The 111,678-nt window shown below is 61.2% G+C and carries 112 protein-coding genes and 12 pseudogenes (1 of these 124 only partly in view); 69 read left to right on the top strand and 55 right to left on the bottom strand.

From position 1 onward, the window contains the following. On the top strand, positions 1-10 hold the final stretch of the coding sequence (locus HV744_RS21680) for an enoyl-CoA hydratase (protein ID WP_175151449.1). 752 nt of this gene lie to the left of the window's left edge; the window shows 10 of its 762 coding nt (coding positions 753-762); its start codon lies beyond the left edge, outside the window; its stop codon occupies positions 8-10. A gap of 77 nt (positions 11-87) precedes the next feature. On the opposite strand, the gene HV744_RS21675 is transcribed toward HV744_RS21680, so the two are convergent. The 5 genes from HV744_RS21675 to HV744_RS21655 all read right to left on the bottom strand — a co-directional run bounded on the left by HV744_RS21675 (position 88) and on the right by HV744_RS21655 (position 5,679). After that, positions 88-528 (bottom strand): hypothetical protein, encoded by a 441-nt coding sequence (locus HV744_RS21675; protein WP_175151448.1) that lies wholly within the window; start codon positions 526-528, stop codon positions 88-90. A 335-nt stretch (positions 529-863) separates the two neighbouring features. Next, the gene (locus HV744_RS21670) at positions 864-2,561 is read right to left on the bottom strand and encodes a purple acid phosphatase family protein (protein ID WP_175151447.1); all 1,698 of its coding nucleotides are present in this window, start codon (positions 2,559-2,561) and stop codon (positions 864-866) included. Positions 2,562-2,928: 367 nt separating this feature from the next. Further along, on the bottom strand, positions 2,929-3,153 hold the full coding sequence (locus HV744_RS21665; protein ID WP_175151446.1) for a hypothetical protein: 225 nt from the start codon (positions 3,151-3,153) through the stop codon (positions 2,929-2,931). A gap of 157 nt (positions 3,154-3,310) precedes the next feature. Further along, on the bottom strand, positions 3,311-3,730 hold the full coding sequence (locus HV744_RS21660) for a hypothetical protein (protein WP_175151445.1): 420 nt from the start codon (positions 3,728-3,730) through the stop codon (positions 3,311-3,313). A 20-nt stretch (positions 3,731-3,750) separates the two neighbouring features. Beyond that, entirely contained in the window at positions 3,751-5,679 is a 1,929-nt protein-coding gene (locus HV744_RS21655) for a putative bifunctional diguanylate cyclase/phosphodiesterase (protein ID WP_175151444.1), read from the bottom strand. A 258-nt stretch (positions 5,680-5,937) separates the two neighbouring features. Between HV744_RS21655 and HV744_RS21650 the strand changes: the two are divergent. Continuing rightward, a pseudogene (locus HV744_RS21650) lies at positions 5,938-6,113 on the top strand (ester cyclase); the annotation flags it as partial. A gap of 140 nt (positions 6,114-6,253) precedes the next feature. On the opposite strand, the gene HV744_RS21645 reads toward HV744_RS21650, so the two are convergent. The 3 genes from HV744_RS21645 to HV744_RS21635 all read right to left on the bottom strand — a co-directional run bounded on the left by HV744_RS21645 (position 6,254) and on the right by HV744_RS21635 (position 8,419). Continuing rightward, positions 6,254-6,565 carry a hypothetical protein gene (locus HV744_RS21645; protein ID WP_175151443.1) on the bottom strand — a complete coding sequence of 104 codons (312 nt, stop codon included), beginning with the start codon at positions 6,563-6,565 and terminating at the stop codon, positions 6,254-6,256. 772 nt (positions 6,566-7,337) lie between these two features. After that, positions 7,338-7,760, bottom strand: coding sequence for an ACT domain-containing protein (locus HV744_RS21640; RefSeq protein WP_175151442.1), 423 nt, complete (start codon positions 7,758-7,760; stop codon positions 7,338-7,340). A 329-nt stretch (positions 7,761-8,089) separates the two neighbouring features. After that, a complete protein-coding gene (locus HV744_RS21635) occupies positions 8,090-8,419 on the bottom strand; it encodes a hypothetical protein (protein ID WP_175151441.1) in 330 nt (109 codons plus the stop codon). A gap of 211 nt (positions 8,420-8,630) precedes the next feature. On the opposite strand from HV744_RS21635, the gene HV744_RS21630 reads away from it, so the two are divergent. Next, positions 8,631-8,849, top strand: coding sequence for a hypothetical protein (locus tag HV744_RS21630; RefSeq protein WP_175151440.1), 219 nt, complete (start codon positions 8,631-8,633; stop codon positions 8,847-8,849). A 464-nt stretch (positions 8,850-9,313) separates the two neighbouring features. On the opposite strand, the gene HV744_RS21625 is transcribed toward HV744_RS21630, so the two are convergent. Together HV744_RS21625 and HV744_RS21620 are read right to left on the bottom strand one after the other, a co-directional pair. Beyond that, a complete protein-coding gene (locus HV744_RS21625; protein ID WP_175151439.1) occupies positions 9,314-9,751 on the bottom strand; it encodes a hypothetical protein in 438 nt (145 codons plus the stop codon). 45 nt (positions 9,752-9,796) lie between these two features. Next, positions 9,797-10,030, bottom strand: a complete 234-nt coding sequence (locus tag HV744_RS21620; protein ID WP_175151438.1) for a PH domain-containing protein — start codon at positions 10,028-10,030, stop codon at positions 9,797-9,799. Between the two features lie 157 nt (positions 10,031-10,187). On the opposite strand from HV744_RS21620, the gene HV744_RS21615 reads away from it, so the two are divergent. After that, entirely contained in the window at positions 10,188-10,997 is an 810-nt protein-coding gene (locus HV744_RS21615) for a class I SAM-dependent methyltransferase (protein WP_175151437.1), read from the top strand. Between the two features lie 74 nt (positions 10,998-11,071). On the opposite strand, the gene HV744_RS21610 is transcribed toward HV744_RS21615, so the two are convergent. Continuing rightward, entirely contained in the window at positions 11,072-11,743 is a 672-nt protein-coding gene (locus HV744_RS21610) for a LysR substrate-binding domain-containing protein (protein WP_246279140.1), read from the bottom strand. 486 nt (positions 11,744-12,229) lie between these two features. On the opposite strand from HV744_RS21610, the gene kdpF reads away from it, so the two are divergent. From kdpF to HV744_RS21560, 10 genes are all read left to right on the top strand, one after another. After that, on the top strand, positions 12,230-12,325 hold the full coding sequence (kdpF, locus tag HV744_RS21605; protein WP_028193906.1) for a K(+)-transporting ATPase subunit F: 96 nt from the start codon (positions 12,230-12,232) through the stop codon (positions 12,323-12,325). Next, on the top strand, positions 12,322-14,130 hold the full coding sequence (gene kdpA, locus HV744_RS21600; RefSeq protein ID WP_175151436.1) for a potassium-transporting ATPase subunit KdpA: 1,809 nt from the start codon (positions 12,322-12,324) through the stop codon (positions 14,128-14,130). The genes kdpF and kdpA overlap by 4 nt, the downstream gene beginning before the upstream one ends. An 85-nt stretch (positions 14,131-14,215) precedes the next feature. After that, complete coding sequence (gene kdpB / locus HV744_RS21595; protein ID WP_175151484.1) at positions 14,216-16,279, top strand: potassium-transporting ATPase subunit KdpB; 2,064 nt, start codon at positions 14,216-14,218, stop codon at positions 16,277-16,279. Positions 16,280-16,298: 19 nt separating this feature from the next. Continuing rightward, positions 16,299-16,880: a potassium-transporting ATPase subunit KdpC gene (gene kdpC, locus HV744_RS21590; RefSeq protein WP_175151435.1), complete on the top strand. Its 582-nt coding sequence runs from the start codon at positions 16,299-16,301 to the stop codon at positions 16,878-16,880. A 124-nt stretch (positions 16,881-17,004) separates the two neighbouring features. Then, complete coding sequence (locus HV744_RS21585; RefSeq protein ID WP_175151434.1) at positions 17,005-17,703, top strand: response regulator; 699 nt, start codon at positions 17,005-17,007, stop codon at positions 17,701-17,703. A gap of 341 nt (positions 17,704-18,044) precedes the next feature. Continuing rightward, the gene (locus HV744_RS21580) at positions 18,045-18,461 is read left to right on the top strand and encodes a universal stress protein (RefSeq protein ID WP_175151433.1); all 417 of its coding nucleotides are present in this window, start codon (positions 18,045-18,047) and stop codon (positions 18,459-18,461) included. A 519-nt stretch (positions 18,462-18,980) separates the two neighbouring features. Beyond that, complete coding sequence (locus tag HV744_RS21575; RefSeq protein WP_175151432.1) at positions 18,981-19,178, top strand: hypothetical protein; 198 nt, start codon at positions 18,981-18,983, stop codon at positions 19,176-19,178. A gap of 251 nt (positions 19,179-19,429) precedes the next feature. After that, the gene (gene phaP / locus HV744_RS21570) at positions 19,430-19,996 is read left to right on the top strand and encodes a TIGR01841 family phasin (RefSeq protein ID WP_175151431.1); all 567 of its coding nucleotides are present in this window, start codon (positions 19,430-19,432) and stop codon (positions 19,994-19,996) included. 148 nt (positions 19,997-20,144) lie between these two features. Further along, the gene (phbB, locus tag HV744_RS21565) at positions 20,145-20,888 is read left to right on the top strand and encodes an acetoacetyl-CoA reductase (protein WP_175151430.1); all 744 of its coding nucleotides are present in this window, start codon (positions 20,145-20,147) and stop codon (positions 20,886-20,888) included. A gap of 150 nt (positions 20,889-21,038) precedes the next feature. Beyond that, positions 21,039-21,191 carry a hypothetical protein gene (locus tag HV744_RS21560; RefSeq protein ID WP_175151429.1) on the top strand — a complete coding sequence of 51 codons (153 nt, stop codon included), beginning with the start codon at positions 21,039-21,041 and terminating at the stop codon, positions 21,189-21,191. An 89-nt stretch (positions 21,192-21,280) separates the two neighbouring features. On the opposite strand, the gene HV744_RS21555 is transcribed toward HV744_RS21560, so the two are convergent. The 4 genes from HV744_RS21555 to pdhA are packed head-to-tail and all read right to left on the bottom strand — an operon-like array spanning position 21,281 to position 24,972. Continuing rightward, the gene (locus tag HV744_RS21555; protein ID WP_175151428.1) at positions 21,281-21,742 is read right to left on the bottom strand and encodes a GNAT family N-acetyltransferase; all 462 of its coding nucleotides are present in this window, start codon (positions 21,740-21,742) and stop codon (positions 21,281-21,283) included. Positions 21,743-21,796: 54 nt separating this feature from the next. Further along, a complete protein-coding gene (locus HV744_RS21550) occupies positions 21,797-22,906 on the bottom strand; it encodes a dihydrolipoamide acetyltransferase family protein (protein ID WP_175151427.1) in 1,110 nt (369 codons plus the stop codon). Positions 22,907-22,913: 7 nt separating this feature from the next. Beyond that, the gene (locus HV744_RS21545) at positions 22,914-23,891 is read right to left on the bottom strand and encodes an alpha-ketoacid dehydrogenase subunit beta (protein ID WP_175151426.1); all 978 of its coding nucleotides are present in this window, start codon (positions 23,889-23,891) and stop codon (positions 22,914-22,916) included. After that, entirely contained in the window at positions 23,884-24,972 is a 1,089-nt protein-coding gene (gene pdhA / locus HV744_RS21540; RefSeq protein ID WP_175151425.1) for a pyruvate dehydrogenase (acetyl-transferring) E1 component subunit alpha, read from the bottom strand. Before pdhA ends, HV744_RS21545 begins: the two co-directional genes overlap by 8 nt. A gap of 501 nt (positions 24,973-25,473) precedes the next feature. Here pdhA and HV744_RS21535 point away from each other — a divergent pair. Then, positions 25,474-27,000: a trypsin-like peptidase domain-containing protein gene (locus tag HV744_RS21535; protein ID WP_175151424.1), complete on the top strand. Its 1,527-nt coding sequence runs from the start codon at positions 25,474-25,476 to the stop codon at positions 26,998-27,000. A gap of 428 nt (positions 27,001-27,428) precedes the next feature. Here HV744_RS21535 and HV744_RS21530 read toward each other — a convergent pair whose 3' ends face one another. Both HV744_RS21530 and HV744_RS21525 read right to left on the bottom strand, forming a co-directional pair. Then, on the bottom strand, positions 27,429-28,769 hold the full coding sequence (locus HV744_RS21530; RefSeq protein WP_175151423.1) for an ArsB/NhaD family transporter: 1,341 nt from the start codon (positions 28,767-28,769) through the stop codon (positions 27,429-27,431). Positions 28,770-28,794: 25 nt separating this feature from the next. Then, positions 28,795-29,832: an amino acid ABC transporter substrate-binding protein gene (locus tag HV744_RS21525; protein WP_175151422.1), complete on the bottom strand. Its 1,038-nt coding sequence runs from the start codon at positions 29,830-29,832 to the stop codon at positions 28,795-28,797. Positions 29,833-30,190: 358 nt separating this feature from the next. Between HV744_RS21525 and HV744_RS21520 the strand changes: the two genes are divergently transcribed. After that, positions 30,191-31,213 carry a ferritin-like domain-containing protein gene (locus HV744_RS21520; protein ID WP_175151421.1) on the top strand — a complete coding sequence of 341 codons (1,023 nt, stop codon included), beginning with the start codon at positions 30,191-30,193 and terminating at the stop codon, positions 31,211-31,213. A 74-nt stretch (positions 31,214-31,287) separates the two neighbouring features. Here HV744_RS21520 and HV744_RS21515 read toward each other — a convergent pair whose 3' ends face one another. Further along, positions 31,288-32,328: an SGNH/GDSL hydrolase family protein gene (locus tag HV744_RS21515; protein WP_175151420.1), complete on the bottom strand. Its 1,041-nt coding sequence runs from the start codon at positions 32,326-32,328 to the stop codon at positions 31,288-31,290. Positions 32,329-32,680: 352 nt separating this feature from the next. Here HV744_RS21515 and HV744_RS21510 point away from each other — a divergent pair, with 352 nt between their 5' ends. From HV744_RS21510 to HV744_RS21495, 4 genes are read left to right on the top strand one after another with little or no spacing between them, the layout of a single operon-like run. Next, positions 32,681-33,829, top strand: a complete 1,149-nt coding sequence (locus HV744_RS21510) for a porin (protein WP_175151419.1) — start codon at positions 32,681-32,683, stop codon at positions 33,827-33,829. Between the two features lie 2 nt (positions 33,830-33,831). After that, the gene (locus HV744_RS21505) at positions 33,832-34,518 is read left to right on the top strand and encodes an ABC transporter ATP-binding protein (protein ID WP_175151418.1); all 687 of its coding nucleotides are present in this window, start codon (positions 33,832-33,834) and stop codon (positions 34,516-34,518) included. 13 nt (positions 34,519-34,531) lie between these two features. Further along, positions 34,532-35,497 carry an ABC transporter substrate-binding protein gene (locus HV744_RS21500; RefSeq protein WP_175151417.1) on the top strand — a complete coding sequence of 322 codons (966 nt, stop codon included), beginning with the start codon at positions 34,532-34,534 and terminating at the stop codon, positions 35,495-35,497. Continuing rightward, complete coding sequence (locus HV744_RS21495; protein WP_175151416.1) at positions 35,497-37,209, top strand: ABC transporter permease; 1,713 nt, start codon at positions 35,497-35,499, stop codon at positions 37,207-37,209. Before HV744_RS21500 ends, HV744_RS21495 begins: the two co-directional genes overlap by 1 nt. A 190-nt stretch (positions 37,210-37,399) precedes the next feature. Here the strand turns inward: HV744_RS21495 and HV744_RS21490 are convergent. Together HV744_RS21490 and HV744_RS38040 are read right to left on the bottom strand one after the other, a co-directional pair. After that, positions 37,400-37,791, bottom strand: a pseudogene (locus HV744_RS21490) (helix-turn-helix domain-containing protein); the annotation flags it as partial. Positions 37,792-37,889: 98 nt separating this feature from the next. Further along, the gene (locus HV744_RS38040; RefSeq protein ID WP_281363662.1) at positions 37,890-38,012 is read right to left on the bottom strand and encodes a hypothetical protein; all 123 of its coding nucleotides are present in this window, start codon (positions 38,010-38,012) and stop codon (positions 37,890-37,892) included. 48 nt (positions 38,013-38,060) lie between these two features. Between HV744_RS38040 and HV744_RS21485 the strand changes: the two genes are divergently transcribed. Next, positions 38,061-39,224 (top strand): patatin-like phospholipase family protein, encoded by a 1,164-nt coding sequence (locus HV744_RS21485; protein ID WP_175151415.1) that lies wholly within the window; start codon positions 38,061-38,063, stop codon positions 39,222-39,224. 165 nt (positions 39,225-39,389) lie between these two features. Beyond that, a complete protein-coding gene (locus HV744_RS21480; RefSeq protein WP_175151414.1) occupies positions 39,390-40,202 on the top strand; it encodes a GNAT family N-acetyltransferase in 813 nt (270 codons plus the stop codon). A gap of 123 nt (positions 40,203-40,325) precedes the next feature. Here HV744_RS21480 and HV744_RS21475 read toward each other — a convergent pair whose 3' ends face one another. Next, positions 40,326-40,718, bottom strand: a complete 393-nt coding sequence (locus HV744_RS21475) for a hypothetical protein (RefSeq protein WP_246279139.1) — start codon at positions 40,716-40,718, stop codon at positions 40,326-40,328. Positions 40,719-41,330: 612 nt separating this feature from the next. On the opposite strand from HV744_RS21475, the gene HV744_RS21470 reads away from it, so the two are divergent. The 14 genes and pseudogenes from HV744_RS21470 (at position 41,331) to HV744_RS21405 (ending at position 54,069) form a co-directional block, all read left to right on the top strand. Then, on the top strand, positions 41,331-41,759 hold the full coding sequence (locus tag HV744_RS21470; RefSeq protein WP_175151412.1) for a YciI family protein: 429 nt from the start codon (positions 41,331-41,333) through the stop codon (positions 41,757-41,759). A 71-nt stretch (positions 41,760-41,830) separates the two neighbouring features. Further along, positions 41,831-42,421, top strand: a pseudogene (locus HV744_RS21465) (epoxide hydrolase); the annotation flags it as partial. Between the two features lie 84 nt (positions 42,422-42,505). Next, positions 42,506-42,898, top strand: a complete 393-nt coding sequence (locus HV744_RS21460; RefSeq protein WP_175151411.1) for an MAPEG family protein — start codon at positions 42,506-42,508, stop codon at positions 42,896-42,898. A 156-nt stretch (positions 42,899-43,054) separates the two neighbouring features. Then, a complete protein-coding gene (locus HV744_RS21455; protein ID WP_175151410.1) occupies positions 43,055-45,427 on the top strand; it encodes a bifunctional salicylyl-CoA 5-hydroxylase/oxidoreductase in 2,373 nt (790 codons plus the stop codon). Then, positions 45,424-46,197 (top strand): SDR family NAD(P)-dependent oxidoreductase, encoded by a 774-nt coding sequence (locus tag HV744_RS21450; RefSeq protein WP_175151409.1) that lies wholly within the window; start codon positions 45,424-45,426, stop codon positions 46,195-46,197. Before HV744_RS21455 ends, HV744_RS21450 begins: the two co-directional genes overlap by 4 nt. Continuing rightward, positions 46,194-46,754, top strand: a complete 561-nt coding sequence (locus HV744_RS21445; protein ID WP_175151408.1) for a MarR family winged helix-turn-helix transcriptional regulator — start codon at positions 46,194-46,196, stop codon at positions 46,752-46,754. The genes HV744_RS21450 and HV744_RS21445 overlap by 4 nt, the downstream gene beginning before the upstream one ends. A 26-nt stretch (positions 46,755-46,780) precedes the next feature. Continuing rightward, positions 46,781-47,632, top strand: coding sequence for an enoyl-CoA hydratase family protein (locus tag HV744_RS21440; RefSeq protein ID WP_175151407.1), 852 nt, complete (start codon positions 46,781-46,783; stop codon positions 47,630-47,632). A 19-nt stretch (positions 47,633-47,651) separates the two neighbouring features. Beyond that, complete coding sequence (locus HV744_RS21435; protein ID WP_425497800.1) at positions 47,652-48,833, top strand: acyl-CoA dehydrogenase family protein; 1,182 nt, start codon at positions 47,652-47,654, stop codon at positions 48,831-48,833. Then, positions 48,833-49,276 carry an acyl-CoA thioesterase gene (locus tag HV744_RS21430; RefSeq protein ID WP_175151405.1) on the top strand — a complete coding sequence of 148 codons (444 nt, stop codon included), beginning with the start codon at positions 48,833-48,835 and terminating at the stop codon, positions 49,274-49,276. The genes HV744_RS21435 and HV744_RS21430 overlap by 1 nt, the downstream gene beginning before the upstream one ends. Then, on the top strand, positions 49,273-49,668 hold the full coding sequence (locus HV744_RS21425) for a RidA family protein (RefSeq protein ID WP_175151404.1): 396 nt from the start codon (positions 49,273-49,275) through the stop codon (positions 49,666-49,668). Before HV744_RS21430 ends, HV744_RS21425 begins: the two co-directional genes overlap by 4 nt. A gap of 79 nt (positions 49,669-49,747) precedes the next feature. Further along, positions 49,748-51,388: an AMP-binding protein gene (locus HV744_RS21420; RefSeq protein WP_175151403.1), complete on the top strand. Its 1,641-nt coding sequence runs from the start codon at positions 49,748-49,750 to the stop codon at positions 51,386-51,388. A gap of 41 nt (positions 51,389-51,429) precedes the next feature. Next, on the top strand, positions 51,430-52,653 hold the full coding sequence (locus HV744_RS21415) for a dienelactone hydrolase family protein (protein WP_175151402.1): 1,224 nt from the start codon (positions 51,430-51,432) through the stop codon (positions 52,651-52,653). A gap of 67 nt (positions 52,654-52,720) precedes the next feature. Then, positions 52,721-52,870, top strand: a complete 150-nt coding sequence (locus tag HV744_RS21410; protein WP_175151401.1) for a hypothetical protein — start codon at positions 52,721-52,723, stop codon at positions 52,868-52,870. 365 nt (positions 52,871-53,235) lie between these two features. Continuing rightward, on the top strand, positions 53,236-54,069 hold the full coding sequence (locus tag HV744_RS21405) for an AraC family transcriptional regulator (RefSeq protein WP_175151400.1): 834 nt from the start codon (positions 53,236-53,238) through the stop codon (positions 54,067-54,069). A gap of 343 nt (positions 54,070-54,412) precedes the next feature. Here HV744_RS21405 and HV744_RS21400 read toward each other — a convergent pair whose 3' ends face one another. From HV744_RS21400 to HV744_RS21380, 5 genes are all read right to left on the bottom strand, one after another. Continuing rightward, the gene (locus HV744_RS21400; RefSeq protein ID WP_425497799.1) at positions 54,413-54,892 is read right to left on the bottom strand and encodes a recombinase family protein; all 480 of its coding nucleotides are present in this window, start codon (positions 54,890-54,892) and stop codon (positions 54,413-54,415) included. 212 nt (positions 54,893-55,104) lie between these two features. Then, the gene (locus tag HV744_RS21395; protein WP_175151399.1) at positions 55,105-57,123 is read right to left on the bottom strand and encodes a heavy metal translocating P-type ATPase; all 2,019 of its coding nucleotides are present in this window, start codon (positions 57,121-57,123) and stop codon (positions 55,105-55,107) included. Between the two features lie 159 nt (positions 57,124-57,282). Next, on the bottom strand, positions 57,283-57,474 hold the full coding sequence (locus tag HV744_RS21390; protein ID WP_175151398.1) for a DUF1289 domain-containing protein: 192 nt from the start codon (positions 57,472-57,474) through the stop codon (positions 57,283-57,285). 3 nt (positions 57,475-57,477) lie between these two features. After that, positions 57,478-58,758, bottom strand: a complete 1,281-nt coding sequence (dmeF, locus tag HV744_RS21385; protein ID WP_175151397.1) for a CDF family Co(II)/Ni(II) efflux transporter DmeF — start codon at positions 58,756-58,758, stop codon at positions 57,478-57,480. Positions 58,759-58,766: 8 nt separating this feature from the next. Continuing rightward, entirely contained in the window at positions 58,767-59,045 is a 279-nt protein-coding gene (locus HV744_RS21380; protein ID WP_175151396.1) for a metal/formaldehyde-sensitive transcriptional repressor, read from the bottom strand. Between the two features lie 563 nt (positions 59,046-59,608). Here HV744_RS21380 and HV744_RS21375 point away from each other — a divergent pair. Then, a complete protein-coding gene (locus tag HV744_RS21375) occupies positions 59,609-59,749 on the top strand; it encodes a hypothetical protein (protein WP_175151395.1) in 141 nt (46 codons plus the stop codon). Positions 59,750-59,881: 132 nt separating this feature from the next. After that, positions 59,882-61,540 (top strand): NRAMP family divalent metal transporter, encoded by a 1,659-nt coding sequence (locus HV744_RS21370; protein WP_175151482.1) that lies wholly within the window; start codon positions 59,882-59,884, stop codon positions 61,538-61,540. Between the two features lie 161 nt (positions 61,541-61,701). Here HV744_RS21370 and HV744_RS21365 read toward each other — a convergent pair whose 3' ends face one another. The 5 genes from HV744_RS21365 to HV744_RS21345 form a co-directional block, all read right to left on the bottom strand. Continuing rightward, complete coding sequence (locus HV744_RS21365) at positions 61,702-61,872, bottom strand: hypothetical protein (protein WP_175151394.1); 171 nt, start codon at positions 61,870-61,872, stop codon at positions 61,702-61,704. A gap of 70 nt (positions 61,873-61,942) precedes the next feature. Further along, positions 61,943-62,359 carry a type II toxin-antitoxin system VapC family toxin gene (locus tag HV744_RS21360; protein ID WP_175151393.1) on the bottom strand — a complete coding sequence of 139 codons (417 nt, stop codon included), beginning with the start codon at positions 62,357-62,359 and terminating at the stop codon, positions 61,943-61,945. Next, positions 62,346-62,582 carry a FitA-like ribbon-helix-helix domain-containing protein gene (locus HV744_RS21355; RefSeq protein ID WP_175151392.1) on the bottom strand — a complete coding sequence of 79 codons (237 nt, stop codon included), beginning with the start codon at positions 62,580-62,582 and terminating at the stop codon, positions 62,346-62,348. Before HV744_RS21355 ends, HV744_RS21360 begins: the two co-directional genes overlap by 14 nt. 99 nt (positions 62,583-62,681) lie before the next feature. Then, entirely contained in the window at positions 62,682-62,876 is a 195-nt protein-coding gene (locus tag HV744_RS38035) for a tyrosine-type recombinase/integrase (protein ID WP_281363661.1), read from the bottom strand. Positions 62,877-63,052: 176 nt separating this feature from the next. Beyond that, complete coding sequence (locus HV744_RS21345; protein ID WP_175151391.1) at positions 63,053-63,565, bottom strand: hypothetical protein; 513 nt, start codon at positions 63,563-63,565, stop codon at positions 63,053-63,055. A gap of 626 nt (positions 63,566-64,191) precedes the next feature. Between HV744_RS21345 and HV744_RS21340 the strand changes: the two genes are divergently transcribed. The 3 genes from HV744_RS21340 to HV744_RS21330 are packed head-to-tail and all read left to right on the top strand — an operon-like array spanning position 64,192 to position 67,175. Next, a complete protein-coding gene (locus HV744_RS21340) occupies positions 64,192-66,111 on the top strand; it encodes a PAS domain-containing sensor histidine kinase (protein WP_175151390.1) in 1,920 nt (639 codons plus the stop codon). Next, positions 66,111-66,482, top strand: coding sequence for a response regulator (locus HV744_RS21335; protein ID WP_175151389.1), 372 nt, complete (start codon positions 66,111-66,113; stop codon positions 66,480-66,482). The genes HV744_RS21340 and HV744_RS21335 overlap by 1 nt, the downstream gene beginning before the upstream one ends. Positions 66,483-66,506: 24 nt before the next feature. Next, complete coding sequence (locus HV744_RS21330; RefSeq protein ID WP_175151388.1) at positions 66,507-67,175, top strand: response regulator transcription factor; 669 nt, start codon at positions 66,507-66,509, stop codon at positions 67,173-67,175. 224 nt (positions 67,176-67,399) lie between these two features. Here HV744_RS21330 and HV744_RS21325 read toward each other — a convergent pair whose 3' ends face one another. Beyond that, positions 67,400-67,660 carry a hypothetical protein gene (locus HV744_RS21325; protein ID WP_175151387.1) on the bottom strand — a complete coding sequence of 87 codons (261 nt, stop codon included), beginning with the start codon at positions 67,658-67,660 and terminating at the stop codon, positions 67,400-67,402. Between the two features lie 603 nt (positions 67,661-68,263). Between HV744_RS21325 and HV744_RS21320 the strand changes: the two are divergent. After that, positions 68,264-69,703, top strand: a pseudogene (locus HV744_RS21320) (cytochrome ubiquinol oxidase subunit I). On the opposite strand, the pseudogene HV744_RS21315 reads toward HV744_RS21320, so the two are convergent. From HV744_RS21315 to HV744_RS21295, 5 genes and pseudogenes are all read right to left on the bottom strand, one after another. Continuing rightward, a pseudogene (locus HV744_RS21315) lies at positions 69,703-70,062 on the bottom strand (IS6 family transposase); the annotation flags it as partial. The pseudogenes HV744_RS21320 and HV744_RS21315 sit on opposite strands and share 1 nt — an antisense overlap. Before the next feature lie 43 nt (positions 70,063-70,105). Next, positions 70,106-70,348: pseudogene (locus HV744_RS21310) on the bottom strand (flavodoxin domain-containing protein); the annotation flags it as partial. Positions 70,349-70,425: 77 nt separating this feature from the next. After that, the gene (locus tag HV744_RS21305; RefSeq protein ID WP_175151386.1) at positions 70,426-70,791 is read right to left on the bottom strand and encodes a nuclear transport factor 2 family protein; all 366 of its coding nucleotides are present in this window, start codon (positions 70,789-70,791) and stop codon (positions 70,426-70,428) included. Between the two features lie 84 nt (positions 70,792-70,875). Beyond that, on the bottom strand, positions 70,876-71,511 hold the full coding sequence (locus tag HV744_RS21300; RefSeq protein WP_246279138.1) for a glutathione S-transferase family protein: 636 nt from the start codon (positions 71,509-71,511) through the stop codon (positions 70,876-70,878). A gap of 99 nt (positions 71,512-71,610) precedes the next feature. Then, positions 71,611-72,366 carry an SDR family oxidoreductase gene (locus HV744_RS21295; protein WP_175151385.1) on the bottom strand — a complete coding sequence of 252 codons (756 nt, stop codon included), beginning with the start codon at positions 72,364-72,366 and terminating at the stop codon, positions 71,611-71,613. 89 nt (positions 72,367-72,455) lie between these two features. On the opposite strand from HV744_RS21295, the gene HV744_RS21290 reads away from it, so the two are divergent. Together HV744_RS21290 and HV744_RS21285 are read left to right on the top strand one after the other, a co-directional pair. After that, positions 72,456-73,409, top strand: a complete 954-nt coding sequence (locus tag HV744_RS21290; protein WP_175151384.1) for a LysR family transcriptional regulator — start codon at positions 72,456-72,458, stop codon at positions 73,407-73,409. Between the two features lie 342 nt (positions 73,410-73,751). Next, on the top strand, positions 73,752-74,069 hold the full coding sequence (locus tag HV744_RS21285) for a DUF4148 domain-containing protein (RefSeq protein ID WP_175151383.1): 318 nt from the start codon (positions 73,752-73,754) through the stop codon (positions 74,067-74,069). 524 nt (positions 74,070-74,593) lie between these two features. Here the strand turns inward: HV744_RS21285 and HV744_RS21280 are convergent. The 4 genes and pseudogenes from HV744_RS21280 to HV744_RS21265 form a co-directional block, all read right to left on the bottom strand. Further along, positions 74,594-76,057 carry an alginate export family protein gene (locus HV744_RS21280; protein ID WP_175151382.1) on the bottom strand — a complete coding sequence of 488 codons (1,464 nt, stop codon included), beginning with the start codon at positions 76,055-76,057 and terminating at the stop codon, positions 74,594-74,596. 136 nt (positions 76,058-76,193) lie between these two features. Next, positions 76,194-76,907: a YoaK family protein gene (locus HV744_RS21275; RefSeq protein ID WP_246279137.1), complete on the bottom strand. Its 714-nt coding sequence runs from the start codon at positions 76,905-76,907 to the stop codon at positions 76,194-76,196. A 76-nt stretch (positions 76,908-76,983) separates the two neighbouring features. Next, the gene (locus tag HV744_RS21270) at positions 76,984-77,901 is read right to left on the bottom strand and encodes a glyoxalase (RefSeq protein ID WP_175151381.1); all 918 of its coding nucleotides are present in this window, start codon (positions 77,899-77,901) and stop codon (positions 76,984-76,986) included. 23 nt (positions 77,902-77,924) lie between these two features. After that, a pseudogene (locus HV744_RS21265) lies at positions 77,925-78,215 on the bottom strand (DoxX family protein); the annotation flags it as partial. Positions 78,216-78,717: 502 nt separating this feature from the next. Between HV744_RS21265 and HV744_RS38530 the strand changes: the two are divergent. Continuing rightward, positions 78,718-78,825 (top strand): annotated as a pseudogene (locus HV744_RS38530) (hypothetical protein); the annotation flags it as partial. Positions 78,826-78,863: 38 nt separating this feature from the next. On the opposite strand, the pseudogene HV744_RS21255 reads toward HV744_RS38530, so the two are convergent. Beyond that, positions 78,864-79,070 (bottom strand): annotated as a pseudogene (locus HV744_RS21255) (cytochrome ubiquinol oxidase subunit I); the annotation flags it as partial. Positions 79,071-79,345: 275 nt separating this feature from the next. Between HV744_RS21255 and HV744_RS21250 the strand changes: the two are divergent. The 3 genes from HV744_RS21250 to HV744_RS21240 all read left to right on the top strand — a co-directional run bounded on the left by HV744_RS21250 (position 79,346) and on the right by HV744_RS21240 (position 82,505). Next, positions 79,346-79,801 (top strand): FKBP-type peptidyl-prolyl cis-trans isomerase, encoded by a 456-nt coding sequence (locus HV744_RS21250; protein WP_175151380.1) that lies wholly within the window; start codon positions 79,346-79,348, stop codon positions 79,799-79,801. Between the two features lie 108 nt (positions 79,802-79,909). Then, entirely contained in the window at positions 79,910-81,220 is a 1,311-nt protein-coding gene (gene folC / locus HV744_RS21245) for a bifunctional tetrahydrofolate synthase/dihydrofolate synthase (RefSeq protein ID WP_175151379.1), read from the top strand. A 73-nt stretch (positions 81,221-81,293) separates the two neighbouring features. Then, entirely contained in the window at positions 81,294-82,505 is a 1,212-nt protein-coding gene (locus tag HV744_RS21240) for an SAM-dependent methyltransferase (RefSeq protein WP_175151479.1), read from the top strand. Between the two features lie 291 nt (positions 82,506-82,796). Here the strand turns inward: HV744_RS21240 and HV744_RS21235 are convergent, their stop codons facing one another. The 11 genes from HV744_RS21235 to HV744_RS36825 form a co-directional block, all read right to left on the bottom strand. Further along, positions 82,797-83,048 carry a DUF3331 domain-containing protein gene (locus tag HV744_RS21235; RefSeq protein WP_175151378.1) on the bottom strand — a complete coding sequence of 84 codons (252 nt, stop codon included), beginning with the start codon at positions 83,046-83,048 and terminating at the stop codon, positions 82,797-82,799. 180 nt (positions 83,049-83,228) lie between these two features. After that, the gene (locus HV744_RS21230; RefSeq protein ID WP_175151377.1) at positions 83,229-84,227 is read right to left on the bottom strand and encodes an FUSC family protein; all 999 of its coding nucleotides are present in this window, start codon (positions 84,225-84,227) and stop codon (positions 83,229-83,231) included. 56 nt (positions 84,228-84,283) lie between these two features. Further along, positions 84,284-85,642 carry an NAD(P)/FAD-dependent oxidoreductase gene (locus tag HV744_RS21225; protein WP_175151376.1) on the bottom strand — a complete coding sequence of 453 codons (1,359 nt, stop codon included), beginning with the start codon at positions 85,640-85,642 and terminating at the stop codon, positions 84,284-84,286. A gap of 77 nt (positions 85,643-85,719) precedes the next feature. Beyond that, positions 85,720-87,126, bottom strand: a complete 1,407-nt coding sequence (fumC, locus tag HV744_RS21220) for a class II fumarate hydratase (protein WP_175151375.1) — start codon at positions 87,124-87,126, stop codon at positions 85,720-85,722. A 32-nt stretch (positions 87,127-87,158) separates the two neighbouring features. Next, positions 87,159-87,431, bottom strand: a complete 273-nt coding sequence (locus HV744_RS21215; protein WP_175151374.1) for an FAD assembly factor SdhE — start codon at positions 87,429-87,431, stop codon at positions 87,159-87,161. 1 nt (position 87,432) lies between these two features. Then, positions 87,433-88,137, bottom strand: a complete 705-nt coding sequence (locus tag HV744_RS21210; RefSeq protein ID WP_175151373.1) for a succinate dehydrogenase iron-sulfur subunit — start codon at positions 88,135-88,137, stop codon at positions 87,433-87,435. A 23-nt stretch (positions 88,138-88,160) separates the two neighbouring features. Next, positions 88,161-89,936 (bottom strand): succinate dehydrogenase flavoprotein subunit, encoded by a 1,776-nt coding sequence (gene sdhA, locus HV744_RS21205; RefSeq protein WP_175151372.1) that lies wholly within the window; start codon positions 89,934-89,936, stop codon positions 88,161-88,163. After that, positions 89,936-90,304 (bottom strand): succinate dehydrogenase, hydrophobic membrane anchor protein, encoded by a 369-nt coding sequence (gene sdhD, locus HV744_RS21200; RefSeq protein WP_175151371.1) that lies wholly within the window; start codon positions 90,302-90,304, stop codon positions 89,936-89,938. Before sdhD ends, sdhA begins: the two co-directional genes overlap by 1 nt. A 2-nt stretch (positions 90,305-90,306) precedes the next feature. Continuing rightward, a complete protein-coding gene (gene sdhC, locus HV744_RS21195; RefSeq protein ID WP_175151370.1) occupies positions 90,307-90,720 on the bottom strand; it encodes a succinate dehydrogenase, cytochrome b556 subunit in 414 nt (137 codons plus the stop codon). A 65-nt stretch (positions 90,721-90,785) separates the two neighbouring features. Next, on the bottom strand, positions 90,786-92,459 hold the full coding sequence (locus tag HV744_RS21190; RefSeq protein WP_175151369.1) for an NAD-dependent malic enzyme: 1,674 nt from the start codon (positions 92,457-92,459) through the stop codon (positions 90,786-90,788). A gap of 397 nt (positions 92,460-92,856) precedes the next feature. Beyond that, positions 92,857-93,057 carry a type 2 periplasmic-binding domain-containing protein gene (locus HV744_RS36825; protein ID WP_217469149.1) on the bottom strand — a complete coding sequence of 67 codons (201 nt, stop codon included), beginning with the start codon at positions 93,055-93,057 and terminating at the stop codon, positions 92,857-92,859. Positions 93,058-93,093: 36 nt separating this feature from the next. Here HV744_RS36825 and HV744_RS36820 point away from each other — a divergent pair, with 36 nt between their 5' ends. The 12 genes and pseudogenes from HV744_RS36820 to HV744_RS38525 all read left to right on the top strand — a co-directional run bounded on the left by HV744_RS36820 (position 93,094) and on the right by HV744_RS38525 (position 103,194). Next, the gene (locus HV744_RS36820; RefSeq protein ID WP_246279136.1) at positions 93,094-93,264 is read left to right on the top strand and encodes an acetolactate decarboxylase; all 171 of its coding nucleotides are present in this window, start codon (positions 93,094-93,096) and stop codon (positions 93,262-93,264) included. A 10-nt stretch (positions 93,265-93,274) separates the two neighbouring features. Then, a complete protein-coding gene (locus HV744_RS36815; protein ID WP_246279135.1) occupies positions 93,275-93,715 on the top strand; it encodes an acetolactate decarboxylase in 441 nt (146 codons plus the stop codon). Between the two features lie 101 nt (positions 93,716-93,816). Continuing rightward, a complete protein-coding gene (locus HV744_RS21180) occupies positions 93,817-94,728 on the top strand; it encodes a LysR family transcriptional regulator (protein WP_175151368.1) in 912 nt (303 codons plus the stop codon). Between the two features lie 224 nt (positions 94,729-94,952). Then, positions 94,953-95,366, top strand: a pseudogene (locus HV744_RS21175) (transposase); the annotation flags it as partial. A gap of 708 nt (positions 95,367-96,074) precedes the next feature. After that, positions 96,075-96,761 carry a hydrolase gene (locus HV744_RS21170; protein ID WP_175151367.1) on the top strand — a complete coding sequence of 229 codons (687 nt, stop codon included), beginning with the start codon at positions 96,075-96,077 and terminating at the stop codon, positions 96,759-96,761. Between the two features lie 134 nt (positions 96,762-96,895). Beyond that, positions 96,896-97,186 carry a DUF1427 family protein gene (locus tag HV744_RS21165; protein WP_175151366.1) on the top strand — a complete coding sequence of 97 codons (291 nt, stop codon included), beginning with the start codon at positions 96,896-96,898 and terminating at the stop codon, positions 97,184-97,186. Next, positions 97,183-99,075: an amidohydrolase gene (locus HV744_RS21160; protein ID WP_175151365.1), complete on the top strand. Its 1,893-nt coding sequence runs from the start codon at positions 97,183-97,185 to the stop codon at positions 99,073-99,075. The genes HV744_RS21165 and HV744_RS21160 overlap by 4 nt, the downstream gene beginning before the upstream one ends. Before the next feature lie 95 nt (positions 99,076-99,170). Continuing rightward, entirely contained in the window at positions 99,171-99,770 is a 600-nt protein-coding gene (locus tag HV744_RS21155; RefSeq protein ID WP_246279134.1) for a YoaK family protein, read from the top strand. Positions 99,771-99,834: 64 nt separating this feature from the next. Beyond that, positions 99,835-100,260 (top strand): PRC-barrel domain-containing protein, encoded by a 426-nt coding sequence (locus HV744_RS21150; RefSeq protein WP_175151364.1) that lies wholly within the window; start codon positions 99,835-99,837, stop codon positions 100,258-100,260. A gap of 223 nt (positions 100,261-100,483) precedes the next feature. Next, positions 100,484-100,921 (top strand): hypothetical protein, encoded by a 438-nt coding sequence (locus tag HV744_RS21145; RefSeq protein ID WP_246279133.1) that lies wholly within the window; start codon positions 100,484-100,486, stop codon positions 100,919-100,921. Between the two features lie 207 nt (positions 100,922-101,128). Beyond that, entirely contained in the window at positions 101,129-102,826 is a 1,698-nt protein-coding gene (locus HV744_RS21140) for an NAD-dependent malic enzyme (protein ID WP_175151363.1), read from the top strand. 149 nt (positions 102,827-102,975) lie between these two features. Continuing rightward, entirely contained in the window at positions 102,976-103,194 is a 219-nt protein-coding gene (locus HV744_RS38525) for a hypothetical protein (protein WP_175151355.1), read from the top strand. Here HV744_RS38525 and poxB read toward each other — a convergent pair. Further along, on the bottom strand, positions 103,191-104,927 hold the full coding sequence (gene poxB / locus HV744_RS21130) for a ubiquinone-dependent pyruvate dehydrogenase (protein WP_175151362.1): 1,737 nt from the start codon (positions 104,925-104,927) through the stop codon (positions 103,191-103,193). The two genes, HV744_RS38525 and poxB, sit on opposite strands and share 4 nt — an antisense overlap. A gap of 303 nt (positions 104,928-105,230) precedes the next feature. Between poxB and HV744_RS21125 the strand changes: the two are divergent. Continuing rightward, positions 105,231-105,485: pseudogene (locus tag HV744_RS21125) on the top strand (hypothetical protein); the annotation flags it as partial. Positions 105,486-105,703: 218 nt separating this feature from the next. On the opposite strand, the gene HV744_RS37470 reads toward HV744_RS21125, so the two are convergent. Beyond that, positions 105,704-105,796 carry a hypothetical protein gene (locus HV744_RS37470; RefSeq protein WP_246279132.1) on the bottom strand — a complete coding sequence of 31 codons (93 nt, stop codon included), beginning with the start codon at positions 105,794-105,796 and terminating at the stop codon, positions 105,704-105,706. Between the two features lie 92 nt (positions 105,797-105,888). Here HV744_RS37470 and HV744_RS21115 point away from each other — a divergent pair, with 92 nt between their 5' ends. The 8 genes and pseudogenes from HV744_RS21115 to HV744_RS21085 all read left to right on the top strand — a co-directional run bounded on the left by HV744_RS21115 (position 105,889) and on the right by HV744_RS21085 (position 111,634). Further along, positions 105,889-106,470, top strand: a complete 582-nt coding sequence (locus HV744_RS21115) for a sigma 54-interacting transcriptional regulator (protein WP_484555896.1) — start codon at positions 105,889-105,891, stop codon at positions 106,468-106,470. Between the two features lie 447 nt (positions 106,471-106,917). Further along, positions 106,918-107,175, top strand: a complete 258-nt coding sequence (locus HV744_RS21110; RefSeq protein WP_246279131.1) for a hypothetical protein — start codon at positions 106,918-106,920, stop codon at positions 107,173-107,175. A 2-nt stretch (positions 107,176-107,177) separates the two neighbouring features. Then, positions 107,178-107,590 (top strand): annotated as a pseudogene (locus tag HV744_RS21105) (DoxX family protein). A gap of 86 nt (positions 107,591-107,676) precedes the next feature. Next, a complete protein-coding gene (locus HV744_RS38025) occupies positions 107,677-107,811 on the top strand; it encodes a hypothetical protein (RefSeq protein ID WP_281363660.1) in 135 nt (44 codons plus the stop codon). Between the two features lie 92 nt (positions 107,812-107,903). Next, positions 107,904-108,908, top strand: a complete 1,005-nt coding sequence (locus tag HV744_RS21100; RefSeq protein ID WP_175151359.1) for a LysR family transcriptional regulator — start codon at positions 107,904-107,906, stop codon at positions 108,906-108,908. A 160-nt stretch (positions 108,909-109,068) separates the two neighbouring features. After that, the gene (locus HV744_RS21095; RefSeq protein WP_175151358.1) at positions 109,069-109,395 is read left to right on the top strand and encodes a YtcA family lipoprotein; all 327 of its coding nucleotides are present in this window, start codon (positions 109,069-109,071) and stop codon (positions 109,393-109,395) included. 15 nt (positions 109,396-109,410) lie between these two features. Further along, complete coding sequence (gene mdtN, locus HV744_RS21090; RefSeq protein WP_175151357.1) at positions 109,411-110,451, top strand: multidrug transporter subunit MdtN; 1,041 nt, start codon at positions 109,411-109,413, stop codon at positions 110,449-110,451. 7 nt (positions 110,452-110,458) lie between these two features. Continuing rightward, positions 110,459-111,634: an FUSC family protein gene (locus tag HV744_RS21085; RefSeq protein ID WP_175151356.1), complete on the top strand. Its 1,176-nt coding sequence runs from the start codon at positions 110,459-110,461 to the stop codon at positions 111,632-111,634. Positions 111,635-111,678 lie beyond the last annotated feature (44 nt).

The raw sequence follows: 111,678 nt of genomic DNA, 5'->3' as shown, positions 1-111,678 counted from the left end.
GTCGAAATAACAATAAATAAACGACGTGCCGCACGAAACGCCGGCAATACTCACGCCTGATTGCCATCAAGCGCGAGCATCGTCCATTCAGTCGTAGTGCCGATGCTTGTGATGGCGCTTGCCCGAATGGTAGCCGCGCGAGTAGTCGTCCGCGTACGAGTTGGAGCGCGAGATGTTGCCGCCGAGCGCCGAACCCGCACCGCCGCCGACTGCCGCGCCGACGAGGCCGCCGGCTCGGCCGCCCATCGCATTGCCGGCCGCCGTGCCCGCACCGCCGCCGAGCGCGCCGCCGATGATCGCGCCCGTGCGCTCCCGGCGATTCGACGTCACCGCGCCACCGGCGCCACCGCCGACCGCGCCACCAATCACGGCGCCCGTGCTGCCGCCCACCGCGCCACCGAGCGCCGCGCCGGCCACACCGCCGACCGCGCCGCCAAGCATGTTATTCATATCGCCGGCCACTGCCGACAACGACGCCGCAGCAGTCAACGCAGCAACGGCAACTATCCGGATGATTTTCTTCGACATAAAAGGTGTTTAGTTTTCTTGAGACGGTGCCGAGTATAACCGGCCTTTCGAAAGGCCTTTGTAACTGGCTCAGTCCACCTCGGTAAGACGTGTAACAAATTGATCGAACTGTTTTGGGGGGATGCGGCCAGCCCGAAGCTGGGGCCGATGTCGGCGGCCCTGCTTGCCTGGAAATGCCCGACTGCATGTGAGGCGCTCAAGAACAACGGGAAGTAGATGCGAAGACCGACACATTCACGTTGTTTGGATTACTGAACAATTGACTTTCAGGACTGGCGACCGGCTGACGAACCACCGCATCGCGATGCCCCGCCAACCAGCCGCTCATTCAACGCTCATCCGCGCCGCTTCTTCTTCAACTCGATAGTCTCGAACAGCTCGTAGTTCTGCGTCGGCGCTTGATCGGCGCCGGGGGCGTGATAATAGTTCATCGTGATCGTCGTCTCGCCGCCCCGATGTCCCGGGTCGTGGTCGAACACCGCAATGCCGTAGCCCGTGCCGGTGTCGCGCTGCGCCGACCAGATCGCGTCCTCGACGGCATCGGCGCTGGCTCGCGTGAAAGTCCCGGCGGTGGCGGCCAGCACCGGACGGTTGGGCCGCGTGAAAATACGCGCCTGCGGCAGCCCGGTGCCGATATCCACGCCATACACATCGAGCGGCGCGCTCGTGCCGCCACCGCCGAGTATCAGGTGTATCGTGCCGTGGCTCGTATCGAACGTCGACGCACCCGACGATACCGCCGACATCACCGGCTTCGGCTGCAACGTATCGACCGGCCGGCCCGTCGTAATGTCGGTGCCCTTGTCGTGATTGCAGCCGCGCACGGGATAGCTGCGCTCGTAGTCGTGATCGTGGCCGCACAGCACCAGGTCGACACCGTAGCGGTCGAACAGCGGCAGCCAGGCTTCGCGGATGCCCTTATCCGAACCATTGCCGGTCTTCGACGAACTCAGCGCGTCCTGGTGCATCTGGACGATGATCCAGTCCACGTCGTCATCCTGCGCCGCGTGGTGCAAGACTTTCTCGAGCCAGCGCGTCTGCTCGCCATTGCTATAGCCGCGCACATATAGCGAAGTGCCCGGTTGGATCGGCGCATTGCCGGTGCTGGCCACCGGTACCAGCGGAGCCGGCCCGGCAACGAATGCGGCCGCGTCCTGATAGACGACATCGTCCGCATCGAGCGAGATGAATAGCACGGAGCTCACGCGGAAGCTGTACCAGCGGCCCTGGAAGCGCGAGTGATTGTCGGGCAGCGTGTAGCGCGAGAGATACGACGCGAGGCCCTGCTCGCCGTTGTTGAATTCGAGTTCGTGGTTGCCGGGACACGGCATCCACGGCCGGTTCGATGCTGACGTCTGGGCGTTGTTGCCGAAGTCGCGCCACACCGCCGGCTGTTGCGTCGGGTTCAGATTGGCGTAGCAAAGGTCGCCGTTGAGCAGGTGGAACAGCGGCTGGAAACGCTCGACCGCTTGCACCGCGAAACGGCTTTGCGGCGACGACAGGATCCAGCCGGTATTCGGCGTTGCGAGATCGCCATAGCTCGTCCAGCGAAACGGCGCGCGCCCACGCGGTGCCGTACGGAAACTTGCGGTGAAGGGCTGAGCCGCGTTGCTGTCGTTCTCGGCCGTCACCTCGTACTGATAGTTCGTGTCGGCCTTCAGGTCACGCAGACGCGCGTGATAAGTGAACACGATCTCACCGTTGATGCCGTCGGTGTACGTGCTTTGCACCGCGTGCACCGTATGCTTCTTCGAGTCCGCGCCGCTGACGCGCACCTGCGGATTGGCCGCCGGCGCGAGCGACGCCCACGACACCGTGACCTCGCTCGTCGGATCGTTGCCCCAGGTCAGGTGGATCTGCTCGGGCGTGCCATCCGGCGCACCGCCGTTGGCGGCCCGCGCCGCCGATGCCAGCGTGCCCGCGGCCGTTGCGAGGCTCGATGCGCCGGCAAACTTCAGGAACCCACGACGCGAGACGATGGAAGCGCCCTGATCATCGGGCGGCGCAGCCTTGACGATTTTTCTGTTCGACATGTCCGGTGTTTTTGTTTGGGGGATGGAAGAACGCCAGCGCTCAGGCCGGGCACACCGGCCTACCTGCGCTGCAGTGTGCGCTGCTGACGGAGTGCGTGATGGATGCGAGCAGTGATGCTAGCCGCGAAGCTGTGACAACCGGATGAAAGGATCGGATGAGCGCGACGGCTGTCGGCGGGGGTCGGGGAGAAGATAGCGCGGAGAAGTCGAGTGGCGACAGGCCGATCGCCCGTAACGAAAAGGGACTTGCGATGCGCTCGTAGGCGTTCAGAAATAATTGCAATAGTAAAGCGACCAGGCTGGGCCGAATTGCCGGCGCATTGCAGTTCCAACATCCACTGCATGCGGCCGGCAATCGTGCGTTCGCTCAGGTTTGAGGACTCGTATCGTCGCTGGCTTGGGCGTTGTCGGCGTCGTCCTGCTTGTCGTCGTCTTTCTTTTCGATCATCGATTCCAGCTTGCCGGCGCCTTCAAAACCGGCGATCGCCGCGATGCCTTTCGTCAGCAGACCGGCTTGCGGGTCCACTTTCTCTGCCGCTTCAACCGCGGCGATCGCCCCCGCAACCTTCCCTACTTCGTCCAAGAGTCCCATATCGCGCTCCGCGAAAAAAGTGAAACTGCATCGTCTCACGAACTCGAAGCGATGTCGCCAAATGTCAAACGGTCATAACGATTTACTGTCACCGCGAATGAAATTGAAAGGCTGCGGTATTTCGTGTGTTCGCCCGCGGCGTCGGTGAGCGCGACCATTAGCGCGCGGGCGGCTGCGGATTATTCGCCGGATTGGTATCGAACCTGAAGACGCGGGTAATTCCATTGGCGTCGACCAGTTTCAATAGTTCGTTCTCCATGACATCCGTGACATCCTTGCCGTAGACCACATCGCCGTTCACATAGATCGTGAATGACTGCAGATACTTCGCCTTCTTCTCCGGGTTCTCGATCGTATCGCGGGTCCATTGATAAAGCGGATAGTTTTCCGTTCCCAGTCTTTCGGCCTCGGCGACGTAATCGGCGAACGCATCGAACTGACACTTCAACGTCGCGTCGTGCCTGCGCAGAACGTCACGCAGCGCGGCGTGCGCCGCATAAGACGAGTCCGTGCGCAAATCATCCGCCAGTTCAGGCGAAACGGTGATCCTGAGCTGAAATTGCAATGTAGGGTCCATGTCCACCTCGATGCCAGACTTCAGGAGCGCGCATTCGCGGTCAGCTTCCCGTCGATCTGCTCAATCTCACTGCTGCGCAGCGGCTTGCCCAACAGAAAACCCTGAGCGTGCGTGCATCCGCACACGCGCACGAAATCCAGTTGCTCCTGCGTTTCGATACCTTCCGCCGTGGTCGGCATGCCGATTTCGCGAGCCAGCGCCACGATCCCGCGCACCACCGCTGCGGATTCGCGCCCGTGCACGGATTCCTTCACGAACGAACTGTCGATCTTCAGCTTGTCGAATGAGAAGCGCACGAGGGTCGACATCGTCGAAAAGCCGGTGCCGAAATCGTCGAGTGCCAGCCCGATGCCCAACGCGCGCAGCCTCGCGACGTTGCGCTGGGTGACGGCATCGTCGTTCAATAGCACGGTTTCCGTGACCTCGATATTCAGACGCGCCGGCGGAAGCCTCGTTTTCCGCAGAATCGCCGCGACCGTCGACGCAAACGATTCTTCCCGCAATTGCACCGGCGATACGTTGACGGCGACGGCAACCTTGTCTCGCCACGTCGCCGCTTCCATGCACGACTGCAGCAGCGCCCATTCGCCCAATGCCAGGATGAGGCCGGTGCGTTCGGCGGTCGGGATGAACGCGGATGGAGAGAGTTCGCCGCGCGTCGGATGAGTCCAGCGAATCAGCGCCTCGCGGCCGGAAACGGTGCCGTCGCTGAGATCGACAATCGGCTGATACTCCATGCGCAAACCGTTGAACGATTTCAGCGCCCCTTCCAGGTCGCTGCGCAGCAGGCTCAGGCTTTCGTCGGAAACGTGCCTCTCGGTATCGAAGATGGCGAACGCGCTTTTTCCGCTGCGTTTGACCGCATACAACGCGCGGTCGGCGCAAATCAGCAATTGCGGTCCGGTCTTCGCATGCTCGGGATAGAGCGAAACACCGACACTCGCGCCGATATGCACCAGCGCCTCGCTGAGTACGAACGGACGCGCGAGCGTCTTGACGATGCGGTCGGCCAGCACGCGAACGTCGCGTAGCTGCCCCGTACCGTCGGAAATGGCGACGAACTCGTCGCCCGCGAGGCGTCCGACCAGATCGCCGCTCGGCAGAATTTCACGCAACCGGAGCGCCGCTTCCTGAAGAATCTGATCGCCCGCGGCATGGCCGAGGCTGTCGTTGATCGCCTTGAAGCCGTCCAGATCGATCAGCAGAACAGCGAACAATTGATCCTGACGCAACGCGCCTATCTTGGTACGCTCCAGCAGCAATTCGCTGATACGCGCGCGATTGGGCAAGCCGGTGAGGCTGTCCTGATGAGCCAGGCGGTGACTGTTTTCACGCGCCAGCAACAACGCGACGGTATCGCGATTGCTGCGCAGTGCCACGGTGAAGAAACCGGCGGCGCAAAACGGCGCTTGAAACAGCAGCACGAGCTTGCCATTGCCGGGCGACATCGCCGCGCCGAGACCCAAGAGTCCGAGAATGAAGGAAATCTGTAGCAGCGCGAGCCGGGGTGTGCCGGCATTGCGCCCGGCCAATCCACCGATCACGCCCACCGCGCAAACGTTGCCGAGCAGGAAAAGCGTCGGATTTCCGCTGATATTGCACAGTAAAGTGCCGAACCCGAATAGCACGCTCCAGAGCAGACTCGCCAGCAGAAATGCGGAGGTAGGCGTCGGCCGATCCTGCGCGCTACGTCTGCGGCACAGCCAGATCAACGTAAGACGCGCTATCAGCAGAGCGACGACGGCGATACCCCAGGCCGCATACAGGGGAATCGGATAGAGATAAAAGGCGGTTGCGCAGACGCTGATTTCGCAAATCGACGCGAATATGATCGATGACGTTCGCGTGAACAGATTGGCGAGCAGGATCTGCCGATTGTCCGGGCTCAGGTTCTGAGCGGAAGACACGACCCACTTGAAAAATGGAGACCTTGGTTCGCTGAAAGCCATGACCTGCATATTTGACGGTTAGTGGAATTCAAACAGGACGTGCGCAGCAATTATTACGTAAACTTAAAGTATCAGGTTAATTCACTGAACGGAATATGAGTGGCATAGTCAGCGAGAAGAAAACGGCAAAATGGGGAAGATCGGGCGCTGGTGGAATCACGCTCAGCACAGAGAGAGCGAGTTCAGTCAGGTCGGTTACTTCGGGAAGGTGGGCGCCGACGTGGTTGTGACTACATAACTGAAGTGTCGCTTCGGCGTCCTTATATCGCTAGCCGCCTCAACTTCGCGTGTACGCCGAAGGGAACATTTCCTGGCCTCGATGTGAACGACAGAAAAGTCTCCTTTACAGAAAACGTGTTTTATCAATTCCAGAGTGGAAAGATTGAGCAGGTATGGTCAGTGATAGATAAAGTGGGATCGAAGCGCAGCTTTAGCTGCAATGAATTGTCGGCACGTCGTCTCCAATGCGCGAATATCTTCACGCGTCGTGAACCGTAAACAGCCGTTCACGGTCGCGAGCATCGTCACACTTACCGACGCCACAAGCTGCTCCGTCGCCAAAGCCCCGCGTAAGCTACGAATTGCCTTTGAGCGTAAACGGTGCCAACAGCGCTTGCACATCGACCTGCCGCCCCTGGAGCAGTAGCAACCTCGCGTGCAGCACCGTGTTTTCGAGGACGAGCTTGGCGGTGCTCAGCAGATACAACGCATGAATGTCGGACACCGACATGTTGCCGGCTTCGACCTGGTGGTGACGCTCAACGAGTGAAGTCATCACGAGCCGCCGGAGTTCCTGCTCTCCGAATGGAAGGTCCGCATAGTCAATGGGATCGTCGGCTTCGACTTCCCGCAGCATGTCCACAAGCGTTTCGGTGCTCACCTGCATGTGTCGGCTCCACGTCGTCGTCAAGGACCAGCATCGCCAAACTTTGTCACCCAGCGCTCCCAGCCTACCGTGTCAATTCAATGGAGTCCAGCTTGAATGGATGGAAACCGGGCATGGGTGGTCCAAAAGATACGCACCTGACGAGCCGCGGAACAGAGTCCGTCAACGTAGCGCAAGCAGCCCCGAGTGAAACCTCAAAGCCTTTCAAAAATATAGCGCTCGGCGATCCGCCAAACACCCAACCAGAATCGTGTCCAAGCTCGCGCCGATCTCGAGAACCTACTAATCTTGTTGGGGCAGGGCAGATCCGCCCAACGAGGTTCTGCGTCTCCAACATCCGTCCCGCTGTCGCCGGGATCCGACGCGGAGGATTTTCAGGGTGGCTCCGAGCTCGATGCGTTGATGAACCGCAGCTTATCGCTGGATTCGACGACTGCCCGAGTCAAGAACGCGGCTGTTACGTTCGATGGTTGATGGTACGAGTCAATCAAGGATATGCCCATCGGCAACGGAATCGCTGCGGTACTTTTATCACCGAAGTAGCTCGCGAAATCAGCATATCGCAGACTGTCGCCAATCTATGGTCGTTGGTCGAACGACCGATCATGGGCCGGACTGAGACTCAGCCGCTTCGCGCTCGCGTGTGCGCATGGCCGCTCAGTCTGTCGAGTCGAGGTCGCAATGGACGCTCTACGGCAGCCGCGTCAGAGAGGGCGGCCAGTTGCCTCGCCAGGAAGGAAACCAGGCGGGCTCGCAGTCCGGCACGGGCGCTTCAGGCCCTCTGTAGAATGTCGATCGCTTTTTCCGCATCGTCCAGCGAGTCGACCGCGAGATAGGCAATGAACTGCGTGCCAAGTACGGCGGCCGAAACGCCGCGGAGGTTGATCCCCCCGTCTGCCAGCATCTGGGTCAATTGCGCGATGATCCCCAGTTGGTCCAGACCCATTACACGGACGGAGTGAAGGCTCGGGGTGACGCTGAACCCCACTTGTGTAGCAGCACGGATCTCCGTTTCCCCTTGCAGCGGCGCGACAAAGACGATTCCCTTGCCCGATGCTTCCGGCGTGCGACGTGCGACGACGAACTGCAAGTCTGCCCCAGCATCCCGCAAGGCGCTTAACACTTTCGCAAGGCCGCCCGGTTTGTCCTCGATGGTCGCCGCCCAAACATCGACACGTTCAACGCTCAGTTCCATGGCAATGCCCTCCCACCTGACACACCTCAATACAAAAAATCTACTTCACCAACGGCACGCGAGCAAGGCCGGCACCGCTGAATTTAATGTTATGCAATGTCGGCAATATGCGCCGGCGATACCACCCGTTTCGGTTTGTCGTCATGCGACGCTTCTTCCGGCAAGCTGCCGATATCGCCGACACGCGCGCCGTCCCACGCCATTCATTTATCGACACCCTCAGCAGTCCTTCAGCGTGCTCTGTCGAGCGACCGTAATCAGGCCGTCACCGGCCTTCGCAGCAGCCGCATTTAAACGGGTGATCTGCCACACGCTCATTCACACTGTGCTTACATCGCACTGCGTGCGCCTGCATGCCGCTCCCACCCACCTTGAGCTTGACTGGATGTGGATGAGATGAAATCGGATGCCTGAAGCGCAACCGTGTCTGGACTGGAAATCGAACGCTTCGTGCTGGCTTTAGCCAGGATGTGTTTCAGGCACGAATAGAACAGTTCAAGTTGTCGCGCGTCCGAAGCCTTTCGCTCCAGATCGAACACATCTTCGAGAACGCGACGCGACAGATGGAACCGTTGAAGTCCGCGGGCAATACGAACCTGGAAGACAACGCCGTCACTGTTGTGCGGCACCGCTGCCCAAATGAGCGAATGGCTACTCATGAAGCCCCCATGAATCTAGTTCTTTAGATCAAAGCAGGACAATTCATGATCGCATGGCGCAACAAGGGGCGAATACTTTTCAAAATTGTGATGTTCAACAGATTCGACATTTTTACAACAGTCGAATATTGCAGCGCAGCAATTTCGTCTTAAACTTGGAACGAGCGTTTTGATCGTGCGCTCATGAACCGGACATGAAGGGAGACGGGCGATGACGGCTTCTCAAGCTTCGCCGAGTCGAATCGGCCCGGAACTGCACGTTTTCGAGCAGGCTGGAGGCTGGCACTGGGGCATCACCGTCCACCGTGCGGCCGGTTCTGGATTCAAACTGATCGCGTTCAGTGACCGGCCCTTCCCCAGCGAGGACGCCGCCCGGACCGATGGGAGCCAGGCGCTAGCCAGCCTTGCAGACAGCGGCGCACGCAACTGACTAGAGGCCTCTTCCACGCGGTATCATGAGGCTTCAGCAGGGTTGTACTTCGCGGTGTTTCAGTCACGTGCTTCACCCGCCAGCGATGCGCAAAGACATTTCAGTTCCGCGCAGAGAATGCACACGCAGGCAATACGCATTGCATCGCATGCGTCTCGCGACCAACCGTCTCATGCTCGCCGATGCAGACGCTGAAAAGCTTCGCGCTATCCGCTGGGTCAATGCGTGGGCGAGCGCGATTGGTGAGCTTCGCTTTTCTGCATTCGTCCAGGAGCGCCACAGACACAAGTCTACGCGGTAATCGCTCGAACAAGGTTCGCCTGCGGCGCTCGATGGCGTGAAGCGAAAACTGGTTGCGCAAATCCAAGACCGCGTGACCATCCTCTGCGCTGGAGCGTCACTCCTGCGCGCCCCATGCATGGGATGACTCCCGCGAGCGCGGGGCGCTCTTCCAGTCAACGGGCTCAGGATTTTGCGGGCCGCCCCGTCTTGACTTGCTCCACTGCCGACACCGCAGCCAGCAGGCGCTTCGGTGCTGCTGATTCGAGCATCGACAAGCCCGCGCGCAAGAGTTCACTCTTCTTGACCGAGACACCTGCCGCCAGACATTTCTGTTTCAGCGCTGCGATTTTCTCGTAGTCAGATTTGGGCATCGTGAAGCTGTCACGTACGACCTTGTCCTTCTTCGCGCGCTTTGCTTTCGCGCGTCCCGCCGCTTTAACCGGCGCTGACTCAACCGCGGCCGTGGGCTTCGATGTCTTTCGGGCCGTTGCCTTCTTTTTGGGAGCATCCACGGCTGGTGCTACAGCCTCCGCCTGGACTTCTTCGCTGGGCGCGCCCTCGGCTGCTTTGGGGAAATGGAACTTCTTCTTTGTCGCTTTTTTGATGGTCGGTTCACTCATGACTGGTCTCATGTCAATATACGGTATAAACAGTATATACAGTTTTTACGCCGCGTCGAAGACAACGTGCAGTTTGCGCTCGTCGGCCGCGGGCACTGTCCGACCCGCCACAGCGGCTCGCCAACGAAAAATGGCGGTCTGGAATTCGTCTGCAAGCATTTGCTCACGTCTCTGCGAGGCTAACCCACTGGGCAAGCGCGCGCGCAAGCGATCGTCCATAGCGCCGTTGCCCTCAGACACCCGCACCGCTGAAGCTTCCACATTGGAAACGCCATTCATCTGTCCACCTTCGACAAATTGTCGATCGCTCTCACGTGGTCGGCTATCATTGGTCGGTCGCTTTCATGGCGTCACCCTGCATCTTTAATACCGGCCGATGCATATACTGCGATTACGGAGTGCCCGCGCTGCATCGACCTTATAAGGGGAAGGTGAAATGGTCTCTGTAACTGGCGCAGTCACCGCGCGAATCTCCCAGTTTCAAGCTGCTGTGCAGCGCATGTCCCTTTCGCGATATTGCGAACCATTCGCAAAAGACTTGAGCTTCACCGAGGCGGTCAGTCAGTATCCTGACCGAAATGAGCTGTATGCCTACATGCATCACTATCGGTGGCATCTGGCGCCTGCGGAGATTCGCGAGCACCGAACCTATTTCAGCACCGGACGGCGCGGGTTCGGAGAGGATGCATTCCATGCAATGTGGTGGCTCCTTCTGCGCGAATATCGGCCTCGTCATGCGCTGGAGATTGGCGTATATCGCGGACAGGTCACCTCTCTCATGGGGCTGATTGCGAAGTTGTGCGGATTCCAGTGCGAGGTCCACGGCATCTCACCGTTTTCTCCTGCCGCCGATGCGGTGAGTAAGTACATCAAGAACGTTGATTACCTCGAGGATACGCTCGCGTCCAATCGGCGTTTCGGGCTGCCCGCTCCACACTTTCTCAAGGCATTGTCGACGGATCCGATTGCCGTTGAACACATTCGCTCGATAGCCTGGAACGTGATCTATATCGATGGCAATCACGATTATGAAGTCGCATTGGCCGACTACAAGGTCTGCCGGGACTCGCTCGCTCAGGGCGGTCTATTGGTGATGGACGACTCAAGCCTGTACACCGACTACAACCCCGCGAAGTTCTCATTTGCTGGCCATCCAGGGCCGTCTCGGGTCGTCAAGGAATTAGCCCTTTCCGAACTGCGCTTTCTGGGAGGAGTCGGCCATAACAACGTTTTCACCAATGCTTGATGGCAGATAGGGTGAACGCGAGGGTGAACCGGGTGGGCCACCGGCCATCCGGCGACGAAGCTGCCGACACCAAATCAGCTTTGCTCGGCCATCTGAGTCGAATACAAATCGACTAACCAGTCGATAAAAATGTCGACCCGTCTTGGCCTGGTTCGATTGGGCATAAACACGACGGACACCGGCCGGGGATTCGACGGATAGTCTCGCAGAACCTTATTCAACCGGCCGGATCGCACATGGGCATCGAGTGTGAAGGTGCCGCCCTGTATCAGTCCGAGGTCCGCAAGCCCGCATGCCACGTAGGTATCCGCGTCGTTCACCAGGATCGCGCTCTTCAGTGGAACAGTGCGGATCTCGTTTCCGTCGAGAAACTCCCAACCTCTGATACGGCCTGACTTCATCGCGTAACTCACGCCGATGTGATCGCTGAGGTCAGCCAGGGTGAAGGGCTCGCCATGGGCCCGGATATAGTCGGGCGACGCGTAAGTCAGTGTCTTGTAAGTACCTACTGTCTTGGCGACGAGTCCGAGTTCGCTCACCGGTCCCACGCGCACGGCACAATCGAGCCCCTCTTCGATCAGATCGGGGTGTTGATCAGCAATGCTGAGGTCCAGTTGAATGTCAGGATTGTTGGCGAAGAAATTCGGCAGTTCCGGGATCACCATCGACTTCGCGACTAGCGAGGGCATGCTCACGCGGACTCTGCCACGATTGCTTCCTTTGGAAGCCTGAGCGTCGGCATCCATTTCCTCTACATCGCGCAGAAGCGCAACGCAGCGTTAGTAGTAGCGAATGGCCATCATTTCCGCCAGCGAGCTGCCAGCGGGAGCATGAATGACATTCGACGGCAACTTGAGCTGCGTGACATGATCGGCGGTTCCACACCGAGACGAGCTAGCGCCCTGCATAGCGAGCGTTTCAACAGCTCTCCTTGCCAGAGCTGATGCTGGGATTTGATGTGTTCCCGAATCGTGCGTGCCTGGAGGTTGACACCAGGCTCCTATGTTTGCCAGGCATGGCACGCAAGAGCAAGTCCCTCGTTTTTACGAAAAGCCACGTTGTCTTAACACTGCGTTTACGCGGATTTTCCTAAATTTCATGGTGCGGAAGTCCGTCGCGGGAGACCAGACCATGGATCTGCTTTACCTCATCGCAATCGTTGCATTCAGCGGCCTTGTCGGGGCCTTCGTGGTTGGCTGCGACAAGCTTCGCCGCGCACCTGGAGGCCGTCCATGACCACCTGGATGACCTGGCTCGCGGCGGCCTCGACGCTGATTCTGTTCGCCTACCTCGTGTATGCGTTACTGCGCGCGGAGGCCCTCGAATGAACTTCAATAACCTGTTTCAACCCGGCCTGTATATCGTCGCGTTGATCGCGCTCGCCATTCCGCTCAGCCGCTATATGACGGCGGTGCTCGACGGTTCGTCGGTGGTCGTTCGCCGCATTGGACGGCCGGTGGAAGGCTTGCTATACAAAGTTGCCGGCGTGGACCCCGGCGCCGAAATGTCGTGGAAGCACTATGCGCTAGCCGTGCTGGTATTCAACACCATCGGCGTTCTCGCGGTGTACGGATTTTTACGCCTCCAGCAATGGCTGCCTGCGAATCCGCAGGGCTTTGGCCCGATGACGCCCGACGCCGCCTTCAACACGGCGATCAGCTTCGCGACCAACACGAACTGGCAAGACTACACGCCGGAATCGACCGTCAGCTACCTGACGCAAATGGCCGCACTGACGGTGCAGAACTTCATGTCCGCCGCTACCGGTATTGCCGTGGTGGTCGCGTTGATTCGCGGCTTCGCACGCCATACGACCGCGACTATCGGCAATTTCTGGGTCGATCTCACGCGCATCACGCTGTATATCCTGATGCCGATCGCGACAGTGGTCGCGCTCGTGTTCGTGAGCCAGGGCGTGATCCAGAACTTCAAGTCGTACGTCGACGTGCCGACACTTCAGACGACGACATATCAAACACCGAAGACCGATGCTCAGGGCAACCCCGTCAAGGATGCAAAGGGTAATCCGGTGATGGTCGACAACAAGGCCGACAAGCAGACCATCGCAATGGGGCCGGTCGCGTCGCAGGAAGCGATCAAGATGCTCGGCACCAATGGCGGCGGTTTTTTCAACGCCAACTCGGCGCACCCGTACGAAAACCCGACGCCGTTCGCCAACTTCGTTCAGATGATCGCCATGCTGGTCATTCCGGCGGCATTGTGCCTGGTGTTCGGGCGAATGGTGGGCGATCGGCGGCAGGGCTATGCGGTGCTCGCCGCGATGACGATCGCTTTCGCGCTCGCCTGCTGGGCTGAGATCTCATCCGAGCAGAACGGCAATCCACTGTTTGCTTCGCTGCATGTCGATCAGACGGCGTCGGCCTTGCAAACGGGCGGCAACATGGAAGGCAAGGAAACCCGCTTCGGGATCGCGCAATCCGGCATCTTCACGGTAGCGACCACGGCCGCGTCATGCGGCGCGGTTCTTAACACGCACGATTCGCTCACACCGATGGGTGGCTTCGTGCCGCTGCTTCTGATCGAACTCGGTGAAGTGATCTTCGGCGGCGTCGGCTCGGGTCTGTACGGCATGCTCGTGTTCGCGTTGCTCGCGGTGTTCGTGGCCGGACTGATGATCGGGCGAACGCCGGAGTACATCGGCAAGAAGATCGAGTCGTACGAGATGAAGATGGTGTCGATTGCCGTGCTGCTGACGCCGCTACTCGTGCTGGTCGGTGCGTCGATCGGCGTGCTGACGGCCGCCGGCGTCGCGGGCATCGCCAATCCCGGCCCGCACGGCTTCTCCGAGATTCTCTACGCGTACAGTTCTGCCGCCAACAACAACGGCAGCGCGTTCGCCGGCCTGTCGGTCAACACACCGTTCTATAACAGCACGCTCGCCGTGGCGATGTGGTTCGGCCGCTTCGGTTCGATCGTGCCGGTGCTGGCGATCGCCGGATCGCTTGCCGCCAAGAAGCGCATCTCCGCCACCGCGGGAACATTGCCGACGCACGGTCCCCTGTTCGTCGTGCTGCTGCTCGGCACGGTGGTGCTGGTCGGCGCACTGACTTACGTGCCGGCGCTCGCGCTCGGCCCGGTCGTCGAACATCTGATCATGGTCGCGGGACATTGACTGCGAGGACAGTATGACCAACGGTATTCAACCGCCACTTCATCAGCCTGGCAACATCGGTCAGGCACGCACCGCCGCGCGCTCGATGTTTGATCCGGCCATTGCCCGGCCGGCCCTCGTCGATTCGTTCAGGAAGCTGGCGCCGCGCCATCAGTTGCGCAACCCGGTGATGTTCTGCGTGTACGTCGGCAGCATACTGACGACCATTCTGTGGATCGCCGCGCTCGGCGGCCAGGCGGAAGCGCCCGCGGGTTTCATCCTCGCGATCGCGCTATGGCTCTGGTTCACGGTCCTGTTCGCCAACTTTGCGGAGGCGCTCGCCGAGGGCCGCTCGAAAGCCCAGGCCGCGTCACTGCGCAGCGCCAAGCGCGACGTGATGGCCAAGAAGCTGCAGGAGGCGCACCCCAAGGCGCCGATCCGAATCATGACCGCGACCGATCTGCGCCGCGGCGACATCGTGCTGGTGGAAACCGGCGATGTGATCCCGGCGGACGGCGAAGTGATCGAGGGCGTCGCGTCGGTCGACGAATCGGCAATCACGGGCGAATCCGCGCCGGTGATCCGCGAGTCGGGCGGCGACTTTTCGTCGGTGACGGGCGGCACGCGTGTGCTGTCCGACTGGATCGTCGTGCGTGTCAGCGTGAATCCGGGCGAGGCCTTCCTCGACAGGATGATCGCCATGGTGGAAGGCGCGAAGCGTCAGAAGACACCCAATGAGATCGCCCTGACGATCCTGCTGGTCGCGCTCACGCTCGTGCTGCTGTTCGCGACCGCGACGCTGCTGCCGTTCTCGATGTTTTCGGTCGAAGCCGCGAAGGCTGGCCACGTGGTGACGATTACCGCACTGGTCGCCTTGCTGGTGTGCCTGATTCCGACCACCATCGGCGGGTTGCTGTCGGCGATCGGCGTGGCGGGCATGAGCCGGATGATGCAGGCGAACGTGATCGCCACTTCAGGACGCGCGGTGGAAGCCGCCGGCGACGTCGACGTGCTGCTGCTCGACAAGACCGGCACGATCACGCTTGGCAACCGGCAGGCGTCGGCTTTCACGCCGGCGCCGGGCGTTACCGAGGAAATGCTCGCCGACGCGGCGCAGCTCTCGTCGCTTGCGGATGAAACACCGGAAGGCCGCAGCATCGTCGTGTTGGCCAAGCAGCGCTTCAATATCCGCGAACGCGACATGCATTCGCTGCGGGCCATTTTCCTTGCGTTCAGCGCGCAGTCGCGCATGAGTGGCGTCGATCTGCCCGATCGCCAGATCCGTAAGGGTGCGGCCGATGCGATCAAGCATTTCGTCGAAGCCCACGGCGGTCGTTTTCCGGCGGAACTGACGGCTGCGGTCACAGATATCGCGCGGCGCGGCAGCACGCCGCTGGTCGTTGCGCAACAAGGCCCAGGTGAAGGCGGCGCACGCTGCCTGGGCGTGATCGAGTTGAAAGACATCGTGAAGGGCGGCATCAAGGAGCGCTTCGCCGAACTGCGCAAGATGGGCATCAGAACCATCATGGTGACGGGCGACAACCGGCTGACGGCGGCTGCGATCGCCGCCGAGGCGGGCGTGGACGATTTTCTCGCCGAGGTGACGCCGGAGGCCAAGCTGACGACGATTCGCGCGCACCAGGCCGAAGGCCGTCTGGTGGCGATGACGGGCGACGGCACCAACGACGCCCCCGCGCTAGCGCAGGCCGACGTCGCGGTGGCGATGAATACTGGCACGCAGGCGGCGAAAGAAGCCGGCAACATGGTCGACCTCGATTCGAACCCGACCAAGTTGATCGAGATCGTCGAGATCGGCAAGCAGATGCTGATGACACGCGGCTCGCTGACGACGTTCTCGATCGCCAACGATGTGGCGAAGTACTTTGCCATCATCCCGGCCGCATTCGCGACGACCTATCCGCAGCTCCGTGTACTCGATGTGATGCATCTGAGTTCGCCGTCGTCGGCCATTCTGTCGGCGGTGATTTTCAACGCGTTGATCATCGTGGCGCTGATTCCGCTCGCGCTCAAAGGCGTGAAGTACCGGCCGCTCGGTGCCGCGTCGCTGTTGCGCCGCAATCTGCTGATCTACGGGCTGGGCGGAATTCTGCTGCCATTCCCGTTCATCAAGCTGATCGACATGGTCTTGCGCGCGTTCGGCTGGGTTTGACCACAACAGAGTGGACATCATGAAAACGTTGCTTCGCCCCGTACTCGTCCTCTTTATCCTGATGACCGTGATCACCGGGGTGATCTATCCGGTGGTCGTGACGGCCATCAGTCACGCGGCCTTCGCGAGGCAGGCGAACGGCAGCCTGATCGAAAAGAATGGCAAGGCGGCAGGTTCCGCGCTGATCGGCCAGCAGTTCGACGCGCCTTACTATTTCTGGGGGCGGCTGTCGGCCACCACGCCCATGCCGTACAACGCGCAGAGCTCGGGTGGCTCAAACCTCGGCCCCACCAACCCCGCGCTCGCCGACGAAATCAAAGGCCGGATCGACGCATTGAAGGCCGCGGGTAACGACATGTCCGAGCCGGTGCCGGTGGATCTGGTGACGTCCTCAGGCAGCGGGCTGGACCCCGAGATCAGCCGGGCGGCGGCGGCCTACCAGACGGCGCGCGTGGCGAAAGCGCGCGGACTGACGGCCGCTCAGGTGGCCGACCTGGTCGCTCAAAATACGTCAGGTCGACAGTTCGGCGTTCTCGGCGAGGCGCGAGTCAACGTGCTCAAGCTCAACCTGGCATTGGACGATCTCAAGCCGATGCATTGACCGAGGATGCTTCGACGCGAACCTCGCAGGCGCGTGCAGGGAGCATGCGTAGATACGATTGATCGATGAAAGCGCGGCTGCCGAAGGCGGCCATAGAGCTCGGGGCCGTCAACGTGGCGAATTCATGAGCGAGCCTACCGTTACAGTGGTGGTGATCGACGATGACAAGTCCATCCGCCGCTTTGTTCGCATGCGCCTCGAGGCGGATGGCATGACGGTATTCGATTCATCGGCAGGGGCGCAGGGCCTCGCCCAGGCGGCGACGCGACTGGCGGATATCGTCATTGTCGACCTCAGCTTGCCGGACATGGACGGTATCGATGTGATCCGTGAGTTGCGCAGCTGGTCCACCATGCCGGTGATCGTTCTTTCGGCACGAAGCAGCGAGGAAGACAAGGTCGCCGCGCTCGATGCAGGCGCCGACGATTATCTGACCAAGCCATTTGGCCTGCCAGAGTTGACTGCGCGCATCCGGGCGCACCTGCGCCGGCAAGCCTGCGGCGGCCGCGCCGGCGAGCCTCAGGTTCGGTTCGGCGCCGTCACCGTCGACCTTGGCGACCGGAAAGTCATGCGCGACAGCCGGATCGTTCATCTGAGCCCGACGGAATATCGACTGTTATCGACCCTGGTGCGCCATGCCGGACGGGTTTTGACCCATCGTCAGCTACTGAGCGAGGTGTGGGGCCCCGCGCAAATGGACAACCACCACTACTTGCGGATCTACATGGGGCATCTGCGCCACAAGCTCGAACGCGATCCGGCGCGGCCTGAACACATCATCACCGAGTCTGGTGTGGGTTATAGGCTCATGGGTGTGCACTGAAAGACAAAAGCAGCCCAACCGTTGAATCGACGCGGCGCTCAGCAAGTCAAAGCCGGATCGGCCATGCCGGCCGCGATGCGCGTCGAGACGGCTGCTGACTCGCCGCCAGCCTGACAGGATTTTTATACCTTGCGCCGGCGGCCCTTGCCGACATGCCGCCGGCACTAACCGCAACTTTTTACGCGAAGTTAACGCCCCTTTAGCTAAGCTCACGATACGCAAGGGACAATGAAACGCGACGTCCCACGAGCAGACATCAGGCAGTCGCGGCCGCGCTGGTTCATCCGGAGAGTGGAAATGAAAGCATCGTATTCGTTTGGCTTGGCGCAACGGAGTTCTCAATGATACGAATGCTGATCCCTGTCCTCGATCGCAGAGGCGCAGCCGAGGCCGCGCGCTTTGCGGCGTTCATGTTTCTTGAGCGCTGCGTAACCGAAGTGGAACTGCTGGAAGTGCTCGAACCCATCGATCAAGGCCGAGCCGCCGCTTTTCATACCAGGAGCTCGCTGGTGCGGCTGGAAAAGCAGGCCATGCTAGACGCGTTGATCGACGCCCGCGCGATTCTCGAAGAAGCCGGCGTCCCTTATAAATGGAAACGGGTCTTCGGTTCGCGCATCAAGGCGATTGCCGCCTACGCCGCAACGACCCAGCCGGACGTCATGGTCATCGACGCCAGCCATATGGGATTCTTCCGCAGACTGTTGACGCTGGCCGGTTTATCAACGCGCACAGTCACGCCGGTGACGATGGTCCACTAGCCAGCGTGAACCTGCGCCGTCATCCGATATTCATCGGGAGTAAGACCATCTGCCGGCCCTGCAGATGCAGGCGAGTCTGGATCTCGACCGGCGTGTGATACGCCATCGCCGGTAGTGTTGCGCTTCACGTTTGAAACCGCCCGGAACAGACGTTGCACTTTTTGAAGCACCTACTATTATCAGACAAACTGAGCTGTCGTTTACCCTCCCGAACGATCGTGCGACAAGTTGGCGAACCATACGTCTGAACATTTTCAAACGCCTTTACCGACGGGGAACACGCCCACATGCCTGCAACCCGCGGCCCGCTATTCGAATGCAATTGTCAGGAAAAAGATGGATCCAGCATATTGATTATGTGGATGGGGAAACATTAAGATGACTTCCCCGGACGCGAAGTCGGCATCCGGTGAGAATGAATCATGCGCAATAGCCACATTTCGCGAGGCGGGATCACAACTGTCACGCGAGAATGGTTGAGCTTTCCAGCAAATTGACACCTATCAACAGGAGACAAAGATGCTGAGTCCTCATGAGTTCGCAACCTTAATGCTGGTCAAGAACGCGCCCGATCAACTCGGGCTGGATCGTGCGGAACTGGATATTTTGCTCGAACACCAACTCGTCGCGCTGGAAACACTACCATCGGGCCAACAGCGCCCCCAGATAACCAGCGATGGCGTTTCCGTACTCAAAGCTGTCACGCGGTTCGGCTAACGACTTTCGTTAGCGGATCGTGGTCCGCTTCATAAATTTCGGCGCTCACCTCCTCCGGCAAGCAATACAGTTTCTTGTCATCGGGATAAGTGATTCAATAGCCAAATTAGTACTACTATTAACATGCTGGCGCGTGCAATATGCGGTCCGCATTGCACTCGTGCTTTTCGCCAGTCCGTCCACATGACCGCGGCGCGCCCATTGCTATCCGATTGATCGGAAAGGTGCAGGGTCGCCTCAGGAGTTTCGCGATGAATCTATCAACCCCGGAGCAGATTGCAGCATCCCATAAGGCCAACCTTGACGCCGCGTACAGGCTGGCCACCAAGGTAGTCGAGGGGGTGGAGAAGCTGGCTGAACTGAATCTGAAAACGATCCAGTCGACGCTGGCGGAAACTCAGCAGAACGCACTGAAAGCATTCTCCGTCAAGGATCCGCAAGAGTGGCTCACGCTGCAAGCCGGTCTCGTCGCGCCGACGGCAGAAAAAGTGCAGTCGTACAGCCGTCAGCTGTTCGAGATCGTGTCAGCCACCCAGGGCGAATTCGCGCAGCTCGCGCAGACGCAATACGATGCGTATAACCACCGGGTGCAAACGCTCGTCGAAAATGTTGCCAGAAGCGCACCGGCGGGTTCCGAAGCCGCCATCGCTGGATGGAAGTCGGCGATTAGCGCCACTCATGCGCTGGTCGAAAGCCTGCAGAAAACCAGCCAGCAGGCGGCGCGGCTCGCCGAAAGCAGCTTGGACGCCGTTGCGACCACTGCATCGAAGACTGCGCAGCGCACTGCCGAGCAAGTGTCGGCGGGCGCCAAACGATAGTCGCCCAGGCGGGCCTGGCGCCCGAGCCAGTCAACTGCGTCATACGAAGGAATCCTGTTGATGCTGGCGCGCATCTGCGCCGGCCATTGGGCGAAAATCGCCGTTCCGTATGAGCGAGGATCGCCTCCCTTTACCGGAGACAAGTGAGATGACGAAACAGGTTGCCCTGGTCACAGGCGGGATGGGTGGACTCGGTGAAGCGATCAGCATCAAACTACATGACGCTGGCTATGCCGTGGTGGTCACCTGCTCGCCGCAGAATACCCGCGCGGACCAGTGGCTGGCCCGCATGGAGGCCGACGGGCGGGAATTCCGCGCCTATGCCGTCGATGTCGCCGACTACGACTCGTGCCAGCTATGCGCGCAGCGGATCAAGGCGGAAGTCGGCCCGGTCGACATCCTGATCAATAACGCCGGCATCACACGGGACGCGGGCTTCAAGAAACTCGACAAGGTCAATTGGGATGCGGTGATCCGCACCAATCTCGACTCGGTGTTCAACATGACGAAGCCGTGGTGCGACAGCATGGTTGAACGAGGCTGGGGCCGCATCATCAACGTGTCGTCGATCATTGGCTCCAAGGGCGGTTTCGGTCAGACGAACTATGCGGCCGCCAAAGCCGGCATGCACGGCTTTACGAAGTCGCTGGCGCTCGAAGTGGCGAAGAAAGGCGTCACCGTCAACACGATCTCGCCCGGCTTTATCGCCACAAAGATGGTCACGGCGGTGCCTCAGGACATTCTTGACAGCAAGATCATTCCGCAGATTCCGGTCGGCCGCCTCGGGCAGCCGGACGAAGTGGCCGCGCTGGTTCTGTACCTGTGCTCGCGTGAAGCGGCTTTCGTGACCGGAGCCAACATCGCGATCAATGGTGGCCAGCACCTGCAGTGAAACACTCCGGCCTGCAACTGGGCGACGGAGGTGAGCCGGCCTGCGGCCGGTTCACTGCACAACAGGGATGGCGATGGCAACCGCGTTCCCGGATCGACGGGCACCCGGTTGATCGCCTGAGTCGGCAACGTAACCGTGCAGGAGAATGCAATGAGCGATTCGTGGGTAGGTATTGTGATGGGCTCGTTTGTGCTGGTGATCGCGTCAACGTTCGTGGCCGGCCACTATCGGCGTGAGCACCGCCGGCGCCAACTCCTTCGCAACCTTGACCACTACGACTGGTGGGACCGGACCCGCCACTGACAACGGACGGTCGCAGATCGTGTTTGGACGGATCATGTGACCGAGCGTGGCCGTTCGCGCTGGACATGGTACCTGGAAGGTTGCACACGTCACTCCATTTGGGCCGGTAGCAACCAGGGAGCAAGCGTCAATGTAGAGACCTTGCCATCGTTGTCGATTTCGACAAAACCGAGTCGCCGGTACCACTCATAGGCCACCCGGTTGCATACGAAAACATTCAAGTACAGCGGTTTTCGTAAGGAACTGGACAACGACATGAGCCTGGCAAGCGCTTCACTGCCGATCGACTTGTGCTGCATGGACGGCACGATACAAAGCATCCTCAGCCAGACCAGATCTGGTTCGACCTCCCAGTGCACAAACCCGCATCGGTTGCCTTCGCACGTCACTACCTGACAAGAACCCTGGCGAAGGCTTTTTGCAAACCCCGCTTGCTGCAAGTCCTCATCCCAGCCACACGCTGAGGTAACGAAACCCCTCATGGTCCGCTGGTACGTGTCAAATAGCCATTCCGAGTCTCCGGATACAGCCTGCCGAAAATCCAGATTCATCACAGCGGCCAATCGGTTTTTGACTGCGGTCCAGATACCCGCGCTCGAACACGGTTACTGCGCCATCTGCAGATCCGCAATCGCCGCGGCGAGAAAACGTGCCGCTTCACCGCCCGTGACCACCCGATGGTCGAACGTCAGACTAAGCGGCAAGATCCGATGCACAGCCGGAACCCCGCTTGCCGCTACGACCTGCTCGTGAATGCGCCCCGCTCCGAGAATCGCGACAGTGGGCGGCACGACAACCGCAGCCGCGTATTTGCCGGCGATCATGCCGAAGTTCGACAGTGTGATCGTATTGCCGCGCAGTTCTTCCGGTGGAATCTTGCGTGCCCGGATGTCGGCACGCATCCGGTCGAGCCCCCCGCGCAGATCCGCTGCGTTGCGGTGCGCGACGTTGCGTAATACCGGCACGAAGAGGCCATCCGGCAGATCGACGGCGATGCCGAGATCGACCTTCTCCAGCACGTGGCGCCGTCCCGCATGTCCGTCGAACCATGCGTTGAGCGCCGGTTCGGCGCGGCATCCGGCCACCAGTGCACGGACCAGGCGGATCGTCACATCGGTATGCGGCGGCCAGACATGAATGTCGGCGTCGTCGATGACGGTCGCCGCCGCCACCTCGCTCTGCGCGCGCGCCATGTTCTGCGCCATCGCGCGCCGCACGCCGCGCAGCACCTCGGGCGGACCGAGATCGGCGAGTATCTTCGCGACGCGCTGCACGTCCGCCGCCGTGATGAGACCGTCCGGCCCCGACGGCGTCACCATCGCCAGATCGACATCCAGCTTGCGCGCGAGCGCCCGCACCGCCGGGATCGCCTTGGTCGCGCCGACGCCCGCGCCGCCGCCAAGTGCCGCCGGCGCTTCCTGCAAAACATGCTGGCCGACCTCCATATGGCCGACCACGGTACCGGAATCGGCTTCGTCGGCTGCCCCTTCGAAGGCGACGAGCGGCGCCCCCAGATGGACGATGTCGCCCACCTGGCCGAACAGCTTCACGACGCGCCCGGATTGAGGTGACGGAATATCGACGATGGCCTTCGCCGTTTCGACCGACAGCAGCGGTTGATCGGCACGAATGTCGTCGCCGCTCTTGACGTGCCACTCGACGATCTCCGCTTCCTGCAAGCCTTCACCGAGATCGGGCAGTTTGAAGATTTTCATGGCTTCTCTATGCCTCCAGCGCCTGCCTGACCGCGGCGACGATGCGCGCGGTGCCCGGCATGTATTGATTTTCGAGTCTGAACAGCGGCACCACCACGTCGTATCCGCAGACGCGCTGCACCGGCGCGAGCAGCGAGTACAGTCCGCGCTCGGCAATGTTGGCGGCAATCTCCGCGCCGACCCCGCCGGTGCGCGAGCCCTCGTGCACGATCAAGCAGCGCCCGGTTTTCGCCACCGACGCGAGAATGGTGTTCATGTCGAGCGGCTTCAGTGTCGCCACGTCGATCACCTCGACCGCCACGCCTTCCTGCGCGAGCAGATCGGCCGCGGCCTGCACGTCCTGCAACGCCCCGCCCCAACTCACCAGCGTGATGTCTGTCCCTTCGCGCAACGTAAAGCAACTGTCGAGCGGCAGCGCTTCGCCATCGTCCTCCACGGGCTGCCTGAAGAGCCGGTACAGACGCGTCGGCTCGAAGAAGATCACCGGGTCCGGATCCCGGATCGCCGCCAGCAGCAAGCCGTACGCGCGTGCCGGCGAGGACGGCGACACGACCCGCAGCCCGGGTATGTGGGTGAAGAGCGCTTCAGGGCTTTCGGAATGATGCTCCGGTGCGTGAATGCCTGCGCCGCACGGCGCACGGATCACGAGCGGGCAGGTCAGCCGTCCGCGCGTTCGATGCCGCAACCGCGACGCATGATTCAGAATGTGGTCGATGGCCGGATAGATGAACCCGGCGAACTGGATCTCCACAACGGGCTTCAGGCCCATCGCCGCCATGCCGATCGCGGCGCCGGCAATGGCGGTTTCGGCCAGCGGGGTGTCGATCACCCGCTGAGCGCCGAAGCGTGTCTGCAGCCCGGCGGTCGTGCGAAACACGCCGCCGTTCACGCCGATGTCCTCGCCGAGCAGCACGACGGCCGGGTCGTGCGCCAGTTCGTATGCGAGCGCCTGATTGAGCGCGTCGACCATGTTGAGGTCAGCCATTGCCGTTCCCCGTGGCCGGCGCGAAACGCTGTGCGATCGCCAGTTGCTCGCGCAGCGCCGGCGGCAACGCCTCGTACAGGTGATCGAACATTGCGGACGGCTCCGGCGGCGGTATCGCCAGATACGCGTCGACGGCCTGCTCGATCTGCGCATGACACGCCTTGCCGAGTTGCTCGTCCTGCGCCTTGTCCCAAACTTTCATGCGCATCAGGTAAGTGCGCAAACGAAGCAGCGGTTCGTCTTCCCACTGCTTGCTGATGACTTCGGAGTCGCGATAGCGCGTCGCGTCATCGGCTGTCGTGTGATCGCCAAGACGATAGCTGAGTGCTTCGATCAGCGTCGGGCCATCGCCTCGGCGAGCCTTGGCGAGCGCCGCATGGACAACCTGATGCACGGCGATCACGTCGTTGCCGTCGACCTGCAGTCCATCGATGCCTGCCGCGATCGCTTTTTGCGCGAGCGTTTGCGCAGCGCTCTGGTGGCTGCGCGGCACCGAAATCGCCCACTGGTTGTTATTGACCACGAGGACCAGCGGCGCCTGCCAGACGCCGCCCATGTTCATCGCCTCATAGAAGTCTCCCTTGGACGTGGCGCCGTCGCCGAAGATCGCCACCGCGACGCGCGGCTCGTGACGCAGCATGAACGCGTAGGCCGCGCCGGCGGCATGGCACACCTGGGTTCCAATCGGCACACAGTTCGGGAAATCGTTGCGGGGCACGGCGAAATCGCTGCCGCGCTCGTCGCCGCCCCAATACAGCAGGCTTTCCGTCATCGTGACGCCGCGCAGCAATTGCGCGGCGTGATCGCGATACGAAGGGAACAGCACGTCGTCGGGCTGCATCGCGCTGGCGACGCCGACACCGATCGCCTCCTGGCCGACCGACGACGCGAAGGTGCCGAGCTTGCCGGTCCGCTGCAGCGCGACCGCCTTCGTGTCGAACGCCCGTGTCAGCACCATCGCGCGATAAAGCGAAATCAGCGCCGCCGGGTCCCGCGCAAAGGCAGGCAACGGCTGAACAGGCTCGCCATCGGAGCCAAGGTATTGCGTATAGCCGATGTGAAAACTGGCAGCCGTGGTCATGTCCGCCCCCATATTCTTTCAGATATCGAAGACGTGCCGGAGTTCACGCGAGCGACACGGCCCAGGCACGGCAGCGCCTGGGCACTCAGCGCAGTGCGTACAAACTTGAGTTTAGGCAATGGCAGCGCGCGCAGGGACTCATTCCCCGCCGCGTCGATCGCACCCAGCAAGGCAGCCATGAAGACGAACGCTCGATTGTCGCGATGCAGCACTGGAGCCGATGCGCGGACAACAGCGTGCAGCACGCACGTGGTGGTGGTGCGAGTACACAGCGGTGCCTGCCCGGCCGAATCACGCTGGCTGCAAATGTTCATTGCAGCCTTTTTTCCGCGTCAGTCGCCAACCTATACCAGGAATAGCACTGCTGTAATTCCGCTGGCCGCTCCTCTATAAATCATATGGGAGAACCATGCTTTTTCGCATCGCCACATTCGATGCATTCTGGTATCGATTGGGCCACTGATTTCGCCGTGACGCGGAGAGCAGGTCAAGGTGAGCAAGATGAGACCATCAGACACTTCACGCGCCAAGTACCTGTTCAAAGCCCACCATCGAGGCGCACCGGGTTTTGTCAGGTTCTTTCGCACCTCGCTTGGCACTGCCCTGATTGCGGTATTTCTCGTCGGCTATCCGTGCCTGCAGCCGACGGCGAACGCCACCGGCGCGCCTTCGCAGCCTGCGAAAGACAAGCGGGTTTTGCCAGCCAACGCCTCCGCGCCGGTCGACTTCCCCACCATCGTGGAGCGATACGGGGCCGCCGTCGTGAATATCAGCGTGACTGCCTCGGAGCAGCGATCGTCGATAGCCGCCCCTGCGCCAATCGATGCTGACGATCCCCTTATTGCATTCGTCAAGAGTGTGGTGCCACACTCGCCGGCGTCTCAAGGCAGTTCGCCGCGCGCCATCTCGGGGATAGGCTCCGGCTTCATCGTGAGCCCCGACGGCCTCATTCTGACCACCGCTCATGTGGTAGACCAAGCCGACGAAGTGACAGTCAGACTGACCGATCGACGCGAGTTCAAGGCAAAGGTCCTGGCGGTAGACACCCAGAGCGACGTCGCGGTCATTCAGATCGATGCCACGAAGCTTCCGACCGTCAAACTTGGCGACTCGTCGCGGGTGCGCGTCGGCGAGCCGGTCCTGACAATCGGGTCACCCGACAGCTTCGAGAATACCGTGACTGCCGGCATTGTCAGCGCCACGTCTCGCACGCTCCCCGACGGGAGCAGTTTTCCTTTTTTCCAAACTGATGTAGCGACCAATCCGGACAATTCGGGTGGCCCACTGTTCAATCGTGCCGGCGAGGTGGTCGGCATCGATGTGCAGATTTACGCTGGCTCGGACAGATCCCCCAGCCTGACCTTTGCTATCCCGATCAACATGGCGGTCAAGGTGCGATCGCAGGTGCTGGCCCTGCACGCGACATCGCCGGGCGGCCTTGGCGTGGAGGTACAGGACATCGACCCTGGATTGGCTGTGGCCTTCGGGTTGCCGCGACCGGCAGGTGCGCTAGTGAATTCCGTTGGGCCAGGCACACCCGCCGCGGCGAGCGGCCTCAAGCCGGGCGATGTGATCATTCAGATCGGCGACAAGACGATTGACCGCTCGGCCGAACTCGGCGAGGTTGCTGCTGCTCTGCTGCCTGGGACGAAAACCACACTTAGACTGATCCGCAGTCGAAGACCGATGACGACGACAGTCATAGTCGGCGCGTCCGCGGAAATCCCCAAAGCTGGACAGAACGAAAGTGGCGCAGCAGATCGCCTTGGCTTGACCATGCATCCGCTGAGTGACGAGGAGCGGCGTGCGACGGGGCTCGCCGTCGGTCTGATGGTGGACGCGGTTGATGGGCCGGCCGCGAGCGCCGGCATTCAGGCTGGCGATGTGGTCCTTTCGCTCAATGACACGCTAGTCGAAACGGCGGAGGACGTCGCTGCGCTGGAAGCAAAGGCAGGCAAACAGGTAGCCGTGCTGATACAGCGCAAAAACGCGCGCAGTTTTGTTTCGATTGAGACCAGGAAGCGTTAACCCAATGAAGGTCGAAGTTGCCGCCCGCAGATGATGCAGCAGGCGATCTTCATGAACGCTTCATGGATGAAGGCGAGGCGTTCGAACAGAGATGGCGCTCAATATCGCCACGTCGATCATCGTGACATCGCGAACGGCGAGATGCAGGGAGTTTGTCGGCCTGGAGACGCCGCCGTCGGCACCGTATTTGCGCTGGCAGCTGCCTGTATCCCTATCGTCTCGGTCGACGCTACCGGGAAGCACTCGGACAAGGGTCGAACGAGGCCGGCAAGGCGCTTCTGCGTCAACTGGTTGCTCAAGGTTTGCGCGGGCAGTTGCGCGTGGGGAGCGTCCTGACCGGCCAGCGCTACGTTGGTCCGCGCGTACATCAAAGCGCCCGGTACGGCACGCATGCCGATGCGATCTCTCTGTTTTGACACGCGGGGACCTCAGCGCAGCAGCCGAGTCAGAACGAGCAGATACACAGCCGATGCTGCAAGCTGTACCACCGTGATGGGCAGTCCGTATCGAAGGAACTTGCCGAATGTGATAGGTGTGCCCTGGCGCGCGCAAATGCCAGACGCAACGATATTGGCGGCCGCTCCCACGAGCGTCGCATTGCCCCCAAGGGTCGCGCCGAACATCATGCCGACAAATACCGGAATCGAAGCGGCAGGCCACTGCGTGAACCCAGCCGAAAGCGCCGTTTCCGGCACCACCTCCGCCATCACGAGATAACCTTTAACCATCACAATCGACGCCGCCGCAACCGGAATGTTGGCAAACAGGCTCGACAGCAACCCGATGCCGGCAAGCAGCACTAGCGCAACGACCGTCAACTCCCTGCCAAATACCTGATACAGCGTCAGTGCCAGGATCTGAAGCAGCCTTGTCTTGGCCATCGCCTGCACGAGACAGAAGATGCTGGCAAGAAAAAGGAGTGTCTTCCAGTCGACGTCCCGCAGCACGTTCTCAGTCGGTTCGACTCTGGCGGCGAATCCCACCAGCAGCGCCAATGCGCTTGCGATCAGCGCGACTGCGGGCGGCACGATCCGCGACGGCAGATCTTCGCCAACCACGAACAGCGCCACCATCAGCACCAGCACGGCCCCCGCGAGCGCCGCGTAGACCGGCCGTTCGAGCCGTTTTGCGGGCACACGTGGCGGCAAGGTGCGCCGCAGCTTCCACAGGTCCCGCATCAGGATTGGCAACAGCGGCACGATCACCAGGACCGCAATCAAACCGCCAAGCGACACGCGCCGCAGGTATTCGCCGAACGTCATGCCGATCGCGCTGCCGACCAGAAATGTCGCCGGGTCGCCTACGAGTGTCAGCAAACCGGCCGAGTTGCTGATGATCGCCATGAGCAGCATCGGTCTGACGTAGTCGGCTTCCAGTGCGGTGCACACTCGAATGATGATAGGAGCAAGCAGAATGACCGTAGTCGCGTTGGGCAAGACCGCGCAAATTGGCGCGACTAGCGCGATCAGCATGAGCAGAAAACGCGTTCCGCTGCCACCCGTCACGCGCAGACAGGCGTCGCCGATGAGATCGAACACGCCGGTGGTCGCGAGAATGCGCGCCACCACCATGCCGCCGAACAGCAGGCCGAGCGGCCCGGCGGCCGCGCGGCTCGCGCCGAGCAGATCGTTCTCATCCAGAATGCCGAGCGCGATCAGGATACAGGTACCTGTCAATGCCGCGACGGCCATGTCGATCACGTCGAACGCGATCAGCAGAATGACCGCCGCGAACACGGCTACCGTGATATAGATCTGCAATTGGCTCATGGGGCCGCCCTGTTTTTCCAGTCTTCTAGCGCAGAGGCGGCGCGTACATCAGGCCGCCTTGCGTCCACAGCCGGTTCAGGCCGCGCTCCAGTTGCAGCGGCGTACGAGGTCCAAGGTTCCGGTCGAACATTTCCCCGTAATTGCCGACGCTTTGCACCACGCGCACCATCCATCCGCGTTCGACTCCCAAGCCGCGATTGATCGCATCGTCATCGGCAAACGTCCGCTTCACGGCGGGATCGCCCAGCCGGGCTTGCAGGTTGTCGCGGGTCACGCCCAGTTCCTCCGCAGCCACGAGCGTGAAGAGAACCCAGCGCACGAGCGTCAGCCAGCTCGGATCGTCGCCACGCACGACCGGACTGAGCGGCTCCTTGGCAATGCGCTCCGGCAGGATATCGGCGCTCTGCGGGCCGCCCGGCGCTTCGACGCGCACGGCGGCAAGATGCGATAAATCCGCCGCATAGGCGCTGCAACGTCCGGCGTAGAAGGCCTGACGCGCTTCGCCGGCGGAGTCGATCACCAGTGGTTTGAGGTCCAACTGGTGGTCGGCTGAGTACTCGCGCAGGTGCACGTCGGTGGATGTGCCTTTTTCCACGCACACCGCTGCGCCTTTGAGGCCGGTCGTTGTCTGCACCCCACCCGGTCTTCGCACGAGAAACGCCTGGGTATCGTAGAAGAGAACGCCCGCAAACTGCACCTTCAGCGCGCTTTCCCGAAGCAGCGTCCACGTCGTATTTCGTGCGAGAAGATCAACGATGCCTTCAGCCAGCGCAGGAAATCGCGCGGACGCCTTGAGCGGCACGTACGCCACTTTGGCAGGATCGCCGAGAGCGGCGGCAGCCACCGCGCGGCAGAAGTCCGCATCGATGCCGGACCAGCGCCCGGAACCGTCCTTGACCGAGAACCCCTGGATGCCTTCGCTGACCCCGCACCGGATCACGCCGCGCGCCCGTATCTGGGCAAGCGTGTCGCCGTCCGCTGCGCAAGCGTCGGTCGTCAAAGCCCCCGGAAGGGCCACGCAGATTGCGAGCACCGCTGCGCCGCACTTTACGAGGCGTGCCATGGTCGACTCCCGGGTTATCGTTCACTACGGGGACGGCTGCTACGCGGAGCTCCACCGCCGGCGGTCCTCGTTTTGACAGGCACACCGCTTGAGATGCGTTATGTAAAGAGTAGGCTAGCAGTCGACATTAGTCAGCATCACAACGAGAGTAATATTGCATGCCATCGTCGCCAACGGGCAATGCCTCTTCAACACGATCGCGGTATGAAGCACCGCTGTCTGAGCGGAGCGCCCGCTTGAATGACCGTGCAACGGCGATGGCGGCCGATTGACTCAGCTGTCCAAGTGCCGCCTCGACGCAAACCGGCTCGAGTAAAGTCAGAATTCGTGGTGCTGCATTCACCTGGGAGTTTCCAGAATGAGTGACTCAATCACTGACACATTCGCTGTCGAACGGCTGATTCAAGGCTTTACCGCGCCAGTGCTGCCGCAGCGCAGACCTGACCGGGCCGCCGTCGAAGCGGCAGACCATAACGCCCGGCAGTGGACGAGCAGCGTCGCTGGCCCGCTGAAGCCGGGCTCCGACGTGCATCGCCGCGAGATGTGCCGAATGTTTCGCGAGACCTTCAACCCATACCGTCCATCGGTGCTCGAATGGCCCAAGCTCGAGCCCGAAGCGCTCGAACGGATCGTTTCCCTGCCGATCTGGGACATCGCGGTACAGACGGAAGGCCGGGCGCGGCTGCGCATGGCAGCGTATGCCGCGACCGTCGACGAGCCTGACGTACGCGAGTCGCTTGCGCTGAACGCATGGGAAGAAAGCCGCCATAAGGAGGTGCTCACGCGCATGGTGACCACCTACGGCATTTCACTTGCGAGCGAAGCGCCCTATGTCTATCCCAGGGACACCGAGTGGGCCTACCTCGTGACAGGTTACAGCGAGTGCATCGACAGTTTCTTCGCCTTCGGCCTCTTCGAGGTCGCCCAACGCTCGGGACTGTTTCCGCCTGAGCTGATCGACACCTTCGAACCGGTCATGCAGGAAGAATGCCGCCATATCCTGCTGTTCGCAAACTGGGTGGCATGGCATCGCGCACAGCTATCCTGGTGGCAGCGCGTCCGCTTCGAACTGAAAGTGGCCGCCGTGTGGGCGTTTCTCGGCTGGGAGCGGATGACCCTTGCGCGCACGCTCGATGCCGACGGCAACGAGCACAAGCACGATAACAACTTCACGGTGAACGGCGCGCAAGCCGTGTCCTCAGTCGAGATCAGCGTGCGCGAACTGATGACGCTGTGCCTCACGGAGAGCGAGCGACGCTTCGCCGGCTACGACCATCGTCTGCTGCGCCCCGGGACGATGCCGAAGCTCGTGCGATTTGCGCTGCGTTTCATGCGCGACTCGACGTGCTCGATGCGCAGAAGGAGATCGCGCTTGCGGTGATGGAAGGCGCATGGAACCGGAGCGGCCAGCGCGGCATCGGCCTCTCCCGATCGATACGCATTCGCCCGCTGCGATCACTTGAATGGCCGACCCGTGCCGGCAATCTGACGCTCCACGAACTGCGCGAACAGCGTATGCAGATGCGTCGTCGGATGAAGATCATCGGCGAACATGTACGTTTGATCTGCGTTTGCGGAGACATAGGTTGCCGGCGAGCAGAGCAACGACGACTGGTCAGGCGTCTTCCTGGGGGCACACGCGACGCTGGTATTCGACACCGCAAAGCCGTTGGCCTGGAAATTCGCGATGATCTGATTCAGCCACGTATAAGCGTCAATCTGGATCACCTTGGCTTGCAAGCCATCGGTCTGCAACGCGGCGTTCAGGTCACTGTTGAATAGTTGCGAAAGCTGCGTCAGATTTGCGCCGCCATCGGACGATGCGATGCCCTTCGGCGATAACCCGATGTTCGGAAGATTGATCACCACGACGTGCATGGCGCCGTTCTGCACGATCTGCGCAACCAGTTGCGAGAGCGTGTTGGCGGCCGTGGCCACCGTCTGCGCGGCGGCCGGCAGTTGTCCGGCGCGCAGAACATCGTTCGCGCCGGCCCACACGAGCACCAACTGGTTGGCGTTAAAGCGTCCGTGAGCGCTGAGATAGCTGGAAACCTGCTGGCTGACGGGCATTTCGATGTCGCCGATCAGGTCGGTCAGAAACTCATTCTGGTCCGCCGGCGTCGCCACCGTCGCGCCGCCTTCTGCATAGCCGAGGCCGTTCTGTGCGCTGAGTTTATGCGTGGCGTCGATGGTGTACGCGGCGCTGAGCGTGTCGCCGTAGTATTGCGCGACATCCTGACTCCACACCTGCCCGGGATTCGTCGTGAAACGCCCGCCGCCCACCGCGCTTGCAATCGGCGCGTAGGTTCCGACGTCCGACAGACTGTCGCCGAACGAGACGATCTGCAGATTGACGCCGCCCGCGGGCGTTGCCGGGGTGGCGGGCGTGGTGGCGCTGCCCGGACCGGGGCTGCTTCCGTTCCCGCCGCATGCCGCCAGCAGAGAGATCGTCATGGCAAGAACTACAATGCGGGCCTCGTCAATTATTCCTCGCATATTCCCTCCTACCTGAGCGGTCGGGCGTTTCAACCACGTGACGCCGGAGATTGCGCTCGCCATTCGCGACGGGCATCCCCGATGATGCAAAAAACGTGCGCTGTCTGGGGCGGGTTTCTCTCGATGAACCTGCGAACGGTGACGGTGACGGTCACGACCCGTCGCATTCTCAGCATTCCTGCCGAATCAATCAACGTGGTGAAGCTGTTGCAAAAAGTCGAGAAAAAGGCTGAGCGCCCGCGGTCCTGGACTAGACGCACGGAGTCTTCCCCAACTGTTCCACTGTCACGGGGATGACTTACAAGCCACTTACATTCGTGGCTCAAATTCAATCCCAAAGAGGACACAATCTGTGAACCACTCCTACCGCATGACGGCGGTGGGTTGCTGTCTGGCCGTCTGTGCCAGCCTGTCTGCCTACGCACGCGCCGATGAAGCACCCGCCACCTCCGGCTCCTCTGTCACGCTCTACGGTATCGTCGATACCGGGCTCGAAAACCTCACCAATGCATCGTCGTCCAACGGACAAACGCATGGCGTCACGCGCCTGACGTCCGGCAACATGTCCGGCTCCCGTTGGGGCGTCACCGGCAGCGAGAACCTTGGCGGCGGCACGCGCACGTTCTTCCGGCTCGAAAGCGGCATGAACGTCAATACCGGTGCGTCGCTGCAAGGTGGCCGTCTGTTCGGCCGGCTCGCCTATGTCGGCCTCGGCAACGACAGCTGGGGCGCCCTGTCGATCGGTCGCCAAGGCGGCCTGTTCCTCGATTGGGTCAGCGAATACAACCCGCTGAAGAACGCGGTGTATGCGGTCAAGATGCAAGACCCGGCATTCTCCGACCGGCTCGATAACACCGCACGCTACGAGAAGCACTTCGGCGCCCTGACGGCGATCGTGCAATACAGCTTTGGCTATGACTCGGTGACGTACGGCGCACAACCCGCCGGCGACACCCGGTTTGCGCGTGTGATCGAAGGCGGTTTGCGCTACAAGAGCGGTCCGTTCAGCGCGACACTCGTCTATGACCAGAAGAACGGCGGCAGCACCAATCCGAAGGCCGCGCATACCCCGAAGGCCGGCGGTTACGAGGGCGATATCGACCGCCGCATGGCTCTTGCCGCGAGCTACAAGATTTCGACGGTGACGACTTATGCCGGTTATCGCTACCTCAATTCGAAGGCAGTGCATCTGACCACGCTGACGACGTCGCCGGTCGAAGCAACCAGCCTTTACTGGCTCGGCGCGACCTGGCTTGCACGGCCCGACCTCGCGTTTTCCGGCACGGCGATGTACCAGGACTTCTACGGCACATCGCGCGACCCGTGGTCGTTCCAGGTCGATGCGGACTACTTTCTGTCCAAGCGTACCGACCTGTATCTGAACCTCGCATATGCGCTGAACCGCAACGGCTCGAACCTGGGCCTGAACGGCTTCGGTACGGACGTGGTAGCCGGCAAGAACCAGTTCGGCCTGATGGCCGGCATCCGCCACAAGTTCTGACCATGCCGATCAACAGCCCGAGCGTAGCGATCCATCTGCGCGGACTCCGTCAGCGGTTCGGTGAGCAAACCGTGCTCGACGACATTGATCTCGACGTGCCGGCCGGTACGACGCTCGCGCTGCTCGGCCCGTCAGGTTGTGGCAAAAGCACGCTGCTTAAGCTGCTCGCCGGGTTGCTGCAACCCGACGGGGGCCGCGTGATGTTCGGCGATCAGACCGTCGCCGATCCCACGCGCTGCGTGCCACCGGAAGCGCGCGATCTCGGCATGGTGTTCCAGGACTACGCGTTATGGCCGCACATGACCGTCGCGGGCAACGTGTCGTTTCCACTGGAAATGCGTGGCGTGCCGCGCGCGGCGCGTGTCGCGGCAGTCGCGCAGGCGCTGTCGCGCGTCGGTCTCGAACATCTGGCGGCGCGTCGACCGTCCGCGCTCTCCGGGGGCCAGCAGCAGCGCGTCGCGCTGGCGCGCGCGATCGTCGCGCGTCCTCGCGTGCTGCTCTTCGACGAACCGCTCTCGAATCTCGACGCGCAACTACGCGCGACCCTTTGCGATGACGTTCGCACCCTGCTCGCGCAACTCGGCACCACCGCCGTGTACGTCACGCACGACCGCAACGAAGCCGATGCACTGGCGCACACGATCGTCACGCTCGCGCATGGGCGCGTGGTAGAGACTGTCAATAGATAAAGGAATCGCTACAATGTACAAGCCACTGATTTCCATCGTTTGTTCCCTTTTCCTCGCCTTCGGGCTCACTACTTCCGTGCACGCGCTTACTGTCTACACTGCTGGCCCCGGCAATCTCAGCAAAAAACTCGCGCAAGGTTTCGAGCGCAAAACCGGCGTCAAGGTCGACCTTTTTCAGGCCACCACCGGCAAGGTGATGGCGCGCGTCGAAGCGGAATCGAGCAATCCGCACGCAGACGTACTGATTTCCGCGTCGTGGGACACAGCCCAGGATCTCGATCAGCGCGGCTGGCTTGCCCCTTACACGAGCCCCAATGCGGCGCACGTGCCCCCCATGTTCAAGTCGCCCACGTATGTCGCCCAAGGCGTCTCGGCGCTCGGCATTGTCTGGAATACACGTTCCGGCAAACCTGAGCCGAACGACTGGCGCGATCTCGCCGCGCCCGCGTATCGCGATCAGGTAACCACGCCGAATCCCGCTCTTTCAGGCGCATCGCTCGATCTGTTATTGGGCCTGCAAGCCCGGCTCGGCGAATCCGCGTGGACGCTGTTTGACGACATGCACAAGAATGGCATGGTCATGCTCGGACCGAATGCACAGGCGATCAACCCGGTATTGCAAGGTGCGAAATCGGCCGTGTTCGGCGCGGTCGACTACGTCGCGTACGGCGCGGCGGCCAGCGGTGAATCGGTCAAGGTGATCTTCCCGAGCAGCGGCACGGTGATCGCGCCGCGTCCGATGATGATCCTCAAGTCATCGCACGCTCAGGCTGACGCTCGCGCATTTATCGACTATGTGCTCTCGGAAGAAGGCCAGCAACTCGTCGCGGCTGCTTATCTGATGCCCGCGCGCGACGACATCGACACGCCGCGTCCGCGTCTGAAAGACCTGAAGCTGTTGCCGCAAAACGACGGCGGCAATACGAAATCGCGAGCCGAGGTGCTCTCACGCTTTAACGCGCTGTTCGGCGAACACTGATGGCCAGCGTGATCGCGCAGCATCCGTCCGCGCGTCGTGCGTGGGCTCTGACGCGCATCGTGCGCACCGCCGCGCTCGGTGCGCTGTTCGTCGCGCTGGGGTTGCTGGTCGCACTGCCCACCGCATTCGTCGGATTACAGGCGATTTTTCCGGCACTCAACCACGGCTCGCTGGCCCACCCGTTCGCGGCGCTGCGCACGACGCTCGCGCAAACGGATACGTGGCCCATGCTCGGCAACACATTGCGCTTCGGCGTCACGGTTGCGCTTGCGAGCATTGCCCTTGGCGTGCCGCTCGGCGCACTGCGCGGTTTGACGCGATTGCCGGCCGCGCGGTTATGGGATCTGCTGTTCCTCGCACCGTTTCTGATTCCACCGTACCTCGCGGCGCTTGGCTGGATGCTGCTGTTGCAGCCGCATGGCTACTTGCAGCAACTGGTCGGGTTCGATCTCGGCGACTATCTGTTTTCATTTGCAGGTATCGCGCTCACGATGACACTGACTGTATTTCCGGTCGTGTACTTCGCCGTCTCACGCGCGTTGATGTCGACCGGGGGAAGGCTGGCGCAAGTCGCGCGCGTGTGCGGCGCAACGCCATGGCGCGCTTTTGCGCGCATCACACTGCCTCTTGCGATGCCGGCGATCGCCGCGAGCGCATTGCTTGCCTTCACGATGGCAATCGAGGAATTCGGCATTCCGTCGGCACTCGGGGCGCGCGCAGGCGTGAACCTGCTGGTGATGTCGATCGAAGCGCGTTTCTCCGACTGGCCGATTGATCTCTCCGGCGCTTCGGTGCTCTCGACGTTGCTGGCGCTCACCGCGCTCGTGGCATTCGTTGCACAGCGACGTCTGCTCGCGGGCCGCGACTTCGATACGCAGACCGGCAAGCCGGTCACCAGCGTTCCACTCGAACTCGGTCACTGGCGTGTGCCTGTGCTGCTGCTATTCGGTGCGGTGGCATTCTGCACGACGCTCGCGCCGATCGGTACGATCGTGGCGACGTCGTTCGTGCGCACGCTGTCGGGTGGCTTGAGCGCGGACAACCTGACACTCGCGCATTTCGCGGCAGTGACGTCGGCGGGCGAAGGCGCCGCCGCTCTCCTCACGAGTCTCGGTCTGGCAGCCGCGACGGCGGTACTCACCGGCGCATTTGGTTTCTTCTCCGCGTGGATCATTATCAAAACCCGCACGCCGGGACGTGCAACGCTCGACGGCCTCACGTTGCTACCGCATGCGATGCCCGGGATCGTGATCGGCGTCGGTTTGATCCTCGCGTGGAATCTGCCGCTGTGGCCCGTCACGCCGTACAACACGTGGATCATTCTGCTGTTATCGTACAGTTGCCTGCTGCTACCCTATCCCGTGCGCTATGCAAGCGCGGCGCTCCGGCAGATTGGCGGCAGCCTTGAAGCCGCGGCGCGCGTCCATGGCGCGAGCGGCGCGCGCGCGCTGCGCCGTATTGTGTTGCCGTTGGTCGCGCCGCCGCTCGCGGCGTCGATGATGATCGTGTTCGCAGTGGCATCGCGTGAACTGGTGACTTCATTGCTGCTTTCGCCAAGCGGCGTGCAAACGGCCTCGGTGTTCATCTGGCAGCAGTTCGAACAAGGCTCGATTGGCGATGGCATGGCGTTGGGCACACTGATGCTGGTGATCAGCGGCATTGTGTTGACGCTGGCGTCGCTCTGGACGCGCCGCCTCGACAGGCTTTATTGAATCGCGAAGACCCAGTCTGTGGTTGTCGAAGTCGGCGATTGCACGCAATTCGTGATGTCCTCCGCGGGCAATCGCCGGATCAATCTCCCTGTTAGTCAAGCCGAATCCGGCCATGCGAGCGCGATGGTCCGCCGATCCGAGGTATAAGCGAAGCTGCTTGCTGACCTCGCGAATCAGCGTTCCGTTGCTCCTTTGTCACGGCAGTCTGCGACAGCCCCATCTCGCGGGCCATTGTGCGCGTGCTCCAGTGAGTCGCTCCCGTGGGCACGGACTCAAGCGTGCGTGCAATGAGCGCGTCTACCTGGGAGTCGTCGATCGTCCTCGGTGCTCCCGGGCGCGATGTGCATCGAGCAACCCGTCCACGCGGTGATTGATGAATCGCGAACGCCACTTCGAAACCGTAGGCGAGGTGACACGCTGTCTTGTCGCGACCGTCTGGTTGTCGATGCCCTCGGCGCACGCCAGAACAATGCGTGCGCGCAACGCCAGCGCCTGCGCGGTCTTGCGCCGCATTGTCAGCGCAATGAGCTGTTCGCGTTGCGATTCACTCAAGACCAGTGGCGCCTTCGGTCTTCCTCTCATCGTCGCCTCGCGTATTTGCGTACCCTGCAACCCAGGTTAGTACTCAACGCAAATAAGGCAATGAATTCTTAACTCGGAACACTAGCGGTGCGTGACGCTCAAGAGAGCACGATCACGACCTCCTTGCGCTCGACAAGTATCGAGCCGTTCTCCGCCAGACGAACCCTGCACGCATGGCCGCGTCTCTGGCCATGAACCGGCTTTTCCGTCATGTCGATCATGCCGTGGCAGAATCATCACAACCGCAGCATTAGTCTGGGAGGCCGACCATGGGCGACAAGACGCACGGAAAGCGCAACACGAATCGAGCCGACCGGTCGGACGGCGCGCCGGACATTCCCGGCCAGATCGTCCTGGTCTTTCAGGGAGGCGGTGCGCTCGGCGCATACCAGGCGGGTGTGTACCAGGCGCTCCATGACGGCAAGGTCGAACCTCACTGGGTGATCGGCACGTCGATCGGCGCGGTCAATGGCGCGATCATCGCAGGCAATCTGCCCGAGAACCGAATCGCGCGATTGACCCAGTTCTGGGACGGTGTGGCACGTCATGGCGTCGAGGCGGCAAGCTGGCTGCCGATACTCGGGAACTGGCTGCGCGACCTCGCCACGGTCACTCAGGGCGTGCCGTCGTTCTTCACCCCACAATTGGGATCCTGGGCCGGCATTCAGGCGCACGTTCGTCCCGACCGGGCAGCGTTCTATTCGACGGGACCACTGCGTGCAACCTTGTCGTCGCTCGTCGATTTCGACTACCTGAATCAGAAAGCGATGCGACTGACCGTCGGTACAGTCAATGTCCAAAGCGGACGCATGCGGTATTTCACCAATCGCGACGCGCCGATGGACGTCGAGCACGTAATGGCATCAGCCGCTTTTCCGCCCGGCTTTCCTTCCGTGCAACTGGAAGGCGAATCGTACTGGGACGGCGGCATCTATTCGAATACACCACTCGAAGCCGTGCTCGACGACCGGCCGCGGCGCGACTCGGTGATTTTCTCGGTGCAGTTGTGGCCGTCAAACGGTCCGCAACCCGAATCAATCTTGCAGGTGATGAGCCGGCAACGCGACATTCAGTATTCGAGTCGTAACGAAAGCCATCTTGCTCGACAGAAGCAGATTCATTGCCTTCGTCATGTGATTCGCGAACTCGGCAAGTACGTCCCTGAAGAGAAACGCGATGCTCCTGAGGTCCAGGAGCTGCTCGCCTGGGGTTGTGGCACGACGATGCAGGTGTTGGAACTCGACGCGCCGGCATTCGATAACGACGATTTGAACAGGGATATCGATTTTTCGTCGAGTGGCATCGAGCGCCGCTGGCTCGCAGGCTATGAAGACACGGCCCGCTTGTTGAAGCTGGCACCCTGGCGCGATAGACTGGATCCGATGGAAGGCATCTCGGTGTTTCGAATGGCCTCCGTGGAAGGCCGAAGATAACCGTTGTTATCATCGCCACCTCTGCCTGTAACCCGCAAGGCCATACGCGGGTTTCTGGCTGGCCGTGGAACCGAAATCGGCACGGACCTGACGCGCCGCACAAGCCGTCTTGGAGGCGTCGTGAGCAGAATCACAGAGGGGGAACGGGACTGCGTCGTTCGTCCGATGAAGGCCGAAGAAGTCGCGCTGGCGATCGAGTGGGCGGCGCTGGAAGGCTGGAATCCCGGTTGCCACGATGCGTTCTGCTTTCAGGCCGCCGACCCGGGCGGATTTTTGGTTGGCGAGTTGCACGGTGAGCCTGTCGGCTCGATCTCCGCTGTCGCCTATGACGAGGATTTCGGCTTCATCGGCCTGTACATCGTCAAACCGGACTTTCGCGGCAGAGGACTGGGGCTTCGGATCTGGCGACACGCAATGGCCTACCTTGGCGAGCGCAACATCGGCCTTGACGGAGTCGTCGCACAGCAGGCGAATTATAGAAAGTCCGGGTTTCAGCTTGCACATCGGAATATCCGCTTTCAAGGCATCGCACGCGGTGCACAGAGCGCGGCCATATCCGATCTCTCTGCCGTGCCATTCGATCAACTGGCCGCGTACGACCGGCAGTGGTTCCCCGCACCCCGATCGAGCTTCCTGAGTACATGGATTGCCCAGCCCGATGTTGTCGCGCTGACCGCGATACGCGAAGACCGCATTCGTGGCTATGGTGTGCTGCGCAACTGCCGCCACGGCCGCAAGATCGGCCCGCTCTTTGCCGACGACGAGCGGACTGCCGAAGGACTGTTCAGCGCGCTGCTTTCCAGGTGTCCGGGTGAGATGGTCTCGATCGATGTGCCGGAGAGCAACGCTGCGGCCATCGCCATGGCTGAACGATACGGTATGGCCAGCACCTTCGAAACTGCAAGGATGTACACGAAAGCGCCGCCGGCGATTCCGATGGCGCGCGTGTTCGGGATCACCTCATTCGAACTCGGATGAGCTGATCTTTGTTGCCGCCCGGGCGACGATCAGGCATCGTGCAATCGAGCCGCATCGCTTCGCATTCTTCGAAGCATCGAATGGCGGCCTTCCAGAACAGCTAGTTAACCCGCATACCTCGGATCAAAAGCCGTGCCGCACAGTAACCGTCGCGCCCGTACCGTGTGAATGGAGAATCGCGAGACGCGCTGTGGCAGTAAAGACCCAGTCGTCGACGGTCAACGACAGCCTGCGCTGCGGTTGTGAACCGAGCGTCAAGGTCGCGTTGGGCAACTGGATGATCGAGATCTGCGGCGCAGTCGACGGCCCCATACGGAGATAGCTCGCTGCCAGAGGTGGGGCTTCCGCGGGCGCCAGGCTGGCTTTCCCGTCGCCGAATCGGGCGTCATGCGCCACCTGCACGCTATAGAAGTTCTCGATTTGCGAGTAAAACGGGCCGCCCTGATCCGACTGATATTCCATTTCATAACGCTGCAAATAGCGTTGCGGTTCCGGAATCGGCGGAACCGTCTTCATGGGCATAGGCGCAATGTTTGCAACCGTCATCGCCGCGGGCGAATCGATGACAAGGTCAGCCGCGAACGCATACCCGCTCAGCATAAAAAACATTGCGCCGGCAATCCTTTCGTTCAGGCACGTCATGAGCATGCCTCCAATGAAGGAATTGAAACGTCACACTAACGACCGTTATGTCCAGACCGACCGTGTCTGAACAGACCGCCTTTGCAGCTTCGCTTGTATCCACACATTGTAGTCAGTCATTCGCGTCTCGCTACCCGAATGTTTGGAGCGTCCGCCAGCTTCCGGCGATCCACGTGGTACACGCTCCCGCGTGGCCCGCAAGCTGAAAGGATGACGAAAAGTATCGCAAGCGACGCGGTGGTCGCGAGGCCGTACGAGGCCGTACGATGCCGCTCTTGATGTAGCGCTTCACGCACAGCGCCGGAGCGAGCCAGGCATGTCGTGGCGCACCGCCGGATCGCCGCGGAAATGTGCGATCAGATAGAGACGGCACAGCGTGATACCTTGCGCCTGTCGATTTTCCGCACAATCATTCGTCGTAGTGCTGGAGGCTGCGATCGCCTCTCAATCCAATCTGAAATTCATCGTTTTCTCAGGAGAAACTCAATGCGAGTGATGGTCATCATCAAGGCAACGCCCGAATCCGAGGCCGGGCAAATGCCGAGCACGGAACTCATCGCGGCAATGGGCAAATATAACGAAGAGTTGGTCAAGGCCGGCATCATGCAGGGCGGCGACGGACTGAAACCGAGCTCGAAGGGCGTGCGCGTAAAGTTTTCCGGCAAGGACCGAACCGTCGTTGACGGCCCGTTTGCCGAAACCAAGGAACTGATCGCCGGGTACTGGATCTGGCAAGTCCAATCGATGGACGAAGCGATCGAATGGGTACGCCGCTGCCCGAATCCGATGACAAGCGACTCGGAGATCGAAATTCGGCCCTTTTTTGAACCTGCCGACTTCGGTGAAGCTTTTACGCCGGAGCTTCAGGAGGAGGAGAAGCGTCTGCGGCAGCAAATCGACGCGCAGTCCCGCTGATACTGTTGCGCGACGCAGCGCTGTCTGCGTCGTAAGGCTTTCACCTGTGCTCGCAGCTCGGCAATGCTCCACTCGGCATTCACACCAACATGCCGGCTACCATACCGGACAACGTTGCAGAGGCACTCAAGGTGGGCGCGCCGGCGCCGGCAGGGCTCTCCGCCGACGAGAAGCACGCGTTCGATCAGCTCGACTATTTCTACAAGCACGGCTTGGGCTACGCGCTGGAGATGGCGAACCGGCCGCAGACGCTGTACGGAATCGAAGATTCGCCGATCGGCCTCGCCGCCTGGATGCTCGACCACGACGCCAGCAGTCAGGCGCTCATCGCGCGCGTCTTTGACGGGCAGTCAGAAGGTCTTTCACGAGACGACATTCTTGACAACGTCACGCTCTATTGGCTCACGAACACGGCAATCTCTTCGGCCCGGCTATATTGGGAAAACAAGCTCAACTTCTTTGCGCCGAAGCATGTCGCCATCGCGGCGGCCGTCAGCGTCTTTCCGGATGAGATCTATGCCGCCCCGCAGAGCTGGACAGAGAAGGCCTATCCGAAACTGATTCACTATAACCGCCTCCCCAAAGGCGGACACTTTGCTGCCTGGGAGCAGCCACAAGCTTTCTCGGACGAGGTTCGCACGAGCTTCCGGTCACTGCGCTGAGCTCAAAGGTGCGCACGACGCGGTGCCGCCGCCCGCAAGGCGTCGCCGAATCGCTGATTTCCACTTTCAGACAAGGAGTATGGAATGAACAGCATTGCACTGGCCTGCACCGGCGTCCTCGGTCTGCTCCTGTTCGGACTTGGACTCACCATCTCGGTCGTGCGATTTCGCGCCGGCCTGCTGAGCGGCTACGCGCCTGAGCCTGACCGGCTGCTAACCAAACTGGTTCGTGCCCACGGTAATACCGCCGAGTACGCTCCGTTCTTCGCGGTGCTTTTTCTGTACCTCGGCTCTCAGAACCCGCCTCACTGGCAGCTCTGGTGCATGGCAGGTGCAACTGCCTGCCGGCTGCTCCTGGTGGTTTCGCTGCTTGCCTGGCCCACCATGTCGAAGCCCAATCCGGCCCGTGCTATCGGAGCGTTGGGAACCTACGCGTTCGGGGTGGCCCTCTGTGTCGCATTGCTCATCGGCCGTTAGCCCGCCGGCCGCGCAAGCCGCTGCCGGCGGACATTGACTGACATCTTTCACCTGCTCCGAAACTACGCATCCATCTTCCCTCCGAATTTACTTGACACCTAAACTATCAAGGTCTAAATTAACTTCAACAGCAAAGTCCACATTGGGGGAACAAGCATGCGCATTGTCTGTATCGGCGGCGGCCCGGCCGGGTTGTATTTCGGTCTGTTGATGAAATCCCGCAACCCCGAAAACGAAGTCACGGTCGTCGAACGCAACCGTCCCTATGACACTTTCGGCTGGGGCGTCGTGTTCTCCGACCAGACGCTCGGCAATCTGCGCGCCGCCGACGCCCCCAGCGCGGACGCGATCCTCGACGCGTTCAACCACTGGGACGACATCGAGATCAACTTCCGTGGCCAGCAAATCCGCTCGTCGGGACACGGCTTCTGCGGCATCGGTCGTAAGCGGCTGCTGAATATCCTGCAGGCACGCTGCGAAGAACTCGGCGTCAAGCTGGTCTTCGAAACCCAGGTAACCGACGACAGCGTCTACGAAGCCGACCTGATCATTGCCTGCGACGGCTTGAACAGCGCGATCCGGCAAAAGTACACGGACACCTATCACCCGGACATCGACACGCGCGACTGCCGCTTCGTCTGGCTCGGCACCAAAAAGCTTTTCGACGCGTTCACCTTCGCGTTCGAAGAAACCGAATTCGGCTGGTTCCAGGCGCATGCCTACCGTTTCGACGATCAGACGTCCACGTTCATCGTCGAGACACCCGAGCGCGTATGGCGCGCCGCCGGTCTCGACGAGATGAGCAAGGAAGACAGCATCGCCTTCTGCGAAAAGCTGTTTGCGAAGTATCTGGACAGCAATGCGTTGCTGTCGAACGCCGCGCACTTGCGCGGCTCGTCGCAGTGGATTCGTTTCCCGCGCGTCGTCAATGGTGAATGGGTGCATTGGCGCCGCAACGCCAACGGCTCGCAAACGCCAGTCGTGCTGATGGGCGACGCCGCGCATACCGCCCACTTCTCGATCGGCTCGGGCACCAAGCTCGCGCTCGAAGACGCGATCGAACTCGCCAACAGCATCGGCGCCCATCCCGGCGATTTGCCCGCCGCGCTGAAGCACTACACCGAGGTGCGCAGCATCGACGTCTTGCGCATCCAGAACGCCGCGCGCAATTCAACGGAGTGGTTCGAAAACGTCGACCGCTATACGTCGTTCGAGCCGCAACAGTTCGCGTATTCGCTGCTCACGCGCTCGCAGCGCATCTCGCACGAAAATCTGCGCGAGCGCGACGCGCGCTATCTGTCGGGCTTCGAAGACTGGCTGGCCCGGCGCTCGGGCGTCGAGCGCGCGCCGGACAAGCACTCCGTCCCGCCGATGTTCACGCCGTTCACGTTACGCGGCGTCACGCTGAAGAACCGCGTGGTGGTCTCGCCGATGGCGCAATACTCGGCTGTCGATGGCATCGCCGGCGACTATCATCTGATGCATCTCGGCGCCCGCGCAATGGGCGGCGCCGCGCTGGTCATGACGGAAATGACCTGCGTGTCGCCCGAAGCGCGCATCACGCCCGCATGTCCCGGCATGTATGCACCCGAACATCTCCGCGCGTGGAAGCGGATCGTCGATCTCGTGCATCGCCAGTCGGATGCGAAGATCGGCATTCAGCTCGGCCATTCCGGCGCCAAGGGTTCGACACGCGTCTCATGGGAAGGCATCGATCAACCGCTCGCCGAAGGCAACTGGCCGCTCGTCTCGGCATCGCCGCAACAGTATCTGCGCGGCGTCAGCCAGCATTCACGCGAAGCCACTCATGAAGAGCTGCGCGAAATCGAAGCGCAATTCGTCAACGCCACACGGATGTCGATCGAAGCCGGTTTCGACTGGCTCGAACTGCACTGCGCACACGGCTATTTCCTGTCGAGCTTCCTGTCACCGCTGACCAACCATCGCACCGACGAATACGGCGGTTCGCTGGAAAACCGGTTGCGCTATCCGTTGCAGGTCTTCAACGCGATCCGCGCAGTCTGGCCGCAAGACAAGCCGATTTCCGTACGTATCTCGGCGAACGACTGGGTCGAAGGCGGCACGACGCCGGATGACGCCGTGAAGATCGCCCGCGCCTTCAAGGCAGCCGGCGCCGACATGATCGACGTGTCGTCGGGACAGGTCAGCAAGGACGAAAAGCCGGTGTACGGCCGCATGTTCCAGACGCCGTTTGCCGATCGCGTGCGCAACGAAGCCGGCATCGCGACGATCGCGGTCGGCGCGATTTCGGAAGCGGATCACGTGAACAGCATCATCGCCGCGGGCCGCGCCGATCTGTGCGCGATTGCACGTCCGCATCTGGCTAATCCGTCGTGGACCTTGAACGAAGCGGCGAAGATCGGCTACTTCGATGTCGCGTGGCCGAAGCCCTATATCGCCGCGAAGTCGCAGCTCGAACGCAACCTGGAACGCGAGCGCGCGCAGGCGGCCGCGAATGCCGGTCTGTCGGCGCAAGAACGCGCACAACGCGCGGAAGGAACCACGTGAATACGCCTGACTCCCCGCTCGCGGGACAGCACGCCGTCGTCACCGGCGGTGGCAGCGGCATCGGCGCGGCGGTCGCGGAAGCGCTGCTGCGTGCCGGCGCACGCGTCACCTTGATGGGCCGCAACGTGCAGCGGCTCGACATGCAGGCGGAAAAATGCCGAACGCTGGGCGACGTTGCGTGCATCGGCATGGACGTGACGCAGGAAGAGTCGGTTGCGAATGCGTTCAGTCAGGCCGGCGCCGTGGATATCCTCGTCAACAACGCGGGCCAGGCGCAAGCCGCACCGTTCACGCACACCGACCTCGCGCTATGGCAGCGCATGCTGGACGTGAACCTCACCGGCGTGTTTCTCGGCACGCGCGCGGCGTTGCCCGGCATGCTCGACCGCGGTCGCGGCCGCATCGTCAATGTTGCCAGCACGGCGGGGCAAATCGGCTACGCGTACGTCGCCGCCTACTGCGCCGCGAAGCACGGCGTGATCGGTCTCACGCGCTCGCTCGCACTCGAAGTCGCGACGAAAGGCATCACGGTCAACGCCGTCTGCCCAGGCTACACGGAAACCGAACTGCTGCACGCATCGCTCGAACAGATCACCAGCAAGACCTCGCGCACCGAACAGCAGGCGCGCGAAACCTTGCTGCGCTCCAATCCTCAACATCGCTTCGTGAGTCCCGAGCAGGTCGCAAACAGCGTGCTGTGGCTGTGCCAACCCGGCTCGGATGCCATCACGGGGCAATCCGTTTCCATCTCTGGTGGAGAAGTGATGTGACCAAGTCATCCAACATCAAGAAGCCCGCCGCGGCAGGTGAAACGAAACCGCAGCGCAAAGGCGTCGCCAAACCCGCGGAGAACGTCGTGGACCTCGAAATGAGCACGGGCGTGGACAGCCACATGGGTCTGCGTCTGTGGCTGCGCATGCTGACCACCACCAACCTCGTGCAGGCCGAGCTACGCAAGCGTCTGCGCAACGAATTCGACACGACGCTGCCGCGTTTCGATCTGATGGCGCAGCTCGAGCGCCACCCGGAAGGCCTGAAGATGACCGAGCTGTCACGCCGTCTGATGGTGACCGGCGGCAACATCACCGGCATTACGGATCAGCTCGAAAAAGAAGGACTGGTCTCGCGCGACACCGATCCGAACGACCGCCGTTCGATCAGCGTGTGCCTGACTCCCGCTGGCCGCCAGGCGTTCGACAAGATGGCGGTCGCGCACGAGCAATGGGTCGTCGAACTGTTCGGCGGCTTGAACCTCGATGAAAAGTCGCGCACGCACCAACGCCTCGGCAAACTCAAGCAACATCTGCTCGACAGTCTGAAAGACTGAAGCGCATCGAACCGCAGGAGACACCCATGACACGATCCAACGCCGACGCGCTGCTGGCCGGCAACCGCCTCACGCTCGCCGGATATGAAGCGCGGCACTTCGGGTGGTCGGTGACCAAGAAGGTCGCGACGATCACGCTGAACCGCCCGGAGCGCAAGAACCCGCTGACCTTCGAATCGTATGCGGAACTGCGTGATCTGTTCCGGCAACTGGCCTATGCGACCGACGTCAAGGCGGTCGTGATCCACGGCGCGGGCGAGAACTTCTGTTCCGGCGGCGACGTGCACGACATCATCGCGCCGCTGATCGATCTGCCGATGCCGGAGCTGCTGCTCTTCACGCGCATGACCGGCGATCTCGTCAAAGCGATGCGCGATTGCCCGCAACCGGTGATCGCGGCAGTCGACGGCGTCTGCGCCGGCGCGGGCGCGATTCTCGCGATGGCCTCCGACATGCGCCTCGGCACCACGCGCAGCAAGCTCGCCTTCCTGTTCTCGCGGGTCGGTCTCGCGGGCTGCGACATGGGCGCTTGCGCAATCCTGCCGCGCATCATCGGCCAGGGACGCGCCGCCGAATTGCTCTACACCGGCCGCTCGGCGAGCGGCGACGAGGGCCACGCGTGGGGGTTCTATAACCGGCTGTGCGATCCGGCCGCGCTCGTCGATGAAGCGCAGAAGCTCGCCGCCGATCTCGTCGCCGGTCCGACTTTCGCGCACGGCATCACGAAGAAGATGCTGCACCAGGAATGGAGCATGAGCATCGACGAAGCGATCGAATCGGAAGCGCAGGCTCAGGCGATCTGCATGAGCACACGCGATTTCGAGCGCGCGTACAGCGCGTTCGCCGCGAAGTCGCGTCCGGTGTTCGAGGGAGACTAAGTTGAGCGCTGACAATCAAATGGATTTGCACAGCGCGCTGGCGTGGCCGTTCTTCGAGCCGCGTCATCGCGAACTGGCCGCCGGTATCGAAGCATGGTGCCGCGCGAATCTCTCGCATGCAGCACACACGGACGTCGACGCAACCTGCCGCCAACTGGTGCGCGAACTCGGTACGGCGGGCTGGCTGAAATACGGCGTCGGCGGCGTCGCGTACGGCGGTCACGGCGACACGATCGACACGCGCGCCGTGTGTCTACTGCGAGAAACGCTCGCCAGGCATTCGGGCCTCGCGGATTTCGCGCTGGCCATGCAGGGCCTCGGCTCAGGCGCGATCTCGCTCGGTGGCACGCATGAGCAAAAGACGCGTTATTTGCCGCGCGTCGCCAACGGCACGGCGCTCGCCGCGTTCGCGCTGTCGGAACCGGAAGCGGGCTCGGACGTCGCCGCGATGGCGCTGTCGGCCCGCGCAGACGGCGACGCGTACGTGCTCGACGGCGACAAGACGTGGATCTCCAACGGCGGCATCGCCGATTTCTACGTGGTGTTCGCGAGAACCGGCGAAGCGCCGGGCGCACGCGGCATCAGTGCATTCATTGTCGATGCCGATACGTCGGGGCTCGAGATCGCCGAACGCATCGACGTGATCGCGCCGCATCCGCTCGCCCGTCTGCATTTTTCCGGCGCACGCGTGCCGCGCAGCCAGATGCTCGGCGCGCCCGGCGAAGGCTTCAAGCTCGCAATGCGCACGCTGGATATTTTCCGCACGTCGGTGGCGGCTGCATCGCTCGGGTTCGCGCGTCATGCAATGGCCGAGGGTATCGCACGGGCAGCGTCGCGCAAGATGTTCGGGCAGACGCTCGGCGATTTCCAACTCACGCAGGCGAAGCTCGCGCAGATGGCGTTGACCATCGACAGCAGCGCGTTGCTGGTCTATCGCGCCGCGTGGCTGCGCGATCAAGGCGAAAGCGTCACGCGCGAAGCGGCAATGGCGAAGTGGCACGCGAGCGAAGGCGCGCAACAGGTGATCGACGCCGCCGTGCAGCTCTTTGGCGGCATGGGTGTGCAAAGCGGCACCGCCGTCGAGATGCTGTACCGCGAGATTCGTGCGCTGCGCATTTACGAAGGCGCGACCGAAGTGCAGCAGTTGATCATCGGCCGCGATCTGTTGAAAGCGCATGCTGCTGCCGGAGAGCATCACTAATGAACACGGTCTTCGAACGCCCCGTGCGCATCCGCTTCTCGCACTGCGATCCGGCGGGCATTGTGTTCTTTCCGCAATATCTGGTGATGACCAACGCGCTGGTCGAAGACTGGTTCAACGAAGGTTTGCACGTCGACTATGCGCAGATGATCGCGCAACGCCGGTGCGGCTTGCCGATCGTCAAACTCGACTGCGAGTTTGCGCGGCCGAGCCAGATGGGCGAAACGATCATGCTGACGCTCCATGTGAACGCGATCGGCCGGCGCTCGATCAGCCTCGAGATCGTCGGCCATTGCGGCGGCGAAACCCGCTTTCGCGCAAAGCAGGTGCTCGTGACCACGTCGTTCGAAAGCGGCAAATCCATCGACATTCCCGCCGACATCGCGAGCGCGCTCGCGACGTTTGCCCCCCAACCTGAATCCATCGAGGCGCATCGCTCATGAAAACAGCTCTCCTTCCCGCCGGCTGGATCAAACCGCGCGGCTACGCGAACGGCGTCGCGGCCAGCGGCACGCAGGTGTTCATCGCCGGCCAGATCGGCTGGGACGAACAGGCGCAGTTCCAGACCACCGACTTCGCCGCGCAAGCCATCCAGGCGCTCAAGAACGTGGTGGCCGTGCTGCACGAAGCGGGCGGCAAGCCCGAGCATCTGGTGCGGATGACGTGGTACGTCACCGACAAACGCGAATACATCGCGTCGCTGAAGGATATCGGCCGCGCGTTTCGCGAGTTGATCGGCAACTACGACATCGCGATGAGCGCGGTGCAGGTCGTCGCACTCATGGAAGACGAAGCGAAGGTCGAAATCGAGGCGACCGCCGTGATTCCGCAGTAAGCATCGAACGAAACCAGCACACGTAATCTACAACGCCAACCGAAGCGCATTCAGCCGGCTCAAGGCCCGGGAGACACAGATGGAACCGTCAGCACACGTCGATACTTTCGCGCGCGACAATCTTCCGCCGCAAGATCAATGGCCCGTCTTACTGCTTGACAACCCGGACGTGGCCTACCCGGCGCGCCTGAACTGCGCGACGGAGTTGCTCGACCGGACTATCGAAGCAGGCCATCGCGACCGTCCGGCGATCTGGTCCGAGGTGGACGGCGCGCCGCGCGCCACCACCTACGGCGAGCTGCTCGCGCTGGTCAATCGCAGCGCTCATGTGCTGGTCGACGAAATGGGTTTGCAGCCCGGCAACCGCGTGCTGCTGCGCGGGCCGAACACGTTGCAGATGGCCTTCACCGCGCTCGCGGCACTGAAGGCCGGTCTGGTCGTGGTGCCGACCATGCCTTTGCTGCGCGCGAAGGAACTGAAGCAGATCATCGACAAGGCGCAGGTCAGCGCGGCGCTGTGCGACGCGCGCCTGACCGACGAACTGGCGCGCTGCACCGATCCGCGGGACGATTTCTACTGCGCGAGCCTGAAGCAAACGCGCCTGTTTCACGACGCCTCCGCCGATTCGCTCGACACTCTCGCGATCAGCAAGCCCGAGCACTTCACCGCGTGCGACACCGCCGCCGAAGACGTCTGCCTGATCGCCTTCACCAGCGGCACGACCGGCGCGCCGAAAGGCTGCATGCAGTTTCATCGCGACGTGCTGGCGATGTGCGATCTGTTCCCGCGTCATGTGCTCAAGCCGTCGTCGAGCGATGTGTTTTGCGGCACGCCGCCGCTCGCGTTCACCTTCGGCCTCGGCGGCCTGTTGTGCTTTCCGCTGCGGGTGGGGGCGTCCACGGTGCTGATCGAGAAACTCACGCCCGAGAGCCTGCTGCAGATCGTCGAACGTTTTCACGCGACCATCATGTTCACCGCGCCGACCTTCTACCGGCAAATGGCGCCGCTCGTCGCGCGCCACGACGTGTCGAGCTTGAAGAAAACCGTGTCGGCCGGCGAAGCGTTGCCGGATTCCACGCGGCGCCTGTGGCACGACGCGACCGGCATCGAGATGATCGACGGGATCGGCGGCACTGAGCTGATCCACATTTTCATTTCGGCGCAGGGCGACGAGATTCGTCCGCATGCGATTGGCCGCGCGGTGCCGGGCTACGTCGTGCGAGCCGTCGACGACGCGATGCAGCCGGTGCCGCCCGGCACGATCGGCAAACTCGCGGTGCGTGGCCCGACCGGCTGCCGTTATCTCGCCGACGACCGGCAATTGAATTTCGTGTGCGACGGCTGGAATCTGCCGGGCGATTCGGTCTATCTCGACGAAGACGGCTACGTGTTCTACCAGGCGCGCGCCGACGACATGATCGTCTCGGCCGGCTACAACATCTCCGGTCCCGAGGTGGAAAGCGTGCTGCTGCAACACGACGCGGTGGCCGAATGCGGAGTCATCGGCGTGCCGGACGGCACCCGCGGACAGATCGTCAAGGCGTTCGTCGTGCTCAATCCAGGTTATGCGCCGGATGACAAACTGGTCGCGCAACTGCAAGATTTCGTGAAAAATAGCGTGGCGCCGTATAAATACCCGCGCGTCATCACGTTCGTCGATGCGTTGCCGCGCACCGAAACCGGCAAGCTCAAACGCTTCGAGTTGCGCGCGATGGCGTAACCTACTTTCCGCAGCAACTATGCTGGATGGAGACACACCGCATGGCCGCCTCTTTCATCGAAGTCGTCGCCCACGATGGCGGCCGTTTCAACGCTTACGTCGCGCGTCCGGCGCAAGGCTCGGGCCCAGGGCTCGTCCTGTTGCAAGAGATTTTCGGTGTCAACGACTCGATGAAGGCAACCGCCGACCGCTACGCCGAGGAAGGCTATGTGGTGCTGGTGCCGGATCTGTTCTGGCGGATCAAGCCGGGCATCGAGCTCGGTTATGGCGCGGCCGATATGCAGCAGGCCCTCGGCTATCTCGGCCAGTTCAACGTCGACCTCGCCATCGACGATATCGCGGCGACCATCGCCGCGTTGCGCGCGATGCCCGAGCAGACCGGCAAGGTCGGCACGGTGGGCTATTGCCTCGGCGGCAAGCTCGCGTTCCTGAGCGCGGCGCGCACCGACGTCGACTGCGCGGTCAGCTACTACGGTGTGGGCCTCGAAGCGCATCTGGACGAAGTGCCGGCCGTGCGCTGCCCGATGGTGTTCCACTTCCCCGAAAACGACGCGCACTGTCCGCCGCCAACGCGCGAGCAGATCAGCGCCGCGTTGCGCACGCGTGCGCAAATCGAGCAATACGTGTACCCCGGTTGCGATCACGCGTTCGCTGCGCCGGCGCGTGCGCAATACGACAAACCCGCCGCGATGATGGCATATTCGCGCACGCTCGCGTTGCTGCGCAAAGTGCTGGGTCCGGTCTACGATCTGAACGCGTTGTGGGAAGCGCACTGCTACCACGAGTTCGCCACGCGCGACGTGGACGCGGTCATGCCGACCATGGTCGCGCAGCCGTACGTCAATCACGTGCCGACGATGACCGGCGGGGTCGGCCATGACAAGCTCAAGCGCTTCTACACGCATCACTTCGTCAACTCGAATCCGCCCGATACGAAGCTGATTCCGATTTCACGCACGATCGGCGCGGACCGTATCGTCGACGAATTCATTTTCAGCTGCACGCATAGCTGCGAAATCGACTGGCTGCTGCCCGGCGTCGCGCCGACCGGCAAGTATTTCGAAGTGCCGATGCTGGCGGTGGTGTGCTTTCGCGGCGACAAGCTCTATAACGAGCACATCTATTGGGATCAGGCTTCGGTGCTGGTGCAAGTGGGCTTGCTGAATCCCGAGGGATTACCGGTGGCCGGGATCGAAAGCGCGCGCAAGCTGCTCGACGAAACCTTGCCGTCGAATGAGCTGATGGGCAGCAAGGCGCGCGTTTGAGGAGAATGCGGACATCCCCCGATCGCACGAACCAATCAGCGGGCCGGGGACAGCACAAAACGTCTGGTTGACCCGCCAGAAAGGACGGGCAACGCCAAACGTGTGCCTGGTCAGCGTCATCGATCGTCGCACCCGCAATCGGCATGCCTTCGATGTCGATGATCTCGGCGCATACGACAAGCGGCTCGCCTTTGCTATCGAGATCCCCGCCGGATGAACCGGCGTGACTCAAGCAGCAACCGGTGCCATCAGCACGGAGCGCTCAGGCACATTCGTCGCCCAGTCATTCGGCAGCGGCGCGATAAACACGTTCTCGGTCCGGTAGCGACATTTTCCACACACCGTCTACACAGCGGAACGCGTTGTTGAGCCGGCTGGAGCGCAGCACTGAAGAACCGTCGTCGAAGATCCATGGCTGGAAACCCCCGGCGTCATTCTCGCGCGGCCGGTAACGAGGCGGCGACAGAAAATTACTGAGCCCCTGCGCGCGGCCAGGCGGGACTCGCTGCAAAACCGCAAGCGCGATCAAACGCAGCGGTTCGCCGCTAGCTATGCTGGCTTCATGCTGACATGAGAGCCGATATGAACCCGGTTGGAAAAGCGCTCTGGTTTATCGAAAGCCACTTTGCAGGCGAGTTGACGCTCGACGACATCGCCAACTGTGGATGCGTGTCGCGCTTTCACATGGCGCGGGCTTTCGAAGCGGCCACCGGAGTCTCGGTGATGCGCTACGTTCGCGCGCGCCGTCTGAGCGAAGCCGCACGACGCCTCGCCGACGGCGCGCCCGATATCCTGGCGGTTGCCATCGACGCCGGTTACGGTTCTCACGAGGCATTCACGCGCGCGTTTCGCGAGCAGTTCGGACTCACGCCCGAAGCGTTGCGTGCGGGTGGTCATCTCGACAGTATCGCCATAGTGGAGCCGATCAAAATGGACCAAACCCTTCTTACTGATCTGGAGCCGCCGCGTTTTGAAGACGGCAAGCCGTTCCTCGTTGCGGGTCTGAGCGAGCGTTATACGTGCGATACCAGCACGGCGATTCCATCGCAATGGCAGCGCTTCGGCCCGTACTTCGGCAAGGTACCGGGGCAAGTGGGCGGCGTGGCTTACGGCGTGTGCTACAACGCCGACGATGCGGGCAATTTCGATTATCTGTGCGGCGTCGAAGTTAGTGATTTTTCGGCGGTACCGGCGGAGTTGAGTCGCATGCGGATCGCTGCGCAAAGGTATGCGGTGTTTAGTCATCGCGAGCATATTTCGACGGTTCGCAGGACATTGAATACGATCTGGAATCAATGGCTGCCGGCGTCGGGACATGTGCCTGCGGACGCGCCGAATTTCGAGCGGTATGACGAGAAGTTCGATCCGGTCAGCGGGATGGGGGGGTTGGAGATCTGGTTGCCGTTGAAGGGTTGATAGTTGATTCGAGGGATGACCGGGTTGCCCGGCCATTGGTTTGATCGTCGGCGCGGAAGTCGCCGAGATTTTTGCGCTGTCGTGCTGCCCTGCTGTTCGCGGGCCTTGCTTGCCCGTCTAGTGTGGCGCGGCAACCGGGTGCCGCGCAGCGTCCGCTGTGAACGCTGCGGCACTTTTCGCTGACGGGCTTTTGCGGTGCGAAGCGTTTGCGCAGGCGACGGGTGCTTTCGCTCTCTGCGATGCCTCGGCCAGCAGGTTCGCCGCAAGGCGTGCCGTGATGCGGCTTTGCGGTACGCCCTTCGCATCGAGGGCAATCACCTGGAACGGCCCATCGAATGACCGCTTATGAAAAATGCGGAGGGCTGAAGTCGACCCTCATGGGACACTCGCGTCGCTCTAAAGCTGCCATTTGCTGCTGCGAGCGCGCTCGCTGCCTGGCACACCTATACGTCATTGCGAAAGCTGGCTTACGACCGCGATAGGCGCCGCGTTGCTGCGCCAGGACGATGCTCTCACGCTGGCGTTCGCGAATCAGCGCGCGCTCGAATTCCGCAAAGGCCCCCATTACGGACAACATCAGATTCGCCATCGGCGAGTCCTCGCCCGTGAACGTCAAACATTCCTTGGCGAACTCGATGCGCACACTGCGTTGGGCCAGCGCCTGCACGATGTGGCGCAGGTCGTCCAGATTCCGCGCGAGCCGGTCCATGCTATGCACGACTACTGTGTCGCCGCTGCGCACGAACGCCATCATCGCGTCGAGCTGCGGCCGCTTTGTGTCTTTCCCCGACGCCTTGTCGGTAAAGGTGCGATCAAGCTCAATTCCGTCGAGCTGGCGCTCGGCGTGTTGCTCGAACGCGCTGACTCGGACGTATCCGACACGCTGACCGTTGATGGCGATTTTCCGACGAAAGTGTCAGCCTGAAATCTATGACTTCGGCAACTCCGCGTCAAACAGTTGCCACAACGGCCCTATCTTGACGAATCTGCCACGCCCGCCTGACGTCGGCATAGGCTATGGTCTGTCTGGACGCTCTACAGCGTCGTGCTGGCGACGGCTGCGGCCGATGCAGGCTGCAACGGTGTGTCCTGCTCGCGTGAGCGAGTGGGAAGTAATCGCGCCGAGTTAAGAATGAACGTCAACTCCGAAGCGACGTGAATGAACGCGGCGACCAGAGGGTTAAGAAGGCCGACCGCTGCCAGCCCGATGCCCAACGCATCCACGGCGATGGTGCCGACGAAATTCGCCCAGATGATGCGGCGGGTACGGCGTGCGATCGTCAGCGTTTTGGCGAATTTTTCCAGATCATTCCCGAGCAGCACCACGTCTGCACTCTCTCGTGCCACGTCTGTGCCGGAACCCATCGCGACACCAACGTGCGCTTCAATGAGCGCCGGTGCATCGTTGACCCCGTCACCGACCATGGCGACAGTGCGCCCCTCGGCGACCAGGCGCTTGATTCGCTGACGCTTGTCATCGGGTAGCAGATCGGCTGCAACTTCGGTGATGCCCAACTGCCCGGCAACCACATCTGCCGCAGCTTTCGCATCGCCGGTCAGCAATACGGTCCTGATCCCCAGTGCCCGAATCGCGTCGATAGCTCGCCGCGCCTCGGGCCGTACGGTGTCGGCAACGACAATCGCTCCGAGCAAGGTTCCGGCCCGTGCCGCATATACCTCGGACGCGTCCGGATGGTCCGCCAGCAGATCGGCCGGTACAGCGATACTGTGGTCAAGCATGAAAGCCCGATTGCCAACCAGAACCAGATCGCCATCCACTGTCGCATCGATGCCGCGACCCGGCGTGTACCCGAAGCGCGCGGGTTCTTTCGGCGAGCAGTCGAGCGCCTGGGCGTACGCGACGATAGTCTTGCCCAGTGGATGTTCCGAGCGTAGTTCAGCCGAGGCAGCCGCATCAAGCAACGCAGTGAGGTCGACGCCGGCAGCGGGAATCAGTGCGCGCACTTCCGGCTGTCCGTAGGTGAGCGTTCCGGTCTTGTCTAACACGACAGTGTTCACTTGCCCGAGTTGCTCGAGGAACAATCCTCCCTTGACGATTGCGCCGGCTCGGGCCGCGCGACCGATTGCACCGAGGATCGCCAGTGGCGTACCTGCAGCAATTCCGCATGCGCCAGCCACGATGACCACCGAGATCGTCGCGCGGATGTCACGCGTGAGCAGATATGTGAGGGCCGCCGCGCCCAGCGCGAAGTAGACAAGGTAACCCGCCAGCCGGTCAGCCAGGCGCTGTACCGGAGCCCGGGAGCGCTCCGCCTGTTCCACCACTTCGATGATCTTGCCGTAACTGGTATCGCGACCGATGCGTTCTGCCCGAATTTCAAGCGCGCCAGACTGGTTGATCGATCCGGCGAACACCGACGCGCCGACCGTCTTCTCCAGAGGCAGTGATTCGCCGGTGATGCGCGCCTGGTCGACGAACGAGTGACCAGCAATCACGGTACCGTCCACTGGAATGCGTCCGCCGGGATTCACCAGCACCGCATCTCCCACAGCCAGCGAGTCGGCATCCACCTCGGCGACGCTGCCGGCGCGGCGCACCGAGACCGCGCGCGGGAGGAAATCGAGCAGATCTTTGATCGCGCGGCGCCCCCTTGAGACGGTCATGCCTTCCAGCACTTCGGCAATGAGCACGAATAACGTGATGATCAGTGCGGTGAAGAACTCCGAAATTGCCGCCGCGGCGATGATGGCGATGGACATCGACAGTTCCATCGTCATGCGTCTGGCGATCAGGTTTTCGAGGGCTTCCTTGAAAATTGGCCAGCCGCCGATCAGCAGGCCCGCTACCCCAATAACGCTGACCGCAGTCAGTGGCTCCCATAGCCGGAACCACACGGCCGCCGCAGCCAGCGCAACGAGTACGATGCGAACCGCTTCTGGCCACTCAAAGGCATGCTCGTGGTCGTGCTGGTAGTCGTCATCATGATCGTGCCCGTGGTCATGTGCGTGTCCGTGGGCCGCGGCAGTGACGGTGCGTGTCGCGACTTCATCTGCCAGATCCGGCTGGCCAGAATGTGTGTGTTGCGTGCTCATAGGAAATTCCTTCTGTTACTTCAGGTAAGCGCGAATGACGTCGATCAGCTCGAAGGCACCCTCGCTGCGTTCGCGTCGCTTGTAATAGCCGGACTGGCAATGTGCGTTCGTACGTGCTCCTCGATAACCTCCGCCATGAGGCCGTTTCGGGATTCGCGTTCAGTCGACAGTCCCGACTTCACGCTTCAGCCTTGCTGCCCGCCGCGACCTGTCATTGATGACCTGATGACGCCGGTGGTCGGTCATCTTCTTCCAGCCTCGAATCTCATCGAGCGTCCGTAGGCAGCCGATACACAAGCCGGTCTTGCCATCGAAGCTGCACACGTCGATGCACGGTGATTTGACTGCCATCTGTCAGACCGCCGCGCGGGTAGGGTTCACCTCAACCGTCACGTGCGACAGTCCCTTGAAGCGCTTGAGCGCCGCGTGGTAGAAGCCCGGGGTACGTTGCGATTCGCTGGTCGCAACCGATACCACAGCACTCATGTGACCCGGACCGAGTCGCCACACGTGGAGGTCGAGCACCTTGTCACCGTTGTTTTCGATGGCATGGCGGACATTGTCCGCCATGCGGCGGTCGGGGTTCATGTCGAGCAGAATCCCGCCAGTGTCGCGCATCAGCCCGTAGGACCAGTTGGCAATCACCAGCGCACCGATGACACCTGCAAGCGGGTCCATCCAGATCCAGCCGAACCAGCGCGCCAGAACCAGACCAATGATCGCCAGCACCGAGACCGCCGCGTCCGCGATCACGTGGACGTACGCGGACCGGATGTTGTGGTCGCGGGTAGCGGCTTCGTCGACGTCGCCATGGCCGTGCTCGTGTTCTTCGAATTCGACTTCATGCTCACCGTCCTCAAGCCGGACGATGGCCTTGAATGCGTGTGGCTCCGGAATTTCTTCCCGTGACTCGAAGTAGCCTCCCCGGTCGACCAGCGCGAACGATTGCCGCGCGCCATCGGGCCGCACGGTCGTGACAGAAACAATGGATGAATGCAGTTTCGAGTTCTCCGTCTCAGGCGTGATGCGGAAAACCGGAGGCACGCCATCCTCGAAGATGGACACGGCAAACACGCCGGAGGGCGCAAATACGCGCTGCACCTCGTCCTCATGAGCATGTTCGTCGTGGCCGTGCCCGTGCCCGTGACCATGGCCGTGGCTATGGCTATGATGGCCACCGCTCAGCAACCAGACGCTGGCGATGTTGACCAGCAGGCCCACCACCGCAATGGGAATCGCCTGGCCGAAGTGGATCTGCACGGGCGACAGGAACCGCGAGACGGCCTCGTAGCCAATCAGCAGGGCGATCATCGCCAGCACGATGGCGCTGGTGAAGCCTGCCAGGTCGCCGAGCTTGCCGGTGCCGAAGACGAAGCGCGAATCGCTCGCGTGTTTGCGCGCATACGTATACGCCAGCGCCGCGATCAGCATCGCGCCGGCGTGCGTCGACATGTGAAGACCGTCGGCGACGAGCGCCAGTGACCCGAACAGGCTGCCGCCAACGATTTCGATCAGCATCATCGCGCTGCACAGCGCAATGACAGTCCATGTCTTGCGCTCGTTACTTTCGTGACCCGCCCCCAGAAAGATGTGGTCGTGCCCCGCCCCAAAGGCGGCGTTGGTGAAGTCGCTCATATCTGCCTCTATTTGAAGTAGCTGTGGACCACTTCGATTAACTGCTCGGTCGCGCTGCCTTCGGGTTGCTCACCCACTGGGTCCGCGTCGACGAGATGGGTGCGGATGTGATCTTCCAGCACCACCGCCAGCAGACCATTCATCGCGCCCCGGCAACTTGTGATTTGCTGCAGGACGTCGTTGCACCCGCGCTCTTCCTCAAGCGCACGCTCGATGGCCTCAACCTGCCCCTTGATCCGGCGGACGCGGTTGAGAAGTTTCTGTTTTTCGCGAACGGTGTGACTCATTGCTATCCTCCCTGGATACGGAGGGGGAGTATATATCAACTACCCTGTATAGGGTAGGGGGGTATACTTGCGATGTCGGGTGCGCTACAATCCAAAAATGTTGACAAATGGGGCTCATGCCTTGGACACCTGCAGTAGTCGACCTTCGAACAGTTTCGCTGCCTGACCGGCAGGACGTCCGCGCTCCCTTTTCCCAGCCGCCGTCCTGCCAACAGGCAGACGGTGCGCCGTAGTCTTTCTCTCCGTGCACCTTGATTAGCGCCATGTAGACGCCGCCGTTGCGTGCGTCCGCCTGGCACCGCGTCGCGAGCGTCAACTCGCGGCAGCGTTTGTTCGCGCCTTTTCGAACCATCGGTGCGAGCAAACGCGTGGATGAATACGTGCGTTGCAAACGCCGATAAGGAGCCCCCATGCCGGACTGTGACAGTTATCCCATATGCCGCTCACCTCAACTTTTAACTGAGGAAAGCGAGTAGACCGCTGTCGCCGCGCGCATCGCGTCCGGCCTCCGTGTCCGCTGGCTTTCCGCAAACCGCGTTAAGCCAAACGCTCGGAGAAATATCATGAACTTCGGCCTCCTCGTCTCGCAACTGCCGCACGTCCAGGAATCACGCGTCCACTACGACGCCATGCTCGCGCTGCACGCCCCCGAGCCGCACAGATTCGCCGCCTTCTGGCAACGCCTCAAAAACCTCGTTTCATAATTTTTCGCGTTACTTTCCGCCATACGCAAGCGGCGCCGCGGCCGGACGATTTTCGCCCTATGACGCACGCCCTTGCGTATGCCGAAGGTGCGCATTTTCCTTTCAAGAACCAGATTCAGAGCAGAAAGAAAAATGTCCACTCCATCCCAGGTCTCATCAGCGCGTAGCGCCGTACTCGATGAAGCCCACATCGGCGACATCAAGGGCGCGCTCGGCACCATCGCCCATCACGACACGGCCCCGCGTACCAGCTGGTGGGCACGTTTCCGTACGCTGCTCGCCATCCTCGGCCCCGGGCTCATCGTGATGGTGGGCGACAACGATGCGGGCGCCTTCGGCACCTACACCCAGGCGGGACAGAACTACGGAACCACCCTGCTGTGGACCATGCTGCTGCTGGTCCCGGTGCTGTTCGTCAACCAGGAAATGGTGCTGCGGCTCGGTGCAGTAACGGGTGTTGGCCACGCGCGCCTGATCTTCGAGCGCTTCGGCAAGTTCTGGGGCGCCTTCAGCGTCATCGACCTGTTCATCCTCAACGCGCTGACCATCGTGACCGAGTTCATCGGGATCACGTTCGTGCTCGACTTCTTCGGTGTCCAAAAGATTCTGGGGGTCTGCATTGCTGCTGCGCTCACGATGGCCGCTGTCAGCACAGGAAACTTCCGGCGTTTCGAACGCTTCGCCGTGGTTCTGTGCCTGCTAAGCCTGCTGCTCGTTCCCGTACTGGTGTCGATTCACCCACCCGTCAGTCAGATGACGCGCGACTTCTTCATTCCGAACTGGCCCGCGCACTCGAAGCTGAGCGACGTGATGCTGCTTGTCATCGGCATTGTCGGCACCACCGTTGCGCCGTGGCAACTGTTCTTCCAGCAAAGCTATATCGTAGACAAGCGCATCACACCGCGCTTCATGCAGTACGAAAAAGCCGACCTGTGGATTGGCATCGTAGTCGTGCTGATCGGCGCGGTGGCGATGATTTCGTTCTGCGCTGCACTCTTCGCCGGGCGGCCCGAGTTCGGGAACTTCACGGACGCTGGCGACATCATCGCAGGCCTCGAAAAATATGCGGGTCGCACCTCGGCCGTCCTCTTCGCCATCGCACTGTTTGACGCCTGCATCATTGGCGCCGCAGCGGTGTCGCTGTCGACTGCGTACGCCATCGGCGACGTTTTCAAGATCCGGCACTCCCTCCACCGCGGTGTATCCGATGCGAAGGGTTTCTATCTGGTGTACTTCGGCATCGTTGCTGCTGCGGCGGCATTGGTGCTGATTCCGGGCAGCCCCCTCGGCCTGCTGACTGAGGCCGTGCAAACCCTCGCGGGCGTGCTGCTGCCGAGCGCCACGGTGTTCCTGCTGCTGCTCTGCAACGACAAGGCCGTGCTGGGTCCGTGGGTCAACTCGAAGAGGCTCAACCTCTTTACGGGCGCCGTCATTTGGGTTCTGGTGATGTTGTCCATCATTCTGACCGCGTCGGTACTGTACCCGGATATCTCGGGCGAGACGATTCTCGAAGTGCTCGCTGGCGGGACGCTGCTAGCCGTCGTTGGCTATGCCGCAACGCTCGGGATTCGAAGAATCCGCCGTGAACCTGCTGATAGCGCGGCCGACAGCACCGTGCAAAAGTATTCCAAAAACGCACGCAACGCATGGCGCATGCCGCCGCTGGATGAACTGCCGCCACCGAATCTCACGCTGGCTAATCGGGTGTGGATGGGCGTGTTACGCGGTTATCTGTTGCTGGCAACGGGTCTGGTGGTCGTGAAGGTCGTGCAGATGACGTTTTTAAGATAGTGAGCAGGCGCCGCCTCTCTGAGCGGACCGACGAGAAAATGATGTAAGTGACGACACCGGCCTGTCGCCCGACGACGAAGTTGCAACGTGAGTTTTCCGGGATGTCGGGCGAGTGCGGGTGAAGTTGCCGCCTCAACTAGGCGGCAAGGATCAGGCTTCGTTTAGAAGTAACCTTGCTCGGAAAGCGAATCAAAGAGTTGTTCCGCTGCCTTGACGGAATGGCCGACGAACTTAGGCACCTCGACTTGCTCTCCGGCCGCGAGCGCCCCATTGATCATTTCGCCGAGCAGCTTCTGTGACAACTCGACCACAAATTTCTTTCTCTCGTCCATCTTTAGCGTTTCCTGTGGCCGGTTACCTACCGACAATCGGGGCGCGCGGAAGCGCCAAATGCTTTTTCCGTTATTCAAAGGGGTTCAGCAGACGAACACCCGTCCCCGAAAAATCGTCAACGTTCCGCGTCACGACAGCTAGATCGTGAATCAAAGCCGTTGCCGCGATCAACTTATCCAAGATGTGCTCGGGATGCGGCACGCGAAGACGTCCCCAAACTTGCCCGACGTCTTCGTCAATCGGGAGGATGTTCTGCGCGTATTCAACTAAGATCGTTTGAAGCCATGTTTCGAGCAAGTTTGCTTGCGCAGCGTCGCCGCGATGCCGAACCAGTTCGACGCCCCGGCGAAGTTCCCCGACAGTTACGACCGACACGTATATCTCCGCGTCGCTCTTTGCCGCCTGCCTGAAAAACTTTCTAACGCCACTGTTTGCACGATCACGCTTCCTTGCTTCACAGATGACGTTGGTATCAATCAAATACACGCGCGACCTCTCCCGCGTCGTCAACGCGCTGGAAATCTGCGTCTTCGCCCACATCGGGCATCGTCATCAACACCTCCGCAAAGCTCTTTCGCTTCGGTCTCCGCAGCGCTCGGGCAAGAATTTCCCTGTGCTCTGCTTCTGAACTGCGGCCATGCGCAGCCGCCAACTCGCGCAAGCTTTGAACAAGCGCGTCATCCACACCACGTACCAAAAGGTTTGCCATGACTTCTCCTTACCACATTGCTATCAATGATAGCACGGCGTGGAGCGAATGCAAGCATTGATAGCGTAAGTGACATAACGGCCAGAATCGTGTTTTTCTTTAATCTAACCATTCATCGAACCCGGCTAGCGCCGCACGCCGCTCCCGTGGCAAAACTTCAAGATATGGCTCAACGTGGCCCAGATCGGCGTGCCCTAGCAGAAGCTGCACGGTTTCTAGTGAATGCCCATTAGCCAGCAGCCGACTCGCGAATGTGCGGCGACCAGATTTTGCTAGAGATAGGTATAACAACACTGCGCCCGCAGTCTGGAAGGCCGTACTGTCTGCTTGATGAGGTATCCTTTTTATAGCCAAAATCTCGTCCAGAGCCGCCTATTTGCACCTGAGCCCTCCAAACCACACAAATCCATGACCCAAAAACCTTGCTGAAAAATCTCCATTTCTTAACTTGGGTGGATTGGTATCCAATATCAAAACAAACTAATACTCATCGCCGTGGACCTGCCAATCTGGGCTCTTATGTAGCTTTCGCCCTGGTCCTTGCGCACTTCATCCTGAGGTATATCGTTATCGTAGTTTCTTATCCGGATCGACCCGATAATCGCTTCAACGGGTATATTGGTTACGTTTACCTCTCCGCCGGACTCGTCGTGTTGCCTATATCCATTGTTCACGGAAATCGCGCCCATATCATATGCATTCTCGCTTGCCGGTAGACGGTTCGTATCTATGATGTATACATAACCTGTACCTCCTTGATGGCAATAGCCAAGCGCACCGGCCATTTGCTTCGCCGCGGACACACCTGACCGGCCTGATGCCCCTATTCCGGTGCCGAGCCCCTGAGCCTCCAGCAAATTCTCGGGGCGCGTCAAATCGTTCTGGCTCTTAAAACCGCCCGCACTGCGTATTTGGTCTGGCCTTCTGGAGTCCCCGCGATACACTATCCCACGATATTCATATAATTTGACATGCTCGGCCATTGAGCTAGCTTTCGTCGACTCCACCACACGTCCATAACTTCCGGTGTTCCTGATAAACCCGGTTAAGCTATTCTGAGTCACTCTTTCGCCTACTGGAAACGACGCAATATCAGCCAGTTGGTCGGCGCCGAACTGCTTCCAGCTTGAATTCGAGCGTGTAGCGCACCCGCTTCGTCTTGTTCATCTTCTTGATTCTCCTTGCGTGAGTTTAAACGCTCAGCAAGGGATTCGTTTTTGGGGGGCAAGCTCAGAGTGACGTGCGGCGGCACGTCACGCATCCTCACGGCCGGTCGTCCGCATCGGCCCGCTCCCCAACCCCGGCGGTTCCACCGAACCGGGTCCTCGTACCGAGGACCGTTCCGCGCTTCGAACGCGCCTGCGGGCTGATGTTCTGAAAGTCGAACGAACCGCTCCTTTCAATACGCACTGCTAGACAGGATATTGCTTTAAAAGCAATACCCTACGCATCGCATGCCCAGTTGGCACATCCCTTGCACTGTTAGGCCGACGCCTGGCGAGGCTCGCATCGATAACGGTTAAACGCGGCCGCCGTTTAGCCCAGGACGCAGCCGTTAAATGGACTCCGCCGCAATTGCGCATTGACACGTAGAGAGGAAAGGACCGCGATGGAAGACGAGCTCAGTCGTACCGTGGATGGGCTCCCGGGCTTGGTGTGGACCGCATTCCCTGATGGTCGCGCCGAGTTTGTCAATCGACGCTGGTGTGAATATACCGGGCTCGCCGCCCACGAAGCGTCGGGCGAGGGCTGGCAGATGGCGTTCCACCCCGATGACCGGCCAGCGCTGCTCGAATCCTGGCGAACCATCGTCGCCTCCGGCGAGCCGAGCGAGGCCGAAGCGCGAATTCGGCGTTTCGATGGCGCGTATCGCTGGTTTCTATGCCGTGCCAGCCCCATTCTCGACGCTGTCGGCAAGGTCGTGAAGTGGTGCGGGATCAACACGGAAATCGAGGACCGCAAACGGGCCGAAGATGCGCTGCGCGCGCACGAGCAGCGCTTTCGGCTGATCGTGGACTGCCTCCCGACTCGGGTCGTGCTCTTTACGCCGGAGGGTGATGTTTTCCATGCCAACCGCCATACGCTCGAATACGCCGGCGCGACATTCGAGGAGTTAAACGCGGCTTGGACAAGTTGGATCCATCCGGATGACCGACAAGCGGTCGTTGCCCGGTTTCATGCGTCGATCAGCTCCGGCGAGCCTTACGACGCCGAAAGCCGCCATCGCCGTGCCGACGGCGTCTACCGATGGTTCCACGTACAGGGCTTTCCATTGCGCGACAACTTGGGCCGAATCCTTCTCTGGTATTTCCTGCAGACGGACATCGACGACCGCAAGCAAGCGGACGAGCACTTGCGGAAAAGCGCTGCGCTGATGGCCAAAGTGGAGGAGCTCAGTTTGAGCGGAAGCTTTTGCTGGCGCCCGGCGAGCGGCTCGATCACCTGGTCGGAGCAGCTCTATCGCATCTTTGGGATCGAGCCAGGGACGCCGATTACGAGGGAAGTCGTGGCGGCGCGATACCACCCTGGCGACCTTCATCTACTGAGTGAAATGATCAAGCGGGCTCAAGATGGCATGGATGTGGAGTTCGAGTACCGCTTGCTGCTGCCTGACGGCTCCGTCAAGTACCTGCACGCCCAGGCTCATGCCACGCGTGACCCGCAGGGGCGGCTGGACTACATCGGCGCCGTGAAGGACATGACGGAGCACCGGCAGTCCGACGACGCGCTCCTCGCGCTGCGCGCCGAACTGGCCCACCTGAGCCGGGTCAACAGCCTGGGAGCGTTGACGGCCTCGATCGCGCACGAGATCAACCAGCCGTTGGCCGGCATCATGACCAACGCCAGCACGGGTCTGCGCATGCTGAGCGCAGAGCCGCCCAACGTGGAAGGCGCGCTCGAGACCGTGCGACGCACGATCCGCGACGGACACCGCGCCTCCGAGGTGATCGTGCGTCTGCGCGCGCTGTTCCAGAAAAAGGCAGTGACGACTACCTCGGTCGATCTGGTCGAAGCCGCGCATGAGGTTATCGATCTGCTGCGCAGCGAGATTCGCAATAGGCGGATCGTGCTGCAGCTGAAAACTGCCGACGACCTGCCGCCTGTCACAGGAGACAGGGTCCAGCTCCAGCAGGTGGTGCTGAACCTGCTTCTCAATGCCTTGGAAGCGATGAATGGCGTCGACGACCGTCCACGGCGGTTGCTGGTCAAGATCGAGCGCGACGATTGCGACGGCGTGGCACTCACCGTGACCGATTCCGGCGTGGGCTTCGACCCGCAGCATGTGGGCAATCTCTTCGACGCGTTTTACACTACCAAGAAGGAAGGTATGGGCATCGGCCTGTGTGTGAGCCGCCGCATCATCGAGAGCCACGGCGGCCGCCTGTGGGCCTCCTCGAACGCGGGCTACGGTGCCACGTTTTCATTGTCTGTCCCGTACCGAACGGGCAGCACAATTGCCGCTGATCTTCCTTCCGCCATGGGTCAGGCGAGGTGTACGGACGCGGCGCGGAACGTGAGGAACCCGTAATGGTCGAACGCTTTCTTATCGCGGTTGTCGACGACGACGAGTCCGTGCGCGAATCGCTGCCCGACCTGTTGCGCGAATTCGGCTTTGCGACGCAGGCGTTTGAGTCGGCGGAGGCGTTTCTGGCCTCCGACTGTATCGGCCAGGCCCACTGTCTGGTCCTCGATATCGACATGCCCGGCATGTCCGGACGAGACCTGCAGCACGAGTTGCAGCGGCGTCGGCATACCGTTCCGATCGTCTTCATTACGGCGCGTGGGGACGAGGCGCTCCGGCCGCGCATCCTTGAAAAAGGTGCCGTCGAATGCCTGTGCAAACCATTCATCGACATCGCCCTGCTCAGGGCGATCCAGGCCGCCCTCGGGGCCGCCTGATACCACCTGCGATCGGAATTTGCAATGACACCAGCCAATGCAGTTGAATATGAATCGGAATCGTCGTCCGCGCACGCCACGCCGGTCGTCTTCGTCGTCGACGATGACGTCTCGGTGCGCGAGTCGCTCGAAGCAATGATCCGTTTTACCGGTCTCAAGGCAGAGACGTTCGCTTCCGCCCAGGACTTCCTCGGGCGCCCGCGCGCGATGGTCCCGAACTGCCTGGTGCTGGATATCAGTCTTCCCGATCTCAGCGGCCTTGACCTGCAGAAGCGCATCGCATGCAAGCGCACCGACATGCCGATCATCTTCATCACCGGCTACGGCGACGTGCCGACAACAGTGCGGGCCATGAAGGCGGGGGCGGTTGAATTCTTCACCAAACCTTTCGACGACGAAGTTCTGCTCGATGCCATACGGCACGCCATCGAGCGCAGCCGCGCGGCATTATGCGAGGAAGCCGGGATGCAGTCGATCCGTGATCGCTACACCTCACTCAGTCAACGCGAGCGGGAAGTCATGGCGTTGGTGGTATCCGGCCTGCTGAACAAGCAGGTGGGAGCCGAACTGGGCATCAGCGAAATCACGGTGAAGGCGCACCGCGGGCAGGTCATGCGCAAGATGGACGCCCGCTCGCTCGCCGAACTGGTAAACATCGCCGGAAGACTTCATCCCAGCCGGGCACCTGCGTGAGGGGCAGGGCGCGTCCCTGCACGCCGATGGCTGCGCCAGCCTGAATATCACGTCACCATACCGTCAGCTCAACAGGTTCTTCCTCGCGACGCCTTGCTCATCGGCTTGCTGTACAACACGCAACGCACCTTTGGGCCGGCGCCACCGCGAGCGCATCACATGCACGCAGCGACGGCTCGACAAAACGCATCTCCTCGTCGATCACGATACCGAGCTTCACTGGCTCACGAAAACCAGGAGCCCACCCGAAACACACAGTCGATTCCGTCACGGGCCCAGCAGGTCGACAACATCGCGACCAGCAGGACGGCAGCGACATTGACCGCGATAATCACGTAACCGGTCAGCGTCAGAGGCTCGCCGAGAAACGTGACCCACTGTTTCGTGCGCTTCACGAATTTTGCGGTGTGGCGCAACTGGTCGATGATGTAAGCACCGCAGGAGCGGCGTTCAATGGCAGTGTGAATTTTGCTTTTCATCATCACGCGTCGCGGCAAGCACTACTAAAAAAGATCCAAATCACAGATGCATTGAATAAGCGCTCCGACTTGGCCGCCAACTCGATGACATCCACCGAATTTCGTTGCAAGAAAAAATTCATGTAGTCCATCGGGTTGATCAAGTCGACTGTTTTGCTGGCACCCACCACAGATTCTTCAATCCAGGAACCAATTTAGGGTATTCCAAGGACAGCCGCAATTGCACTTTGGTTGCAGGATTAAACGACATTCTTTCCCTCCGATACGAGGTGTCATTACACCATTGTGCAATTGAGTCACGCACCGCTGGCGGCCTAAATTTACTGTCCATGAGCGACGTCTTCCAACGCTGACGAGCTCTAGCGTAGCCAGTCACACAACGTCACGGAAGCGTCGCGTGTTCCGGGAACAAGCACGGATCGGACCCAGCGCGGTGATAGCCGGCTTTCGTCACGTTGTCCAATGACGGCATCGAACGCGTGTTTCGCAGCTTCAAGGTGGACCGCTCGCCTTTATACAAATCAGTTCCCGTCAAAGTGGCGCGCGTCGCCACAGTCGGGCCATATTTCGCCACGCAAGCCGTGTTGCTGCCGCAATAGGATGGTCATCATGCTTACCGACGTACTCCACCTTTCGCGCGCCCAGTTCGCGATGACCGCGGTCTTTCACATTCTGTAGCCGATCCTGACAATCAGTCTCCCGGCGTTCCTGCTGCTGATCGAAGCACTGTGGATCCGCACTGGCGATGTGATGTACTACCGCCATTCCCGCTTCTGGGGCAAGCTTCTCGTGCTCAACTTCACGGTCGGCGTGGTCACCGGCATTCCGATGGAGTTTCAGTTCGGTACAAACAGGTCCGGCTTCTCCCAGTTCAGTGGGCAGTTCGTCGGAAACATCCTCGGTTTCGAAGGCGCAATGGCGTTCATGCTCGAAGCTGGATTCGTCGGCGTGATGATGCTCGGCTGGGGACGTGTACCACGTAGCGTCCATCTCTTTGCCACTGCGATGGTGGCGCTCGGATCCGGCATTTCCGCGTTCTGGATCATGGTCGCCAATTCGTGGATGCAGACGCCCGCCGGCTTCGCAGTCGTCAACGGAAAGATTGTCGTGACGGACTATCTGGCCGCCATCTTCAACCCAGACATGGTGTGGGGCGTCTCGCACACGTGGATGGCCGCGATCGAAACAGGCATGTTCGTGATCGCGGGAATCTCCGCGTACCACCTGTTCCGCCGCCGGCATCCCGAGTTCTTTGCGCGTTCGTTCAAGATCGCACTAGGCGCGCTTGTCTTCGTTGCACCGATTCAGGTCTGGCTTGGGGACGCGAGCGGCATCAGCGTGTTCGAGACACAACCCGCTAAGGGTGCCGCCATCGAAGGACATTGGGAAACCAACAAGACCGGCACGGGTGCCGCATGGTCGCTCGTTGCCTGGCCCGATCAGCAAAAGCAGCGTAGTGACTGGTCGATCGAAGTGCCGGGATTCCTCAGCATCCTCGGAACGCATTCGCTGCACGGACAGGTCAGGGGTCTCACGGACTTCCCGCGCGCCGACCAGCCGCCTATGGTGCCGCTCCTCTACTACGCATTCCGCCTGATGGCTGGCATCGGCTTCGCATTCACGCTGCTCGCGTTCTGGACAGCATATGCATTGCGTAAAGCACGCGGCAGCCTCGAGTACCTTGTCGCACAGCGCAAGCTCTTGCTCGCATGGGTGCTGTGCATCCCGCTGCCTTACCTGGCTGTCGAGGCCGGGTGGATTGTACGCGAGGTAGGACGCCAGCCGTGGGTTGTCTACGGACTGATGCGAACGAGTCAAGCCGTGTCCACGGTGCCCGCAGCCTCCGTAACGGTCAGCATGGCGATGTTCTTCGCGTTCGACGTCGTATTGCTCGTCACCTTCTTCCTTCTCGCGCGGCAATGGCTGAAGAACGGTCCCGATCTCGCGGCTCTACCGCCCGCGACCATTCGCGCAGCGGACTGCGCTGGTTCAGACTGGCGAGTAAAGGGCTGGCGCCAGCCGTCCGACGACCGCAGCATTCACGCCTGAAAGAGCTTTGCCGCGGCCTTATCTCGCCGCTTTTGCACCAGCACATCGAGCTCCGCACCGCACTCGTCGACTGCTCGCCACAACAGGTACGGCTCGCCGCGCAGCGTCACGAACATCTCGCCCAGATGCCATATGCTGCCCGGCCTGGGCCGCGCCGCTTTGGCGCACCGGGCGAATCCAGCGCCGAATTTGCCGCACCAGCAACGGATCGTTTCGTACGTGACCACGATACCACGCTCGAGCAACAACTCCTCGACGTCGCGCAGGCTCAGGCTAAACCGGAAATACCACCGAACCGCGCAACTGATGACGACAGCAGGGAAGCGATGACCGTGATAAAGCGATTTCGTTTTCTTCATCACTTCATTCTGCCGCCGCCTTCCCCATCAACCTGACAGTGCCCCCGAAACGGGTCGGCGTGCCGACAACGATAGCGTCATAGTTGGCGAGTTCGGCCACCGTCACAACCGGTGCATGCTGGTCGAGCTTGAAGTAAGCAGCCGTGGCCACCTCCTCCGGTGCGGTTTCCGGCACCCGCTCGACGTCGACCGTGGCGCCCGCCGCGCGCGCACCCTCGGCGACGGCATCCGCCAGCGCTTCGACGTGGCCATACGAGGAGTAGTACAGAACCATGACTTTCGCCATTTCGAATTCCTATCTATATATATGCGGCGATGTCGCGGTGGGAAACTACATGGGCTCGTACGAGCATGACCACGCGGCTAGGACGGCATGGAATCGAGGAAGACGTAGAGCGCTGCAATCTTCCCGTCGCGAACGATGATCACATCCAGGCCCGCATAGTCGGGCGCCTCGCCCCGCGGGCCGGATGCCCAGGCGAGGCGGCCGGCATTGTGAAGCGCCTGAGGCTCGCCGAGCGGCGAATAAGCAAAATGCGGGTGCGTCGCGCGGAGATCGCCGGCGAATTTGTCGAGTGCGTCGTGCCCGGAGAATGTGCCCGGTGGCACGTAGAGCACGCAATCTTCGGTATAGAGTTCCTCGATGGCCGCGCGACGACGCGTTGCGTCGCCTTCGCCGAACACTTCCTGGAGGTTGCGATAAAGCAGTTCGTGGATACGGTCGTTCATGATTCGTCTCCTTTCTGATTGACCATGCAGCGAGTCAAGTCACGTTATACGGATGTCTAAAGAAGGGAAGATTGCATCCCATTACTAAGCGAGCGCGAGTGTCTTCGCAATGGCAGTGACGACAGCGGGACGCGACGAGATTTCGCCGTACCAGCGAGCAACGGACGGAAACTTGTCGAGGCTCGCGCCGATCGCCTGATGACGCCACACCCACCCGAAATGGGCGATGTCGGCGATGCTGTACTCGTTACCCGCAACGTATGGATGATGCTCGAGGACATGATCGAGCACGCCCAGTGTTCGATCGACCTCCGCCAGCGCGCGTGCTTTTGCGTCGGGTTGCGGCGATGACTGAATCGCGACCAGGAAAGCTTGCAGGAACGCCGGGCTGAGGCCGGACGCGTGGAAGAAAAGCTGCTCGAAGACCTTGCTTCGCCGGGGGCCGTTCTTCGGAAGCAGTTGTCCGGTCTTATCTGCAAGGTGGACGAGGATCGCGGCGGACTCGCCGAGCACCACGTCGCCGTCTTCGGAATCCGAACGGTCGATGAGAACCGGGACTTTCGCGTTGGGATTCATCGCCTTGAAGGCGTCGGTCTTCTGCTCGCCCTGACGCAGGTTGACGGGAACGAGCCGGTAGTCGAGGCCCATCTCTTCCAGTGCGATGGGAACTTTGAGGCTGTTGGGCGTGGCGAATGCGTGAACTTCGAGCATGGCGCTCATGATGATTTCCTTTGTGGTTTGATTGCCTGTCAAGGCACATGAATGCTGTTGAAATCGAGTGGCTGGAACAGGGTGGCTCGGCCGCTCCAGGACCTCTCGTCAGATCTGGGCTTGCCCACCGTCGACGAAGAGTTCGGTGCCGGCGATGAAGCTCGAATCGGAAGAGGCGAGGAAGACGGCGGCGCTCGCGACTTCGTCGGGGTCACCGACGCGTCCGAGCGGGATGGTCGAGGCCATGTAGTCGAGCATCTCTTGCTGCTGCGCGGCATCGGGTCCGGCCAGATCAACAAGGCCAGGAGTCTTGATCGGGCCCGGGCTGATGACGTTCACGCGGATGCCGCGTGACTTCAGGTCGAGCGTCCAGCTCCGGGCAAAGTTGCGCACCGCGGCCTTTGAGGCGCTATAGACGCTGAACGCCGACGTGCCCTTGATGCTGACGTTGGAAGCGGTGAGGATCACCGAGGCACCGTCGACCAGTAACGGCAACGCCTTCTGCGCTGTGAAGAGCACGCCCTTCACGTTGCGACCAAACGTGTCGTCATACTGCGCTTCGGTGATCGACCCCAGGGGTAGCATCGAGCCACCGCCGGCATTGACGAACAGCACATCGATGCGACCTGCGTCCTTTTTCACGCGCTCGTAGAGGCGATTGAGATCGCCGAGATTGGCGGAGTCCGCCTGGACGCCGGTCGCCTGCGGCCCGATCGCCGCAACGGCGGCGTCGAGTTCGGCCTGGCGACGGCCAGTCACAAAGACCCGCGCGCCCTCGGCAACAAATCGCTTGACGGTGGCGAGGCCGATGCCGGTTGTACCGCCGGTGACGACGGCTATCTTTCCTTCCAGTTTGCGAACCATGTCTCTCTCCTGTGCGATGAGACAAATCTATGGCAGCATGCTAGTTTTCGAAATAGAAACGACTGAAAACCATCGTTGCAAAATTGTCGATGTCAAAGCTACCGGATTTTGAAGGATTCGCGATGTTCGCGAAGGTCGCTGAAGAGGGCTCGTTTGCTGCTGCGGCAGCGGCGACGGGCGTATCTGTGGCGACGGTTTCCCGAGCTGTTACCCGCCTTGAAGAGCGGCTCGGGGGGCGTCTGTTCAACCGCACCTCCCGACGGCTTGCGCTCACGGATTACGGCCATACGCTCGCCGAGCGCGCGGCGAAGCTCTACGCTGATGCTGAAGGAGCTGAGGACTTCGCGCGCGAAACCTCAAGCCGGCCGCGTGGCCTCGTCAAGCTTGCCGCGCCGCTCTCATTCGGCGCTCGCTGGGTTGCCCCGCTGCTGCCCGAGTTCTTCCAGACCTATCCGGAGATCTCCGTCGATCTGCATCTCACGGATGCCCAGGCCGACCTGATTGGCGACGGCTTCGATGCTGCCCTGCGCATCGCCATCCTGGAGGACTCGTCGCTCGTCGCACGTCTTATTGCGCCCGTGCGCCGGTTTGTCGTGGCATCGCCCGCCTATCTGTCCCGCAATGGCCGTCCGCAGCATCCGCAAGAGCTCGGCGCCCACCAATGCCTGACCTACGCCAACAGAAGCCAGCGCGACGTCTGGCGCTTTTCTCACAACAGCGGCGAAGAATGCGCGGTCACTCCAACCGGGGCGTTACGAGGAACGAGTGTGGAAGCGTTGCTGCCCACGGTTCTCGCCGGACTTGCCATCACTGAACTCCCTGAATTTGTTGCGACGCGGCACTTTTCCGACAAGCAGCTTGAACCGATTCTGACCGACTGGCGCTTGCCCGAAGGCGGCCTTTATTTCGTCACGCCCAGTGCCCGCACGCGACCTGCGAAGATAAGCGCCTTGGCCGATTTCTTCGTCTCAAGACTCACTGCGGCGGAATGGAGCGCGGAGGCGCTGATGGGTTGGAAACCACATGGCCATCGCAGCGGCTGATTTCGACCTTCCTCAAAGCCCCTTCTGCCGGCCCACGCGGAGCAGACTGGATTGTTCGCACCTGGAAATCAAGAAGTCGCAAAAGTCATATTTATTCAGGAGTAGAAATCGCCCTCGAGTTTGGAAATCGCACGCTGTTTGCGTGCTCGCGCGGTTCGAGCGACGGGGGGCGCGCAGGCGGACGTGAACGGCGAAGCTGATTACCGACTTGTAATCAACGGGTCAGTCTTGGGAAAACAGCGACTGCACAGAATGCACATCAACTCTTCGCGAATGCGCGTCGAGAGTTCAAAGGCTGCGTTCTTCCGGATGTGGCCCCTAACCCCACTGAAGGTGACCATCATGAAAATGCTTCTTCCTGCAGTACTGATCTCCTGCGTTCTTGGCGCGCCCACACTCGCATTTGCGCAGGCCAGCAACGCGCCGATCACTCGCGCCGAAGTCCGCGCAGATCTGAACCGCGTCGAGAAGGCCGGCTACAACCCGGGTGGTTCCGATCTGTACTACCCCGCCGACATTCAGGCTGCCGAAGCGAAGGTGGCGGCACAAGACGCGTCGCCCGCGGCGCAAGCGGTTGGTGGTGTGGCGCTGTCGGGTGCCTCGCAGTCTGGTGCACTGCTCGCACTGAGCGACACCGCGTCGATCTACGCACACCGGTGAGCGCCGTCATGCGCGCCGGCGAGGGGCCAACTGGTTGCATGCAATCGGCCCCTGCCCGTCGGATGGGCGGGTGAGCGAACTGGAAAACGTCAATCCAGGGAGTGTCAACGTGGAAGCATTGCTGGACGGTCGCGCGGTGTTGACGGCACCATTGGATACGTGCGGGACAACACATCCAATCATGACGGAAACGGCGTGACGCTGCGATGCACGGCCGAAAGCCACGAGTTCGTCGTCGGCCGATCGCGCACCTGGCTTTTCGCGCTGGACGCTTGCCGCCCCCTGCGCGGAGCGGGTGGCTAACCAGGGCGAAGGGACAGCTGTGGTCGCACAGATTCACCGCTTTTTAGCCATGAAGCGCGCCGAAACACCCGCGCCTTCCATGCATGGGTTAGCCGCCGGTCGCGATGGGTAGCAAGGCTGAATAGGTCGCGCGTGTCTCTTTCAGATGGCGCTACACGCGGATTGGAAAAGGCACGGACCGCTCAAATCATGAACTTGGCCGCAGCACGCTTTTGATGTGGCTACCATCCATATTTCAGTTCGGCACCAACGTAGTCCGCGTTACTGCCACCTGCTTTGCGAATCGAATCGCCCACCTGGAAATGCACCGCTTCGACGGAACCGACCAGGTTCGCCGCAATAGTCCAGTCAGCACGCAGTTGCACATACATCCCTGTCCACAGGCTGCCGTGTCCGGCAGTTCCCGGCACCACGGCACTTCCCTGCTGGTACACCGCATCCGCCGTTGTCTCGCGCCACTGGAATCCGAGCGCACCGAGCAGCGCCAGGTTACTCGTCGGCTTGAGCGTGATGGAAGGCTTGACATGGATAAGGTTGGCATATCCCGTGTAGCTCGCGAGCGTGAAGTAGTATCCGTTCGGGAACAGCGGGTTAAACGTCTCCACCCGTCCATCGCCGGGATGCCTGTCGCCCGAGGCCGCATCGAACTGCACGCCCACACGCGGTGTCCAGGGAAGATCGAGCGTATAGCCGGCGAGAGAGCCAACCGCCCAGGCACTGATCGTCTTGGTGCCTACGTGACCTGACTGGTACATCGACTCCACATCCCAGTCAGCGCGGCCTATCTTGCCGGTGTACCGGAGGTCGAAGACGTCGCGATGCTCGTCGCCCGTTGCATCCAGGAAGCGCGCATTGGAACGGTTGTACCGGGAGTAGTACCCTGAGAGGTCACCGGGTCCGACGTCCTTCCGCTCGAAGCGCACGCCGCTGAACGTGAGATGCCGGTTGGAGACATCGTCGAACGTCGTAGCGTCGCGGTACTGCACAGGCTGCGTCAGGTAACCGATGATGCGCCATTTCTGGTACTCGTAATCAGCCCAGATGCCATCGTAGGCCTGTCGCACGTTTGGGCCATCGCGAACCGAAATGAACCGTTGCAGGTCGAACGCCATCTCCTGGCGGCCGACGCGGAATTTGAACGTGCCTGGCCCCAATGGACTGACCCACGCCACAAAGGCTTGCTCGAGGTCGAGCGGATTCTTGTCGACAGGCGTCACCGTATCCTTGCCGAACGGCCTCGCATCCACGAGTTGTGCAAAGAACTGAAGATACGGGCCGATACGCGCATCGGCGCTGACCTGCGCGCGCTGGATGACGTAGGTATCCGAATGTCCCGGGCCGATGCCGAAGAGCGGCGCATCGTTGACCTCCAGGCGCTCGCGAAGATTGGCGCCGAACGATAGATAAGAATGCGGATCACCACCCAGCGGAATGTACTTGAGACTGTCCATGGGCTGCCGGGGCACACACTTATCCGCAAGCACAGACCAGTCTTCCTGCCAGCGGTTGAACTCCACCACCGGCCGCTTCGCCGTGCATGCGGCGGCTGGCGTATCGGCGGTTGTCGTCTCGTCCGTTTCCGCGCGTGCACCGTCGCTTAGCGCCAAAGCCAGCCCCGCAACGAAAATGGAAAGATACGCAAGGGTGTCCTTACCTGCGATCCGCCTGGGCCAAACACGCGTCATAGCTTCTCCGTGTCGTGAAGTTCGTGCGATACCATCCCCGCGACGTCTTCGGGGCATATCTGAAGTGCGTTCCGCACATGCCGTTCAAGGAAACTGGCGAACGGCGATAGTAAGCAATCCGACCGGGCCTGCTCGCCTATTGCCTGGTGTATGTCGCTGTTGTGGAGTCCGCCATGTCCGCCCGCATGTTCCGTGCGTTGAACGCCAGCCACGCCAAGGCGGCGAACGGCAGCAGCAGTGCCCAGAACCCCGCGTGCCGATAAGCGACAGCGCCTGCAATTGCACCTGCAGCGAACGCCAGAATCGCCGGCAGCATCTTGCCCAGACGCGTTCGCGCCACAGCTCGTGCGTCGGATGGCATCTTCCGCGACAGGATGTCGATCGTGTCGAGCACGGCCTGCGTCACGTTGCCGGTCATCACGGTGTTGGGCACGCCGGGGCGCGGGACAAGCCGGCCGTGCGCATTCTGCACGCCCATTGCTGCCGCACCGATCATCCCGCAGACGATGACGGGCGTGCTATCCGCATGCACAACGGGTGAGACGCCGACACCCGCGAGGCAAAAGGCCAGCATAAGCACCGCCTGAACAACGTAGAGAACACACGCCGCGCGGTTGGGCGTCGCGGGTTCGACCCTCTTCACAAGCACGCTGCTGACGACCACGCCTGCAACGAATGCGGGGAACGCCATCAGCTTCATGAACACGCCCTGGCCGAAGCCTGCCGCTTCAGCGCCAATCAGCACGAAGTTGCCCGTGACGTGAGCGGTGAACAGCCCGAACAGCGCAACAAAGCTGAGCGTGTCTACGTAGCCCGCGATGGCGGCGAGCACGCCGTCTTCAGATTTCATCGATCGTCTCCCGTGCCGGGGAATGACATCGGGCGGCCTCGCGACCGTCATCGCGCATCACCCCGGCATCCCGCGTCTACTGCGCAACTGCGTGAATCTCGGCGATATAACCGCCAGGGAACTGCACGAGCGCGGCTTCGCGTTTGTCCGAAGTGAACGGCTGGACCAGCACCGTGACACCCGCCGCCTTCGCCTTCTGCAGCGTGTCGGCGAGATTCGTCACTTCATAGCCCGTCATCTCCCGGCCGAATGGCCAGGGCAAATGGCCGTCGGTCACCAGCACCGTCATCCTGCCGAAGCCAGATTCGATGCGCACACGCCGATAGGTATCGCCGGGCCGGCCAATCTCGACACCGGGTGCCTTGCGCTCGTCGGAGACGACCTTGCCGTGCGAAAAGGCGACGAAATCGCGGATCAACGCACCCGCGCGTTCCGGCGACACGTAGACCCGGTTCTCGGGCACTGTCTGCAAGGAATCATAGTTCGGCGCCTGGTTGTGCCAGTACAACTGCATGCTGACGCTGCCCGGCCAGGTGATGATCGCGTCACGTCCGATTGGATCGGGGAACATCGCCACAGTGACGTCAGCGTGGTGCCGCCTGGCCGATTTGACGGCGGCGTCGATGTCGGTCACGAGATAGCCCGTGCGCTCGCTACCGAACGGATACGGAACAGTCGTCTTGAAGCCGAACACCGACAGCGTGCCGACCGGCGTGAATACGAGTTGCGACATCGTCTTGCTCGATGTGGGTGTCACCTGAAAGACGCCCTGTTGCGACTTGTGGCCGCCGAAGGTTGCAACAAGACTATCGGTGAACTTGTCGAAGTCTTCCGGCGCGACATAGACATGTGTGGTGTCGTATTGCGGCCCCACAGCGAGCTTCGGTTCCGCAACGGGCTGTGGAATTCTCGGCGTTGTGGCCGACGCGACTGACGATGCAGCGAGACAGATGACGGCAAGCGCTGTCGCAGCCAGGGAACGAAGGTTAAGCATGGTACTGAACTTCCTTTGAGGATTTACTGAAAACCGGCATGACCGGAAGAATGCTTGATGCCGGCAACGCATGTCGCCATCACGAGCGCAGCGATGAGCCCGAGATGCTCGAAGAAGGCGTTCAACGCGAAAAAGTGCGCGTCGCCCGTCAGGTTCCAGAAGTCGTTCGCAACGAACATTGCGACAGCCGTCAATGCGCCCAGTGCGCCCGCGCCCAGCCACACGAAGCGGCTGGCGATCACGCAGGCCGAGCCGCCAAGCTCGACGACGATCGCGAGCGCTGCCCACAGCCATCCCGGATGCAACCCGAAATGTCCGAAACCCAGCCTCTCGAGTCTTCAAACTGCACCCGAGGTAGACGCGGCGCCCCACCATTGATCACAATTTTCTTGAAGCGATCGGGAAGAGCGCGTTTACTCCACGAACTTCGGTGGAGAGCACACATAGCACCCTGCAATCGGGATAACGAGGGTTTGCACACATCTGCCACAGAATCCCGAGAATCTGCCTTACAGGATCCAAGGTTAAGCTGAACGCGGCGCACGGCACAATTGCACGATGGTGTTAGCCACGCTTTCGTTGACCGATAGCCCCGGGCCGTCGCACATCCCACCAGGCAATTGCGCCAACCGACACCGTTATTCACCGAAAGATATCGAAATGGTCACCGCCGATATATTGGAACGGGAGGCGCAACGACACATACTGGTCTCAATGGTCTGAGCGGCAATCGTCCCGGCTCTGCGACTTCCACGACTAATTTCTGATTGGCGTGCCGCTTCGGCGCGCTCAACGCCAACCTGCCTGGTGATCAAAATGCATGTCGAAACTCTGAATCTCGCGCGCGGCCAGTTTGCGATGACCGCAATCTTCCACATTCTCTGGCCTATCCTGACGATCAGCCTGTCCGCCTTTCTCCTCATCGTGGAGATGCTGTGGGTGAGACCTGGCGCGATAGTCTGGTACCAGCATGCGCGCTTCGCCATGCTGCCCGTCAGCGCCGCCGGAGGGATCGCTGACGCGGCGTGCTCCGTACGCAGGAGCCCATACACGACCCACGGCTGGCGCCCCACCTCGCGCACAATCCAGCCGCATTCCACCGCGACTTAAGGCAACGGAATTGCGAGAATCCACGCAAGAAGCAGCTTGCGTTGCGCGAGTAGTGCATCGAAGCCAGCGGCGCGCGAAGTGAAAGAACGACACCAGCAAGGGGCGGTCCGGACCTGACGCTGACGCCGGCGGACGCGTCTACGAAGCGCGCGGCTTTGCACGCGATCGACTACCAACCGCACACACTCATTTCCGTTTCATAGATCAAGAGGCATGATCGCGCACAACCTTTACCAGTATTACCTGTTTCGCGGCAAGGTCGTTGCTGTCAAGCACTGACGATCATCTGCCGACACGTTTTTTCAACTGAACGATTACAACCTGGCTCACGAGCATGTTCAATATCTCCGAAGTGACACCTGGTTCACACGTCACGCTTCACTACCGGCTTTCGCTTGCCGATGGCGCTGAAGTCATGAACACCTTTGCCGATCAGCCGGCCACGCTGCTGCTCGGTGCTGGTCAATTGGCGCCGCCGCTGGAAAATGTTTTGCTGGGATTGAAGGTCGGCCACCATTCGACGTTTCAGCTAACACCGGAGCAGGCATTCGGCCCGCGTAATCCGGATCTGATCCAGCGCGTATCGCTTGCGACGCTGCGTGAGAACAGCATGATTGGCGAGCAGTTTTCGCCGGGCGATCTCATCGAATTCAACGCACCGGGTGGCGGGCGCTATGCAGGCGTGCTGAAGGAAGTCGATGAGACATCCGCGTGGTTCGATTTCAATCACCCGCTCGCCGGCAAGGCGTTGGCGTTCGAAGTGAAAATCGTGGGGACTCTGCAGTCATGAGCGGACTGCGACTTGCGCCGCCGGATACTGCTCCCGGCTTCGTTCTAAAAGCGAACAGGTGCCTCGCAGCGTTTTGACTTGGCGCCCGTTATCCAGATCATCGAACCAATGACCACTTTCCTTACCCTTGAGGCATGGCTCGCGCACCTCGAAACGGCGGAGCCGGACGGCCCCGACATGGATTTGACCCGCGTCGGCCAAGTGAAGAACGCGCTTGGCTTCTCGTTCGATTGCCCGGTGATTACAGTCAGCGGCACGAACGGCAAAGGCTCCACCTGCGCGATTCTCGAAACGATCCTGCTCTGCGCAGGATATCGCGTAGGCTGCTATACGTCGCCACATCTGCTGGCGTTCAACGAGCGGGCGCGCATCAACGGCGCTGACGCAACCGATATTGACCTGCTCGAGCAGTTTGAAGCGGTCGAAACAGCGCGCGCGAGCCTGAAGCAACCTGTCGCGCTGACAAGTTTCGAGTTTGCGACGCTGGCGATCCTGCGACTCTTCGCGTTGCGCGGGTTGGATGCCGTGATCCTCGAGGCGGGCGTGGGCGGCCGCCTGGACGCGGTCAATGTCGTCGATACCGATTGCGCGATCGTGACGAGCGTCGACATAGACCATGCCGACTGCCTCGGCGATACACGCGAAAAGATTGGCTTCGAGAAGGCCGGCATTTTTCGCGCGGGCAAGCCGGCCATATGCGGCGACCCGGCGCCGCCACAGAGCCTGATCGACCACGCTCAGGCTATCGGCGCGGACCTTTGGCTCGTCGGCCGTGATTTCCGGTACGCAGCGCAGGCGGGTAACGAACGCCAGCAGTGGAGCTACGTTGGACGGGCGCAGCGGCGCGCGGCGCTCGCCTATCCCGCGCTGCGCGGCGCCAACCAGCTGATCAACACCTCGGCGGCGCTGGCCGCACTCGAAGCGTTGCGCGAGCGCATTCCGGTATCGGCACAGGACATCCGGCTGGGCCTCGCGAACGTGGAGTTGGCAGGCCGGTTTCAGGTGCTGCCGGGCAAGCCACAGATCATTCTCGACGTTGCGCACAACCCGCACGCCTCTGCTGTCCTGGCACAGAACGTCGGAAACATGGGCTATTTCCCGTACACCTACGCGGTTTTCGGTGTGATGAACGAAAAGGACATCGAAGGCATCGTCAAGCGGGTGAAGGGCGAAATCGACCATTGGAACGTGACGAACCTGCCGACGCCGCGCGCGGCGTCGGCCGCTGAGCTCGAATCGGTGCTGCGCGCCGCCGGCATCAACGACAGCCCCGACAGCAGTGTCAGTCGGTTCGAGACGCCGGCCGAAGCCTTTCAGGACGCGTTGAAGCGAGCGTCCGAAAACGATCGAATTCTCGTCTTTGGAAGTTTCTCCGCGGTCGCGGGCGTACTGGCGCATCGCAGATCACAACATTGTTGAAACGGGCCGACCGGCTCTTGTGTGACCAGGGCCGGTGAGGTGAATGGAAACCGATTTTTTGCGAGGTATGCGAATGTTTTGGGAGAAGAAGCTGGCGCAGTGGGTAGACGAAGTAAAGACGAAGGCCAATATCCCGGCGCGCCTGGTGCTATGGGATGGCCAGCAACATGACTTCGGCACGTTCGCCGCGCCGCAGGTCACACTGAAAGTGAATAGCGCGTCCGCGCTGCCGCTATTGCTCGAACCAAGCCTGGACAATCTTGGCGAGGCGTATGTGAAGGGCAAGATCGACATCGAAGGCAAGCTGTCGGACATCATCAACATCGGCTATTCGCTTGCGCGCAGCACGGTCACCAGTGCCAGCAAGCTCGCGCGCGTGCGACGCTATTTCAATCACACGAAAACGTCGGACAAGAAGGCGATCCAGTATCACTACGACGTCTCGAATGAGTTCTACAAGCTGTGGCTCGACGAGAACATGGTGTACTCGTGCGCGTATTTCGAGAACGGCGACGAAGACCTCGCCACCGCGCAGATCAAGAAGATCGACCACATCCTGACGAAGATCCAGGTGCAGCCGGGCCAGCGCCTGCTCGATATCGGCTGCGGCTGGGGCGCGCTCGTGCTGCGCGCGGCGCAGAAGTTCGGCGCGAAGTGCGTCGGCGTGACGCTGTCGCAGAACCAGTTCGACCTCGCGACGCAGCGCGTGAAAGCAGCCGGGCTCGAAGGCCAGATCGAAATCCGGCTGCAGGATTACCGCGACGTCCAGGGGCAGTTCGACCGCATCACGAGTGTCGGCATGTTCGAGCACGTGGGCCGCAAGAATCTGCCGGGCTACTTCGAGAAGATCCGCGACCTGCTCACCGACGACGGCATCGCCATGAATCACGGCATCACGTCGACCGATTACGACAGCGGCGAAACGGCGCTCGGCGGCGGCGAGTTCATCGACAGATATGTGTTCCCCGACGGCGAGCTGCCGCACATCAGCCTTGCGCTCGAATCGATGCAGCGCGGCGGGCTCGAAGCTGTCGACGTCGAAAGCATGCGCCGTCACTACGCGCAGACGCTCGACATCTGGGCCGAGAACTTCGAGGCGCGAGCCGAACAAGCAAAGAAGCTCGTCGACAACGAGAAATTCCGCATCTGGCGTGTGTACCTCGCGGGCTGCGCGTACGCGTTCGAGAACGACAACGTGTCGATCTATCAGGTGGTGTGCCGCAAGGCGGGCCGCAGCGCGAAAACCTTGCCGTGGTCGCGGCGATATATCTACGCAGACAAATAGAAGCGCCACCGGCGCTTGACCGTGAGCACGGTGGGGCATGTCGCGCGGATACTTGCGAGCGTAACTACGCCGAAGATGCCGGAGTCCATATATTCGACCTACGAAAAGATCAGGCATGGCGCCGTTGTGGCCAGGGATTTTATTTCCGCGCGCTTTATCGGCGGAATCTGACTCAGGCGACTTGAGTGGACGCTCGCAGATCGTCACCTCCGTTCATTGGCGGCACTGGACTGTGTGGAGTACACAGCGCGACCCGCTTCACAATGACAGCTACCGCACCATTGTATTCACTCAGAGCAATGCCGCATCCATGAGGGCGCAAACCAGGATCATCGCGTCCGCGTTGACGGGAACGGGCCGTGGATTCGGCTTGTACACCGCGTCGCCGGGACGAATCGCGCGCCCGCTCATCGCGAAACCCGGTGCGCCAGCGCGCGCCTTGCGCCATGTCTGATCACCGAAACAGCCGCGTGTTGGGTCGCGCCATGCTATCGTGGCTGTCGACGCAGTCTGCCGGTCGATCAACTTCGCGTTTCCCAGCATGTCGAAACTCCTATGCGTCAGCGTCTGCACTTTCAAAAAAGAACCCAGCGATGTTTCATCGTCCGCCCAAGCGAATTGCAAATGAAACAGGATCCGCGCCCGGCAGGGCCTGGTTGCGCCAATTCGCACACGACCTGTCTTCGGTACATTGTGAAGACGCCGCCGCTGCGCTGCCGGATATTAGTGCCTCTTGATCGACCTTCCGATGAAATGCGTTCCCAATACAAAGACGATGCCGATTGTGCTACCCAGAACGACGTTTATCATGCGGGCGTCGGCGGAGAAAATAGAATGTCCGGCAACGATGATCGCGACCGCATGGAGCGCGCACCGTGTGCCGAATGCAACGACATACTGATTGAATGCGACGAGCGTCAACGCAACGAGGGCCGTCAAGATCGAAAAGAGCAGGGGAGCGTGTGGCATGAAAATGCCAAAGAGCATGCCTGCGGATACGCCGACTATCGCCCCTACTATCCTGTCCTTCCATTTTGCTCGCGCACTCGCGATGTCGCCGGTGACTACGCTGGCAGCCGACCAGATCAGCCACTGCGGATACGGAACGCGATGCCACTCGGCGAGCCACGCGGCCACGCCTACGGCGAAGGCGGCCGCGATCATCCCCTCCAGATAGTTGGGCGCCGGTGTTTCGCTGACTTGTCGCAGAACGAGCCAGGCTCGGACGTTTGACTTTGCTGCGCGTTGCTTCGCGCGATACGAAACGATAGAAGCGAATATGACAGGAAGCGCCGCGCAAAACAGGTAAGGGCAGGTCTCGGTACAGAGCTGCATCATCCCGCGCCCGTTGGCATCGTGTGCAGTTGCACACGCAACGTAGAGAACGGGGATGCAGGTGAATGCGCCTGTCCAGCGCATCTGGGCGCCCGCGGCGGTGATACTCACGCAGGTGGCGGCGAGCAACATGCAAGCGACGACGAACCATTCCGGTGTGCCGAGTGCCAAAGTCATGGCGATAAATCCGACGCATATTGCGACCACGTGTACCAGCACGCCAAGCGGCGCGAGGCGTGAGCGCTCTGCCGCAATGAAGGCGGAAACAGTGACGATCTCGGCCCGGAGCCACAGAGGGTTTCCCGTAACGAGGCCAGCCAGGAAAACCGGCGCGAGTAGCACGGCGCCGTACGACAGCAACCGGACGTTTACTAGCTTATCCAACATTTGAAGTCGTCCCGTACCTTTACGCGTGTTCGATCGAATACTTGCCCGCGCCTGTCCTAGTGAAGCTTGATGTCCGGAAGTGTGGTGCGGCGCAGCCAGTGGGCCACGGTATCGAGCATCATGCGTGGATAGCCGCGCAACGCGGCGATATGCAGCCTGTAGAGGGACGCATACATGAGACGCGCGAACAACCCCTCGACGTGCATGTTGCCGCCGGCGAGCCCGCCCATCAGATTGCCGACCGCGCTGAAGTGGCCTAGTGAAACGAGCGAACCCAGATCGCGATAGGTAAACTCGGGCAACTGTCGGCCCTTTAGCCGATTGCCAAACGCATGCAGCAGAAAGCTCGCTTGCTGGTGCGCGGCCTGGGCGCGCGGCGGCACCTTGCGGACCTCACCGTCGCTAGCTGGCCATGGGCAAGCCGCACAATCGCCAAGTGCAAAGATGCTGTCATCGGTTTGCGTCTGCAGCGTGCGGCGCACGGCAAGCTGGCCGAGGTTCGTGACCGGCAACCCTCCGAGCTTCCCGAGCACGGCCGGTGCCTTGATGCCCGCCGCCCAGACAGTCAGATCGGCGCGTACGGATTTTCCGCTCGCGGTAAGCACGAAGCGCGGCGCGACCTCGGCCACTCTTTCGCCCGTCATGAGTCTCACACCGAGTTTTTCGAGTAATTCTGTCGTTGCGTTCGCCACACGCTCGGTCAATGCAGGCAGAATCCGCGGCCCTGCCTCGATGACCACGATGCCAATATCGCGAGTCGGATCGAGCTTGTGCAGACCGTACGCTGAGAGCACCTGTGCCGTGTTGCGCAGCTCTGCGGAGAGCTCGACGCCCGTTGCGCCAGCGCCGACGATGGCCACCTGGATGCGCGGTTCGTCAGGCGCCGACGCAACCGCGCCGCGCGCGAGAGGCGCTTGCTCCTCACGTTCGGCGCGAATGCAGGCGGCAATGAGACGTTTGCGTAAACGCTCAGCGTCCCAGACTGAATCGAGTGGGAACGAATGCTCCTGTGCGCCTTGTACGCCGAAAAAATGCGTGGTGCTGCCGATCGCAATCACGAGGGTGTCGTACTCGAGCTCGCGCTTCGGCAGCAGCTCGACGCCATCTTCATCCAGCAAGGGCGCTAGCGTGATGCGTTTCGCGAAACGATCGAGACCGACGAGCTCACCCTGCTGAAATTCGAAGTTGTGCCAGAACGCTTGCGCCGCGTACGCAAGTTCCTGCGTAGAAGGATCCATGCTGCCGGCAGCGACTTCATGCAGTAGCGGCTTCCAGACATGGGTGGAGTGACGGTCGACGAGCGTCACGATCGCGCGCGGCTGCCTGTTCCGCCTACGCTTGCCATAGCGATCACCGAGGCGCGTCACGAGCTCCAGCCCGCCTGCGCCTCCACCTACGACGATGAAACGGTGCATGTGTATGTTCTCCACATTTATAATTCGCAGTCCAAAGTGGAAGACGTGGGCGAGTGACTCTGCTCGAACCTCACGTCTCAGTCGGCGGTGGCGACATATGGCCTGACCATTTTGGCCGGGTCGACGACGCGGTCGAACGTCTGTTCGTCGACGAAACCCAGTTCCAGCGCCGCAGCCTTCAAGGTCAGGTCATGTTCTGCCGCATAGTGAGCGATGGCTGAAGCCTTGTCGTAGCCGATAACGGGCACCAGCGCGGTCACCAGCATGAGTGAGCGGTCGACGTACTCGCGAATCTTCTTGAAATTCGGCCGGGTGCCCTCGACCAGGAAGCGCCGGAAGTTCGTGCAGCCGTCGGTGAGCAGCGTGATTGACTGCATCAGGTTGTGGATCATCAGCGGCTTGTAGACGTTCATCTCCAGGTATCCGCTTGCGCCGCCAAAGCCGACGGCCACGTCATTCGCCATGACCTGCACCGCAAGCATCGTCAGCGCCTCCACCTGAGTCGGGTTGACTTTGCCCGGCATGATGGAGGAGCCAGGCTCGTTTTCGGGGATCAGCAGTTCCGCGAATCCCGCGCGCGGGCCACATGACAACAGGCGAATGTCGTTGCCGATCTTGTAGAGCGAAGCCGCGAGGGTCCGGAACGTGCCGGAGAGTTGGATCAATGCGTCGTGGGCGCCTTGCACGGTGAACTTGTTCTGTGCACTGACAAACGGCAGTCCCGTCAGTTTTGCAATTTCTCCTGCGGCTGCGTCTGCAAAGCCCGGCGCGGCGTTGATCCCGGTTCCGACCGCGGTGCCGCCCAACGCGAGGCAATACACTCCGTCGAGCGCACTGTCGATTCGCTGAAGATTGTCTGCGAGCATGCCGGCATAGCCCGACCACTCCTGGCCAAGCGTGAGCGGTGTCGCGTCCTGCATATGGGTGCGGCCGATCTTGACGATATCGTCCCATTTCCGAGCCTTGGCTGCGATCGCATCATGCAGTGCCTGGACGGCGGGAATCAGGCGTTGCATCGTGTTGACAGCGGCGGCGAGGTACATTGCCGCAGGAAAAGAGTCGTTCGACGATTGCGACATGTTGACGTGATCGTTCGGGTGAATCGGCTTCTTGCTCCCGAGCGGCGTGCCCGCGAGCTGGCAGCAACGATTGGAAATCACCTCGTTGACGTTCATGTTGAACTGCGTCCCGCTGCCCGTCATCCAGACGTGCAAGGGGAACATGTCGTGATGCTGCCCGGCGAGGATCTCGTCACAGACCTGGGTAATGAGCGTGTGTGCCTGATCGTCGAGACGTTTTCCGGCATGGTTTGCGTTGGCCGCCGCCTTCTTGAGAACGGCATAGGCGGTAATCATCTCGCGAGGCATCAGCTCGGAGCCGATGCTGAAATGCTCGATCGAGCGCTGTGTCTGTGCGCCCCAAAGCTTGTCGGCGGGAACACTGACTTCCCCGAGGCTGTCGGCCTCGATTCGAATATTGTCCATCGTTACTTGTCCCTTCATTTGGAGTGTGGCACTCAGGCGGCGCGCAGTAGCGCGAGCACCCGAACGATTTCCGGGTCGGCGACGTCGCCTTCTGGTTCGGTGCGCCCGAGCAGCAAGTCCATCAGTTCGTTGTCGCTCAATTCGAACAGTCGCGTGAGTGCGCCCACATCGGCATCGCTGAGACTGGATTCATGACGGCCGAAAAAGCGTTCGAAGATCAGATCGTTTTCCAGCAGGCCACGTCTTGCGCGCCAGCGCAGTCGCGCGCGGCGCAGTGGATCGGATTGGTGTGAGGTCTCGTTCATGTCAAACCTTCCTTCGTACCATCAGTTCCTTGATCTTGCCGATGGCCTTTGTCGGGTTGAGTCCCTTCGGGCACACATCAACGCAATTCATGATCGTGTGGCATCGGAACAGACGGTACGGATCATCCAGGTTGTCCAGACGCTCGCCGGTCGCCTGATCGCGGCTGTCCGCGATGAAGCGATAGGCTTGCAGCAGGCCCGCCGGGCCGACGAACTTGTCCGGGTTCCACCAGAAGCTTGGGCACGACGTCGAGCAGCTCGCGCACAGGATGCACTCGTACAGGCCGTCGAGCTCGTCACGTTCTTCCGGCGACTGCAGACGCTCCTTTTCCGGCGGCGGCGTATCGTTGATCAGATACGGCTTGATCGAGTGATACTGGTTGAAGAAGTGCGTCATGTCGACAATCAGATCGCGAATGACGGGCAGGCCCGGCAGCGGGCGCAGCACGATTTTCTGCGGCAGGTCGTTCATGTTCGTCAGACACGCCAGACCGTTCTTGCCGTTGATGTTCATCGCATCCGAACCGCACACGCCTTCGCGGCATGAGCGCCGGAACGCCAGTGTTTCATCGGCAGCCTTAAGTTTGACGATCGCGTCCAGTAGCATCCGTTCGTGCGAGTCGATCTCGATCTCGTACGTCTGCATGTGCGGCGCTGCGTCCTTGTCCGGGTCGTAGCGGTAGATTTCGAAGGTACGTTTGGCCATGGTCGTTTCCTTTAATTCCTTGACTAGAAGATGCGTGGTTTCGGGGGAACCGTTGCAACGGTCAGCGGTTGCAGCTGAACCGGCTTGTAGTCAAGGCGATCGCCCTCGCTGTGCCACAACGTATGACGCAGCCAGTTTTCGTCGTCGCGTTGCTTGTGCTCGCTCGGCGCGTGCGCGCCGCGGCTTTCCTTTCGCGCTTCGGCCGAGACCATCGTGGCGCGTGCCACCTCGATCATGTTGGCCAGTTCCAGCGCCTCGACGCGCGCGGTGTTGAACACCTTTGACTTGTCCTTCAGATGCACGTGATTGACGCGCTCGGCGACTTCCTTGATCTTGCTGACGCCTTCAGCCATCAGCTTCTCCGTGCGAAACACGCCGGCATGCTGTTGCATCGTCGAACGAATGTCGCCCGCGACCGTTTGCGTGTATTCGCCCGATGACGACTTTTCGAGTCGGTCCAGACGTGACAGCGCGAAATCGGCGGCGTCGGCGGGGAGCGGCTTGTGTTCCTTGATTTCCTTCACGTGCCGGATGATGTGATTGCCGGCAGCGCGGCCGAACACCACGAGATCGAGCAGCGAGTTCGTGCCCAGGCGGTTCGCGCCATGCACCGAGACGCACGAGCATTCGCCCACTGCGTAGAAACCGTTGACGGGATCCTTGTGACCCTTCGACGTGCCGACCACCTGGCCGTGAACGTTGGTCGGAATTCCGCCCATCTGATAGTGGATGGTCGGGACAACCGGGATCGGTTCCTTGATCGGGTCGACGTTCGCAAACCTGATGGCGATTTCGCGGATCGACGGCAGCCGCTTCTTGATCGTCTCGGCGCCGATGTGCGACAGGTCGAGCAGGATGTGATCCTTGTTCGGACCGACGCCACGGCCTTCGATGATCTCCTGTCCCATCGAACGCGAGACGAAGTCGCGGGGCGCCAGATCCTTATAGACAGGTGCGTAGCGTTCCATGAAGCGCTCGCCGTCCGCGTTGCGCAGGATGCCGCCTTCGCCGCGCACGCCTTCCGTGATCAGCACGCCCGCGCCTGCGACGCCTGTCGGGTGGAATTGCCAGAACTCCATGTCCTGCAACGCGAATCCGGCGCGCGCTGCCATGCCGAGTCCATCACCGGTATTGATGAACGCGTTCGTCGTAGCAGCGAAAATACGCCCTGCTCCGCCCGTGGCGAACAGCGTGGTCTTGCCTTCGAGGATATAAACGTCGCCGGTTTCCATTTCCAGCGCGGTTACGCCGAGCACGTCACCGTCGGCGTCGCGGATCAGGTCCAGCGCCATCCATTCGACGAAGAACTGTGTCTTCGAGGCGACATTCTGCTGATAGAGCGTATGCAGCAACGCGTGACCAGTACGGTCGGCTGCGGCACAAGCGCGCTGCACCGGCTTCTCGCCGTGGTTCGCCGTGTGCCCGCCGAACGGGCGCTGGTAGATCGTGCCGTCGGCGTTACGGTCGAACGGCATGCCCATGTGTTCGAGCTCGTACACGGCGTTCGGCGCTTCGCGGCACATGAACTCGATCGCGTCCTGGTCGCCGAGCCAGTCGGAGCCCTTGATCGTGTCATAGAAGTGCCATTCCCAGTTGTCTTCGCTCATGTTGCCGAGCGAGGCGCCGATGCCGCCTTGCGCGGCGACGGTGTGCGAGCGCGTCGGGAACACCTTCGAAAGCACGCAGACGGACAGGCCAGCGCGCGCGAGCTGCAGCGACGCGCGCATCCCCGAGCCGCCCGCGCCGACGATGACCACGTCGAAGCGGCGACGCGGCAGGGAATTTTTGATTGCAACCATTACACTCTCCAGAGAATCTGCGCAGCGAAGCCGGCGCACGCAAGCAGCCAGACGATCGAAAGCGCTTGAAGAAACAGACGGACACCGACGGGCTTGACATAGTCCATCCAGATGTCGCGCACGCCGACCCACGCGTGATAGAACAGAGACAGCAGCGCGACGAACGTGGCGAGCTTCATCCATTGCGTGGCGAAGATCGAAGACCAGCCGTCGTATGAGAATTCACGCGCGCCGAAAAACCACACGAGAAGGATGACCGTGTAGACGGCCATGATGACGGCCGTCACGCGCTGCGCGAGCCAGTCGCGCAGACCGTAGTGCGCGCCCACGACGAGGCGCTTCGGACCGATTTGATGATGGGGTGCCATGTTTAGAAGGCTCCAAATAGTTTGAGCGCGAAAGCGATCGTGAGTAGCGAAGAGACGATCGCCACGATGGCTGCTGTCTTCCTGCCGTCCTGTTTCGAGACCGCGCGGTGCGTGTCCATCAGCAGATAGCGCAGGCCGGCACAGAAGTGCAGGAGGAACGCCCACGTCAGGACGAGTACGACGACCTTCACGACAAAGTTCGAAAGGACTGCCTTGAAGGCTTCGAAGGTGCCCGTGGACGTCAGGCTCTGCTCGAACAGATAAAGCAGGAACGGCAAACAGACAAACAGCAGGACACCGCTTACGCGATGCAGGATCGACACGCGCCCCGCCAGCGGCAGCCGGTACGCGCTCGTTATTTGCCCGATACCAATGTTCCGGAATTCCGGATTCGGCTTCTTTACAGCTTCAGACATGGGGACCTCCGGTTGTAGTTGCGCCATCTTTGGCACGAGGTGTCGATATCGCGACCTGCATACGATTACGCCGGCACATATGAGGGTTGATAAGCCTTCGCGGCCATAAAGGCATCGAGGTTGACGGGTCGGGGTACGCCTGCCAGCCCCTGGTCAAAGATGAACCGGGCAATTTCGCGCGCCACGGCCAGCGAGGTTCTGAAAATGCGCGACTGCGGCGGGTAGATCAATCCTGCGTCGAGGTCGTCCTGCGAAACCTGGGCGGCGAGCGCCCGGGCGGCGATAATCAGCATCTCGTCGGTTACGCGTCGGGCTTCCGTGGCATAAATGGCCATGCCGAGCGCCGGAAAGATGTAGACGTTGTTGCCCTGTCCGGGGGTATAGGTCCGGCCGTTGTATTGAACCGGCGCGAACGGGCTGCCGCTCGCGAACACAGCGCGTCCATCGGACCACGTGTACGCTTCCTCTGCGGTGCATTCCGAACGCGACGTCGGATTGGAATAGGGGAAGATGATTGGGCGTTCGTTCACGCGCGCCATCGCTTCGACCACGGGCTGGTTGAACGCTTTGGCCGCAGCGCTGACACCGATGATCGCGGTCGGGCGCAGTGTTTCAATCGCGCCGACGAAGTCGCCAATCGGCTCGTGGACATGAGCAAACGGCTTCTGGAAATCGGCCAGATCGGTACGACCGGCGTGGATCAAGCCCTCCTTGTCATAGAGCCAGCATGCGCCGAAGGCGTCCTCCGCCGATACCCCGGCCTCCATCATTGCCTTCGCAAGCAAGCCTGCAATCCCGGTCCCTGCCGTCCCGCCGCCCAGGAACAGGAAGCGCTGGTCCGCCAGCGAGCCGCCTGTCACGCGCAGCGCGGCGAGAATGCCCGCAAGCGCGACCCCGGCCGTCCCCTGGATGTCATCGTTGAAGCAGCAGACGCGATCGCGATAGCGCGTCAGGATCGGTTCTGCGTGAGCAAACGCGAAGTCCTCGAACTGGATGCAGGCACGCGGAAAGACTTCCTGGACAGCCGTGACAAACTCCTCGATGAACTCGTCGTACTCCGCACCGGTGACGCGGCGTTGACGCAGCCCGAGGTACAGATCATCTGCAAGCAGGCTTTCGTTATTGGTTCCCACGTCGAGCGTAATCGGCAGCGTAACCTCGGGGGGGACGCCAGCGCAGGCCGTGTATAACGAAAGCTTGCCGATGGGAATGCCCATGCCGTTCACCCCGAGATCTCCGAGCCCCAGAATGCGTTCGCCGTCAGTCACGACGATGAAGCGCACATCCGACACCGGCCAGTTGCGCAGAATTTCCTTGAGGCGTCCCTTTCGGCTAATGGGCAGGTACATGCCGCGCGGGCGGCGCAAAATGTGGCCGAAGTTCTCGCATGCCTCGCCAACAGTCGGCGTATAGACCAGTGGGATAAAGCGCTTCGGATCGGACATCAATACGCGGTAATAGAGCGTCTCGTTGGTGTCGAGCAGTGCCGACAGATAGATGTAGCGTTCGAGGTCGCTGGTCTTCAGGTCAATCTGCCTCAAAACGCGCTGGATCTGCGCTTCTTCGGTCTCGATCTTTTCAGGCAGCAGGCCAACCAGCCCCAACTGCTGACGCTCGGCGGAATTGAATGCTGTGGATTTGTTGGCATGCGGATCGCGCAGCAACGCTGTACCTCGCAAGTCCGCCGCCGCGCGGCGGATGGAACGATCTGCAGATGCATTTGGCAAAAAATCAGTCATGAACTTCGTCCTTTGAAATTCAGGTGGACGTGTCTTGAGATCAAGGTCTACGTCCGCACACAAGAAACTACGAACAAATAATTAGGAATCCCTTTTCACAAAGGAATGCTTTCGCGCCTTGGTAGGCGCAACCGGGCGAAGCCAACGCTCAATGCGTGGATGGCCGTTGGCACCCGATTGTGCTGCGTTCCGACGGTAGATCGCGGTTATCCGTTCCGGCCGTCATTGTTGTCCCTCGCTGGTCGCGAACGCCGTGACCTGGTACTGCCTGTTGCTGATTACTTAGGACAAAGTATGTGTCAGGCGCGGGCAACGTCCAATATATCGAGAGTAGCTATTTCGATATCATTTGGTGAATAACGTGATGCTTTTCCGGATCTTGATACGCCCGCGGATCTCATGGACTGTCGTGGTGGCGGTTCCTGGTCAAACGCCGCGCGACTTCCAGGAAATCGCGAACGACCTTCGAGTACTCGGCCGATCGATAGGCAATCACGATTTGCGCCTTCGGTCCTGGCCCGTCGATTGCGTGGTATGTCACGCCCGTTGCTGCCACCTGGCGGATCGATTGCGGGACGATCGAGACGCCGAAATCCATCAGTTGCGCGAGGATGGGAGCGCGCGCGTCGCGTCGATGGATCAGAAGACCCCGTTCGCGGTGATGACGCGCTTTCGCCCGACGATCTGCGGAGAACTTGTGACGGCGCTCGACAAGCGCGACGTGCAGGACATCATCGACAAGCTGGTCGCGTCGCCGAATCTCTTTTTGCGCTTTTCGTATCGACGGCCGCTTCGAGCACGTTGAGACGCGCACCGTGCCGCGCCAGACCAAGCCGTACCGTCCGATGCTTCAGGCGATCGAGCGGCAGCCGGTCTTCAGGTTCGAGGCAACCTCGGCAACGCTGGTTGGATTTCGTTGCCATCCATACGTGCAGGGCATCAACCTGGCAGGTTTCCATGTCCACTACATCACCGATGATCGCCGCGGCGGTGGGCATGTCCTCGACTATCGGCTGCTGGAATGGAAGCTCGAGGTCGCGAAAATTTCGAAGCTGCGCATCGACCTTCCTCGCACCGATAGCTTTCATGGATCGCTGCACGCGGATGTGCTAATGCCGTTGGGGTGCCGTTCCTGGAACACGCGCCGGAGTTCGGCATTCGACGGCGCGACGCGTGGCAGCGTAACCGCCGCCCTCGCATTCGCCACCCACTGCCCGAGCTTCTTCTCCCGGATCGTCATTCGGATCTCCTTGTAACCGAGCAATAACGAAAGTCAGTATCTGGCGCGGCGTACTAAACTCCAATATATTGGCGGTGGTGACATCGATATCATTTAGCGAATAACACGGTGACCTGCATGGAGCTTAGACATCTACGCTATTTTGTTGTAGTGGCTGAGGAACGGCACTTCACGCGGGCTGCGGAGCGACTCGGTATCGGGCAACCGCCACTGAGCCTGCAGATCCAGCGGCTCGAACGCGAGATCGGCGCGCAACTGTTTCGCCGACTGTCGCGCGGTGTTGAGCTGACCGAGGCGGGCGAGTTGTTGTTTGCCAATGCGCGTCAGATTCTCGCCCAGGTCGATCGCACATGCGCGGACGTGAAACGCCTCGCTCGTGGAGAATTGGGACATCTGCGCGTGGGGTTCGCGGGGGCCACTTACTTTCTGTCGCTGGTGCCCGCCATCATTCGCGAGTACCGGGGCCAGCACGCGGATGTGACGGTATCGCCGGAGCAAAGCAATACGCCATCGCTGGTGGAGGGGCTGCTCGAAGGTCGCGTCGACGTGGCGTTCATCCGGCCACCGATCCTGAGCGCCGACGAACTGGAAGTCGAGTTGCTGGTCAGGGAAGATATGGTGGTGGCGCTGCCACATAGCCACCCGCTCGCGCGGTCCGGCGCGCCGGTATCGCTCTCCGCACTTGCAGCCGAGACGTTCATCCTGTTCCCGCGCTCGATCGGCGCAGGGCTTTACGACGCGGTCACGGGCGCCTGTGAGCGGGCTGGTTTCATTCCGAGGCTTGGACAGGAGGCGCCGCAGATCACCTCAATCGTACCGATGGTGGGCGCCGGCTTCGGCGTTTCGATCGTGCCGCGTTCGACCAGCCAGATCCAGACTGACGAAGTGGTTTATCTGCCGATCTCGGGCGATTCACCCAAAGCGCCCATCAGTCTCGCGTGGCGGCGTCACGATCGGTCGCCGGTGGTACGCCGCTTTCTGACCGTAGCCCGTCGGATGGCGCGCGAGTGGCGCAAGCCGCCGACGTGAGGTCTGAGACTCAGGAACGACGTGCCGTCGGAGGCATCGAAGGCGTCATGCCGACGACGACAAGATTCCGATGGCTTGCACTTCGACCGCCAACGCCTGCCCGACGAGCAGGCGAGTAAGCGCGTGTCCGCTCACTAAGAGACGGTTTCAAAAGGACGCGTAGCTACTGTTAACTTTTGGCGCGACCTGTTAACCTGAGCCATCGTGACAACCGGATCAGGGAGATGGGCAAGCCGATCATCGACGACGAGTTGTGGAAACTGATCGAGCCACTTCTTCCGCCAGCCAAGCCCCGTCGGTTCAAGTACCCGCGGGCCGCAAGCCCGTACCGGATCGCGCGACGCTGACGGGCATTTTGTTCGTGCTGAAGACCGGCATCCGCTGGCGCGATCTTCCTGCGGAAATGGGATGTGGCTCGGGCGTGAGCTGCTGGCGGCGACTGCGCGACTGGCAACAGGCCGGCGTGTGGGACGCATTGCACGCGTTGCTGCTGACCAAGCTACGCGCAGCAAACCAGATCGACTTCTCACGTGTAGTCGTCCCTCGCGACCGACGCCAACGGTACGCCGATCGCGGCAATCCTGACCGGCGCCAACCGCAATGACGTCACGCAACTGATTCCCCTGATCGAGGCGATCTGATATATCAGATTTCACATGCAGCATTTGTCAAATGCTGTTTCTTGCCGGCCGACGGCTGCTGCGATGCGAGGCGACCGTAACCGTTTGCCACGAAAAGAGAATCGGCCTGACGGGATGTGCGGCCCACCTTGCTTGCAACGTCTCTCAACGCTCGCGTACCTCAAACCTCGCCAGTCGCACAACGTGACCGGAGCATCGCGCGACTCGGGAACGAAGACACCGATACCCGGCGGCACTCCGCCTCAGCCTGACGTTCAGTCTCCCCGTCAATCGCACGTGCGTCGAAGTCGGTCCGCCGACCCGATTCGGGATCAGCGCCAGCGGCTCTTCGCGGCAGAGTTCCCAGGGCGGCATCGAATCCGAAATAAACTCGGCGAGCCTACCCACGCTTCAACGGCGGGTGCACGAACGGCCAAGGAGTCCCGAGTCGACTGGGTATACGAAGGTGTCGCCAATACCATCGTGCAATGGAGCGCGCACCGCTTGCAGCCTAAAGTTGCTCTCCATGAGCAACGTGTGACACGAAAGGACGCACCATAACCCTGCCCCAAATCAGCAGAACACCTGTTTCCGCGGACCCAACCCGCTCGTCCCGCAAGGCATCACACATACGCCTAAGCAGATCACCTACAGCACACACGTGCTCGACGCCGTCGCAACGCTGAAGCAAGCCTGATTTTCCAAACCCACTGACAGGAACCCATCATGACCAACCCCAAGCTCGAAGTACTCACCCCGCAAAACTCCCAACTGCTTTTCATCGACCAACAGCCGCAGATGGCATTCGGTGTCCAGTCCATTGACCGGCAGGTGCTGAAGAACAATGTGGTGGGTCTGGCCAAGGCAGCGAAGATCTTCGACATTCCGACCACCATCACGTCGGTCGAAACGCAAAGTTTCTCGGGCTTTACTTACCCCGAACTGCTCGACGTATTTCCCGGCCAGCCGCTGCTCGAACGTACATCGATGAACTCCTGGGATGACCAGAAGGTTCGTGACGCGCTGGCGGCGAACGGACGCAACAAGATCGTGGTTTCAGGCCTGTGGACGGAGGTTTGCAACAACACCTTCGCACTCAGCGCCATGCTGGAAGGCGGCTACGAGATCTACATGGTTGAGGATGCCTCGGGTGGCACGTCGAAGGACGGCCACGACTATGCGATGCAGCGCATGATCCAGGCCGGCGTCGTGCCCGTGACGTGGCAACAGGTGTTGCTCGAATGGCAACGCGACTGGGCACGTCGTGATACGTACGACGCCGTCATGCAGGTAGTTCGGGAACATTCGGGTGCGTACGGGATGGGCGTGGACTACGCCTACACCATGGTGCACAAAGCGCCACAACGCGCGGCGGGTCAACACGAGATCGTGCCCGCAGTTCCGGCCAGGTAATCGGCCGCCCTCCGTCTCATTTGATAACCCGACGCTGGCTGTGCGGCGTGGCGCCGCCGGCCGGCAGGAGTAGTTTCGCTGCCTGCTCCAGACAAGCCCGATCTGATGTTGCCCGCGGCAAGAGAGATGAAGCCATGAAAGTCTATCTGTTATCACTAGGTGCCGGCGTACTGGTCGGTGTCATCTACCACCTGATTGGCGTGCGGTCGCCCGCCCCGCCGCTGGTTGCGCTGGTCGGCCTGCTCGGCATTCTCGCTGGAGAGCAGCTCGTTCCACTCAGCGAGCAATACTTATTGGGCGCCATTCGCTCAACGGCGCCGCGCGCATCGGACGAGGCAAGCACGGCATCAGGCTCACTGCGACACGGCATTTCTCGCGTCACAGCTGCGCGCAAGATTGCCGGGAACGAGGAGACCCGCTCATGAACACTTCCGCAAAATCCCCCGACCTGGTTCTGCACAACGGCCGCTTCACGACGCTGAACCGGGCGAACCCAACAGCGAGTGCGGTCGCCATCAGGGACGGCAAATTCATGGCCGTTGGCGACAATGCCGACATCATGTCGTTGGCAGGTACCGAGACAAAGGTGATTGACCTGAAGGGACGTTCCGTTTTGCCGGGACTCATCGACAATCACACACACGTCGTGCGCGGCGGCCTGAACTTCAACATGGAACTGCGGTGGGACGGCGTGCGAACGCTCGCCGACGCGATGAACTTGCTCAAGCGCCAGGTGGCCGTTACGCCACCACCGCAATGGGTGCGTGTGGTCGGTGGCTTCACCGAGCAGCAGTTCGTCGAGAAGCGGCTTCCCACCATCGAGGAACTGAACGCCGTCGCGCCCGAGACGCCGGTGTTCATCCTGCATCTTTACGACCGGGCGTTGCTGAACGCCGCGGCGCTGCGCGTGGTCGGCTATACGAAAGACACGCCGGAGCCGCCCGGCGGACAGATCATGCGCGACGGCGACGGCAACCCGACGGGACTGCTTCTGGCGAAACCGAATGCGTCGATCCTGTACGCAACCCTGGCGAAGGGGCCGAAGCTGCCGTTCGACTATCAGCTCAATTCGACGCGCCATTTCATGCGCGAGCTGAACCGGCTCGGCGTGACGGGGGTGATCGATGCGGGCGGCGGCTTCCAGAACTACCCCGAGGACTACGAGGTCATCGAAAAACTCGCCAACGACGGACAGATGACCGTGCGTCTCGCGTACAACCTGTTCACGCAGAAGCCGAAGGCCGAGAAGCAGGACTTCCTGAACTGGACGAAGACATCGAAGTACAAGCAGGGCGACGACTACTTCCGGCACAACGGCGCAGGCGAGATGCTGGTGTACTCCGCAGCGGATTTCGAGGACTTCCGCGAGCCGCGCCCGGACATGCCGCCGCAGATGGAAGATGAACTGGAAGACGTTGTGCGCGTGCTCGCCGAAAACCGCTGGCCATGGCGCATGCATGCAACCTATGACCAGACCATCAGCCGCGCGCTGGATGTCTTCGAGAAGGTCAACCGGGACATTCCGCTCGATGGCATCCACTGGTTCTTCGACCACGCCGAGACGATCTCCGAGCGTTCGATGGACCGGATCGCGGCGCTTGGCGGGGGCGTCGCGGTGCAACACCGAATGGCCTACCAGGGCGAGTATTTCGTCGAACGATACGGCGCGGCGGCGGCCGAGGCAACGCCGCCCATCGCGCGCATGCTCGAGAAGGGCGTGCGCACGTCGGCGGGCACCGATGCCACGCGTGTCGCTTCCTACAATCCGTGGGTGTCGCTTGCGTGGCTGGTGACGGGCAAGACGGTCGGCGGCCTGCGCCTCTATCCGCAGCGCAACCGCCTTGACCGCGATACGGCGCTGCGGATGTGGACCGAGAAGGTCACCTGGTTCTCCAACGAAGAAGGCAAGAAAGGCCAGATCGCCGTGGGGCAGCTCGCTGACCTGATCGTTCCCGACCGCGACTTCTTCACCTGCGCCGAGGACGATATCGCAAGCACGGTGTCGGATCTGACCATTGTCGGCGGCCGCATCGTGTATGGCGGCGCAGCGTTCGCTCATCTCGACGACGGCGCACCGCCTCCGGCGATGCCCGACTGGTCGCCCGTACGTCGCTTCGGTGGCTTCGCCGCATGGAAGGAGTCGAAGGGCGAAGGCGAAGCTTCGTTGCAGCAGATGGCGGCGGCGTCGTGCGGCTGCGCGAATGGCTGCGCCGTGCATGGCCACGACCACGCGCGCGCCTGGTCGGGCAACGCGCCGGCGTCCGACCTGCGCTCGTTCTGGGGCGCGCTTGGCTGCGCCTGCTGGGCGGTCTGACATGAGCACGCACGCACAAGGAAATCCGCACTGGATCGCCGCGCTGCTCGCGCAGCGCTGGCTGCCGCTGGTGGTCCCACGTTACGGGCAACTTCGTGCTGATTGGCGCTGAAGCGGCAGGCTTCGGCCAGGGCGCGTTCATGAAGTTGATGGCGTTGCCCGCATTCATAGCAGGCGTGGTCGTCAGCAGCGTGCTTTTGAAGAGCGTCGAACCTGAGACCCACAGCCACGCGGCGTGTGTTCTCTACGTTGTTCAGGCGGTACTTATGCTGGCCTTTTGCCTCGTGGGTGTCCGCGTCTCGCCCGCGGTGCATGCGGACAGTACGCCCGTCATCATTTGCGGGATGATCGGCGCAGCCGCAATGGGCGTGCAGAATGCGCACGGCCGCCTTGTCAAGCGTTCCGGTGTGCCGAACACCGTGATGACAGGCAACGTGACGCAGGCCGTGCTCGACACGATCGACATCCTGTCGCCGAAGATGCCATTCGCGGCACGAGCGGTGACGCGAACACGTCTGGGGAAGATGTTGCCGACGATTCTCGCGTTCGCAGCAGGAGCAATCTTTGGGACGCTCGCGTATCAGCACGCAGGGTTTCAGGCATTGCTGCTGCCGTGCGTGGCGCTCTTGTGGCCGGCTTTGAAGGCACGCTGCGGACAGAGGTGGTCGCGCAAATTCGGACAGCCGGATGAATAGAACACTCGGGGCGTGCGCCCGCGAGAATGCTGGCAAATCAACCTGAAAATATGGAATACATGACATGACTAGTTATAAAGCAGTTTTTCTGGCAGCCACATTGTTGGCAGGCGTGCAAGCTCACGCACAGGTCGCAGGCATTCAGCCTCTCAGCTTTTCGGTGGTTCAGTCAGAAGCCCTTCTTGAAGGGTGGAGCGCAAAGAAAAGCTTGCTCGATAAATCCGTTTATAACGACCAGAACGAGAAGGTTGGAACTGTCCGGGATCTGATTGTCGCACCGGACGGGTCCATCTCTGCCGCGATCATTTCGGCCGGCGGGTTTCTAAACGTCCCGCACCACGATATTGCGGTGCCCATTGGCAGCCTGGACGTCCACGACGGCAATCTGTACCTGCCCGGTGCGACGATAGCGCTGGTCAAGGCGACACCCGCATTCCAATACGCCAAAGTCCAATCGCCGCCCAAGCCGAAGAAGCAGCTAGCCCATTAGCGAGGTTCATGGTGATGCACGCCCGCTTTCCTTACCTGCGGGCAAGAAATGATGAACACCCCTGAATGGATGTACAGCTTTGAAAAGGTCGCGAACGATGGGTGCGGTGCCTGGACGGCAAGGAGGCTCAATCTGGCTCGACCTCGTCTCATGCATGTAACCGTAAGCCCTCGCTAACCTGAGGGTCGAGTCAGCGAATCGTTTGCTCAAGGAGATTGTGCCCGTGAAAGTCTCTCATTTGCTTCGATGTGCCGCTGTCGGTACAACCCTCATATCGAATGTAGTCCACCCACATGAGATCGGTGCCAGCCTCGATTGTCATTTCGGTCCTCACGAATTTATTGAACAGTTGGTCGAAGATAAGGAGATCGATCGGCTTCCGATAAATGTGTCGGCCAACTCGGTCAACGCGTATCGGGTGAGACCGAACCAGAACCTGACTGCACTCGGATTCAAAGTCCGGGCTGTATTTGGCTTCTCCCCGAACGATGACATGTTCATCTCCAAGAGCGGGGGAGACGAAGCGCGCCGCCAGGTCTATGGCGTTGTCGTAATGGCGGAGGGAGAGGCGGTTAGCGAACGCATTCGCGATTCTGGAAGCCCGGCGACGGTGAAGGAAGTCATGCCCCTCGTCATGTCGGCCGTCATATGTGAGAAATAGCTCGTCCCGAATGGCCCGAAGCCCAGGGTATGCGCCACTAATGATGCAATCACCCCTGATTTATATGGAATCCTACGAATGAAAAACCCAGGCCCGCAACAACACGCCCGCTAACGGACTTTTTCTTTATATCCTTAGCGATCTCAGTGGCGACGGCTGGCCGCAGTCGCCATCGGCAGTCTCAACGCGGCCATGAAGGAATAATCGATGAGTCAACCAGACAATTTCGCCGCACCGGTCGAGACAGAACTGACCGGAATCGATCTGATCAACAATCCGATGCTCAACAAGGGCACCGCTTTTACCGACGAAGAACGCGATGCATTTAAGCTGCACGGATTGCTTCCACCGCATGTCGGCTCGCTCGATGAGCAGGTCGAGCGCCGGTTGAAGGTGCTGCGCGCCTTTGCGACTGACTTCGAGCGCTACGCTTTTTTGCGCGAGTTGCAGGACAGTGACGAAACGCTGTTCTACGCGCTGATTGCCAGCAATCTCGAAGAGACCTTGCCGCTGATTTATACACCGACCGTGGGCGAAGGCTGCCAGCGCTTCAGCGAAATCTGGCACAGGCCACGCGGTGTCTTCGTCAGTTACCCGAACAGGCACCGCATTCGCGAAATGTTGTCGGACCCCCGCTTCGATAATGTGCGCATCATCGTAGTCAGTGACGGTGAGCGTATCTTGGGGCTCGGGGACCAGGGCGCCGGCGGCATGGGCATCTCGATCGGTAAGCTTGCACTTTATACGGCCTGTGCAGGCATTCATCCGAGTGAAACACTGCCGGTACTGTTGGATGTCGGAACGAACAACCAGGAGCGCCTTGACGATCCGCTTTATATCGGATGGAGGAACAAGCGCATAGGTCGCGAGGAGTACGATGCTTTCGTCGAAGAATTCGTTACGGCGGTGGCAGAGCGGTGGCCCGACGTACTGCTCCATTGGGAAGATTTCGCGGGTTCGAACGCCGCACGTCTCCTCGAGCGCTATCGCGATCGGCTCTGCACCTTCAACGACGATATCCAGGGCACCGCCGCCATCGCGGCCAGCTCGCTTATGGCCGCCGTCAACGTCACCGGTGTACCACTAACGGAGCAGCGCATTGCCGTGCTCGGCGCCGGATCGGCCGGATGCGGCATCGCCTCTCTGTTGCTCCAGGCCATGATCGATGCTGGGGTCGACGAGGTGGAGGCACGCCGCCGCTTCTTCCTTGTCGACCGTAACGGACTGCTTGTAGAGGGCTTGGCGGACATTACGCCGGCACAGAGGCCATTTCTTCAGAACCCGGAGGTCGTCGCGAATTGGAGCCGTGAGGTGCCGGGCACGGTCGGTCTGGCCGACGTCGTTTCGAATGCGCATCCGACGGTGCTAATCGGAGTTTCGGGGCAGGCTGGCGCCTTCAGCGAGTCTATTGTTCGCACCATGGCGCGTTACATTGAGCGGCCGGTTATCTTCCCGCTGTCCAATCCGACCTCGCGCAGCGAAGCTACACCGGAGCAGCTCATGCTATGGAGCGAGGGCCGTGCGCTCATCGGTACGGGAAGTCCGTTCCCGCCGCTCCACTGGAACGGCCAGACACGCAAGGTCAATCAAACCAACAATTCATATGTTTTTCCCGGCGTCGGACTGGGTGTCCTCGCCTCCGGTGCTCGTCGCATCACCGATGCGATGTTCATGGTCGCCGGAAAGACCGTGGCCGCACTGTCACCTACCGTTAGGGACAAGGATGGGCTGCTGCTGCCGCCTGTTACTGAACTGCGCAAGGTTGCGGTGGCCGTCGCGAAGGCCGTCGCGCTTCAGGCGCAACTCGACGGTGTTGCGCAGCCGTGCGACGCAGCCACCCTCGACGCACGCATTGCGGCGCGCGTCTGGGAGCCGCATTATCGGCCCTATCGGAAACGCGGCTAGAAGTCGGACTCGTGCGGCAGCATTAGATGTCGCACGAGTCCAACCCTTTTCACCGCGTGATCGGGCATTGATAAACTGTGGAAACCAGGGTCTGTTTACATTCGCTGAAGTGTCTTCGAAAAAACCCTGGAGACGTCGGATGCGAGCTTGTGAACCGCCGGCACGACGATATGCGCGGGGCGCTGGTGATCGAGCTGCTGGATCCGTTCGCCCAGGTCGGTCTCGACGACCGTGATGCCGCGCGGCGCTACGATGTAGTCGTAGCCGGAGAAGTTCTTGAGGAACAGCGCTTCAGTGGCCGCGGCATCTTTCTCGCAACCGCGGTTGCCCAGCGGCTGACCGCAGTGGTGTCCGGCTCGCTCCCCTAGCGCCACAGGTTGGTTTGCGCGAGATCGATCACCTGATCCGCTTGTCCGTTCAGGATTGCCCTGACCATATAAAGCGAGAACCCCTTTGCCATTTCGAGGTTGACCGCGGGTGGCATCGCCAGCTCCATCCGGTTGACGACCGCGTCGATCAGCACCGGACCGTCGTGGGCGAACGCCGCGGCGATACCGGGCTCGACATCGTCTGGCTTTTCAAGGCGGATACCGCGGATTCCGACCGCTTCGGCCATGGCGGCGAAATTCGGGTTGTTCAGCTCGGTGCCGATCGGCACGAACGAGGTGGACTTCTGTTCGAGTTCGATGAAGCCGAGCGCGCCATTGTTGAAGACCACCACCTTGACCGGCAGGCCCAGTTGCGCAAGGCTCAGGAAATCGCCCATCAGCATCGCGAAGCCGCCGTCTCCTGACATGGAGATCACCTGGCGGTCGGGAAAGGCCGCCTGTGCGCCGATCGCCTGCGCCATGGCGTTTGCCATCGAGCCGTGCCAGAACGAACCCATCAGCCGTCGCTTGCCGTTCATCGCGAGGTAGCGTGCGCCCCATACCGTCGGCAAGCCAACGTCGCAGGTAAACACGGCGTCTTCCGACGCGTGGTCGCTGATCGCCTTCGCAACCTGCTGTGGATGGATCAGCGACTTCCTGGCACCGGCCTGCGCCAGCGCGTCGAGATCCTTACGAGCCTTGTGGTAGTGCTGCTGCGCCTGCGTGAGATGCGCGGCGTCGGTTTTCTCCTGCAGCTTCGGCAGGAGCGCCGTGAGCGTCGCCTTCACGTCGCCGACGATGCCCAGATCAAGCGATGTGCGGCGCCCGAGATTACCGGGGCGGATGTCAATCTGGACGATGCGTGTCCCGGTTTTGCGGGGATAGAACTGGCTATAGGGAAAGTCTGTTCCCAGCATCAGCAGCAGATCGCAATCAAGCATCGCGTAGTAGCCCGACGAGAATCCGATCAGGCCGGTCATGCCTACGTCGTACGGATTGTCCCATTCAACGTGCTCCTTGCCGCGCAACGCATGGACGATCGGCGCTTTCAGCCGCTCAGCTAGCGCCACCACCTCGTCGTGTGCACCCGCGCAGCCCGAACCGCACAACATGGTCACGCGACCCTGCCCATTGACAATCTCGGCCAGCCGGACGAGATCGGCTTCGGCTGGTGTGACGACCGCCTGCGGCGGCAACAGGCCCGCTGGCGAGGGCTGCGGCGCATCCACTGCCTGCTGCAACGCGACGTCGCCCGGAATCACGACCACCGACACGCCGCGCTTGCCGGTCGCCTCGCGAATCGCGATTTCCAGCGTGCGCGGCATCTGGTTGGCGCTCGAGATCAATTCGCAGTAGTGGCTGCACTCCTTGAACAACGATTCCGGATGGGTTTCCTGAAAGTAGCCGCTGCCGATTTCCCGCGACGGGATATGCGCAGCGATCGCCAGCACCGGAACGCCAGAACGATGACAGTCGAACAGGCCATTGATCAGATGAAGGTTGCCCGGGCCACAACTGCCGGCGCAGACCGTGAGCGAACCCGTCAGGTGTGCTTCGGCACCCGCGGCGAACGCGGCGACCTCTTCGTGTCGCACATGGATCCACTCGATACCGCCGTGACGGCGGATCGCGTCGGTCAAGCCGTTGAGGCTATCGCCCACGATGCCGTACACCCGCTTAACGCCGGCTGTGACCAGTACTCCAACAAACTGCTCCGCTACGGTCATTGACATAGCAATTTTCCAATAGATAACGATTGATTGACTGCCCGCGCGTGCCCGTCTCGATATTAGTTCGCAACGGAAGATGCGTCAGGTCATGTTACGAATCCGTCCGGGGACGGTCCAAGACCAGCCTGTTATGCTTCTATGTCGTTTTTCCTATAGTGTCCGGAGCCGGCGCACCGGCCTGCCCAGGCATGCGCCGCTCCCCGAAGCTGCAGGAGCGGCTAGAACCTGCCGACTAGAACACGTTGACCACGATGATCGCCATCAGCGCCATGACGGCCCGCGATACCGCATAGCCCGTTGCATATCCGAACACAGGTACCCTTCACGAATAACCAGGCTGAGCGCGACATCCGCATGCCCAAGCTCAAGCTCAAGCTCAAGCTCAAGCTCAAGCTCAAGCAGAAAGTCTCAGGCTGTTTCCGCAGCCAGGACGGCCTCGACGCCTTCTGCACCATCCGCTCCTATCTCGCCACTTTGCGTAAGCAGTCCAGACCACTCTTTGAAGCCTTGGCTCGCGCGTTCGCCGGCAACGTGCTCTCTCCTATGCCGACTGCTGAATAGTTACATCCCTTTTACGGTTGGTACGGGTTGTCGATGCGAGCCTGGACAGGCGTCGTCCCTACCTCCGCAAGGGGTATGCCAACTGGACCAATCACTTGTAGTACATTGTTTTCACAATGATATTTTAAGTAGCAGTACTGTTTTAAAGGACGATTCGTTCGCTTTTCAGAACATCGGCCCCACAGCCGGTTCGAAGCGCCGAACGGCAGCGCCGCCCGTTACGCCTCGTTCTGGACCGGAATCTCGTGTTTGCGGATCTTGCCGAACAACGTCGTTTTCGGGACTTGCAGCGCCACTGCTGTGCGGGACATGTTCCCGTCGTTGCGGCGCAACTCCTCGACAATCAAGCCACGCTCGAAGGCACGGAGGCACCCTTTTTCTCGACGAGATCGAGAGCATGCCAATGGCCATGCAGGTGAAGTTCCTGCGTTTGCTCCAGGAACGGGTGGTCGAGCGGCTGGGTTCCAATCAGCTCATCCAGGTCGACTTCCGTGTGATCGCCGCGACGAAGGCTGATCTGCTCGCCCTGTCCGAAGAGGGCAAATTCCGCGCCGATCTGCATTTCCGCCTGAACGTCGCAACGATCAACCTCCCACCGCTGCGCGCGCGGCGCGAGGACATCCCGCTTCTTTTCGATACCTTCGTCAATCAGGCCGCGGTGCGCCTGAATCAGGCACCGCCGCCAGTGAAGGACGCTGTGATCCGCGAATTGCTCGTACACAACTGGCCCGGCAACGTGCGGGAACTGCGTAACCAGGCCGAGCGCTATGTGCTGGGCCTGAGGACCGCGCCTGAAGGGGCAGTCGCGGATGGCCCCCTGTCGCTCATGAGCGCAGTGGAAGCCTTCGAGCGTGGCTTGATTGTCGAGGAGTTGCGCCGCAACGACGGGAACATGTCCCGCACAGCAGTGGCGCTGCAAGTCCCGAAGACGACGTTGTTCGGCAAGATCCGCAAACACGAGATTCCGGCCCAGAACGAGGCGTAACGGGCGGCGCTGCCGTTCGGCGCTTCGAACCGGCTGTGGGGCCGATGTTCTGAAAAGCGAACGAATCGTCCTTTAAAACGGTGCTCCTACTTAAAATTTGCCTTTAAAAACAAAGTATTCCAACTGGTTGGCGCAGTTGGCATACCCCTTGCGGAGTTAGGGGCGACGCCTGTCCAGGCTCGCATCGACAACCCGTACCAACCGCAAAAGGGATTTGCATTCGTGGCTAACCGCAATGTAGTTGAAACCGAAGCGCTCTCTGCCGCGACCGCGGCACCCGCGTGCGCACCACTTATCGGAGCTGCGCTGCTGCACGACCCGCATAACAAGGGCACTGCGTTTTCGCGCGAAGAACGCCGCCGGCTCGGGCTCGAGGGGTTGCTGCCAGACCCTATTTACGTCGCCGGAAAGTCTTAACTTTGAAAAACCTTTTTGTTGCTATTAAAGATGGAACGCAAACGTTTGATAAAAATCAAGTCGTCCCAGCGCCCAATCCGGCTTCGCCGGCTGCTGAGTGCTCACGAAATCGCTGCCCTATTGGTGTTGGCGGCTGGCTCGGTTGAACTGAGCGCAGGTACACCGGATTTCCTGGCTTTGCAGAACGATGGCCTCGTCTGCGTCGTCGAGTCTCGGTATGCGCTCACCACGGCTGGCAGTGCTGTGCTGTATCAATGCAAGAAAAAAACGACCCTGCAATGGAGCTAACCATGCGATACCTATCCCTTGAACAAGAGAAAGACCCCTCCTTCTCGTCGCCCGCGTGCTGTTGATGGTTCTGTTCATCCTGTTCGGTTGGCAGAAGCTTACTGGCTTCTCCGGCACCATCGCCTACATGACGTCGGCGGGCGCGCCGGCTCCGACGCTCTCGGCGATCATCGCGGTCGTGATGGAGTTCGCGGTGGGCATCGCGATCGTCGTGGGCTTCTTCACTCGCCCGCTTGCGCTACTCCTCGCGGTCTGTACGCTTGGCACGGCCTTGATCGGACACCACTACTGGACGATGAAGGGTATGGAGCAGTACGCAAACATGATCAACTTCTATAAGAACATCAGCATCATCGGCGCCCTGCTTTTGCTGTGCATCACAGGCCCCGGAAAGTTATCGCTCGACCGCGGGTAGAAGCGAGCGGTGGATCTGATCTGAAGCGTACGGTGCGTCGCGGTTCGATGTAGAAGCTCCTGTCGAGATTTTTAGGAATACTTGAAATGAAACTAGTTTCCCAATACCAGATTCGCCGGATCGAAGTGATACAGACCGCTTCCTCCGTCGCGTTCTGCTGCGGTGTTGTATCGCTGGTTGCCATGGCGCTATTCGGCAGCGACCTGTTCAATCTACTGTAATCCACGAAAGCTGACGCAAGGCCACGTTTCGACACGCAGACGACCACGAGTTGAACTCGCGACGGCGCATTCGCGCACATGGAACAGAGAACATGATGGAACCCTTGACCGAAATGAGAGCATTCGTGGCCGTTGCCAGGCTGCAGAGCTTCACACGGGCAGCCGATAGTTTGGGCATGACCAAAGCGCGCATTTCGCGAGCGATCGCGCATCTCGAGACACGATCGCAGGCGCGGCTCTTCAACCGCACGACACGACGAGTCTGCCTGACGGAAACCGCCCGTGCATACTACGAATGTTGCGAAAGCATCCTCGCACAGATCGAGGCGGCGGAACTGCGTCTGAAGTCGGAAAGGCAGCAATTGTCCGGCACCCTGAGGCTGGTTGTGCACCCAGGCGCCGCCGCTTCGGACCTCCCGCGGATCCTCGTCGGGTACAAGGCGCGGGCTCCGCAAGTCGATCTGGAGATCTCGATCAGCGACACCAGAACCGACATCGTTGCGGGCGGGTACGACATCGGCATTCTTCCGCCGGACCTAATTTCAAATAGCACTGCGGTAATCCGGTTGATCAGGAGGTCCCAGCGGATCCTCGTGGCATCGACCTCATATCTGGATTCGCACGGTCGCCCCCGAGTGGCCGCCGATTTGTGCGGTCATACACTGATGCACGCGCTGGATCCGGTCCAACGAACCGAACGCAAGCTTGTTCTTCGTAAGGGATCGCAGACCGAGGAATGTCGAATCAGGTCCTCGCTCTGCGCAAACGACTCCGTGCTCCAGATGTGTGCGATGGCGAGCATGGGCATCGCGCTTGTGCCGTCCGATCTGGTAAGGGATGCGTTGCGAAGCGGCGCGCTCGAACATGTGCTGCCCGACCACACGGCAGACGGCGCCGGGACGGCGTTGTGCCTCGCCTATCCGTCCCGGGAGTTAATGCCCGCGAGCAGTCGGGTTTTTATCGACTACTGCATCGGGCTACTTCGTCCCCCGTCTGTGGATCAATGGACCGCGCCTGGCGCCAGCATCCGGCCTGCAGTAGGCGCCCCTGCGCAGCATCTGTGGGCGGAAATGATGACGGACGGGAGCGCGCGATGATCCATGGACTGAACTGGCTCTGCACGAAACACCCAGATGTCGTGCTCTGCATCGCAATTCTTGTCGCTGGCATTAGCCTCGTTGCTTCGCACAAGGTGGATTCGCTTGCTCATCGCCACGCGGATCGCAAGTTATCGGTATTTGCGGACACGACCTGGCCATGGGTAATGTTTTGAATGCCTTGGAGTGTGTGCACAGGACGATCAGGATTCCACGCTTCATCATCGCGCGCGCGGGCCAGATCCTGGCGCTGTCCGGCAGTCTGCTGCTGGGCGGGTGCGCGCGAGCACCGTCGATCGCACTGTTTGGCGCAGCCTTCCCCGACTGGTTGTTCTGTATCGCCGGTGGGGTTGCTGCTACGGTGGCTGTCCATGTCGCGCTGGGCAAGCTCGGCGCGCGGTGCTGGCTTGCCCCCGTGGCTGTCAGTTATACGGCGCTGAGCGCATCGCTTGCCATGGCGGCCTGGCTGATCCTTTTCTCTCATTGATAGTTACCACGGTGTATGACAGAGTCTGCTGGCGCATTGCGAAACAAGAAACTTCCCGCATTGATCGTTGTCCTCATCACCTCGCTATTGGCCGGTTTCGTTCTCTGGCGTCTCGATCATGCGCCGAGCACCGACGACGCCTATGTCTACGCCGACACGATCAGCGTCGTGCCGGAAGTGAACGGGCGCATCGTCGAGATGCCAGTGCGCGACAACCAGCCCGTCAAGCAGGGCGACCTGCTGTTCAGGATCGATCCGCGGCCGTACAAGGATGCGCTGAATCAGGCCCGCGCGCGGCTCGTGACGCTCGACAAGCAGATCGCGCTCACGCAGCGCTCGGTCAACGCGCAGCAATACAACGCCGATTCCGTGAAGGCGGCGGTCGAGCGGTCCCGCGCGCAGGCAGGTCAGGCGGCCGATACGCTGCGCCGCATGGAGCCGCTGCTGGCGCAAGGCTATACGTCGGCGGAAGACGTCGATCGCGCTCGCACCGCGCAACGGTCGGCGCAAGCGGAATTGAACGCGGCGATGTTGCAGGCCCAGCAGGCCGCCGCCTCGGTGAGCGGCGTCGATGCGCTGGTCGCGCAACGCGCCGAAGTCGAGGCGCAGATCGCGATCGCGGAATTGAACCTCGAGTTCACCGAGGTGCGTGCGCCGTTCGATGGACGGGTTGCCGCGTTGCGCACGACGGTCGGCCAGTTCGCGTCGGCGCTCAAGCCGGTCTTTACGCTGATTGATACGCGTCATTGGTACGTGATCGCGAATTTCCGCGAGACGGATCTGAAGGGCGTGCATGCCCGCCTGCCGGCCACCGTCTATCTGATGAGCGACACCGGCAAGCGGTTCGACGGCAAGATTGATTCGATCAGCTACGGCGTGCTGCCCGACGATGGCGGCGTGGTGATGGAGGGGTTGCCGCGCGTGGCGCGCAGCATCAACTGGGTGCACGTATCGCAGCGCTTCCCGGTCAAGATCGCGGTGCAGAACCCGGATCCGGACATGTTCAGGATCGGCACGTCGGCGGTCGCCACGTTGCGGCGCGGCGCGTCGCGGTGAGCATCGCGTGAGCACCGCGCAAACCGCGCCGGGCAGCCTTCAGCGCTTCGCCGGCTTCGTCGGTGGCGAGATCCGCCCGTACCCGGGGCGAATGAACGTGACGCTGCGCTGCGTCCTCGCGAGCGCGCTCGTCATCGTCACGTCGATGGCGCTGCAGGTGCCGCTCCTCGCGTTGTCGCTGATCGTCGTGTTCTACGTGACGCAGGCGAATGTCGTCGTGACGCGCCTGATCGGCACGCTGTTCGTCATCGGGTCGACGGTAGCGATCGGCAGCGCGATTCTGGTGCTCAAGTTCACGTACGACTATCCGCTGCTGAGAATTCTGCTGGCCGGCGCGCTGTTCTTTGTCAGCGTCTACCTGATGCGAGTGGCCAGGATCGGCGTCGTATTCTTCATCGTCGGCCTCGTCGTCATCTACGTGCAGACGTTCGTCGATCGTACCGACCAGGCCGAACTGCTGGTGCGTGCGGCGCTGTGGGTCTGGGTCGCGATCAACTATGCGATCGCGCTGACGCTCGTGATCAATACGCTGTTCCTGCCCGCGGAACCCGTGCGTCAGCTCGAAGCCGCGATGTGCGGGCAGCTGGCTGCAATCGACGCGAGCCTTACTGAATTCGAGCAACGCGCATCGGTGGCAGGCGGTCCGGGGGTGCGCGACATCCAGGCCGGGATGCTGACGCTCCAGAAGCTGCTCCGTTTCGCAACGATGCGGGATCCGGCCTATCGCGCGAACCAGGCATTGCACCTGGCGCGGGTCGCGACGGTGTCGCGGCTGTACGCCGCCACCGGCCATCTGCCGGCCACTGCCGCAGGAGTGACGGCCGACGCGATTCCCGCGCTGCGTGACGCATGCCGGCGCCTCCAGGACGCGATCAAGACGGGCACGCCGTTTGTCGCCCCCCGGCCGCTGGTCGAGTTGACCGCCAACGGCTTGCCCGGCGCGCTGACAGAAATGCATGACGCATTGCTGGCGTTCGCGGATCGATCGGCTGCGCCGCCTTCCGCCGAATCGCCGGCCGAGCAGGCGCGCCAACTGGTACCCGATGCGTTCACCAACCCGGTCTACGCGCAGTTCGCGCTGAAGACGCTGATGGCGGCGTTGTTCAGCTACGTCTTTGAGGTTCCCTCTGTTTTTCGCCTTCCAGAGGCCCTTGGTTATGCAGCGACATCCCTCGTCTGCTGAGCGTTGATCCAGTCTTGCAGGAACTGAACCGGTGATGCAAAGCC

Origin of the sequence: Paraburkholderia ultramafica, assembly GCF_902859915.1 — a bacterium.
GTDB classification, from domain to species: domain Bacteria; phylum Pseudomonadota; class Gammaproteobacteria; order Burkholderiales; family Burkholderiaceae; genus Paraburkholderia; species Paraburkholderia ultramafica.
Note: the sequence above shows the minus strand (reverse complement) of the source record. Positions and strands in the feature narration are given on the sequence as shown.

What these genes read in the sequence shown, in the direction of transcription:
- HV744_RS21675 (WP_175151448.1), bottom strand. Translation starts at nt 528, where the DNA reads ATGTCGAAGAAAATCATCCGGATAGTTGCCGTTGCTGCGTTGACTGCT.
- HV744_RS21670 (WP_175151447.1), bottom strand. Translation starts at nt 2,561, where the DNA reads ATGTCGAACAGAAAAATCGTCAAGGCTGCGCCGCCCGATGATCAGGGC.
- HV744_RS21665 (WP_175151446.1), bottom strand. Translation starts at nt 3,153, where the DNA reads ATGGGACTCTTGGACGAAGTAGGGAAGGTTGCGGGGGCGATCGCCGCG.
- HV744_RS21660 (WP_175151445.1), bottom strand. Translation starts at nt 3,730, where the DNA reads ATGGACCCTACATTGCAATTTCAGCTCAGGATCACCGTTTCGCCTGAA.
- HV744_RS21655 (WP_175151444.1), bottom strand. Translation starts at nt 5,679, where the DNA reads ATGGCTTTCAGCGAACCAAGGTCTCCATTTTTCAAGTGGGTCGTGTCT.
- HV744_RS21645 (WP_175151443.1), bottom strand. Translation starts at nt 6,565, where the DNA reads ATGCAGGTGAGCACCGAAACGCTTGTGGACATGCTGCGGGAAGTCGAA.
- HV744_RS21640 (WP_175151442.1), bottom strand. Translation starts at nt 7,760, where the DNA reads ATGGAACTGAGCGTTGAACGTGTCGATGTTTGGGCGGCGACCATCGAG.
- HV744_RS21635 (WP_175151441.1), bottom strand. Translation starts at nt 8,419, where the DNA reads ATGAGTAGCCATTCGCTCATTTGGGCAGCGGTGCCGCACAACAGTGAC.
- HV744_RS21630 (WP_175151440.1), top strand. Translation starts at nt 8,631, where the DNA reads ATGACGGCTTCTCAAGCTTCGCCGAGTCGAATCGGCCCGGAACTGCAC.
- HV744_RS21625 (WP_175151439.1), bottom strand. Translation starts at nt 9,751, where the DNA reads ATGAGTGAACCGACCATCAAAAAAGCGACAAAGAAGAAGTTCCATTTC.
- HV744_RS21620 (WP_175151438.1), bottom strand. Translation starts at nt 10,030, where the DNA reads ATGAATGGCGTTTCCAATGTGGAAGCTTCAGCGGTGCGGGTGTCTGAG.
- HV744_RS21615 (WP_175151437.1), top strand. Translation starts at nt 10,188, where the DNA reads ATGGTCTCTGTAACTGGCGCAGTCACCGCGCGAATCTCCCAGTTTCAA.
- HV744_RS21610 (WP_246279140.1), bottom strand. Translation starts at nt 11,743, where the DNA reads ATGGATGCCGACGCTCAGGCTTCCAAAGGAAGCAATCGTGGCAGAGTC.
- kdpF (WP_028193906.1), top strand. Translation starts at nt 12,230, where the DNA reads ATGACCACCTGGATGACCTGGCTCGCGGCGGCCTCGACGCTGATTCTG.
- kdpA (WP_175151436.1), top strand. Translation starts at nt 12,322, where the DNA reads ATGAACTTCAATAACCTGTTTCAACCCGGCCTGTATATCGTCGCGTTG.
- kdpB (WP_175151484.1), top strand. Translation starts at nt 14,216, where the DNA reads ATGTTTGATCCGGCCATTGCCCGGCCGGCCCTCGTCGATTCGTTCAGG.
- kdpC (WP_175151435.1), top strand. Translation starts at nt 16,299, where the DNA reads ATGAAAACGTTGCTTCGCCCCGTACTCGTCCTCTTTATCCTGATGACC.
- HV744_RS21585 (WP_175151434.1), top strand. Translation starts at nt 17,005, where the DNA reads ATGAGCGAGCCTACCGTTACAGTGGTGGTGATCGACGATGACAAGTCC.
- HV744_RS21580 (WP_175151433.1), top strand. Translation starts at nt 18,045, where the DNA reads ATGATACGAATGCTGATCCCTGTCCTCGATCGCAGAGGCGCAGCCGAG.
- HV744_RS21575 (WP_175151432.1), top strand. Translation starts at nt 18,981, where the DNA reads ATGCTGAGTCCTCATGAGTTCGCAACCTTAATGCTGGTCAAGAACGCG.
- phaP (WP_175151431.1), top strand. Translation starts at nt 19,430, where the DNA reads ATGAATCTATCAACCCCGGAGCAGATTGCAGCATCCCATAAGGCCAAC.
- phbB (WP_175151430.1), top strand. Translation starts at nt 20,145, where the DNA reads ATGACGAAACAGGTTGCCCTGGTCACAGGCGGGATGGGTGGACTCGGT.
- HV744_RS21560 (WP_175151429.1), top strand. Translation starts at nt 21,039, where the DNA reads ATGAGCGATTCGTGGGTAGGTATTGTGATGGGCTCGTTTGTGCTGGTG.
- HV744_RS21555 (WP_175151428.1), bottom strand. Translation starts at nt 21,742, where the DNA reads ATGAATCTGGATTTTCGGCAGGCTGTATCCGGAGACTCGGAATGGCTA.
- HV744_RS21550 (WP_175151427.1), bottom strand. Translation starts at nt 22,906, where the DNA reads ATGAAAATCTTCAAACTGCCCGATCTCGGTGAAGGCTTGCAGGAAGCG.
- HV744_RS21545 (WP_175151426.1), bottom strand. Translation starts at nt 23,891, where the DNA reads ATGGCTGACCTCAACATGGTCGACGCGCTCAATCAGGCGCTCGCATAC.
- pdhA (WP_175151425.1), bottom strand. Translation starts at nt 24,972, where the DNA reads ATGACCACGGCTGCCAGTTTTCACATCGGCTATACGCAATACCTTGGC.
- HV744_RS21535 (WP_175151424.1), top strand. Translation starts at nt 25,474, where the DNA reads ATGAGACCATCAGACACTTCACGCGCCAAGTACCTGTTCAAAGCCCAC.
- HV744_RS21530 (WP_175151423.1), bottom strand. Translation starts at nt 28,769, where the DNA reads ATGAGCCAATTGCAGATCTATATCACGGTAGCCGTGTTCGCGGCGGTC.
- HV744_RS21525 (WP_175151422.1), bottom strand. Translation starts at nt 29,832, where the DNA reads ATGGCACGCCTCGTAAAGTGCGGCGCAGCGGTGCTCGCAATCTGCGTG.
- HV744_RS21520 (WP_175151421.1), top strand. Translation starts at nt 30,191, where the DNA reads ATGAGTGACTCAATCACTGACACATTCGCTGTCGAACGGCTGATTCAA.
- HV744_RS21515 (WP_175151420.1), bottom strand. Translation starts at nt 32,328, where the DNA reads ATGCGAGGAATAATTGACGAGGCCCGCATTGTAGTTCTTGCCATGACG.
- HV744_RS21505 (WP_175151418.1), top strand. Translation starts at nt 33,832, where the DNA reads ATGCCGATCAACAGCCCGAGCGTAGCGATCCATCTGCGCGGACTCCGT.
- HV744_RS21500 (WP_175151417.1), top strand. Translation starts at nt 34,532, where the DNA reads ATGTACAAGCCACTGATTTCCATCGTTTGTTCCCTTTTCCTCGCCTTC.
- HV744_RS21495 (WP_175151416.1), top strand. Translation starts at nt 35,497, where the DNA reads ATGGCCAGCGTGATCGCGCAGCATCCGTCCGCGCGTCGTGCGTGGGCT.
- HV744_RS38040 (WP_281363662.1), bottom strand. Translation starts at nt 38,012, where the DNA reads ATGATCGACATGACGGAAAAGCCGGTTCATGGCCAGAGACGCGGCCAT.
- HV744_RS21485 (WP_175151415.1), top strand. Translation starts at nt 38,061, where the DNA reads ATGGGCGACAAGACGCACGGAAAGCGCAACACGAATCGAGCCGACCGG.
- HV744_RS21480 (WP_175151414.1), top strand. Translation starts at nt 39,390, where the DNA reads ATGAAGGCCGAAGAAGTCGCGCTGGCGATCGAGTGGGCGGCGCTGGAA.
- HV744_RS21475 (WP_246279139.1), bottom strand. Translation starts at nt 40,718, where the DNA reads ATGAAGACGGTTCCGCCGATTCCGGAACCGCAACGCTATTTGCAGCGT.
- HV744_RS21470 (WP_175151412.1), top strand. Translation starts at nt 41,331, where the DNA reads ATGCGAGTGATGGTCATCATCAAGGCAACGCCCGAATCCGAGGCCGGG.
- HV744_RS21460 (WP_175151411.1), top strand. Translation starts at nt 42,506, where the DNA reads ATGAACAGCATTGCACTGGCCTGCACCGGCGTCCTCGGTCTGCTCCTG.
- HV744_RS21455 (WP_175151410.1), top strand. Translation starts at nt 43,055, where the DNA reads ATGCGCATTGTCTGTATCGGCGGCGGCCCGGCCGGGTTGTATTTCGGT.
- HV744_RS21440 (WP_175151407.1), top strand. Translation starts at nt 46,781, where the DNA reads ATGACACGATCCAACGCCGACGCGCTGCTGGCCGGCAACCGCCTCACG.
- HV744_RS21435 (WP_425497800.1), top strand. Translation starts at nt 47,652, where the DNA reads ATGGATTTGCACAGCGCGCTGGCGTGGCCGTTCTTCGAGCCGCGTCAT.
- HV744_RS21430 (WP_175151405.1), top strand. Translation starts at nt 48,833, where the DNA reads ATGAACACGGTCTTCGAACGCCCCGTGCGCATCCGCTTCTCGCACTGC.
- HV744_RS21425 (WP_175151404.1), top strand. Translation starts at nt 49,273, where the DNA reads ATGAAAACAGCTCTCCTTCCCGCCGGCTGGATCAAACCGCGCGGCTAC.
- HV744_RS21420 (WP_175151403.1), top strand. Translation starts at nt 49,748, where the DNA reads ATGGAACCGTCAGCACACGTCGATACTTTCGCGCGCGACAATCTTCCG.
- HV744_RS21415 (WP_175151402.1), top strand. Translation starts at nt 51,430, where the DNA reads ATGGCCGCCTCTTTCATCGAAGTCGTCGCCCACGATGGCGGCCGTTTC.
- HV744_RS21405 (WP_175151400.1), top strand. Translation starts at nt 53,236, where the DNA reads ATGAACCCGGTTGGAAAAGCGCTCTGGTTTATCGAAAGCCACTTTGCA.
- HV744_RS21395 (WP_175151399.1), bottom strand. Translation starts at nt 57,123, where the DNA reads ATGAGCACGCAACACACACATTCTGGCCAGCCGGATCTGGCAGATGAA.
- HV744_RS21390 (WP_175151398.1), bottom strand. Translation starts at nt 57,474, where the DNA reads ATGGCAGTCAAATCACCGTGCATCGACGTGTGCAGCTTCGATGGCAAG.
- dmeF (WP_175151397.1), bottom strand. Translation starts at nt 58,758, where the DNA reads ATGAGCGACTTCACCAACGCCGCCTTTGGGGCGGGGCACGACCACATC.
- HV744_RS21380 (WP_175151396.1), bottom strand. Translation starts at nt 59,045, where the DNA reads ATGAGTCACACCGTTCGCGAAAAACAGAAACTTCTCAACCGCGTCCGC.
- HV744_RS21375 (WP_175151395.1), top strand. Translation starts at nt 59,609, where the DNA reads ATGAACTTCGGCCTCCTCGTCTCGCAACTGCCGCACGTCCAGGAATCA.
- HV744_RS21370 (WP_175151482.1), top strand. Translation starts at nt 59,882, where the DNA reads ATGTCCACTCCATCCCAGGTCTCATCAGCGCGTAGCGCCGTACTCGAT.
- HV744_RS21365 (WP_175151394.1), bottom strand. Translation starts at nt 61,872, where the DNA reads ATGGACGAGAGAAAGAAATTTGTGGTCGAGTTGTCACAGAAGCTGCTC.
- HV744_RS21355 (WP_175151392.1), bottom strand. Translation starts at nt 62,582, where the DNA reads ATGGCAAACCTTTTGGTACGTGGTGTGGATGACGCGCTTGTTCAAAGC.
- HV744_RS21345 (WP_175151391.1), bottom strand. Translation starts at nt 63,565, where the DNA reads ATGGCCGAGCATGTCAAATTATATGAATATCGTGGGATAGTGTATCGC.
- HV744_RS21340 (WP_175151390.1), top strand. Translation starts at nt 64,192, where the DNA reads ATGGAAGACGAGCTCAGTCGTACCGTGGATGGGCTCCCGGGCTTGGTG.
- HV744_RS21335 (WP_175151389.1), top strand. Translation starts at nt 66,111, where the DNA reads ATGGTCGAACGCTTTCTTATCGCGGTTGTCGACGACGACGAGTCCGTG.
- HV744_RS21330 (WP_175151388.1), top strand. Translation starts at nt 66,507, where the DNA reads ATGACACCAGCCAATGCAGTTGAATATGAATCGGAATCGTCGTCCGCG.
- HV744_RS21305 (WP_175151386.1), bottom strand. Translation starts at nt 70,791, where the DNA reads ATGAACGACCGTATCCACGAACTGCTTTATCGCAACCTCCAGGAAGTG.
- HV744_RS21300 (WP_246279138.1), bottom strand. Translation starts at nt 71,511, where the DNA reads ATGAGCGCCATGCTCGAAGTTCACGCATTCGCCACGCCCAACAGCCTC.
- HV744_RS21295 (WP_175151385.1), bottom strand. Translation starts at nt 72,366, where the DNA reads ATGGTTCGCAAACTGGAAGGAAAGATAGCCGTCGTCACCGGCGGTACA.
- HV744_RS21290 (WP_175151384.1), top strand. Translation starts at nt 72,456, where the DNA reads ATGTCAAAGCTACCGGATTTTGAAGGATTCGCGATGTTCGCGAAGGTC.
- HV744_RS21285 (WP_175151383.1), top strand. Translation starts at nt 73,752, where the DNA reads ATGAAAATGCTTCTTCCTGCAGTACTGATCTCCTGCGTTCTTGGCGCG.
- HV744_RS21280 (WP_175151382.1), bottom strand. Translation starts at nt 76,057, where the DNA reads ATGACGCGTGTTTGGCCCAGGCGGATCGCAGGTAAGGACACCCTTGCG.
- HV744_RS21275 (WP_246279137.1), bottom strand. Translation starts at nt 76,907, where the DNA reads ATGAAATCTGAAGACGGCGTGCTCGCCGCCATCGCGGGCTACGTAGAC.
- HV744_RS21270 (WP_175151381.1), bottom strand. Translation starts at nt 77,901, where the DNA reads ATGCTTAACCTTCGTTCCCTGGCTGCGACAGCGCTTGCCGTCATCTGT.
- HV744_RS21250 (WP_175151380.1), top strand. Translation starts at nt 79,346, where the DNA reads ATGTTCAATATCTCCGAAGTGACACCTGGTTCACACGTCACGCTTCAC.
- folC (WP_175151379.1), top strand. Translation starts at nt 79,910, where the DNA reads ATGACCACTTTCCTTACCCTTGAGGCATGGCTCGCGCACCTCGAAACG.
- HV744_RS21240 (WP_175151479.1), top strand. Translation starts at nt 81,294, where the DNA reads ATGTTTTGGGAGAAGAAGCTGGCGCAGTGGGTAGACGAAGTAAAGACG.
- HV744_RS21235 (WP_175151378.1), bottom strand. Translation starts at nt 83,048, where the DNA reads ATGCTGGGAAACGCGAAGTTGATCGACCGGCAGACTGCGTCGACAGCC.
- HV744_RS21230 (WP_175151377.1), bottom strand. Translation starts at nt 84,227, where the DNA reads ATGTTGGATAAGCTAGTAAACGTCCGGTTGCTGTCGTACGGCGCCGTG.
- HV744_RS21225 (WP_175151376.1), bottom strand. Translation starts at nt 85,642, where the DNA reads ATGCACCGTTTCATCGTCGTAGGTGGAGGCGCAGGCGGGCTGGAGCTC.
- fumC (WP_175151375.1), bottom strand. Translation starts at nt 87,126, where the DNA reads ATGGACAATATTCGAATCGAGGCCGACAGCCTCGGGGAAGTCAGTGTT.
- HV744_RS21215 (WP_175151374.1), bottom strand. Translation starts at nt 87,431, where the DNA reads ATGAACGAGACCTCACACCAATCCGATCCACTGCGCCGCGCGCGACTG.
- HV744_RS21210 (WP_175151373.1), bottom strand. Translation starts at nt 88,137, where the DNA reads ATGGCCAAACGTACCTTCGAAATCTACCGCTACGACCCGGACAAGGAC.
- sdhA (WP_175151372.1), bottom strand. Translation starts at nt 89,936, where the DNA reads ATGGTTGCAATCAAAAATTCCCTGCCGCGTCGCCGCTTCGACGTGGTC.
- sdhD (WP_175151371.1), bottom strand. Translation starts at nt 90,304, where the DNA reads ATGGCACCCCATCATCAAATCGGTCCGAAGCGCCTCGTCGTGGGCGCG.
- sdhC (WP_175151370.1), bottom strand. Translation starts at nt 90,720, where the DNA reads ATGTCTGAAGCTGTAAAGAAGCCGAATCCGGAATTCCGGAACATTGGT.
- HV744_RS21190 (WP_175151369.1), bottom strand. Translation starts at nt 92,459, where the DNA reads ATGACTGATTTTTTGCCAAATGCATCTGCAGATCGTTCCATCCGCCGC.
- HV744_RS36825 (WP_217469149.1), bottom strand. Translation starts at nt 93,057, where the DNA reads ATGGATTTCGGCGTCTCGATCGTCCCGCAATCGATCCGCCAGGTGGCA.
- HV744_RS36820 (WP_246279136.1), top strand. Translation starts at nt 93,094, where the DNA reads ATGGATCAGAAGACCCCGTTCGCGGTGATGACGCGCTTTCGCCCGACG.
- HV744_RS21180 (WP_175151368.1), top strand. Translation starts at nt 93,817, where the DNA reads ATGGAGCTTAGACATCTACGCTATTTTGTTGTAGTGGCTGAGGAACGG.
- HV744_RS21170 (WP_175151367.1), top strand. Translation starts at nt 96,075, where the DNA reads ATGACCAACCCCAAGCTCGAAGTACTCACCCCGCAAAACTCCCAACTG.
- HV744_RS21165 (WP_175151366.1), top strand. Translation starts at nt 96,896, where the DNA reads ATGAAAGTCTATCTGTTATCACTAGGTGCCGGCGTACTGGTCGGTGTC.
- HV744_RS21160 (WP_175151365.1), top strand. Translation starts at nt 97,183, where the DNA reads ATGAACACTTCCGCAAAATCCCCCGACCTGGTTCTGCACAACGGCCGC.
- HV744_RS21150 (WP_175151364.1), top strand. Translation starts at nt 99,835, where the DNA reads ATGACTAGTTATAAAGCAGTTTTTCTGGCAGCCACATTGTTGGCAGGC.
- HV744_RS21140 (WP_175151363.1), top strand. Translation starts at nt 101,129, where the DNA reads ATGAGTCAACCAGACAATTTCGCCGCACCGGTCGAGACAGAACTGACC.
- poxB (WP_175151362.1), bottom strand. Translation starts at nt 104,927, where the DNA reads ATGTCAATGACCGTAGCGGAGCAGTTTGTTGGAGTACTGGTCACAGCC.
- HV744_RS37470 (WP_246279132.1), bottom strand. Translation starts at nt 105,796, where the DNA reads ATGTCCCGCACAGCAGTGGCGCTGCAAGTCCCGAAAACGACGTTGTTC.
- HV744_RS21115 (WP_484555896.1), top strand. Translation starts at nt 105,889, where the DNA reads ATGGCCATGCAGGTGAAGTTCCTGCGTTTGCTCCAGGAACGGGTGGTC.
- HV744_RS21110 (WP_246279131.1), top strand. Translation starts at nt 106,918, where the DNA reads ATGGAACGCAAACGTTTGATAAAAATCAAGTCGTCCCAGCGCCCAATC.
- HV744_RS38025 (WP_281363660.1), top strand. Translation starts at nt 107,677, where the DNA reads ATGAAACTAGTTTCCCAATACCAGATTCGCCGGATCGAAGTGATACAG.
- HV744_RS21100 (WP_175151359.1), top strand. Translation starts at nt 107,904, where the DNA reads ATGATGGAACCCTTGACCGAAATGAGAGCATTCGTGGCCGTTGCCAGG.
- HV744_RS21095 (WP_175151358.1), top strand. Translation starts at nt 109,069, where the DNA reads ATGGGTAATGTTTTGAATGCCTTGGAGTGTGTGCACAGGACGATCAGG.
- mdtN (WP_175151357.1), top strand. Translation starts at nt 109,411, where the DNA reads ATGACAGAGTCTGCTGGCGCATTGCGAAACAAGAAACTTCCCGCATTG.